This is a genomic window from Centipeda noxia ATCC 43541 (genome assembly GCF_000160555.1).
Classification (GTDB): Bacteria; Bacillota; Negativicutes; order Selenomonadales; family Selenomonadaceae; genus Centipeda; species Centipeda noxia.
Genome location: NZ_GG749279.1, coordinates 305,756 through 421,098 on the forward strand (window position 1 = coordinate 305,756; position 115,343 = coordinate 421,098).

The window sequence follows — 115,343 nt, forward strand, 5'->3', positions numbered from 1 at the left end:
GAGGACCCGTCAAAATCGGAATCGCATATTCGATGGGAACAGCTTGCGACCGCAGTAGATACACTGATTTTCTTGATGGGCGTTGCCAATCTTCCCATAATAACGCAAAAACTCATTGAGAACGGGCGGCCCGTCAATACACCCGCAGCAATTATTCGCTGGGGGACACGGGCGGAGCAGGAGACCTATATCACGACAGTTGGCGAAGCCTCTGCGATGGTACAGCGGGAAGGAATTCGTCCGCCTGCAATCTTTATCGTGGGCGATGTGGTCAAACTGCGCGATCAGCTGCGTTGGTTTGATCGTCCAGATATTCGCCCACTCTTTGGGAAGCGCATTCTTGTCACGCGCGCACGCGCGCAGGCCTCTGCTCTGACAGAGAAACTAAGAGAGCTCGGGGCCTCTTGTATAGAAACTCCGGTCATCCGCATCGTCCCGCCGTCGGACAGTTATGCAGCAATGGATGCAGCGATTAAGGAACTGCAGGGATATCATTGGCTGATCTTTACCAGCGTCAACGGAGTGGAACATTTCTTTGCGCGCCTGCACCACGCAGGGAAGGACACGCGTGCCCTTGGCTATGCGAAGATTGCTGCAATCGGATCGGCAACGGCAGAGGCACTTCATTCCTTCGGGATCCTTGTTGATCTTGTGCCGAAAGAATTCCGTGCAGAGGCTGTCGTTGAAGAGATGATGCCTATTCTTCCGCCGCGTGCCCGTATTCTTCTTCCGCGTGCACATGAGGCGCGCGATATTCTCCCGGAGGCACTGCGTACACACGGTGCTGAAGTCGATGTGGTATCCGCCTATAAGACGGTGCCGGAGCTGGACGACGGAACGGAGATAGCGAAGCAATTGATGAATGGAAAAATTGATTTTGTGACGTTTACAAGCTCCTCTACCGTGAAGAATCTGGTTAAGCAGCTTGGCAATATTACACCACTCCAGCAGGCAAAAATTGCCTGCATCGGTCCGGTTACGGCGGAGACAGCACGAAGCTTTGCACTTGAACCCGATATTATAGCAGATACATATACAATTGACGGGCTTATAGAGAGCATAAAGGAGTACGTTAAATGAATTTGATTCAGCGACCACGCCGCCTGCGTATTTCATCCGGAATACGTGACCTCGTGCGTGAGACAGAGCTCTCTCCGCGTGATTTGGTTTATCCGATTTTTGTCGTCCCCGGCGTGCATATAAAAGAAGAGATCCCAAGCATGCCTGGGTGTTTTCACTATTCTGTAGATCAGGCTGCGTTACTTGCACGGGAAATTGCAGAGCGTGGGATTCCGGCAGTTGAAGTATTTGGTCTTCCGGAGTATAAAGACGAAATCGGTTCGAGTGCATGGGATATGACCAGTCCCGTTCAGCGTGCAATTGCGGCGATTAAAGAGGCTGTTCCGGAACTCATTGTGATTGGCGATGTCTGTCTCTGTCAGTATACGAGTCACGGTCACTGTGGTGAACTTCACGACCGCTATGTGGACAACGACGCGACTCTGCCGCATCTTGTCCAGACAGCAGTTAGCCAAGCGCGTGCTGGTGCAGATATTGTCGCGCCATCCGATATGATGGATGGGCGCGTAGCAGCTATTCGCTCCGGACTCGATGCCGAAGGATTTGTGAATACGAGCATTATGAGTTATGCCGTAAAATATGCTTCCGGCTATTACGGCCCCTTTCGCGATGCGGCAGACAGTGTACCCTCATTCGGTGATCGCAGGCAGTATCAGATGGACCCCGCAAATGTGCGTGAAGCGTTAAAAGAGGCTGCGCTCGATATGGATGAAGGAGCAGACATTATCATGGTAAAACCTGCGCTCGCCTATCTGGATGTTGTGCGTCAAGTATATGAAGCGACTGATCGTCCGATTTCTGTTTACAACGTAAGCGCAGAGTATTCCATGGTCAAAGCAGCTGCTGCAAACGGGTGGATTGATGAGCAGCGCATTGTTCTGGAGACGCTGACAAGTATGAAACGTGCCGGAGCAAAGATCATCATCAGCTACCATGCGATGGATGCTGCTGCATGGCTGAATGTATAAGGAGATCTTCCATGCGGAATACAGAAAAGTCAAGACTCGCCTTTGACGAGGCGAAACAGTATATGCCGGGCGGAGTCAATAGCCCCGTTCGCTCGTTTGCAAATGTGGGCGGCAATCCTCTCTTTATTGCGCGCGCGCAGGGATCGAAAATTTATGATATCGACGGGAACGAGTACATTGACTACGTTGGTTCATGGGGACCGATGATTGTCGGTCATGCACATCCCCAAGTGGTAGGTGCATTGCAGGAGGCTGTGACGCACGGGACAAGCTATGGTGCTCCGACTCTCCTTGAGACGGAGCTGGCAAAACTCGTCAAAAACATCTATCCGTCCATTGAAGTGATTCGTATGGTGAATTCGGGGACGGAAGCGACAATGAGCGCTCTTCGCCTCGCACGCGGATATACGGGGCGCGATAAGATCGTAAAATTTATCGGATGCTATCATGGGCACAGTGACAGCCTGCTTGTCAGCGCAGGCTCTGGGATGGCGACATTTGGGGTACCGAGTTCTCCGGGGGTTACGGGTGGAACAGCTGCAGATACGATTGCCGTTCCTTACAACAACGAGAATGCAATTCGTACGGTTATGGAGTATGACGGAGAGCATATTGCAGCAGTTATCGTAGAACCGGTGGCAGGAAATATGGGACTTGTACTGCCGCGTCAGGGATATCTCTCACTCCTACGGGAGCTTACGGAAAAGCATGGCGCACTCCTTATCTTCGATGAAGTAATGTGCGGATTCCGTGCCTCGCTTGGCGGGGCTCAGGCCGCATATGGTATCCGTCCTGATCTCACCTGTCTTGGCAAGATCATTGGCGGTGGACTTCCCGTAGCGGCATATGGTGGACGACGCGAAATCATGGAATATATTTCCCCTGCAGGGCCTGTTTATCAGGCAGGAACGCTCTCGGGAAACCCACTTGCAATGACGGCTGGCATTGAGACGCTTAGAATTTTGACGGCAGAATCGAAAGAGGGAAAGGCAGATTACAGTCGTGAACTGACCATCAAAACGAAGGATCTTCTGCTCGGGTGGCAGCGCGCTGCAAAGGATGCCGGTGTTCCAATCTGTGCTCACCAAGCGGGCTCGATGTTTGGTATTTTCTTTATTGACCGAGATGTTTATGATTACGACGATGCTGTGTCTGCAGATCAGGATGCCTTTCGTATTTGGTTCGAAACAATGCTGGATGAAGGAATATATCTCGCGCCATCCCAGTTCGAGACGACTTTTCTATCGGGGGCTCATACGGATGAAGATATTGCGCGCACGATTGCGGCGGCAAAGAAAGCGTTTGCAGCAGTAAAAGAGAAGCGCAGTTAATTTTGCAGAAGCCTCCTGTGGGAAAATTTCTCACAGGAGGTTTTTTATTTTTGGAAAAGTCCGTCAGCAAGAGATTATCCGGATTGCTCCGAAGAATGGCATATGCTATAATTCAAGAGTAAGTCGTAAAATGTGTATCCATTTGCAGATATTCAAAGTATCATATTGAGGCGGTGTTTCTCATTAGTGAGATAGATATTGCTGCAGGGAAAAGCAGCAAGGGAGAATCCTTCCTCAAAGGAACCTTTGTCCTGACGATCGCGGGTTTCGTGGTTAAGGTCATTGGTTCATTGAATTGGATCTTCGTGTCCCGTATCCTTGGAGGCGAGGGAATCGGGCTGTATCAGATGGCTTTTCCCATTTATTTTTTTGCTATGACGGTCTCGCAGGCAGGCGTTCCCGTTGCTATTTCAATTATTACGGCAGAGCGTGTAGCATTGAACGATATCTACGGAGCAAAGCGTGTTTTTCGCATCTCAATGATGCTTATGCTGTTCACGGGACTGTTTTTTTCTATTCTTACCTATCTGGCTGCTGATTGGCTGATTGACTGGCAGCTTATTCGTGATGCACGTGCATATAAAGCGGTTGTCGTACTGGCGCCCACCGTCTTTTTTGTGACTCTTCTTGCAAGCTCACGCGGCTATCTGCAGGGCTGGCAGCGCATGACACCGACGGCAGTCTCACAAATCGTAGAGCAGGTCTTCCGCGTTGTGACAATGATCGTTCTTGCAAGTCTCCTCATGCCGTGGGGACTTGACTATGCTGCTGCAGGCGCTTCGCTTGGCGCACTTGCTGGAGCTGTGACAGGACTTATCGTCCTCGTTTACTTTCATATCAAACTGGAGCGGGATATCGCACGTGATTACGGTACGCAAGTTAAGCCGTTGCCAGGTGCAGCGTATGAATCCAGGCGCTCTATTATCAAGCGTATTTTCAAACTGGCTCTTCCGGTATCGGCGGCAAGTATTATGCTACCGGTCGTATCGAATCTGGATCTCATGATCGTACCACAGCGCCTTGAGGCGGCAGGCTACAGCATCAGTGAGGCAACAGAGCTGTTTGGCTACTTGAACGGAATGGCAGTTCCGCTGGTAAATCTCGCAACGATATTGACGGCATCGATGGCAATGAGTATTGTACCTGCCATTTCGGAGTCCCGGGTACTCGGTAATCGGGCACGTGTTTACGATCAGACAGCTGCTTCGGTTCGCATTTCGAACTTTGTCTGTTTTCCTGCATTTGTCATCGTATTTATCCTTGCAACGCCGATATCTGCTTTGATCTATAACGCGCCTGGGGCCGGTCCTGCGGTGATGATCTCAGCGGTGAGCATTATTCTGCTTGGACTGCACCAGGTCTCGACAGGTATTCTCCAGGGGCTTGGGCATCCCACGATTCCAATGGTGAATATGATTCTAGCCGCAGCGGCAAAGGTTTTCTTAAACTGGCACCTGACTGCCATTCCCTGGCTCGGTATCATGGGAGCTGCATGGGCGACAGCGGCGGATATGGGTGTTGCTGCGTTAATAAATCTGTACTTTATCTATCGTTTTATCGGCTACCGCATTGAGTTCCTGCAGCTTTTCAAGACAATATGCTCTGCAGGCATCATGGCAGGGGGTGTCTATCTTTTCTATATATGGACCCTAGCGTGGTGGGGGATTGCTGCGATTTCTACATTTGGGGCGGTATTCTTCGGATGTGTCATCTATATTGCGGCAATGATTCTTCTGCGTGCATTGATTGAAGAGGATCTTCGGCGACTGCCGATAATTGGTACAGTTGGAATTCAATTTCTGCAAAGGATTGGGGTTTTTAAGACATGAAAAAACATGGGCTAATCTATAATCCCGTCTCCGGGCATGCTCTCTTTAAAGGAAAACTCGATCTTTTAATTGAAATGTTTCAGCGTCATGATATCTTGCTCTGCCCCTACCGCACACGTGGAGGAAAGCAGGATGATTTGGGTCGTTTTCTCCGTGAGGTTCATCCGGACGGCGTCCTTGCGGCCGGTGGAGACGGCACAGTGCATGCCGTCGTAAATGCCATGCTGGAGTCGGAAACAGATGTACCGCTTGGCATACTCAGCAGCGGAACCTCTAATGATTTTGCGACACATCTCGGTATCCAGGGAGATTGGGAATCCTATATTGAACGCATTGCGGCAGATGAGTCGCGGCGTGTCGATCTGGGCATACTTGACGGACACGGAAAATATTTTGTCAACGTTGTCAGTGCGGGAATGCTCACAGGAATTGCACATGAGGTAAAATCCGCCTATAAAAATACGCTGGGAAAAGTTGCTTACTATCTGAAAGGAATCGGTGAGCTCCCGCGCCTGCGCTCTTTTTCTGTCCAGATTACGGCAGACGGAGTTGTGTATGATGCGGATATATTTCTTTTTGTTATAGCAAACAGCCCTGTTGTTGCCGGGATGAAACAGATTGGTGATCATATCTCAATTGATGATGGAATGCTGGATCTTTTGGCAGTCAAAAAAACAGGACTGCCACAGTTTATGTCCGTTGCAGCAGACCTATTTTCCGGAAAAACAGTAACAGAACGGGAGAATATCCTGCACATTCGTGCAAAGGAATTTGAAATCCGAACAGATGAGCTCCTATGCAGCGATATCGACGGTGAGTGCGGTCCGCTGCTCCCTCTGCGAATACGTACGCTTCCGATGGCGCTCTCGGTATACTGCTGATCCTTAGTAATTCCCGAGGTAGTACGCGACGAATTGCTGCGCTGTACGCCCGCTGCGTCCGCTGTGGGTCATCTCCCAACGCAGTCCGGCAATACGAAGTTCCTCAGGAGAGAGGTGTATGCCTCGTTGTGAGAGCATGTGATCGATAATTTCTAGATACTCATCTTGATCTGGCGTGTGGTAATGGATAATGAGACCAAAACGGTCTGACAACGATATGTTTTCATTTATACTGTCGTTGCGATAGAGTTCATTCTGCTCACGTTCACACCATGTCTCGCGTACAAGATGACGACGGTTGGAGGTCGCATAGAGACGTACGTTCGGTGGGCAAGAGGAGACGCCTCCCTCAATGGCGGATTTGACCGCTTTAAACTCGGCATCGGAGTCTTCAAACGAAATATCGTCGAGAAAGAGGACAAACTTACGTCCCGCGTAGCCCCGCAAAGCATTCATAATCTCAGGTAGCTTTCTCAGTTGCTCCTTTGTGACCTGAACAAGACGGAGGCTATTCTCCTCGAATTCTCCGACAAGCGCTTTGACTGCCGAAGATTTTCCTGTGCCGCGGGCGCCGACGAGCAGAACGTGATTTGCAGGCTTTCCCTGAACAAAAGCACGTGTATTTTGAATGAGCTGTTCTTTCTGACGCCGGTATCCGATGAGATCTTTCATCCGCATGCATTCAAAATGTGTGATGCCGCAAAGCCGTTTCTTCGATTCATCCCAATGGAAGACAGCATACGCGGCAATATCTCCGCAGCCATAACGTGCATAAAATGTGAGAAGTGCCTCTGCATAGTCTTCTGTGCTATTTGCAGTCTCAAGCCATGGAAGCAGAAAATCTTCCGTTTTATCATATGTTTTTTTTGTAGGTTCGTAGTCGTCTAAAATTTTTTCGCCGAGAAAATTGCTGGTCGGTGTGATAAGAAGCGGGTGTAGAAGCGCAATATCCCGATAGAAAATGTGGCGAAGACTGTTTCCGGGGGGGAGTCCTGTACGCTCCATGATTTCAGAGACGATATTGGATCTGTAGATGATTACGTGGAGCAGGTAGCGGGAAAGCAAATTGCCCTTGAGGCCAAGATTCTCTGCCGCAGTGATCAAGCGGGAACAGCATTCATTCCGTTCTTGCATACCGTTCTCACCGAGCAGTATGGCGTTTTCGAGAGCTGAGATAATTGGATCATGACGGATTGATCGCAATGCAAGAAGCTTGGATAAATTTACATGCGGATTCATGGAGCCCTCTCTTTTCCTCTTTACAAAAGCTGAGGCGAAGTAATGAAATCTGTACGGCAGGTATCTTTATGTTCTGTCAAAAGCGTTAGGATACGAAGTTCCGTTGCACGCGTATCAAAGGAAAGCATTTGCTGAAGTAGTGACAGCTCACTGCTAGGAACGCTGCGTTGACCACTTGTCAAAAATGCAGCAGTACGTGTGACAATCGGAAGCTGAGTATATTTTTTTATTTGACGGAGGATGTTTCTCCCCTGCGTATTGAATGCCAATGGCCGGATATAGGAAGCGCCTTCCTTGTCAAATACTGTTGTCTGCGCCTTTTGTAAGCACAGCAGCAGATGTACGATCAGGCGGGCAATACGGCTTTGCGGATAGCGTTTCGTCGATACTTTTTTGATGAGGTCGTTGTATTCAGCTGTTGTTTTTAGACAGTCAACGAGGCGATTTTCTATTCCCTCCGCAACTCCGCAGATATTATTCAATTCACTAGTATTTCGTATGAGCAGCTCATACCGCAGCAGGCGGAGGAGTTCATTTTCTTCCGGAAGGCCAAATAAATATGCCGTATGCAGATCACTGAATACGAGGGGCAAGAGACTTTTCTCCAACAGATTCCATGCCGGAGGAATTCTGCGAAGGGCAGTTCGGATGGATGAGGCGCTTGTAATGCCTGCATATAAATGTACATCACTGTGCTGCACCGATTTTCGCTGAACGGGGATAGGAGTTATCTGCGGAGCAAATTGATGCAGTGCACGCAGATACTCGACGGCAAGAATATTATTCGGCGCGCGGAGCATATCCTCGGATACGCCAACATCCATGAGTGCATGAGATAAAGCTGCAGCATAGGAAAAACCTGCGTCGATATACTCGTATATTTTTTCCTGAACGGGATCGGAATCAATCTGCAGCGCGATCTCCATGAGCGGCGCTGTCTCATTTGCCTCTGTACCGAAGGCGAGATGACTGACGACACCAAGGCGTGAGAGCAGTGAAATTCCGCCGCGTGCAAAGTCCTGCGCACTGCGGCAGGCAAAGACAAACGGAAGTTCAAGTACGAGATCAGCCCCGCCAGCCACCGCATGGCGCGCTCTCCTCCACTTGTCCATGATGCACGGTGTACCGCGCTGTGTAAAGCTGCCGCTCATTGCAACGATGATCCCGTCAATATCCGGATATCTTCGGCGCAGCTCACGAAGCTGCCAAACGTGTCCGCAATGGAAAGGATTATATTCAGCAATAATGCCGATAAATTGCATAAGATTCCTCTCTTCACCAAATTTATTTCCATTTTAACAAAAAAAATACGATTTGTGTAGACTCTATGGAACATATACAATATCTTGTATTTTCCGAGGGCAAATGCTATACTAAACGAAAATTTAGGAGAATAATTAATCTGTGGAGCGTAAGATGAAGAAGGAACGCGTTGTGGTCGCTATGAGCGGCGGCGTAGATAGTTCTTTAGCGGCGGCACTACTGCAGGAACGGGGATACGACGTTGTGGGGGTAACAATGCGTCTTTCGGCGGAAAACAGAGATGCACCTTCGAATGACCGCAGCTGCTGTTCATTGATCAGCGTTGACGATGCGCGGCGAGTTGCAGATGTTCTTGGAATCCCGCACTATGTTATGGATTTCACGGAGCCGTTTCAACATGCTGTGATCGATTATTTTTTCAATGAATATCTGCATGGACGCACGCCGAACCCTTGCATTGCCTGTAACCGCTTTATTAAATTTGAAGGACTCCTTCATAAATCAAAGGAACTGGGGGCCTCCTATATCGCAACCGGACATTATGCACGCATTGATCATGGGAAAGACGGCACGTATCGTTTACGTAAAGGATTGGATCTGGAAAAGGATCAATCTTATGTCCTCTACCATATGAACCAGGAAATACTTGCGCATGTACTGTTGCCGCTGGGCGTGTTCAGTAAGCATGAGACACGCCGTATGGCAGAACAATACCATCTTCCTGTTGCATATAAAGCAGAAAGCCAGGAGATTTGCTTTGTGCCGCGTGATGATTATAAATCCTATCTGCGCGAAAAACGTCCAGAATCCTGCTGCCCAGGGAATATTGTAGATCGTGCTGGGAATGTTCTCGGTATTCATGAGGGGATCGCATTTTATACGATAGGACAGCGAAAAGGTTTGGGAATTGCGGCAACGCAGCCGCTCTATGTGACTGCATTGGATACGTTGCACAATCGTGTTGTTGTAGGAACCGCAAATGAAGTCTATGCTCGAGGATTGACAGCATCCGATCTGAACTGGACCATGCCGATTGCACTGGATAATCCTCGTACAGTGCAGGCGAAGATTCGCTATGGAAAAAGGTCAGCTTCTGCAACCATTACATCACATAAAGATGGGGAGGTGCATGTACTCTTTTCAGAGCTGCAGCGCGCTGTTACGCCCGGGCAGTCCATTGTATTTTATGAAGATGATGTTGTTCTTGGTGGTGGGATCATTGATCAAATGATTGTTTGAACTGTTAATATTAATAATGGGGGGGAGTGTGATGATGAGCCGTGCTACAAAAGCGAAGGTTGTCTGTGCTGCGCTGCTCGGAGTTGTAGTAATGCTTGCGGGGCTCTTTTGGTATTTTCGCGTTTATACGAAGACACCGGAATATGCACTTCGTTCTGTTGAGTCGGCATTGGATCAGCACGATGAGCCGCAGTTTCTGCGTTATGTTCGCTTGGATTCCATACTCGATTCCGGTTATGATGATTTTATGGCAGGAACAATGGAAGCTGAATTTGGGCATTCACGTGAAACGTCTACTGCCCTTGAAGACTTTTCCAGAATGCTCAAACCCGCCTTTATCAAGATGCTGAGGGACGCTTTGGATACGCGCCTAAAAACAGGAGAATGGCCCTCCGCGGATGCGGCGCAAGAGGGGGCGGACGCCGAAAATATCCTTTCTCGCATCGGTGTACGTGATTTAAGTTTACGTGAAATTGCCAATCTGACCGTGGATGAAGAGGCACAGACTGCTTTGGCGGATGTGGTTACATATCAAGAGGAAGCAGACAGCAACTTTACATTCAAAATCAGCCTTGCTCCTTCTGAGGAAGGAGATTGGCAGGTCGTTTCCATCGAGAATCTGCATGAGTATGCCGTATTCTTGGGAAAATCACGGCGTCTTCGTGTCGAAGCCTATTTGGAGGAAACGGATGCCATTGCGGAACGCCATGATCAGAGCATTGCTGCGGCCCGGATACGGCTTTACAGTATATTGGGGGCAGGGACTCTTGGAAATCAGGCAACTCGGGATATGGCACGCCAGACCATGGAACAAGATATCCTTTCAGACTGGCAGAAACGCCGTGAGGAACTTGCAGCTGTCACTGTTCCGCGGACGATGCAGAGTTTGCACCAACTCCGTCTTAAGATATGTGATCTGCACATTGCGTACGCCCAAGGCTATGCTGCGTGGATGACGGATAAGAATGCGGTCACCATTCGCGCAGCAGAAAATAATCTGCGTCAAGCGGACGTGCTGGAAATCGAAGCAGCATTTCTTGCACAGCGAGCCAGGCGTTCCTTTTCTGACAGGGTAGAGTGAGGAGAGATGCATAATGCTCGATTCGAGCAATGATACCGTAGCAATTCTCTATGATATTGAGAATGCGCCAATCGAAATGCTCCAATATACCATTGATAAAGCACAGCGCTATCAGCCCTGCCGCATGATTATCGTTTCTGATTGGGAGGCGCATCCCGAACAGAAACGCTGGGATCGCCTTATGCAGTATCCTGATTTTACATTTCGACAGATCAGCAGGACATTCTACGGAAAAAACTCACTTGACTCTGCACTCTATGATTCCGCACAGATTCTCTATCAGGAAGGAGTGCGGAAGTATTTTATCATTACAACAGATTCAGATTTTGTTCGCATTGCTGAATCCTTAAATGCAGAGGATCCGTCCTATATCATAGGAGTCGGGACGAAACAGGCAAGTGAAGATTTGCGCAACGCATATAATGAATTCTTCGTCTATCCACCAGAGCGCAAAAGCGGAAAGGATAATACAGCAAAGAACCACGAGAACCAGAATACGGAGGAAACATCCATGGCAAAGAAGAAATCGACAGAAGAAAAAAATGTAAAAAACGGTCAAAAAACGATTGCAGAGAAAGCAGGAAAAGTGCAGGAGCAAAAAAAACGCACTGCGAAGGTCGTAAAGAAAAAAAATGCACCGGAAAATAAGTCGGAAGAGATAACGATAAAAGAGCCACAGAAATCTGAACTCAAATCCAAGAAAAAGCCCCCACAGAAGTTAGGCGGATCAGCCGATCTTTTAATGAATGGTTTTTTGGCGGTTCGTCTTCCCAAGACACTGCGCACATCACTTGAGAAAAAAATGCTGGAGGAAGAAGTCTCCCTGGATGAACTTGTGACCTATCTCTTAATGCGCGGATTATCCGCAAAATAATTGGATGGCATGATGGCAAAAAAAGAAGAGCGCGTGTTTCTCTATCAATTTCCGGAGGATCAGATCCACACGGCAAAGAATGTATTTCGTACGCTCGGAATCCGTATACAGACTCTTTCTCGGGAGGCGTGGCGGGAGAAGGTCGGCTGGCTGTTAGGTATCAAGGGCTATAAGCCCGCATTTCCTTCACCGGCAGATGAGCCTTTTGAGTTCCCGCACCGGCTCCTATTGCTGGAGCACATTCAGGGAAAAAGGATGACGAAGGTTCTCATGGCATTGGAAGATGCGGGAATTCCTCGCATTACGTATAAGTCGGCAATTACGCCGTACAATACAATGTGGACACTGCGCTATCTCTGCGAACACATGGAAAAGGAACACGCTCCAACTGTTGAAGATCGGGAAGGGAAGGTTTGATGAAGAGAATTCTTTCCATTGTACTGGTGGTGATGCTTTTTGTAATGGTGGGCTGCGGTTCAGAGCCGCAGGTAAAAGAGCAGAAGCTTTCAAAATTAACCATCGGACTGATGCCGGATACAGACTCGATTCCGTTTATCATCGCTGCAGAATATGGATATTTTGCGGAAGAGGGGCTCGAAATCGAACTCATTCCTTTCAAAAGTGCTATGGAGCGGGATGCGGCGCTTCAAAGCGGCAGCCTCGACGGTGCGGTCTCTGACCTGCTTGCCGTCATTTTTGCGCGTTCAGGCGGTTTTTCCGTATATGCGACATCCTACACGGACGGAAGCTATAACCTCGTTGCGGGCGGAAACACGGACATTGCCTCAGCGGCAGACCTGCGCGGCAAGGAGATCGCCATCTCCCGCAACACAATCATCGAATACGTGACGGATGAAATTCTCGCGGTGAATGGGGTGGGGGAAAAGGATGTATCAAAGGTCGTCATCCCGCAGATTCCCGTACGCCTTGAAATGCTGCAAAGCGGGAATCTTGCGGCAGCAGTCCTTCCGGAACCGATGGCAAGTGTCGCTGAGTTTTCGGGAAGCCGTTATGTGACAGGATCAGGGGAGCTTGGAATCAATCCGGGCGTAATTGTCTTTACGGACTCTGCAATCAAGGACAAAGAGCAGTCCATTCGAGCAATGTACCGCGCCTATGACAAAGCAGCCAACTACCTCAACAATACCCCCCGTGCGGATTATATTGATCTCATAATGGAGCGGAGCGGTTTTCCTGGACCCGCACGCGATGCTCTCGTACTTAAACCCTATCACTTCGCTGGGCTTCCAGCAGAGAAGGACGTTGATGAAGCAGTGCGGTGGGTGAAAAACAAAGGCCTCGCAGGAGATTATCGTTATGACGAACTCGTTTCCAAACTCCTCACGGAGGGGAAATAATGCCGTACCTCTCTCAGACGAGTGCTCCTATTCAGGAGGCGCTTGAGCGGATGAAGCGTGCCCGCCTTGTTCCCTTTGATGTCCCGGGGCATAAGCGTGGTCGTGGAAATCCGGAGCTTGCAGCATTTCTTGGAAATGCCTGTCTTGATGTCGACGTAAACTCCATGAAGATGCTCGATAATCTCTGCCATCCTGTCTCCGTGATTCGCGATGCGGAACATCTTGCAGCTGAGGCATTTCGGGCTGCACATGCTTTTTTCATGGTGAGCGGCACGACCGGCTCTGTGCAGGCGATGGTACTCTCGGCAGTAGGACGCGGCGATAAGATCATCATGCCGCGTAATGTGCATCGAAGCGCCATCAATGCCCTGATTCTCTGCGGTGCAATTCCGATCTATGTAAATCCCGGCATCGATGATTTGCTTGGCATTGCACTTGGTATGCGGGCGAAGGATGTTGCCGCAGCGATTGACCGCCATCCTGATGCCAAGGCGGTATTTGTCAATAATCCGACCTATTATGGAATTTGCTCCGATCTTCGTGCAATTACAGAGCTGGCGCATAAACACGGTATGAAGGTTCTCGTAGACGAGGCACACGGAACACATCTGTATTTCAGTGACCGCCTGCCCGTGCCTGCGATGGATGCAGGGGCGGATATGGCGGCGGTAAGCATGCATAAATCCGGCGGCTCCCTGACGCAGAGTTCCATCCTCCTCTGTGCCGAAACAATGCCGCTCGGCTATGTCCATCAGATCATCAACATCACGCAGACAACAAGTGCATCTTATCTGCTTCTGGCCAGTCTTGATATTAGTCGCCGCAACCTTGCACTGCGCGGGCGTGAGGTCATTGATAAGATTATCGACCTTGTTGCATATGCACGTGACGAGATTAATGCAATTGGCGACTATTATGCTTATGGGCGTGAGTTAATTGATGGGTCTGCAGTCTACGATTTCGATACAACGAAGCTTTCGATTTTTACGCGCCCGACAGGACTCGCGGGAATCGAGGTCTATGACATCCTGCGCGATGACTATGACATTCAGACAGAGTTTGGTGATATTGCAAATCTGCTCGCCTACGTCTCCGTCGGGGATCGTCCGAAAGACATCGAACGACTTGTTGCAGCACTCGCTGAAATACGGCGAAACTACCGCAAAGATCCCTCCAAAACCCTCAAGATGGAGTATATCGATCCCGTTGTCGTCTGCGGACCACAGGATGCATTCTATGCAGAGAAAGAGTCGCTGCCCATTGCAGAAACATGCGGACGTATATGCAGTGAGTTTGTGATGTGCTATCCGCCGGGGATTCCAATACTTGCGCCGGGGGAACAAATCACGGAGGAAATTCTGACCTACATTCGCTATGCGAAGAAAAAAGGCTGCCAGATCACAGGCCCCGAGGATATGAGTATACATCGCCTCAATGTGATGACGGAGAATTAGATGATGGAATTTTGGTATACGGAACAACATACACCGGATGTACGTTTCTCGATTCGCGTTGACCATCAGCTCTACAGCGGACAGAGCGAGTTTCAGCGGATCGATGTATTTGAGTCACCCGAGTTTGGACGATTTCTGACGCTTGACGGCTATATGATGCTGACAGAGAAGGATGAATTCATCTATCACGAGATGATTACGCATGTGCCCATGTGTGTTCATCCGGAGGCAGCGGACATCCTCGTCATCGGCGGCGGAGATGGGGGAACAGTACGCGAGCTTTTGCGTTATCCGTCCATACGCCATATTGACCTTGTAGAGATTGATGAGATGGTCGTCAATGTCTGCCGCGAATATCTGCCCTCTACCGCGTCTGGGCTGGATGATGTACGCGTCAGCATTCACTACGAAGACGGACTGCGCTTTGTACGAAAACCAATCAATACCTACGATCTCATCATAGTGGACTCAACAGATCCGTTTGGTCCGGGGGAAGGGCTGTTCACGAAGGAATTCTATGGGAATTGCTTCAAGGCTCTGAAAGAGGACGGCATCATGATCAATCAGCATGAGAGCCCGTTCTACGAGCAAGACGCCTATGCCATGCAGCGTATGCATCAGCGCATTGTTCATTCATTTCCGTTCAGCCGCGTATATCAGGCTCATATCCCAACATATCCTTCCGGCCATTGGCTTTTCGGGTTCTCGTCCAAACTGCGGCGTCCCGTAGAGGGCGTGAACTTTGCACGATGGAAATCCCTTGGAATCAAGACGCGTTATTATAATACGCAGCTTCATGCGGCTGCTTTTGCCCTGCCCAACTATGTGGAGGAGATACTTGAAGATGTGGAACCGCAATGTTGAAACGTTCCTTGGATGTGACGGGACATACGAAAACAGCCATATTGTGATTTTTGGTGCACCATTCGACTCGACAACGTCCTATCGTCCAGGAACGCGGTTCGCTTCCCGTACCATGCGCGCGGAGTCCTACGGACTGGAGACCTACAGCCCATATCAGGATCTCGATCTCGAGGATGCATATGCATTCGACGGCGGCGATTTGGAGCTGCCGTTCGGAGATACGGAACGTGCTCTTGATATGATCCATACATACGCAAAGAATATCCTAGAGGGGGGACGGCTGCCCTTTCTGATCGGGGGTGAGCACCTTGTGAGCCTGCCTGCAATCAAGGCTGCGGCAGAGAAGTATCCGGATCTTGCAGTGATTCACTTTGATGCGCACACTGATCTGAGAGATGAATATCTTGGAAATCACCTCTCCCACGCAACGGTGATACGACGTGTGTGGGACATTTTGGGAGATGGGTGCATCCACCAGTTTGGGATCCGCAGCGGAGAGCGTTCGGAATGGGAGTGGGCACGCAAGGGACATACAAATCTTCATCCCTTTACCTTTACCGGTCTTTCAGAAACAGTCACCGCAGTCAAGGATCGCCCTGTCTATCTCACCATTGATCTCGATGTCCTTGATCCTTCAGCCTTTCCCGGAACAGGAACTCCAGAAGCTGGAGGGGTGACGTTCATTGAACTTATGAAGGCGGCACTCTCTGTGATTCGTGGATGCAATGTCGTTGCTTGTGATCTGGTAGAGCTCTCACCGCCGCTTGATCCGAGCGGAACATCCACAGCGACGGCCCTAAAAGTCCTGCGGGAGATGATTCTGGCTTTGGAAGCAGATTTTATACACCCGCCTCGTATCTGATGATTTCGTTTGATACCTGCGGGACGATTTGCTATAATAATTCAGATACTGTAAGGAAAGATGGTGTAGGAAATGAATGTAACGGAACAGGATCTCACGACGACGGCGCATCTCTCGCGCCTTGCAATTCCTGCTGCTGAGAAAGACGCTGCGCTGAAAACACTGGGGGATTTCCTCACGTATGTGGATAATCTTTCCGATGTCGATACAAAGGATGTGCAGCCGACGACGTATGCACTGCCCATCGAAAATGTCTTCCGTGCGGATGAGGTACGCCCGTCCCTTTCAAATGAAGCGGCACTTTCGAATGCCCCGCTCCACGAGAACGGCTATTTCAAGGTACCGAAAGTACTCGAAGGGTAAGGAGGAGCTGTTGTGAGCTTATATGAAAAACCGGCGCATATCCTTCATGATATGCTCACGCGCAAAGAAATCAGCGCACATGAACTGACAGAGGACGTGTTTGCGCGCATGAATGCTGTGGAAGGAGAGGTCGGCGCATATCTTCTGGAAACGCGCGATACTGCACTTGCTGAGGCAGATCGTGTAGATGCAAAGATTGCAGCAGGGGAAGAGATTCAGTTTCTCGCGGGTATCCCCGGCGCTGTCAAGGACAATATCTGCACGAAGGGGATACGCACAACAGCGGGTTCAAAGATTCTTGAAAAATTCGTACCCCCTTATGATGCAACGGTTATGTGTAAACTGAACGCCTCCGATGCAGTTATTATCGGCAAGGCGAATCTCGACGAGTTTGCAATGGGAGGATCAACGGAGAACTCCGCCTTCCATCCAACACGGAATCCTTGGGATGTGGAGCGTGTACCCGGCGGATCCTCCGGCGGCAGTGCAGCAGCAGTTGCCTCTGGAACTGCAGTCTGGGCACTCGGCAGTGATACGGGCGGATCGATCCGTCAGCCTGCCTCATTCTGTGGGATTGTCGGACTGAAGCCAACCTACGGACGAGTCTCTCGCTATGGGCTTATGGCATATGCCTCTTCTCTCGATCAGATCGGCCCCCTAACGCGCAATGTCACAGACGCTGCGCACATCATGAATATCATCGCAGGCCATGATGTCATGGACTCGACCGCAAGCAAGGCTGCGGTTCCGGACTATACTGCAGCCCTCCGTGGAGACGTGAAGGGGCTAAAAATTGGTATGCCTAAGGAATACTTCGTCGCAGGGATGGACTCAGAAGTAGAGGCTGCGATCCGCAAAGCAATTGAGGACTTCGAAACGATGGGCGCAGAAGTCAGAGAGATCTCTCTCCCACACACGGACTACGCCGTCTCCACCTACTACTTGATCGCGCCCGCAGAAGCCGCAACAAATCTTGAACGCTACGACGGAGTAAGCTATGGTGCGCGCGTAGATGGGGAAGATCTCGTCGATATGATGACACGCACGCGCACGGAAAAATTTGGTGCGGAGGTTAAGCGCCGCATCCTCATCGGAAACTATGCACTTTCAGCAGGCTATTATGATGCCTACTATCTCAAAGCGCTGAAGGTTCGGACCCTCATTCAGCGAGATTTTATGCAAGCATTCGAGGATGTCGACATTATCATGACGCCGACGGCACCGACAGCCGCATATAAGATTGGCGAGATGACGAGCCCTCTGCAGATGTATTTGCAGGATATCTCGACTGTTCCAGTCAATCTTGCAGGGCTTCCGGGTATCTCCATCCCTTGCGGCTTTACCTCATCTGGGCTTCCCATCGGGTTGCAGATCATCGGACGCCCTCTTGCAGAGGAGACGATCCTGAGCGCAGCATACGCCTACGAACAGGGGCATGATTTCCATACGAAGATGGCGCCGATTGGAGGAAGGGCATGAAATACGAAACCGTCATCGGCCTTGAGATTCACTGCGAACTCAAGACAAAGACCAAGATTTTCTGCGGCTGTACCACAGGCTTCGGCGCAGATCAGAATACGCACGTCTGTCCTGTCTGTCTCGGCCTTCCCGGTGTCCTGCCCGTCGTCAATCGTCAGGTGGTAAACTACGCCATCAAGGCGGGGCTTGCAACAAATTGCGAAATCAACGGTTACAGCAAGTTTGACCGAAAGAACTACTACTATCCTGATCTGCCGAAGAACTTCCAGACTTCTCAGTTTGATCTCCCGATTGCGGAGCATGGCTGGGTGGACATTGACACGGAAGCAGGGAAAAAACGCATCCGTCTCACACGTATACACATGGAAGAGGATGCGGGCAAACTTGTCCACTCCGGCACGACAATCAAGGACTCCTCTTCATCCAACGTGGATTACAACCGTACGGGGGTGCCTCTGCTCGAGATTGTCTCCGAGCCCGACATGTCCTCAGCGGAGGAAGCACGTGCCTACATGGAGAAGATCAAGGCGATCATGGAATACATTGATGTCTCCAACTGCCGCATGGAGGAGGGTAATCTTCGCGCGGACATCAATGTCTCCTTGCGCCCCACCGGTTCAGATGTGCTCGGTACACGCACAGAGATGAAAAATATCAACTCCTTCAAGGCGCTCGAAGATGCTATCAACTACGAGGTCGAGCGTCAAACCGAGGTGCTCGAAGAGGGAGGTCACATTATTCAGGAGACTCGCACGTGGGATCCAGAGCGTGGCATCACACTCTCCATGCGCAGCAAGGAGGAGGCACATGACTACCGCTATATGCCAGAACCAGATCTTCCGCCTATCGTGACAAGCAAAGATGAGATCGAAGCGATTCGCAGGGAGCTGCCGGAGCTGCCTGATGCACGTCGTGCACGTCTGATGGATGAGGCGGGGCTCTCTGCCTATGATGCGGGCATCATCACAAGCTCACGTGCAATGGCGGAATACTATGATTCCATTACCGCTACGGGCGCGGATGCCAAGCTTGCAGCAAACTGGCTCATGGGTGACCTTGCAAAAAACCTCAACGCTGAAGGCAAGACGATCGAGGAATCGCCCGTCGATGCAAAGCGTCTCGGCGAGATGATCCTCCTCATTTCAAAGGGGACGATTTCCTCAAAAATCGGAAAAACAGTGTTCAAGGAGATGTGGACATCGCCCGATGCTCCTGAGAAAATCGTTGCAGACAAGGGCCTTGTTCAGATCACAGATACGAAGGAAATCGAAGATATCGTCGATCAGGTCATCGCAGCAAACGCAAAAGCGGTCGAGGACTACAAGGGCGGCAATAAGAAGGCGATCGGCGCACTTGTTGGGCAGGTCATGAAGCAGTCCAAGGGTAAGGCAAACCCACAGATGGTCAACGAGCTCTTAGCAAAAAAACTCGGCTGAGAACAAGGAATTGCTGATAAAATGGAGTCCGTCAGATTGGTGCAGAATTTTTATTTTGTCAGAGAAGCACACCGGACGCATGGCTACTGCGCTATGTAGAGAGGTTGTTGACGCCGGCAGTGCAAAAAGATACACCAAAATGATGGCACTGAATTTATCAGTGCTTCTACAATCAAACAGCCTTTTCCGCAGGGGAAAGGCTGTTTTTGTCAAAAAGGGGGGTATTTCCATGAAATACGAAGCTGCTATATTTGATCTGGACGGCACATTGGTAGACTCATTGGACGATCTGGCGGACAGTGCAAACGCTGCACTTCATGCACATGGATTTCCAGAGCACGAAGTAGCAGCATATCGCTATTTCGTGGGCGATGGTTCCCGCAAACTGATCGAGCGGATTCTTCCAAAAAAACACGCAGAGGATGCAGGATTTGTAGACGCATTTATGGCAGAGTACAAGAACTTCTATGCCGAGCATCTGCTCCATAAGACAAAACCATATGACGGAATCATGGATATGCTGGAAGAGCTTCGCCGGCGTAGAATTCCTATGGCCATCTGCACCAACAAGCATCAAAATGCCGCAGAAAGTATCGTGGAGGCACTGTTTCCGCATAACATATTTCATGAAATCATTGGTGATCAAGATGGACTGCCCCGCAAGCCTGATCCGCAGAAGGTTCTTTATATCATGAAAAAATTCGGGGTTACAGGAGCGAATACAGCTTATTTCGGTGATACAAATGTGGATATGGATACTGCGCGTAATGCAAAGACGTTTGCTGTTGGCGTACTCTGGGGATTCCGCCCTAAGGAGGAACTCGTTGCACATGGTGCAAACGTGCTGCTGGCACATCCGATGGAACTGTTTAAAAAGGTGACATTTGCAGAGCAATGAAACAAAAAGAGAAAACAAAGCGCACAGCGATGATTCCTGTCCGCAAAGGGCAGATTTATAACATTCCAATCGACCGCCTTGGGACGAGCGGGGAAGGAGTCGGACGATATGAAAACTTCACCATATTTGTCCCCAATGCACTTCCAGGTGAAAATGTCTGCATCATCATCGAAGAAGTGAAAAAAAATTATGCACGCGGGCGCGTGAAGGAAGTTCTGCAAGCAAGCCCGAAGCGCATTCCTCCGCATTGCGAGATTTATGCAGACTGCGGAGGCTGTCAACTCCAACACCTCTCCTATGAGGCACAGTTAGATGCGAAGCGTGCACAGGTCGCAGAGGCGCTGACACATATCGGTAAACTCTCACAAATCCCAGTGAAAGAGACTATGCGCGCAGAGGAGCCATGGAACTATCGGAATAAAATGCAGTTTCCCATCGGCATTAACAAAGGAAAGATCCTGGTTGGCTGCTTCGCACAGGGAAGCCATAATATAATTGACACGAAGAACTGCCACATCCAGCACACCGCAAACAATGATCTTGCAAATGCTATGCGCGATATCGTCGAACACCTCCATATCCCTGTCTACAACGAGGACACCCATAAGGGGGTTATGCGCCACATCATCGGACGTGTCGGACGAAACAACGATCTCATGGCGGTCATCGTAACCGCGACGAAACACCTTCCACGGGCAAAGGATGTCGTTCGTATGCTGCGCGAGCGTCTGCCAAATCTCGTCAGTATTCACCAAAACATCCAAACCTACCACAACAACGTCATCATGGGGCGAGACACCCAGCTTCTGTGGGGACGTCCGACCATCATTGACTCTTTGGGGCGGCTGAACTTCCATATCTCGCCGCGCTCCTTCTTTCAGGTCAACACGAGGCAGGCAGAACGCCTTTATGAACAAGCACTTGCCTATGCCGATCTGCATGGTACAGAGACTGTCATTGATGCTTACTGTGGTACGGGAACGATCACTTTATTTTTGGCACAACGGGCACGAAAGGTCTACGGCATCGAGATCGTACAGCCCGCCATCCTCGACGCACGGAAAAATGCACGGGACAACCATGTAAAGAACGCTGAGTTCATTGTGGGCGATGCGACCGCCGTCATGCCCGCTCTCTACAAGCAAGGCATTCGCCCTGATGTCGTCGTCATTGACCCGCCGCGTGCCGGCTGCAACGAGACTGTCCTCTGCACCTTCGCAAATATGAGACCACAGCGCATCATCTACGTCTCCTGCAACCCTGCAACACTTGCTCGGGACCTCGCCATATTGAAAGAACTTGGCTATATAACCCAGGAAGTCCAGCCCGTGGATCTTTTTCCACAAACTTCGCATGTAGAAAACGTGGCACTTATTACCAAAAAATCCATTTGAACAGGAAGATGAGTGGTAAGTATTAATTTTACTAGAAAGGTCATAATGGAAAACAACAATATAATCGACATTCCAAGCCTCCAGTGGTACCCCGGACACATGCGGAAGGCGGAGCGGCTGGTCAAAGAAAATCTGAAGCTTGTAGATGTAGTAGTTGAACTTCTGGATGCACGAATTCCGATGAGCTCAGCGAATCCCGTATTGCGGGAGATTGTGAACGGAAAACCGCGCCTTATTGTGCTCAACAAAGCTGATCTTGCAGATGAGACGGCGACGCGTGCATGGGTGAAATACTTCGCTGCAGAAGGACTTACGGCGGTTCCGGTAGATGCGGTAAAGGGGCGCGGGGTTAAGGAGCTTGTGCAGGCAATTGCAAAATGTGCGAAGCCGAAAACAGACAAACTCGTACACCATGGAGCAAAGGCGCGGGCAGCACGCTGTATGATTCTTGGTATTCCAAATGTGGGAAAATCCTCGCTTATCAATCGACTGTCGGGCGGATCAAAGACGAAGGTGGAGAACCGTCCCGGTGTCACGCGCGCAAAACAGTGGATCCGTCTCGGCGCACAGCTGGAACTTCTCGATATGCCGGGAATACTCTGGCCAAAGTTCGAGGATCAGCATGCGGCACTTCACCTTGCCTTTACGGGAGCAATCAACGACAACGTCTACGATGTGGCAAGTGTTGTTCTCCTGCTTCTTGATACGCTTCGCACAGCATACCCATCCGACCTCATGGAACGTTATCGACTGGAGGGGGAGCTGCCAAGCGGTGCAGCACTGCTTGAGGAAATCGGACGAAAACGCGGATGTCTGCGTGCGGGCGGTAAGATTGACTATGAAAAAGCAGAACAGATTGTATTGACCGATTTCCGCAGCGGACGTTTGGGACGTGTTACATTGGATGTTCTGCCATCTATTCCCGCCACAGAGAATGCGCGGTAAAGGAAATAGCGAAAATGACGATAAAAGAGATAGAGAGTATCTTTCTGCATGGCAATGTGACAGATGATTTCATCGAAGGCTGCCGGAGTGATTCACGAAAGTCAGTACAGACCATCCTCCGCCGCTATGAGCGCGCGCAGAAGGAGCACGAGCGTCTGCACGCCATGTACACATATGAACGCGCCGCCATTGAGGCGGGACATCTCATCGTCGCAGGAGTGGATGAAGCAGGACGCGGACCTCTGGCAGGACCTGTCGCAGTCGCCGCTGTGGTTCTGCCGATGGAATGCCACCTGTCGCACCTCAACGATTCCAAAAAGCTCTCACATGCAGTACGTGAAGAACTTTTCGCACAGATCACAGAACAGGCGTTTTCGTATCATATTTCGCTGATTGATGCTGAGACCATCGACCGCATGAACATTCTTCAGGCAACGAGGATGGGGATGTACGAGGCAATCGCAGCCCTTACGCCCGCCCCCGACGAGGTTCTGATCGACGCAGTGGAGCTTCCAAAACTCTCAATGTCTTCAAAATCCATCATCAAAGGAGATGCAAAGTCGGCATCGATTGCAGCGGCATCCATCCTGGCGAAGGTGACGCGTGATCATTTGATGGAACAATACGATACAGAATATCCGCACTATGGCTTTGCAAAGCACAAAGGCTATGGAACACAAGAGCATATCGACGCGATTCGCAAATATGGTGTCTGTCCTATTCACCGCAAATCCTTCGAGCCGATACGCTCCATGCTGAACGATATCTAAAGGACTCACTGATAAATTTACTGATTCACTAACAGAAAAGGCTGTGAATACCGTGTCGATGGAAGCAAATACTACAACAGCATCTCCCGTAATTCCTGCCGTATCTCAGATTTCACAGGGGAAAATGACCGAGGCTGTTCAAAATCGTGGAGATCAAGGAGATTCGTCCGCTGCATTCAGCCAACGTACGAACGTCTCGATTGAAACTGCCATCGACCATATGGCAGATATCCTTTCGAAGATCAATGGACGTCAACAGACAAATGTACAGCAAATGCCTCAGGAGCTTAAAGAGCTCATCCAAAATATGATACGACAATCCTTTTCCCTTGAGACGACGCTCGGTCAAGGACTTGGGAGTACTGCCGCAAGTCAGCGCTTTTCCACTGATCAGCTGACAACCCTTGCGCGTATACTCAATCAGTTGGGTGCAATGGCAGAAACGGACAGCAGCGGCATCCCTCGTGTCGGAGATGATCTTGCAGCACTTCTTACGGGGTTAAAAACGGCACTTATCAAAGAAGCCGGAGGAACATTCGAGCCGATCATGCTGACAAAGGCAGCGTTTCAGCTGCTTGATACCGGAAACGCCGAGTTCCTTCCAAAAGATCTGCAGACGTCTCTCTCCCAACTGAATGCACAGGGCTCTGCATCTGCCTCCTTATCCGGCAATGCAGGAACGACCTCGCTTTCCTTCCTGAATCAGTTGGTTCAGCTCCTGATGCCTCATGATGCGGCAAGCACTGCGCAGTCGATGCCGACAAATGGAAGCATGCAGGAAGGCACACCTCAGACTGCACCTCAAAATCTAATAGGCGAACAGGAGGGACGTGCCTCTTCGACTGTGCAGAATACAAATACTGCTGTGCCGGAGGAAAATTTGCTGGAACAGCCACCAAATGCAACGAGAACGAATGCGTTGGCAAAAGAAAACACGACGGCAGCACGACAGGCAGAAAAGGCACCGAGCGCACCTACACCATCGAATACATCATCTGCACAGGGGACAAATGAGACAGGAACAGCTCAGAAGGCGATGATGGGGGACATTCCTTCGGGAACAAATGTCCCCGGACGTGAGCAAAATTCTGCGACACCGACAGAGAATACGCAAATCCCCGCACAGTCCGGAAAAGAAGCGGCCCCTATGCCCAGGCAGGGAGATCCGCAAACTTCTATGGAAAACAAAACACCTCCCGAAGGGGAAGCACAAACGGTGTCCCGTTCGGAGACACAAACAGTAAAAGCAAATCTGCAGGAAGAGACTGCCGCACAGCCTGCACGCCCCCAGAGCGAACGCGAAGCAGAACTGAAAAATGCGGCAAAGGTGCCGACACAAAGCGCGGCGCAAATGAAATCCGCAGAGATACAAGGCACGATTCCGCGATTCTTTACACAGATGATGGAGAATACGCCGCAGACCATGAATGTCCTGCGAAACCTCGCACAGTCACTTCTCCAAAACGATAATCTAAGTCAGCGAGAGACGCGGCTGCTGCAAAACTTTGTGAATGGGCGCAGCCAGACGTTGAGTGATGGAGATGCAAAACAGCTGCAGAAGCTTATCCATCTGACGCAGCAAAACATTCCCGGGACTGTACGTCAAGCCGCACTTGAACAACAGATGCCGGATCTTCCGCGCCTTTGGGCATTTATGCAAATGGCAGATATTGTAAAGACACGTAAGATGACAGCGGAACAATATAAACGTGCTGGCAGGGATGTTGCGGCTCTCGCGCTCACTATGCGCAACGCACTTGAGGGTGAAAATGCGGCACCACAGCCGGGGCAGCGTTCGATGAACTTTATCATGCCTCTCTTTATGGGGGCATCTGAATATCCTGCGTACATCCATGTCTACGATGAATCACATACGGATGAGGATACGGGGAACCATAGAAAGGAAACATGGCTGCGCATTTGCGTGCTTACAGACAACATTGGCACGGTAGAGCTCATCAATCGAATTTACGAGGAAAATCACGTTGATATGCGCCTCTACTTCTCGGATGCGGATGCTGCATGGGAGTTTCGTAATGCACTTGACACCATACGAGAGACAGCAGATGGAACCTCGTTCATCATCGAAGGCATCCAAATTGGAGCCATCGGTGAGCGGCGTTTCTTTACAAACTAAGTCTCATACCCCTCAGCGCACTCGTTACGTAAAATGCACCGGATTGTACCATATGAATATCAAAATCAGACACAAGGATGGGTGAGAGATGGCGGAACGATGGGATAACGACACTTCTCCTGTCGATACTATACCAAAAGAGCAGGAACAGGAGCAGCGTGCCGTCGCGATCAAATATGATGTCAAGAATGACCAAGCACCGCGCGTTACGGCAAAAGGGCGTTCGCTCGTTGCCGACCGTATCCTTGCAGAAGCACGCAAAAACGGCATTCCCGTCTATCAGAACAAATCCCTTGTCAATATGCTGATGGCACTCGAAATTGACCGTGAGATTCCGCCGGAACTTTATCGCACGATTGCGGAGGTGCTTGCCCATGTCTACCGGATTGACCGCCATGCGGGCGATCGGAGATCATCATGAGCAATAAAACGCTTGGCGATCAGGGGGAAACCTGTGCTGTTGAATATCTTCGGCGACAGGGGTGCCATATTCTCACTCGTAATTATCGAACAAAGCTTGGGGAAATCGATATTATCGCGGATGATCACGGCACTTTAGTCTTTATCGAGGTAAAAACACGCCGCAGCTCGCATTATGGTCTTCCTGCAGAAGCAGTTCACTATAGGAAACAGCAAAAAATTATACAAACAGCATATTGTTATTTGCATACACACCACATGGAGAATCATCTCTGCCGTTTCGATGTTCTTGAGATTTACGCAATGAAAGATGGCTGGAAAGTCAATCAGATCAAATTTGCTTTCGAAGCATAAAATTGAATATATGGATGTCAGTAGTCCAATCTATTGACATCTTTTTATTTTTGCAAAAATTGAATCACTTCAATGAGTATGTTATAATGGTAATCAAGATATGCGGCGTGTGGAAGCCGCAATAGGGAGGTATCATCTTGAACGTTGCAAAGCCGATTTATGTCATTGGACACCGCAATCCGGATACAGATTCAATCTGCTCAGCGGTCGGATATGCACATCTGAAGCAGGCCATGGGTTTCAATGCAATTGCCGCACGTGCCGGTAAGGTGAATAAGGAGACAAAGTTCGCGCTTGAGTATTTCCATGTAGAACAACCGCTCCTCATCCCAGATCTTTATCCGCGCGTCAAAGATATTGCGATGGACTGCAAGATCGTCGTCCGGCAGCATGACACACTGCGAAATCTGGGAGAGGTTTTGCGAGAAAACGATCTGCGCTCAATTCCCGTAACAGACAGCAAGGGGATCCTCGTCGGCATTGTTTCGGTCAGTGACCTTGCAAAACGTTATTTCCAAGAGCTTGGCATGACAAATCTCTCGGATATGCGCGTTCGGTATCGCGACATCATCCGCGCAACGGACAGCAACGTCCTCGTCTCAGGAGAAGAAGGGGAAACCATCAAGGGGCAGATTCGTATTGCGGCCGGCAGTATGGAGACGATCCACAAACTCATCAAAGAAAATGATATTGTACTCATTGGCGACCGCCATACGGAAACGATTCTTTCCTGCATTCAGCAGGGAATTTCCTGTCTGATCGTAACAGGAGACGGACGTGTTCCTGTTGAAGCCTTGGAGGAAGCGGAGGCGCGCGGCGTCTTTGTGCTCTCAACTCCCTATGATACCTATACTGTGGCACGGCTTATCAATCAGTGTGTACCAGTCCGACGGATCATGCATGATAATCCCGTCTGTTTCAAACCGCTTGATCTCCTTTCCGATATCAAGGGGACGATGGAGGAAACCAATTTCCGCAACTATCCCGTCATTGAGAACGGACGTATCGTCGGCCTTGTGAGCCGTGACCGACTGGTGGTATCGGAGCCGGCACAAGTCATCCTCGTGGATCATAACGAACGCAATCAGGCGGTCGAGGGCATCGAAGAAGCAAAGATTATTGAAATTATCGATCACCATCGCTTCGGCGGAATCAGCACCAGTGAGCCGATCTATACACATGCAGAGCCGGTCGGCTGCACTGCAACGATCGTCTCGAACATGCACTGGCAAAACGATATTGATATTCCGCCATCAATTGCGGGGCTTCTGCTCTCGGCGATTATATCGGATACTGTCCTCTTCAAGTCGCCAACCTGTACACCAAAAGATAAGGCAGCAGCAGAGCGTTTGGCGGATATCGCAAATGTTGATCTCAACACATACGGTCTGGAAATGCTTAAGGCAGGCTCGAGTACCGGCAATATGTCACCAATGGAGATTGTACGCAACGATCTCAAAGAGTTCACAATCGGTGCCTATCGCGTCATTGTCAGCCAGACCTCCGTCATGGATACGAAGGAAATTATGGCAAAGGAGGATGAGCTGCTTACTGCGATGAAGGCCATCTGTGATACAGAGGGCTTCGATTTGAGCCTTGTCATGATTACGGATATCCTCGAGGAGGCGACCTATCTTCTCTTCACAGGATCACCGCGCACACTGATCGGAGAGGCATTCCGCAAAGATACGAGCGGTACTCATCTCTATCTGCCCGGTGTCATGTCACGCAAGAAGCAGATCATCCCGCCGCTCTCGGAAGCCGTCAAACGGATCAAGACGTAATGTATATCACCATATGACAGCAGGGGCGGAGTTTGCCATTACGGCGGCCCCGCCTTTCTTATTGGAGTAAAAGGAGTTCTCATGGATTTGTTTCAAGGGCTGAACGAGCCACAGCAGCGAGCCGTAGCATGCCTTGAGGGACCTCTCCTGATCGTGGCAGGAGCAGGCTCCGGTAAGACACGTGTCTTGACCTTCCGTATCGCAAATCTCTTGGAGCATGCTGTTCCACCGTACCGTATACTTGCCATCACCTTCACGAACAAGGCAGCGCGTGAAATGAGAGACCGCGTCGACACACTGATCGGGGATTCTGCACGCGATGTCTGGCTGAGTACATTTCACTCGTTTTGTGCTCGTTTCCTGCGCATGGAGATCGAGCATCTTGGTACCTATGCTAAGAATTTCGTCATCTATGACGCCTCGGACACGAAGGGGCTGATCCGCGAATGTCTCAAGGAACTAAATATCGATGAGAAACACACTGCTCCGGGTGCCGTGCAGTCGCATATCTCAGATGCAAAGAACCGTCTCCTTGATGTCAAGACATTTGCGGCGCAGGCAACAGATTTCTTTGCGGAGCAAGTAGCGAAGATCTATGAATTGTATCATTCGAAACTGCTAGCGAACAATGCACTGGATTTCGACGATCTCCTGATGCTGACGGTGGAACTTTTGTCAAATAATGAGGAAATACGCGAGAAATACCAAAAGAAATTTCAATACATCCTCGTGGATGAGTATCAGGATACGAATGGCGCGCAGTATGCGATCACGAAACTGCTTGCCGAGGGACATCGGAATATCTGTGTCGTTGGGGATGCGGATCAGTCCATCTATGGCTGGCGCGGTGCGGATATGCGCAACATCCTGAACTTCGAACGCGACTATCCAGAAGCGACGGTAATCCTGCTTGAGCAAAACTATCGCTCGACGAAGAATATCCTTGCTGCGGCAAATGCAGTGATTGATAACAATTTGACCCGAAAAAAGAAGGATCTCTGGACGGATAATCCGACGGGTGATCCCCTCATCGTCTACGAGGCAAGTACGGAAAAAAACGAAGCAGCCTTCATTGTGCGCGAGGTGGAGCGTCTTCATACGATGTTCAACGCGAAATATGGAGACATCGCCGTTCTCTACCGAACGAATGCCCAATCCCGCAATATCGAGGAGGCATTCTATGCGACGGGAATTCCATATGCAATGGTCGGTGCGGTGCGTTTCTATGACCGCCGTGAAATCAGGGATATTATTGCATATCTGCGCGTTATCTACAATCCGCGCGATACTCTGAGCCTCCTCCGCATCATCAACGTCCCCAAACGAGGACTCGGACAGACCACACTGGGACGCATGATGGAAAAGGCGGCAGAATATCGCATCTCACTCTTTGAGCTGATCACAGATGCACAGCTGATTGGTACAATACCAAAGCTCTCTGCGAAGGTGAAATTCGAACTCGAGAATTTTGCTGCACTCATATTTACATATATGGGACAGCTGGGAACGCACCCCCTTCACGAGATTGTCGAGGACATCATCGAGGAGTCGGGCTATGCCGCAGCCCTCGAGGATGACACAAAGGAAGACAATCACGATCGCCTCGAGAACCTGCGCGAGTTCATCAGTGTGGCAAAGAACTTCGAGGACGGTGCCGAGGAAGGGGAAAACGGGCTCGAGGACTTCCTCGCGCAGATCTCGCTCATCTCCGATGTGGACGAGACGGAACAGTCGGACGGCAACGTGACGCTCATGACCTTCCACGCGGCAAAAGGGCTGGAGTTCCCGACTGTATTCATGGCAGGCATGGAGGAGGGGCTTTTTCCACATTCTCGTACCCTGCTTGACGATACGGAGATCGAGGAGGAACGGCGCACCTGCTATGTAGGAATTACACGTGCCGAATGCCGCCTTTATCTTACCTATGCACGTCAGCGGACGATCTACGGGCGGACGGAGATGTCGCGTCCTTCACGTTTTTTGACAGAGATTCCGGAAGAACTGCTTGAGCATAAGACGGCGGATTTCTTTGCGGAATCCACCAGCGGGCGCGGACGCTCCGATGTCTGGGGACGCGGTTCATCGGGCGGGCGGCGCTCCTATCTGCCGCCGCCTCCGCAGCATACTGCAGAAGACGGGAGTATCATTCGCCCCGATGCCGCAGCAAAGTTCACAGCGGGAGATGCCGTTCGCCACAGCAAGTGGGGGGACGGACGCATCGTTGCCATCAGCGGTGAGGGAGAGGATGCAGAGCTTACGATCGCATTTCCCGGAGAAGGTATCAAGAAATTCGTGCAGAAATATGCACCGATTTTGAAGCTGTGAGGAACATATGAGCGATATCAAGGAAATCAAAAACGAACTCACAGAGCTGCGGAAAAAGATCCGAAAATACTCGAAGCAGTATTACGATGAGAATGCGTCCGACATCTCGGATTATGATTTCGATCTGCTTATGCAGCGGCTCAAGGCGATCGAAGCGGAGTATCCAGAGCTCATCACAAAGAATTCGCCGACGCAGAAGGTGGGCGGAACCGCGCAGCGCGAGGTGGGAGTGCTTGTCCCACATGATGTTCCGATGCTCTCCCTCCAAGACGTGTTCAGTGAGGACGAAATTCGCACATTTGTCACGGGTGTTCTCTCACATTTCCCGTCAGCGGAGTTTGTTGTGGAAGAAAAGATCGATGGGCTGTCCCTTGCCCTGCGCTATGAAAACGGTGCACTTGTACGCGCCATCACACGCGGCGACGGAGTTGTACAGGGCGAGGATGTAACTCTGAACGCACGCGCAATTAGCGATGTTGTAGAGACACTGCACGACTCCGTCCCATATTTTGAAGTGCGCGGAGAGGTCTATATGGAACGCGCTGCATTCGCTGAGGTCAACGAACGGCAGGAGCTGCTCGGGCTGAAACCGTTTGCAAATCCACGCAACTGTGCCGCAGGAACGCTGCGTCAATTGGATGCACGCGTGACAAAGGAACGAAAGCTCTCGATGTTCGTATTCAATTTGCAGCGTGCAGAGGGACATTCATTTACCTCACATACTGATGCATATGATTTCATGCGGGCACAGGGGATCAAAATCATAGCAAACTATAATGTCTGTCATACGGCAGATGAAGTCTGGAACGCAATCATGGCGATTGGTGCACGACGCGGAGATCTTCCCTACGACATTGACGGCGCCGTCGTCAAGGTCAATGACTTTGCACAGCGTGCGGAGCTCGGTACAACGGCAAAGGCACCGCGCTGGGCAATCGCCTACAAGTATCCGCCCGAGGAAAAGGAGACAATCCTCCGTAATATCGAGCTCTCCGTTGGACGGACGGGGCGCATTACACCGACGGCAGTGTTCGATCCTGTTCAGCTCTGTGGTACGCGTGTTGAGCGCGCGACCCTGCATAACCAGGACTATATCGATAGTCTGGATGTGCGGATCGGTGACACGATTCTCGTCTACAAATCGGGAGAGATCATCCCGCGTGTCAAAGCAGTTATCAAGGAAAAACGTCCGAAGAACACACCGCCATTTGTGATCGGCGATCAATGTCCCGTCTGCGGCTCACATGCCGTACGCGAGACGGATACAGCAGATATGAAATGTCAAAATCCGGCGTGTCCCGCACAGGTAGAAAACCATATCTTGAATTTTGTCAGCCGCAACGCGATGGATATCAAAGGATTTGGAGAATCGGCGATCATTGCACTGACACACGCAGGCTATCTGCATGATATTGCCGATATATATTCATTGCATTTGCATCGTAATGAGCTGATTTCCTCCGGTCTGATCGGACGGGAGAAGAGCGTCGACAACCGTCTTGCCGCAATCAATGAAAGCAAGGCGAACACACCGGATCGTCTCCTCACGGGACTTGGGATCTCGGGCATCGGACGCGCGGCAGCAGTCTCGCTCATGCAGGCATTCCCGTCCATTGATGCCTTGCAGGAGACAGCGTGCACAGATCCCGAAAAAATCCGTGCTGTTCCCGACATGGGTGAAATCAGCGTGCAGAAACTCACGGAGTTCTTCACCTCGGAAACGGGGAGAGCCTTGCTCGACAAATTCCGTGCGGCGGGCGTGAACTTTGCGAGTACCCCGATGAAGCCCGCAGGTGCGGCACTGGACGGCAAATCTTTTGTCATTACGGGTACGCTTCCGACGCTTTCCCGTGAGGAGTGTGCCTCTCTGATTACGTCGCATGGCGGTACGGTAAAAAGTTCTGTGTCGAAGAAAACCGACTATCTTGTTGCAGGCGAAGCAGCAGGGAGTAAGCTGCAAAAGGCCGAAGATCTCGGCATTCCCATCTTGGACGAGGCATCACTCAGAGATATGATTTCTGCGAAATGAAAGGATCAACGATGAAACTCAGCAGATATATCGATTCTTCTCCTCTGAATCCTGCGATGACCTTCGATGAGGTGCGTGCAGCGATTACGGAGGCGGTACGGCAGGAGTGCTGCTCGGTCTGTGTGCAGCCGGCGGATATCCCGCTTGCCGTTCAGCTTTGTCAGGGTACCGATACACGTGTGTGTACGGTGCTCGACTTTCCGCACGGGAAAGCCCCCGCAGCGGTCAAGGAAATCGAGGCACGCTATTATATGGAATACGGCGCAGAGGAGCTTGACATGGTCATGAACTATGGGCTTGCCCGCTCCGGGAAATGGGACGAGGTCGAGGTGGAAATACGCGCCGTTGTCAACGCTGCCCATGCGCGTAACGTGCTCGTCAAAGTCATTTTCGAGGCAAGCCAGCTGACATCGGAGGAGATTGCACGGGCAACGGAGGTCAGCATTGCAGCGGGAGCAGACTTCGTCAAGACAGCGACGGGATTTCTCGGCACGGGAGCAACTGAGGAGCAGCTGCGCATTATGCTGGATACGTCGCACGGACGATGCAAGGTCAAGGCATCCGGCGGCATTCGGGACTATGCTACCGCAAAGAAATTTTTGGATATGGGTGTGCATCGTCTGGGCATCGGCAGTTCGTCTGTCGCAAAAATTCTGGCTGAAGCAGAATAAACATGAGATAAGATGAGGGGATGTCATGCGTTTCATTCATACGGCAGATTGGCATTTGGGAAAACTCTTCGGACAGCGGCATATGACAGAGGATCAGGCGTATGTATTGGAGGAACTGCTTGCGCTCTGCAAGGATGTGCGTCCCGATGCCCTCGTCATTGCCGGTGATGTGTATGACCGCGCCATTCCACCTCCTGAGGCGGTCGAACTCTTCAACGAAATATTGACACGGCTCGCTGCGCAGGGAATCCGCGTGCTCTTTATTGCCGGAAATCATGACAGTGCTGTGCGCCTCGGCTTTGGCGCACAGCTTCTTCGTGCGTCCGGAATCTATCTGGCGGGAGCGGTACGCTCCGCAGAGCCGCCCGTCATTCTCTCAGATAAACACGGGGATGTCTACTTCTCGCTCATACCCTATGGAGATCCCCCGCATGTGCGTGAGGCATTTGCGCTCAATGAAAACGTATCCTTCGATGGTGCGCTTGTTGTACAGATTGCGGCGGCACGTGCACAGATTCCATCGTCGGCGCGCAGCGTGGCCGTCGCGCACGCCTTTGTCATCGGCGGTCAGACCTCGGAGTCCGAGCACGCGCTCTCCGTCGGCGGCAGCGATCACGTCAGCGCAGAGCACTTCGCTGCATATTCCTATACGGCACTTGGACATCTCCATGCACCCCAGCGGGCGGGTGCGGAGAACGTACGTTACTCCGGCTCATTGCTGAAATACTCCTTTGATGAAGCGCACCAAAAAAAGGGCATTGAGCTCGTCGAACTCAATGCCGCGGGTGCAGCATCTCACACGTTCTACCCGCTGACACCGCGCCATGATGTACGCATTGTACGCGGCATGATGGATGAGATCATGACGGATACGGATCCGCTTCCGCATGATGACTATATCTGTGTGGAGCTGTTCGATACGGATGCCGTGCTCGCCGCACATGAGAAACTGCGGCGAATCTATCCGAATCTCTTTACCATTACACGTCCGAACATCAACGTCAACCGACTTTCCTCCACGGAGCGCAGCTATGAACGCGGAAAATCCGACCTGCATCTCTTTTCCGATTTTTTTGCGGAAGTAACAGACGAGCAGATGACAGAGACAGAACGGGACGAACTCATTCGTATCATTGATTCGATGGAGCAGGGGGAGCGTGCAGAATGAGACCTCTGAAACTTCGCTTACAGGCATTCGGCTCCTATGTCGAGGAGCAGGTACTGGACTTCGAGACGGCACTGGCAAACGCGCCGTTTGTTCTCATTCATGGCGCAACGGGGACGGGAAAAACAACCATATTGGATGCGATTGTATTTGCACTGTATGGCGAATCCAGCGGCAACATTCGCGAGGGTACAACACTGCGGTCCTCCACCGCCCCCCCGGAGCGGGTCACGGAAGTAGAGTATGTATTTGCGCTCGGTCGCCGTCGCTTTCGTGTGCTGCGCTCCCCTGCATACGAACGTATGTCGCGCGGCAAGAAGACACGGCGTGCGGCAACGGGACAGCTCTATCGGCTTCCCGATGAGGGAGAAGATGGGGAGGAGACGCTGCTCGATTCAAATGTGACCGAGGTGTCGAAGCGCATCGGTCAACTCATCGGCTTTGATGCAGATCAGTTTCGTCAGGTCGTCTTGCTGCCGCAGGGACAGTTTCAGCGGTTTCTGCTTGCTGAGGTCAAGGATCGCAGTGCCATCATGCAGCGCATTTTTCGCACGGAGCGGTATCAACGTCTTGAGGAGGCACTGCTGCAGGAATCCATTCGTCTGGAAAATGCGGCAAAAGAGGAACGTGCTCAGATCGACCAAATGCTCCATTCGGAAAATCTGAACACGAGCGATGAACTGCGCGCGCATATTTCCGAGCTGAAAGAAGCGATCGATCGCCATGCCGATGAACTCAAGAATTTTGAGGCACGTCAAAAGGAAGCGCGTCGTGCACGTGAGCTCGGTGCATCGGCAGAACAGAAATTACAAGAGCTTGCAGCTGCACAGAAACACCTCGCAGAAAAACAGGCGCAGGAAGATGATGTGCGGGATTTTCGCATACGCTTGGAGCGTGCACAGCGTGCACATCCTGTCCTCTACACGGAACGCGAAGCAATACGGGCAGAGGAGCTGAAAAAGCGTCGGACGGATGAATTCAATGCGGCAGATGCCCGTTTTATCGCTGCAAAAGCAGAGTTTCAAACAGCGCAGGAAGCACGGAAGGCGGCAGAGGAACAGGAGCCGGAACGCTCGAAGAAAGCACAGCAGATGCAGCAGCTTACGGAATACGCAGAGCGTGCAGCACAGCTCCAAGACTGTCGAAAAGTCGTAGAGGAGCTTCGCGCCTCCAATGCACGCGCCGAAGAGACGGCAAAAAGCAATGCGTGCACGATCGAGAATCTACGTACGGAGCAATCAGAGAATGCAGAGCGCATCACCGCGCTTGAAAAAATTTTGGTGACACGCGAGGCATTTCAGCACGAGCAAGATCTCCTGAAACGCTGTCAGAATACCGCCGCCCGCATTGCAGAATGGAATGTGCAAATAGCGGAATTGGGCAAGAGGGAAGAATCGGCACAGCAGACATGGCAGGCTGCCGCCGAGACATTGACCACCGCAAAGACGAAGCTGCGGCAGATGCAGACACTCTATGACCTCGGCAGTGCTGCACGTCTCGCCGAGATGCTTGCAGATGGTGCACCCTGTCCCGTCTGCGGTGCGCTTTCACACCCGACTCCCGCCATCCACACGGAGGATATCCCATCCGAGCAGGTATTGGAACAATGCACAAAATCCGTCGAGATTGCAGAGAAGTCCGTGCAGGAATCCGCCCGCAAACTGGAAGATGCCAAAGCGGCTCATGCGAACGCATTGCAGAGCTACACCCGTGAACAGGAGCTGCTGCGCGAGTATCTTGCCTCTGATACATTGGAGGAACTCTCACAGCGCGTTGAGCAGCGCGGTATGGAGTTAAAAAACGCAGCACGGGAGCATCAGAAACGTGCGGCACAGTGTGCCGCGCAGAAGACACACCTGGAAAAATTGCTGACCGATCAACAGAGGCAGGAGGCGGAAGCACAGGAAAAACGCGATCTCCTGCGCGTGCGCGAGGGAGAGCAGACTGCGCTGGAATCACAGATCCCCGAGGAATACCGTGACCGTGCGCTCCTTGATGCACACATTTCTCGTCTGAAAGAAGAAGTGGAACGGGAGAAAAAAGAATATGCGGATGCGCTCCAAAGAGCAAACGAAACATCTGCAGAATATGCACGTGCGGAAAATGGAAAGAGTACCGCTCAGTGCGCTGCAGAAGAAGCATCTCAGAACGCGCAGACGGCACAAACGGCATATGCAGATGCACGTACATCTGCCGGGTTCTCCTCGGAGGAGGAATACCATGCGGCTGTCGAGGGGAAATGGGCAGACAGCAAGCATCTGGACGCAGTGCGTGAACGACTGACACTGTATGACAGCGAACGCAAAGCCGCAGAGGAGGTATTCCAAAAGGCAAAAGATGCCGCTGACGGGTGCGTCGCGCCCGATATGGAAGCACTGAAGGCCGCAGAGGCAGCAGCCGATCAGGCGGTGCAGGAGGCTGCGCAGGAGCAGGGCAAGCGTACGGAGCGTTGGAATGCGCTGAACCGTATGATGCAGAGCATCGTTGCGCTCGAACAATCCGGCGCAGCGCGTGCACAGCGTTACCGCATCATCGGCAAACTCGCCTCTGTTGCGGCGGCAAGAGCGCCCTATCAGGTGCATTTTCAGACCTATGTTCTGCGCTCGATCCTGAGCGATGTCATCGAGGCGGCAAATGCACGTCTCATCGTGATGAGCCGTGGACGCTATCGCCTCATCCACGGGGAGGGCGGACACAAAAACAAATGGTGGGGGCTCGAAATTGACGTATTCGATGAGTACACGGGGCTACCGCGCGTCTCACGCACACTGTCCGGCGGCGAGACCTTCCTCGCGTCCCTTGCACTGGCACTCGGACTATCGGATGTGGTGCAGCACTATGCGGGCGGGATGCACCTTGACATGATCTTCATCGACGAGGGCTTTGGCTCACTCGACAGCGAGACCCTCGACATTGCGATCCGTGCGCTGCTTGAGGTACAGCAGGAGGGCGGGCGTCTTGTCGGCATCATCTCCCATGTTGAGGAACTGCGTGCACGCATTCCCATCCATCTGGAGGTATTGCGTACGGCAAACGGCAGCAGAGCACACTTCACACAGGGCGGCTTGGAGGCATTATGACGGCAAAACTCGAGTTCATCATCGGACGCGCAGGAACGGGCAAGACACACACCTGCCTTGCCGCGATGAGACAGGCACTGGAGCGTGAGCCGCTCGGCAGACAGCGCATCCTCCTCGTTCCGGAGCATATGACCTATGCCGCAGAGCGTGCACTGGCACAGACACTGACACACAGTGCCGGATTTCTGCAGGCATATGTCTTTGGCTTCCGCCGTCTTGCAAGGCAGGTCCTTCTCGAGACCGGCGGTGCACATCTGTCTCGCATCAGCGATATTGGCAGACGCATCCTCCTAAAAGACATCCTGCTCAAGCACGAAAAGGAACTATCGGTCTTTGCACGCTCCGTCGGCAAGCGCGGATTTACCGAGACATTGGGACATACCATCGCTGAACTCAAACGCTACCGCCTGAGCACCGATGTCCTCCGTACTGCCGCCGATGATGATGCACATACGCAGGGACGACTCTCTAAAAAACTAAGGGAACTCGCCCTCATCATGGATGATCTCTCCGCACGCATGGAGGGACGGCTGACCGATCAGACCGATCGCATGGAGCGTCTTGCCGCCCAGTTGAAGGACGCACCGTTTTTGCGCGGGGCTGAGATCTGGGTGGACGGGTTCGATTTTTTCAATCCGCAGGAAATGGCAGTTTTCGTGGAACTCTTTCACACAGCGGATACGGTTCATATCAGTCTGACGATGGACGGACAGCGCGAGGGGGGCCGCGTGCGGGTCAATCTCCCCGAAAACACAAGGGATACGGGGCTGTTCGCGCGTTCTTATCAGACCATGCAGTCACTGACGAAGCTTCTTGTCGAGATGGATCCAGCGGCTGTGCCGGAAATACATCTTACGGAGGAGCAGCAGCGTGCACAAAAGCCATCGCTTGCAGCGATTGAAGGGCATCTGTTCGGACACGTACGTCTTGCTCCCATCGCGGACAATGCACTCAAGCTTGTCGAGGCAGCAAACCCGCGCCTCGAGGCGGAGGCCGTCGCGTCAGATATACTGCGCCTGGCACGCGAGGAGGGATATCGCTATCGTGAGATTGCCGTTCTCGTACGCGATATGGATACCTATGCGGATCTCCTGCTGCCGGCATTTGCCGACTGCGGCATCCCATGCCATCTGGATGCAAAGCGTCCGAGCACCCATCATCCTCTCGCAGAGCTTCTGCGCGCCGCCGCACAGACGGCATGGCGCGGCTGGGGGTACGATACCGTATTCCGTGCCCTGCGCACGGGATTTTTTCCTGTCGTGACAGAGCCAACAGATGATGGCGGCTTTTCCTGCGGCGATTGGCAGGAAGCGGTCGACCGACTGGAAAACTACTGTCTGGCGTTCGGCATCCACAGCGAAAATCAGTGGACGGCGACGGAGGACTGGGATTTTGTCCGCCGTACGATCCCGGAGGATGCGCGGGAGACAGAGCAAAATGCCATGCGCATTGCCGAGGAGATTGCCCTCGATGACATTCGTCGGCGCATTGCGGCACCGCTCTCATTGCTGACACAGAATCTTCGTCGGGAGGGATGCTTAGCGCAAGAGCGTGCCCATGCACTCTACAAATTCCTCACCAAACTGGAAGCGCCGCAGAAACTAGAGATGTGGAGTGCGGAAGCAGATGCCGAAGGGCGTCTTGCGGATGCGGCGGCACACCGACAGATCTGGGCTTCCTGTATGACACTCCTGGAGCAGCTGGTCGAGGTCAGCGGAGACGAGAACCTCTCTGCCCGTGACTTTGAGGAGCTGCTGCAGGACGGTCTAGATGCACTCGAAATTGCCCTGATTCCACCGGGGCTCGATCATGTCACGATTGCCGCCTTCGACCAGAACAGTCTCGCGGGCATTCGTGCCGCCTATATTATCGGTGCAAATGCAGGAACGATGCCGCGTGCGGGAGTACAGCAGGGCGTGCTGTCGGATGCAGATCGCCTTTCCATCCGCGAGTCGCTCGCACATACGAATCATACGATCTTCGGCGGCGGCCATGAGCAGAGCTTTCTGGAACGCTATCAGCTCTATCGTGGTTTTACCGAGGCACGGGAGTATCTGTGGGTCTCCTATGCACTCTCCTCTGCCGATGGAGCGGCACTCGCACCGTCGCCCCTGATCACTCGTCTGCGTGTGATTTGTCCGACGGTGCTCTCCATCCCGCTCGCCATGGTGGAGCGTACGGATGATCTTGTGCTCTCCGCGCCGCATCCCGTACTCTCATTGCTGGCAGGGGCTCTGCTCGGACAGAAGGAGCGCGGGATAATGCTCCCTCTCTGGAGTGATGTCTACAACTGGATGCGCAGCAATGCCGTGATGCATCCGCTGCTTCGTCTGATGGTGCGCGGTCTGGTTTCATCGCCGCGCGAGGAGGAGCAGCTGTCTTTGGCGACGGCAAAGCAGCTGTTTGCGCGTGACGGGCGGATCAGCGGCAGCACGACACGTCTGGAGACCTTTCGTCAATGCCCGTTCCGCCACTTTGCAATGTACGGTCTCGGTCTCAAGGAACGCGATGTCTATGAGTTTCAAAGCAATGACTTTGGCACGCTCCTGCATGAGATCCTACATGGATACGGTGAATGGGTGCGTACGAAACATGCGAACGACTGGTGCGCGGCAGAGCCCGACAGCGCGGCAAAGATCGATGAGCTGATGCACGAGGTCATTCCGCGCATCCGCAGCTCCGTTCTGATTAGCCGCGCCAGCTACCGCCATCGGATTGAACGCATTCGGCGCACCGCGCAGCAGGTCATCCGTCACCTGACATCGTGGGCAAAGGCATCGTCATTTCATCCGCTTGGATTTGAGATCAGTTTTGGACGCGACATGGATGATGTCCGTTTGGAGGAGTTTCAGCTTGCGGGCGGGGCAACACTCTCCCTGCGCGGGCAGATCGATCGCTTTGATGTGACAAAGGCGCGTGACTACTACCTCGTCCTCGACTACAAGACGGGAGGAACATCCCTGCTCCTGCCCGAGATTCGCCACGGGCTGAAGATGCAGCTGCTGCTCTATCTCTTTGTCATACGCAGCCTCCTCCATGATACAGACAGCTTTCCGGCGGGGATGCTCTATGCTCCTGTCGTGAATCCCATCGTCAAGAGCGATGTGCGTCTGGATGATAGCGACCTTCACAAGATGGTTGCAAAGGACATGGTACTCACGGGGATGCTGATCGACGATCCGGAGATCACACAGAGCATTGACGCGATGGGGGAGCATCTCTGCATCACCTTCAACAAGGACAAAAGCATTTCCAAGGCATCGGCAAGGCACATTCGTTCACGCGAGGAGTTTGAACAGCTGCTTGCCTATCTGCCGCAGCTGATCCGCACGACTGCCGAGGAGATCCTGCAGGGCAATATACAGGTTGCGCCCTATCGTTTTCGGGATCGCAATGCCTGTACCTTCTGTACCTATCGCTCCATCTGCTCGTTCGATCCGGAGGTTGGACAGGGGGATCATTATCGTGAGATTGCAGACAATGCACAGGCAGCGATGGAGGAGATTGCACAGATGGTGTGCGGGGAGGTGAAGTCCAATGGCTGAACGGATGCAGTTTACCGCCGATCAACAAAAAGCGATTGAGACGCGTGGACAGAACATCCTCGTCGCTGCGGCAGCAGGGTCGGGAAAGACGCGCGTACTGGTCGAGCGCATCATCTCGCAGGTACGTACGGGAACGCTGTCGCTGGACCGCATCCTCGTCCTCACCTTTACCAAGGCTGCTGCATCGGAGATGCGTGAGCGCATTGAGGCAGCACTCAACGCCGAAATTGATGTCATTGTCGAGAACGGCGGGGCACTCGAAGATGTCGCTGCGCTCGAACGGCAGCGCGTCCTCCTCACGGGAGCGGATATCTCAACATTCCACTCCTTTTGTCAGCATCTGATCCAGTCACATATCGATGCGACAGAGATCCCGCCGACCTTCCGTATTGCAAGCGAGCAGGAGATTCGGCTGCTGAAAAACGACGTGTTTGAACAGATGATTGAGAGCGAATATGAGAAAGCGGCAGCGGGCGACCCCGAGGGCTTTCTTTCCTTTTCCGATGCCTATGGAGGCGTGAAGGGGGACGACGAAAAACTGCAGGGAGAAATCCTTGCACTGCACGCCTTTTCGCTCAGTCAGCCCTCGCCCGTGACATGGCTTGCGGCACAGGGAAACGAGCCCACCGATGCGCCGTATTGGGCGCGTGACGGATTTCAGACACTGGCAGATGAGTTGGAGCACAGTCTTTCACAGGTCTGCACGAACTATACGGCGGCAATCGAGCTTCTCAAAAGCGGCGGCAATGACCTGCGTACGGCAGCAGCCAAATGTCTTGAAGCACTTGTGCATAACAGGGAAATCTACGAGGATTTGCACGCGGAGCTCAATGGATTTGTGAATGCCAGACAGGACAGCGCATGGGAAGCATTTCTGGCGCAAGCGGCTGCGGCGAAAAAGGCGAAAAAAAATATACCGCGCAAAGCGGTCGAGGACTGTGATCCCGAGGTCGGAGCACAGCTCAAGAAGCTGACGGAGAATATCCATGCCCCGTGGGACGGCTGCATTGCTCGTCTGCCCGCAACAGCACAGGAGCTATATGATACCGAAAATGCTGCAAATGCCGCCATCCGTCAGTACGTTCGCCTGACAATAGCATTTCACAATGCGTTTCAACAAAAAAAAATTGAGCGCAGCATCCTCGATTTCAGCGACCTTGAACATACGGCACTCGAACTTCTCTGTCGCGATCCGAAGCAGCTGCAGGAGGATCCGACCGTTGCCGCGCCGACCGAGATTGCCGATGAGCTGCGGGCCCATTACGACGCAATCATGGTGGACGAGTACCAGGATACAAACGGACTGCAGGAGGGGATTCTGCGGCAGATTGCACGCGAAAACAACCGCTTCATTGTCGGTGATGTGAAGCAGAGCATCTATCGGTTTCGCCTTGCCGATCCGTCGCTCTTTCAGCATACCTATGAGGCATACCGTGGCGACAGCGCGGAGGGCGAACTCGTGACGATGTCCGATAACTTCCGCAGCCGCGCCGAGGTGCTTGAGCCCATCAACGAGATCTTCTCACAGATCATGAGCAAAGAAGCGGTCGACATTTCCTATGACGTTCATGCGCATCTCAATCCAGGACTCGTATTTGCAGAGCCGACAAAGGGAACGTCACTCGCAGGGCCGCTTGAGATCAACCTCCTGCATGCAGACTATTCCGCTGACGCGGAGGGGGAGGAAGAACGAAAAGCATTTGAAATTGAGGCGCATTTTATTGCACGCCGCATTCAGAAACTCAAATCCGAGGGGTATGTTCTGCACAACGGGCATGCTGTCCAAAACAAGGATATTGTCATTCTCCTGCGTGGCGCGAAGGAGCGTGCGGGGATTTTGCTGGATGCGCTGCGAAAAGAGAATATCCCCGCGTATGCGGACGATACTGCCGGCTATTTTGAGGCGAGTGAGATTCGCATGATGCTCTCCCTGCTTGCCGTATTGGACAACGCCCGTCAGGATACACCGCTCACCGCCGTACTCGTATCACCCATGATTGGCATGACGATGGAGGATATGGCTGCACTGCGCATACATACACCGCTTGGCGGGATCTATGACATCCTGATAGGTGCAACGGGGGGAGGACTTTCAGACGAGCTCACAGCAAAGGCGGCAAATGCACTGGAGCGCATCCGATATTGGCGACGCTGCGTCCTCGTGCAGAGCGTTCCCGAACTGCTCCGTCTGCTCTATCGTGAGACGGGCTACTATGACTACGTCGGGGGACTCCCCGGCGGCATCCTGCGGCAGGCAAATCTGCGTATGCTCATTGACCGTGCTGCCGATTTCGAGCGGACAAACGAGCGCGGACTATTTCGCTTTCTGCGTTACATCGATGCACTGAAGCGGCGCAGCACAGATCTCTCTGTTGCGCGTACCCTCGGTGAAAGCGAGGATGTCGTGCGCATCATGACGATTCACCGCAGCAAGGGGCTGGAGTTTCCCATCGTCTTTCTTGCCAATATCGCAGGCGCGTTCAATATGCAGGACGCACAGGGTGATCTGCTCTGTCATGCACACGAGGGCATCGGTCTGCGTGTCTATGAGAACAGCATGACCGGACGGCAGAAATACGATACCATGTCACGGAGGAAGGTCAAAGCCGTCATTCAACGTGAGACGATGGCGGAGGAGGTGCGTATCCTCTATGTTGCCATGACGCGTGCACAGGAAAAGCTCATCCTGACGGGTACTCTGAACATCACGCGTACGGGCAAAGATGCATTGGAGCAGCTGCGTGAAACCTGTCTCAAATATACACCGATTCAGGACGCTGTATTTCCAAAAGAAGCCATTCTCGGCGCGAGATCCTATCTCGACTGGATTGCACTCTCTCTGATGCGCCATCCCGATGGTGCGGTGCTGTTTAACGATACAGATGATATTGTGTGTCGTATGCCAAGCAATCCAAAGGCGCACTTTGATGTACGGATCATTGACGAGAATATACGCGCATCACAAAAAGAAGCACAGGAAAACGAGGATGACATTCTCACTGCCGTCCGTGTCGATGAACCGCTCCCAGTGGGCAAGGATGCCGACCGAGTCGCGGCGGTTCTGGGTTGGGTCTATGATTTGCGCGGAACAGTGCAGATCCACGCAAAGACCAGCGTCACGGAGCTCAAGCGGCAGCAGGAAGCCGAGGAAAAATCGATCGCTCCATTCCTGCCGGCTGTTGGTGATTCGGTAGATACACCGCTGGAATGGGAAGTTCCGCGCTTCCTGCGCTCATCGGAACGAGAGTATCTGACGCCGATGGAGCGCGGAACGGCAATGCACACAGTTATGCAGCAGCTCGACCTATCGGATATCGCAAACATTGCTGCCATTGAACAGCAGGTGAATGCACTCGTGGAAAAAGGGATTCTCACGGAAGCAGAGCGCAGCATCATCAATCTCGATCACATATGGACTTTTGTCTCGTCCAATCTGGGACGACGTATGCATGCGGCAAAGGCAGTCTATCGCGAACTCCCCTTCGGGCGTCTCCTGCCGGCACATGCTTACTATAAAGGGGCAACAGACGAAAACGATCAGATTTTTTTGCAGGGCATCATCGATGTCCTCTTTGAGGAGGAAAACGGTAACTACATCTTGGTCGACTACAAGACCGACCGTAAAATCTCCGCCGCAACTGCGCGGGCCCGCTATCAGTTCCAGATCGATCTTTACTGCGACGCCGTAGAGACCATCCTTGACAAGCCGGTCAAAGAACGCTATCTCTTCCTGCTCAATACAGGGAAGGAAGTAAAGATGTGAAATACAACGGTTTCGTGATCCTTAAAAACAGGAAGGAATAATGGCTCTTCTTATCGAATTTATTCCAATAAATTGAAAGGAAGTGACTCAAATGGCGAACTGTATCTTTTGTAAGATTGCACAAGGAGAGATTCCTTCGACAAAGGTCTATGAGGATGATCAAGTGCTCGCGTTTCGTGATCTCGATCCGCAGGCACCGGAACACATTCTCGTCATACCAAAAAAACACATTGCAAGTATTCTTGCTCTGGGGGCAGAGGATAAAGACCTGACGGGGCATCTCCTGACCGAGGTCATTCCTGAGATTGCCCGCAATTTGGGGGTCGACATTAACGGATTTCGTCTTGTAACAAATACGGGATCAGATGGAGGACAGACGGTCGAACATCTGCATTTTCACCTCCTCGGCGGACGACCGCTTACATGGCCGCCCGGATAACAAAAAACATGCTCTCACAAAAGGTATTATTCCATGTTTTACAGGAATGATACCTTCTTTCTATTTAAGTTTTATGACCAAAAAACGATACCACTAATATAAGATAGAATAGTTTGTTAATATTGACAGGGGGTGTCAACAGTGTCAGAGCGTATTGAACGTGTCATGCGCATAAAACGAATGCGATTCAATAATGATGCGTTATTCGAACGCAGAAGAGGATTTGATGATAGGGAACAAGAAGGTGCTTTTGCCTCTGTATTCGAAGAAGCCGTAGAAAAGAAAAAAAATCAGCAGTCGAAGGGAACCTCTTCAGATTGTGCATATCGACTCGATGTTGGTCGTCCTACACAATCCCTCTTTTATCAGGGAAAAGCTGATATTTCAAAAGCAATGGAGAAGCCGCCTCATGCTGGATGATATCACCGGAATGCGTATGGCACTGGAAGAGGCAAAGCATGCATATGCACTAGGAGAGGTTCCGATTGGCGCAGTGATTATAGATAAAGCAGGAACACTGATTGCTCGCGGATGCAACCTTCGTGAAACCCAGCACGATGCAACAGCGCATGCAGAATTGATTGCCATTCGGCGTGCGTGTAAAAGCCTTGGACGCTGGCGCTTGACAGAAATGACTCTATATGTAACCATAGAGCCATGCCCCATGTGCGCCGGTGCGATTGTCATGAGTCGTATCTCCCGTATCGTTTATGGGAGTACAGATAGGAAAGCAGGGGGGTGTGAGTCTCTGTTTAATATCACATCTTGTCCTGGACTGAATCACCAGCCAGAAATATGTGCGGGTATATTGGCCGATGAGTGTTCAGCTATAATAAAGAAATTTTTTAAAGAACGACGAAAGCATTATACATGACCTATCCCTAGTTGCAGTCATCTTGCCGCTAGGGATTTTTAATGTATCTAATGAATGACGCGGTGCCTTTCCTTTTCAAATTTTATCTTGCTGTCAATCTGAATTGATGATATTATTAGTAGGCAGGTTTTGTATACACGCCTCCAGTTTAATATCTTCGTTAAGGAGGGACTGGACTTATGTTTAATTTTAAACAGAAAGATGATGAATTCTTTGATCTGTTTATTGAAAGTGCAAAATTTTTTCATACAGGTGCTCTCGTCTTAAATGAAGTTATGAAAGATTATACTACTACACCCGAAAAAGTGGAGGAAATCAATCGTATTGAACATAAAGCTGATGCCATCAATGATCGCATCATTGACAAGTTAAATCTAACCTTTATTACTCCAATTGATCGAGAAGATATATATGCTCTTGCCAATGATCTTGATGATGGTGTTGATTTATTGCAAGGAATATTACAACGTTACGATATGTATCGCATGGGAAAGCCCATGCCGGGGGCAATTAACTTAACAAAACTTCTCATATCAGCAACAGAAGAAGTTGTCCGTGCAGTGTCTTTTCTCGAAAATATTCGTAAAAATCAAGTACAGATATTGGATGCCTCTCATAAGATCGAACGCTATGAAAGTGAAGGAGATCTTATCTATCGGAGTGAAGTCGCCTATCTTTTCGAACACGAAAAAGATCCAATTGAGCTCATTCGCTGGAAGGATGTATTAGAGCAGCTGGAAGATACTTTGGACCATTGTGAACTCATTGCTGACATGCTGCGGGGAGTTGTAATGAAATATGCCTGATTTGCAGCTTCTGATCTTTTTGGTTATTCTTTTAGCTCTGATATTTGATTTTATCAACGGTTTTCACGATACCGCAAATGCAATTGCCACTTCTGTTTCAACAAGAGCAATTCATCCGCAGCACGCAATTATCATGGCGGCTGTCCTTAATTTTTTTGGTGCAATGTACAGCACCGGTGTCGCAAAAACGATTGGATCAGATATTGTTAAATCGGCATCGCATGTAGATGAGCATGTTCTTATCGCTGCGCTTTTCGGAGCTATCGTATGGAATATAATCACTTGGAAGTTTGCTATGCCCTCAAGCAGTTCACATGCCCTTATCGGAGGCGTGATCGGAGCAGTGATTATGTCCTCTTCGGGCGTTGATGGATTGAATTTTGAAGGTATAGGAAAAATTATTCTCTCTTTGATATTATCCCCGGTTGTCGGTATGGTTTCTGGTTGCATTATCATGTTATTTTTATTTCGTTTTTTTGGGCACTTTCGTCCGACATCCATCAATGGTAAGTTTAAAAAAATGCAAATCTTATCCGCAGCCACAATGGCCTTTTCACACGGCTCAAATGACGCACAAAAATCAATGGGTATAATAACATTGGCCTTATTATCCGGTGGATATATTGACGTATTTGAAGTTCCGACATACGTTAAAGTATTGGCAGCGACTGCAATGGCCTGCGGCACAGCGGTCGGCGGGTGGAGAATTATCAAAACTATTGGCGGGAAAATATTTAAACTTCAACCGATTTCCGGATTTTCTGCCGACTTGAATTCATCTATTATAATATTTGGAGCGACGCTTTTACATCTGCCGGTAAGTACAACACATGTAGTATCGGGCTCAATCATGGGGGTTGGTGCGGCAAAGCGCATCAATGCCGTTCGCTGGGGGGTTGCTCAACAAATGGTTGCCGCATGGATACTAACAATTCCATGTACGGCAATTATGGGTGCACTCACTTATAAGTTCATAATTTTATTTGTTTAAAAAATAAAAAATCCTGCTCGCTATGGAGCAGGATTTTTCATATAGAGAATAATATAAGGAGGATTTTCTTGATGAAAAAAACATTGATTATGATGGCTGCTGAAGCTCAACCATACTATTCCAGTCTCATTGTAGCTGCAAAAATCAATGGTGAGGTACGTGATATTCAGACGGTTTACGATGATACCGATGAGATTCAATTTATTGAATTAGATACTTCATTAGGATGGAGCATTTATAGGCGTTCGGTCCTTTTCCTTTTAATTATTGCTGTAAATAAGATTGAACATGAAGCGGAGGTAATTGCAAAATTTACAGTAAATAAGGGGCTCTATTGCGAAATAAAAACTTCCGGAAAAGATATCGATGCTAATTTTATAGATAAAGTTAACAAGCAAATGCGACAGATGATCGCAGATAATATTCCAATTATCAAATATACCATTCCACGGGAAGAAGCAATCAAGCTATTTCAAAAATCACAAAGGTATGGAAAGGTAAGACTGCTTTCTTCCTTATCGACTCCCATTATCAGTCTCTATATATGTGAGAGTTATTCAGATTATCTATATGGTCCGATGCTTCCTGAAACAAAACATCTGAATCGGTTTGAACTTGATTATGAGCCCCACGGCGTATTAATTCGAACACCTGATGAAATGACACGGGGAAGAATAAGAAAACGAGTAAGTCAACCGAAATTCGAACATATCCTTTATGAATCCAAAGAGTGGGCAAACATCATGGAATGTCGCTTTATAACTGATTTAAATCTTATAAATGAGCAAGGGAATATGGGGGAACTGATTCGTATTTCAGAAGCATTGCAAGAGAAACGCATTGCTCAAATAGCAGATCATATATCCCATTATCGAGAGAATATCCGCTTAATTCTTATTGCTGGGCCATCCTCTTCCGGAAAAACCTCTTTTGCGCAGAGACTTCGGATCCAGCTGCGTGTTAACGGACTCCGGCCAATTATGATTTCTTTGGACGACTATTTTTTAAATCGAGAAGACACTCCCCTTAACGAAAAAGGGGAGTACGATTATGAATCGCTGGCAGCACTTGACACAAAATTGTTTAATGAGAATATGCTTGCTCTTCTCTCAGGCAAAGAGCTCCAACTTCCTCACTATAATTTTATAACAGGAAAAAGAGAATGGAGAGAAGAGGACATATTATCCATTCAGAAAGATCATCCAATAATTATTGAGGGGATTCATGGATTGAATGAACATCTTACAAAAGATATCCCACGAATAAATAAATATAAGATATACATCAGTGCATTAACACAACTCAATATCGATGCCCATAACAGAATTCCCACAACAGAGGTGCGTTTCTTGCGCAGATTAGTGCGTGATTACCAATTTCGTGGTTCAAAGGCACTCAAAAGTATTCGGCAATGGCCGGATGTGAGAGCGGGAGAAGAGAAGTATATCTTCCCATTCCAGGAGGATGCCGATGTTCTCTTCAATTCAGCTCTTATCTATGAAGTAGGTGTACTGAAGAGGTATGCCGTACCGTTATTGGCAGAAATAAAAAGGGGAGAAGAGGGCTATCTGGAAGCTCGTCTGATTCTTCGCTTCCTTCAATATGTGAATGAGATTTCTGAAACAGATGATATTCCTAATAATTCCATTCTGAGAGAGTTTATTGGAAAATCTGTATTCTTTCCAAATAAATAAAAAGGGTTAGGATCTTGTATACGGCAAAGAATCCTAACCCGTCTCCTAAAAACAATTGTAGAGTTGCTTATTATTCTTTAACATAAGCAGTAATCGGCTTATAGTGGGCCTTGAAGAACTCTTCAGCTACCTGCGGGAAGAGGGCGTACGAGAGAACATCTTCATCTGTCGGGTTGAGATAGCCTTTGTCTTTCAGCTCCTCTTTAAACTCCATAAAGGTCTTCGCCTTAGCATCCTCAACAGAACAATCCTCTATGATGTCATCAGGAGAAATATGGAGCGTCTCTGTCAAGAATTTACGATCCACCTCAACCGGAGTCTTTCCAAATTTACCCCGTGCAAGATCCTTGAACTCATTCGGAACCATCTTATAGCGCTCGCCGCTCATAACATTAAATGTCGCCATTGTTCCAACAATCTGGGATGACGGAGTAACGAGCGGGGGATACCCAATATCCTTGCGTACACGAGGCATTTCATCAAGAAGGTCCTGATATTTATCCTCCATGCCAGCTTCCTTAAGCTGGTTTGCAAGATTGGAAAGCATTCCGCCAGGGATCTGGAAATCCAGCACGTTCGGGTTGATATCAAAGTAGCCCTTGAGGTTAAACGTCTTGATGAGATCCTGTTTGACACCGAGGAAGTACTTCGAGATCGGTGTCATCGCCTGACGATCAAGGCCGGTATCACGTTCCTCACCTTCAAGCATTGCCACCATCGTCTCTGTGCATGGCTGCGAAGTGTCGCTAGAGAAGGGAGCAAGTGCAGTATCAATAATATCAACCCCCGCCTCGATCGCCTTCAGGTAAGTTGCATGACCAAACCCAGAGGTGCAATGTGTATGAAGTTCAATAGGGATTTTCACTGCCGCTTTGAGTTTTTTGACAAGATCTTCTGCCACGTAAGGTTTCAAAAGTCCTGACATATCCTTAATGCAAACAGAATGACATCCCATCTTCTCAAGTTCAATCGCGAGTTCAACAAAGCTCTCATTCGAATGAACCGGGCTAATCGTATAAACGAGGCAACCTTGCACATGGGGCTTTTCAGTGCACTTAAGCGCAGAGTCGATTGCCACTTTGAGGTTGCGGATGTCGTTGAGTGCATCAAAAATACGGAATACACCGACACCGTGCTCGGATGCCTTATGAACAAATTTCTCGACAACATCATTGGAATAGTGATTATATCCAAGAAGATTCTGACCGCGGAGAAGCATCTGTATCGGCGTTTTGAGATGCTTTTTTAAGGTATCCAAGCGTTCCCATGGATCCTCATCAAGGAAGCGCAGGCAAGTGTCAAATGTTGCGCCGCCCCATGCTTCAAGGGCATTGTAGCCGATAGCATCAAGTGCCGAAAGCTGCGGAAGCATATCCGAGATTCTCATGCGGGTTGCCACCAATGACTGATGTCCATCACGGAGAACAGTCTCGGTGATTTTGACCGGATTCTTTGACATAAAAGAACACTCTCCTTGATTAAAATCATAATCAAAAATTATATAACCCAACATCTAAATTATAGATTCAAACAGCATGATTGTCAACGACAAGTTATAAAATTCACATATTTTTAGCTCTTATTTCCACCTCCTTCTTTTACTATCCATAATTACCATTATGGATAGTAAATTGGTGAAAATGATGAAAAATTACATATCCGGACGTATTCCGGTTTTTCCGGCAAACTTATGATAGCTGCCGCCGTTATGCCTTCGCTTCAATTCTTCAAGCAGATCCTCTGGGGTCATATTATGATAAGCCAGCAGTACCAAACAGTGGTACCAGAGATCACCCATCTCATAAAGTACATCCTCACGGATATTATTTTTAGAGGCAATTATTGTCTCTGCTGTCTCTTCACCGATTTTTTTCAAAATCTTATCTTGGCCCTTATCGAAGAGATAATTTGTATAAGAGCCCTCAACCGGATGTAGCCGGCGGCTCTGAATCACCTGATAAAGATCAGACAGGATCTCTGTAAGCGACATTTCATCCCTCGCTTCAATAGGCACAATACTGTTTTCACTTGCGCAATAGAGCTTTCGGCCGCTAAAGCATGAATACGAGCCGGTGTGACAGGATACGCCTGTCTGTTTGACACGGAGGAGTATTGTATCGCCGTCACAGTCATACGAAAGTTCCTGGACGTGCTGCACATTTCCAGATGTTTCGCCCTTTTTCCAGAGTTTTTTGCGGCTGCGGCTATAATACCATGCAAATCCCGTTTCAATCGTTTTTTCAAGGGATTCACGATTCATATAAGCAAGCATAAGAACCTGATTGTTTTCTTCCTGAACAACAACAGGTACAAGCCCGCGCTCATCAAATTGAATCATCGAGATGTCAACATTCATTAGAATCGTACCTCCAGACCTCGTGATTTTAAGTACATCTTTACTTCTTTTATTGAAAGCTCTCCATAGTGGAACAAAGATGCGGCCAATACGGCATCCGCTTTTCCCTCGGCAAGCACATCATAGAAATGCTCCAATTTGCCCGCACCTCCGGAAGCGATGACGGGTACATTGACATTTTCTGACACAGCACGCGTGAGTGCAATGTCATAACCATTCTTTGTTCCATCAGCATCCATACTGGTCAGCAGAATCTCACCGGCGCCAAGTTTAACAACATCCTTCGCCCATGAAATGCAGTTCAGCCCCGTAGGTGTTCGTCCCCCGTTAATATAGACTTCCCATGAATCTGTACCATTTCTCCGTGCATCGATTGCAACGACAATGCATTGGCTGCCGAAACGCATTGCTCCTTCTCGAATAATATCTGGATTTTTTACTGCTGACGTGTTGACAGAAACCTTATCCGCTCCCGCATTCAGCATGCGGTGCATATCCTCCGTACTTCGAATGCCACCGCCAACGGTAAGCGGAATAAACACTTTTGAGGCGCAGTCGGATACAACATCAATCATTGTGTTTCGTTCTTCATTGGAAGCTGTAATATCCAGAAACACAAGCTCGTCTGCGCGCTCTTTGTCATAGCGTTCGGCCAACTCGGTCGGACTTCCGGCATCTCTTAATCCGACAAAGTTTGTCCCCTTGACAACACGTCCATCATTGACATCGAGGCAAGGTATAATACGTTTTGCAAAGGTTTTCTTCAAACTAGAATCTCTCCTTCCAACGCCGCAGTGTTTTCAGTGAGCAGCAACAATTGCTTCGGGTAAAGAAAGCGTTCCTTCATAGATGGATTTTCCAGCAATCACACCAATGACCCCATCTGCTTCCCGTGCTTTCAGTGAGTGAATATCCTCCAACGATCTTACACCGCCGGAAGCAATGACATTGACGCCGGACTCCAATGCCAGTTTGGCTGTTGCCTCAACATTAACACCGGAAAGCGTTCCATCCCGCGATATATCGGTATATATGATGGTTTCTAAACCATACGAGGAAAGTTCCTTTGCCAGATCAATGGCAGAAATCCCCCCCGATACCCCCCATCCGTCAATGGCAGCAATTCCATCCTTGGCATCAATTCCAACAGCGATGCGATTGCCATACCGCTGACATGCATTCTTTACAAGAGCTTGATTCTGTACGGCGGCAGACCCGAGAATCACGCGAGATACACCAAGCTCTAAGGTTGCATCTATGGTTTCAAGTGTGCGTATTCCACCGCCAACTTCCATGGGGATTTGAATACTGTTGAGGATTTTTTTGATTGCCTCGGTGTTTTGCGGCTTTCCTGCAAGTGCCCCATCAAGATCGACTACATGCAGAAACTCCGCACCTTCCCTCGCCCATCGGAGAGCGACCTCCTCCGGTTCGGTGCTGTATACGGTTTCCTGTGCAAAATTGCCTTTGAGTAGGCGGACGCATTTCCCATCACGTAAATCAATTGCGGGAAGAATAATCATGTACTTCCCTCCGATCCGTTATGAATAAAATTCTGAATGATGTTTAGCCCGACGTCCCCCGACTTTTCAGGGTGAAATTGAGTCGCCATGATATTTTCAGTGGATATGGACGCTGTAATTTTCTCACCATAATAACAGCTCGACGAAACGATAGACATATCCTCAGGAACTGCATAATAGCTGTGGACAAAATAAACATACGAAGATTGAGGAATTCCCTTAAACAACCCCTTCTCCCTATGATTTTCAGCAAACTCCAATGCGTTCCAGCCCATATGCGGAATCTTTTCATGTGGTGCGGATATTTTTCGTACACGACCGCGCAATAGATTGAGTCCCTCTACACCGGAGGATTCTTCACTGCCCTCGAAAAGAATTTGAAGCCCAACGCAGATGCCGAGCAAGGGAATTCCTTTTGCAACGCTCTCTTTGATGGCAGGAATCAATCCGGATGCACTCAGCTGCCTCATGCAGTCCCCAAAAGCCCCAACACCGGGCAATACAATTTTATCCGAGGAGAGAATATCTGCGGAGTTGGAGCTGACGCATACTTCTGCTCCCAACGCGGCAAATGCTTTCTCAACACTGAATAAATTTCCCGCTCCGTAGTTTATTATCGTAATCATATGAACTCCTTCTTACAGAAGCCCTTTGGTCGATGGAACCACATCCCCCAGTCGCTCATCTTTTTCTGTGGCAATCCTCAGTGCATGTGCAAGTGCCTTGAATACAGCCTCTACCTTATGATGTGAGTTCGTTCCATAGAGAATCTTCACATGGAGCGTGATGCCGGCATGAAAGGCAAAAGCGCGAAGAAACTCCTCTGTAAGTTCTGTATCATAGGAGCCGATCATTGGTATCATAGGAGCATCTCCAGAATCATAGACAAGGAATGGGCGTCCGCTGATATCCAGAGACACTAAAACGAGAGTTTCATCCATCGGCAGATAGAAAGAACCATATCTTGTTATTCCGCGTTTTTCACCAAGAGCAGAATGAAATGCCTGCCCCATCGTAATGCCTATGTCTTCAACAGAATGATGCCCGTCGACCTCAATATCCCCGTCACATTTCACACGAAGATCAAATTGTCCATGTGAGGAAAAAAGTGTCAGCATATGATCGAAGAAACCAATCCCCGTGTCAATCTCGGATTTTCCCGCACCATCCAGATCAATGGAGACAAAGACATCTGTTTCTCCTGTTTTTCTGTGAATTTCCGCACAACGTTCACTCATGGATTCCCCTCCACAAAAACCTTCATTACACGATACACTGCATCATTTTCATCCGTTCGGCCGATGGAAATACGCAGCGTATTTTCCAATCGGGGCATTTTCCCAAAACTTCGTACCCCGATCCCATATTTGATAAATTCTTTGTTCAACGCTTCTGCATGCGGATAATGGATCAGGATAAAGTTCGTATGAGACGGATAAACTGTCACAGCATCGAGTGCTTTATATTTTTCCTGCATACGCTCACGTTCCTCACAGATCATCCGAATCTGCGGCTCAAACTCTGACCGCATCTGAAAGACCGTATCCGCTGTGACCAGTGAGGGAACATTCATATGATACGGCATGTAAGTCTTTGCAATCATATCGATTACATCCCTATGTGCCAGCATATAGCCGACACGGCACGAAGCAAGCGCATACGCCTTTGAAAAGGTGCGTGCAATCATCATATGCGGATATTTTTTCAGGAGTTGGAAAACACTGTGTTCACTGAACTCAGCATATGCCTCATCAATTAGAAATGCACAGGATATCTCCTTGGCAATGTATTCGATCTCCGCCGTTGTCATGAGCTGTCCCGTCGGATTATTCGGGTTGCAGATTACCGCAAGGGATGCAGAGTTCTGATTGACCGTCTGAATAAACATATCTGCATCAAGCGTATAGCCGTCTTTCAGCGGAACTGGAACTCCGGCGGCATTTGCCGCGGCAGCATAGATTCCGTACATGGAAAAGGATGGCATCGGGTAGACGATTTTATGCGTATCATCGCCGCCAAACGCATAAAACACTTTTTCTATAATTTCACTTGAGCCATTTCCTATGATGACGTTTTCTTGACGATAGCCATACGCTGCTCCGATCTGTTCGCAGAGCAGATCATATTCCTCGTTTGGATAACGAGCAAACGCGATGCGTGACAGCCGTGTCATGACCCGCTCCTCTACCAACGGAGGCAGCCCGATATTCGACTCATTGGCATTTACCTTGATATGCCAATCCTGTTCACTCGTATCATAACACGGCATCGATGCCAATCCATCACGATAGTTCAGCATTCTCACCCCTCCTCATCCGAATTGCACGTGCATGCGCCTCAAGGCCTTCTGTTTCGGCAAGACGAATGATGTCATCACTGACATCTTCGAGGGCTTTCTGCGTGTAGGATATGATGCTCGTGCGTCTCATAAAGGTCTCTACGTTCAAAACAGAATAGAAGCGTGCTGTTCCGCCCGTCGGCAGGACATGGTTCGGTCCCGCAAAATAGTCTCCGAGAGGTTCCGGAGAATATTCCCCGATAAAGACTGCACCGGCGTATCTGATCCGAGGAAGAATATGGAACGGATCTCTGAGGAGCAACTCTACGTGCTCCGGTCCCGATATGTTTGCAAGATGGATTGCCTGGTCCATATTCTCCGCCACAATGATACGACCATTTTTTTCGATTGAGACTCCTGCAATATCCTTACGCGGAAGGCTTTCCAGCTGATTCTGCACCTCGTTCATAGCCCGCTCTGCCAATGACCTGTTGTCGGTAATGAGAATGCTTGAAGCAAGAGGATCGTGCTCCGCCTGACTGAGCAGATCAGCCGCTATATATGCAGGAGATGCACTGTCGTCCGCCAGAATCAGAATTTCACTTGGTCCCGCAAGCATATCAATATCAACATGACCATATACTTCTTTTTTCGCCAGTGTCACAAAGATGTTTCCGGGGCCTGTAATCTTATCGACGCGCGGAACATATTCTGTTCCATACGCCATCGCTGCGATTGCCTGTGCTCCACCCATTTTGAATATCTTACGGATACCGAGAAAACGAGCGGCAAGAAGGACATGGGGATTGATGACTCCATCCTTGGTCGGAACAGACATAATGATCTCTCCAACCCCCGCAACAAGAGCCGGAATCGCATTCATTAAGACAGATGACGGATATGCCGCCGTCCCCCCCGGAACATAGATGCCGACACGGGAAAGCGGAAGAACCGACTGCCCGAGAATCGAACCATGTGCACGATAGGTCATCCATGAACGGGGTTTCTGCTCCTCATGATAGGAGAAGATATTGTCAGCGGCCTTCTTTAGTGAGGCAACAACATTGGGGTCGGCACTGCGTTCGGCTTCCTGAAATTCCTCCTCGGACACCATCAGGTTATCCGCTGTCAGATCAACGCGATCGAGTAACTTTGTGTAGTGAAAGAGCGCCTCATCTCCCTTGTGTCGCACATCTTGAACAATGCGATGGACGAGTGTCGTCGGAGATAAATCCTCTCCGAAGAGTTCCATATTGTTCTGTCGAATGCGGTCGCTCAGCGTAAGCTCATCAAATGCTTTTTTCTTGAGCAGACATTCGGCAGCATTGATACCGATATCTGCAACAGAAACGATATTCATCGGACTTCCCCGCTTTCCAGTACTTGTTTCAAATCATTTACGATTTTATAAATGCGATTGAATTTCAGCTTGAAACTCACGCGATTGACAATAAGGCGGGCACTGACATCCATAATATGTGCAATCTCTTCCAAGTCATTCTCTGCCAGCGTTGTCCCTGTTTCCACGATATCGACGATGCTCTCGGAAAGCCCTACAATTGGTCCTAATTCAATCGAGCCGTTCAGCTTGATATACTCCATCTGCATTCCCTGTCGGGCAAAGAACTGCTCCGCAATATGCGGGTACTTTGTCGCAACCCTCGTGTGCGCATAGTCCATGAGGTGCGCACGCTTCTCTTCGCGCGGAACTGCCATCATCAAGCGGCACTTTCCAAAACCGAGGTCCAGCAGCTCATAGACATCCTGCCCGGATTCCAAGAGTACATCCTTACCGATGATGCCGATATCTGCTGCACCATATTCTACATATGTTGGCACATCTGAAGTTTTCGAAATGATGAACTGCACCTTGAGCTCATCGTTTGAAATTACCAGCTTACGCGATTTTTCACTCATATAGACTGCTGTGATTCCAATTTTCTCAAATAGATGTGAGGACAGAGAGAACAGCTTTCCTTTTGGCAATGCAATCGTTAAATAATCAGCAGTATATTTCTCCATGTAATCCCCTCTTATCCTTTAGTCAGTTAAAGAACTAATATGACCGTATACTACCACGTTGCAGATAATAGGTCAACCAATCAAAAAGGATTTTCAGCTCTTATCTCGAATAGTCTTTCTTTAAGAAGCATATAGGAAATCCATCCGAACAAAAAGGAGTCGCAGATGACACTTCAAATATTATCATTTGTGAAATTAAGCGATAAACAAATAGATCTGATCCATCAAAGCTATCCGCATTGTCAATGCAGATGCACACGCCCCACAGAGGCCGATAACTTCCTTTCCAATGTGGACATTCTATTGGGATATGATGCACAAATGAATATGGAAAAGTATCTTCCCCAAATGCCACGTCTCCAATGGATCCATACATATAGTGCCGGTGTTGAGAAACTCCTGTCCAACGAAACGTTCTCTCAGTCCGATATATTGCTGACCAACTCGCGCGGCATCCACGGCATCCCCATGGCAGAGCATGTCCTGGGGACAATGCTTGCGTCCAGTCGGTGCCTCATCGAGGCATGGGAGAATCAAAAAGCGCATACGTGGAAGCGCCTGACCGAGCCGGATGAGCTGTTTGGAAAAACCGCTGCTATCATCGGGTTGGGCAGCATTGGAAGAGAGATTGCAAAACACCTGAAAAATATGGGAATGCGTATTGTTGCTGTAAAACAAAAGGCATCCACAGAACCATTCGTAGATCAGTTATTCACCATAGATTACCTGTCTGATGCATTGTCCTGTGCAGATTACATAGTCGTTACGCTCCCATTGACCCCACAGACAAAAAAATTATTTAACCATGATACATTCAATGTGATGAAAGAAAATGCATTTTTCATCAATGTATCCCGTGGCGATGTGGTCGAGGAATCTGACTTAGTGGAGGCTCTTACGACAAAACGCATACGAGGTGCTTCCCTGGATGTCTTTACAACCGAACCGCTTCCCGAAGACTCCCCATTGTGGAGTGTACCGAATTTGTTCATCACACCGCATCATTCGGCAATATCCCCCATGTATTTGGACCGATCTCTCAAAATCTTTCGCAATAACTTGCAGATCTTCCCGCAGCGAATTGGGATGCTCAACGTAGTAGACAAGCAGCGTGGTTACTGAGCCATTGATTCAATTCTGTGCATCTGCCTGTTTTAATATGGACAGCACCAGAGAATCCTCTGGTGCTGTTTCTTTTTGATGGTATTGAATAATTTCCGCTTCTTGAACATCTCCGATCGCACGCAGTTTATCTGCCCCGATATATGGATGAGCTGCATAGACATAGAATGCCATACCAACTCTTCCACAAATACCACGCGTGTCCTTCCATCGAATGAAATACGGGATCACAGATGGAACAAACCGATAAGCAAGGACAGCGAGCACCTTCCCCCAGATATCAGCCGTCCCCTTCACACGGCCGATATCATGAAGCAGTGCACAGCGAATGAGCAGGATATATGCATCCGAATCCCTATATCCATGCTTTTTATAGAGGTCTTTTGCCGTAAGCGCGACACGAACTGCGTGATACTGATCTGCTCCATGCATATCATAGAAAAGCCTTTGCTCTACAGGACTCAAATAAGACTGCACAAACCTATGCCCTTCCGCATCGAGTCGCCCGAACAGGGCACGTACAAACTGATAAATACGCCGCTTCATCCGAAGTACTCAAGCAATTCATATCCCCGCGCTTCACGAGATTGTTCAGCTTCCTCATAGGACTGCCCCTTCATCCCGATCTCTGCAACCTTTCCCTGCCGGCGCAATTCGGTTGCTCGGCGGATCGCCTCATTGATGGAAGCATCTGTATATCCGACATATACATGTTTGGAAGCAGGTGGAATCTGTCCGCCCTGACGCATAAGTGCCAGAAGGATTCTCTCCATACCGAGAGCAAATCCTGTTGCCGGCATGGGATTTCCATATTCGGTCAAAAGATGATCGTAGCGTCCGCCCCCGCACAAGGGAAAGCCCAGTCCAATTGAATAGCCCTCAAAGACCATCCCTGTATAGTAGTTAAAATCTCGAATGGTGCCAAGATCAAAGCAGACATAATCCTTATAACCATAGGATTTGATCAGTGCATAAATCTCGGCTAAGTTGTCAACGGCAGACAGACTCTGCGTGTTGAGCGAAAAGCCATAGAGTCGTTTGAGGAGGTCTTCCCTTCCATTCAATAAGGGAAGGGCCTTCAGAGTCTCTTTGTCCCTAGCTGAAAGAGGCAATGTGTCAATCAACTGATTCATGAGGACAATATCATGACATTCTATCGCGGACTTAAGCTCCTTGCTCTGCTCATCCCCGACTTCATAATATGCCAGCATACCATCAAGGAAATCAACTTGCCCTATGTGTATCTGAAAATCCTTTATTCCACATGTAAGAACAGATTCAATCGCCAGCGAAATGATCTCGGCATCCGAGGCAGGAGTTTCGCTCCCCATCAGCTCGACTCCCGCCTGATGGAATTCACACTGACGCCCCATCTGCGTCTGTTCCACACGAAACACATTGCCCAGATAGGACAATTTCAGAGGAACAGGCGCATCCTTCAGGCGGCTGCTGACTAGTCTTGCAATCGGCGTTGTCATTTCATTGCGGAGGGCAAGGAGTTTATTTTTATTCCCAAGCAGCATAAAGAGGGAATTCTCCTCCGGGATGCGTGGTACCAAGGTCTCCAAATGTTCGATGGTCGGAGTAATGACTTCATCATATCCCCATGACCGAAACAAACGTGACAACATATCTTCCATGTGGCGCATTTCCGCAGCATCTCTAGGCAGGAGATCTCGTGTTCCGTATGGTGTTTCCAAAATGAGCTTTTCAGATTTCATCATCGGTTCTCCTTGTCGATTAGAGGTGCAGCAATCCCTTTTTCAAGTACGAGTGTATATCCGTCCGCACCATAGTTCAGGCATCGTTTGACACGGCTGATGGTCGCGGTACTGGCTCCAGTGCGTGCAACAATATCGTCATAGGTATTTCCTGCATACAGCATACGGGCAACATCAAGCCGCTGCGCCATCGCGCGGAGCTCCCCGACCGTGCATATATCTTCAAAGAATTGGTAGCATTCTTCCATGGTATCCAATGAAAGAATTGCACGACACAATTGATCGGTCAGATCATCTCTCAATTTTTGATTTACCATATACAGATCCCTCTCATGAACGCCCCATCCTACCTTGCCTATTCGTTCACAGTATAGCACAGAATGATATGTACGAAAAGTTGAAACAAACGGACGCACATCAATCAAGACGAGAAATACAACACAATGTTCTTCTCATCCATTGCTGTTATGTCAGGAGGAACAGATATACGAACACATTTTTTATTGCCGTTCTCTGTGTCAGGATCAACAATATCCTCCACTGTTCCCTGTACAGGCAGACCATTCAGCTCATATCGAACAATCTGTCCCAAATAAACCCGATCCACATCCTCGATCGGTATTTCTGCTTCAATCCAGCTATTCTCCACAATATCCAAAGAAAGAATGTTATCCCCGTTCCCTATGCGTTCTCCTTCTTGTACAAAAATCTGCGATACATTGCCTTCTCTGGATGCAAAAAGACCGATGGTGCCTGTGTTGTCACGCGCCTTCACCAACGCATCCTCCGCTTTTTTCAATTGCTCTTCTGCCGCCTGAATCATCTTGGGGTCCTGTACCCTGACATTCTGTCCACTCCCCATGGTTAACGCATTTTTCTCTTGTTCATATGCCGCAATTGCCTCATTCCTTTTGACTGCGCTGACTGCTCCCATCTCATACAGCTCATTCATGCGCTCCATACGCGCGCGAGCTGCATCCAGCCCTTCCGTTTGTGCGGGTATATTCTGAGGTGCCGCTGCTGCTCCATATCGAATTTGCTCGACATTCTTTTGTGCGAGTTCGGCATTCTTTTGCAAACGAGCCAGTTCCTCATCCGAGAATACATTCTGCACTGTGACGAGGAGCGTTCCCTGCGTCACATGCGCTCCTTCCTCTATATGTATTTCTTGGACAATCAGCGGATTGGCTGCCTGCAGTAGGCTTTGTTCATAGACAAGGCGTGCATTTGATACAGTAAAATCACCCGATCGCTCTGTTCTATGAAGCAAGATAAAAGAAACGCAAAAAACGAGGACCAGAAAAAATACGATGGATAAATATATTCTCTTTCTTAGGAGTTTTGTAATATCGCTTTCCATAGGTTTCCCCCTAAAAAAATATGGCTGTCAACAAAGTGACAGCCATAGGTCAATACGTGATTTAAGCAAAAGCCTGTTGACGTATGACAGCAACTGCCTCGTCAAATGCCTGTGAGAGTTGCTCCGGGTTCTTTCCGCCGGCCTGTGCCATATCAGGACGTCCGCCGCCGCCACCGCCAACTGCTTTTGCAGCTGCCTTGATGATATTGCCCGCATGAGCCCCCAGCTTCACTGCTGCCTTATCTGCCTTGACCACCAGGCTGACCTTATCATCAATAACAGCCCCGAGAACAACGATTCCGGAATCCAGTTTCTCACATGTCAGATCCGCAATATTACGAAGTTCGTCCATGGAGTCGACATTGGCTTTTCCGACAACCACACGGAATTCCCCAACTTCCTGAACGCCCATAAGAAGCTTCTGTGCATCTGCCTTATCACGGAACTCAGCAAAGCTTCGCAGCTGCTCCTGCATGGACTTTCTCTCGGTCATGAACTTGTCAATCTGCGCAACAAGATCTTCCGATCTTGTCTTCAGTTTCTGCGAGAGTTCCTGCACAGTCCGTGCCATTTCAGCAGCATATGCACATGCAGCACGCCCGGTAATCGCCTCAATACGGCGCACGCCTGCTGCAACCCCTGATTCACTGACAATCTTAAAGAGGCCAATCTGTCCCGTGTTTGTCACATGGGAGCCACCACATAGCTCGATACTGAAGTCCGGAACACGAACAACACGGACAACATCGCCATACTTCTCTCCGAAGAGTGCCATAGCACCAAGCGCCTTTGCCTCATCAATCGGCATCATAGAGATATGAAGGTCAATTGAGCACAAAATCTCTTCGTTAACAAGCTCCTCGATATCACGCAACTGCTGCTCACTCACAGGCTCAAAATTCGTGAAATCAAATCGCAGCCGCTCCGGTGTAACGAGAGAACCTGCCTGCTGCACGTGATCCCCCACAACGCGCCGGAGTGCTGCATGCAGGAGATGGGTCGCCGTATGGTTCCGCGCAGATGATAATTTTTTCTTTGTATCAAGGCAGATTTCCACGGAATCACCCTGCTGTATCTGCCCCTCTTCGACATATGCGAGATGATAGACCGTTCCATCGGGCAGACGCTTTGTATTGCTGACAGTGAGATAGCCAAGCTCACTGCGCAGACTCCCCTCGTCTCCGACCTGCCCACCGCCCTCTGCATGAAATGGTGTTGTACTTAGGATAATACCGGCGGTCTCACCATCACGCAACGAATCGACAAGCTTACCCTCATGCCAAATTGCGACGACAGTCGCTTTCGTCGCGTCGGCATCCTCCATCAGACTGCCTGTATCTACGTTCGACAGATCAGGAACAGAAACCGCCTGATTTTCCGCACGCGCACTTCTTGCACGCGTACGTTGCTTCTCCATCTCACAGTTAAAGCCTTCATCATCCAAGGTAACGCCGTTCTCATGAAGGATCTCCTCGGTGAGCTCCCGCGGGAAACCGTATGTGTCGTAAAGTTTGAATCCAATTTCGCCATTAAGAACTGTCTCGTTTTCACTTTTCAGACGCGTGACCTCTTCATTCAGGAGCTCGATTCCCTGTGCCAGTGTGGAGGCGAAGCGATCTTCTTCCACATGGATAACACGCTTGATATAGTCCTGTTTTGCAATAAGTTCGCTGAAATCCTTCGCATCGCGGAAAATCTCAACGACTGCACTCACAGCTCCGTCAAGGAAGGGTTTTGTTATCCCAAGCATACGCCCATGGCGGATTGCACGGCGAAGTGTGCGGCGCAGAACGTATCCGCGGCCTTCATTCGACGGCAGAATTCCATCCATAATCATGATCGCAACAGAACGTGCATGGTCTGCAATGACTTTGAGTGAAATGTCCTTTTGGGGGTCTTTCCCATAGGATACATCAGAAATCTTGGAAATATATTCGATAATCGGATAGAGAAGATCTGTCTCAAAGTTTGTTTTCTTATTCTGCACAACGGAAGCAAGGCGTTCCAAACCGCAGCCCGTATCAATATTCTTGTGTGCAAGAATATTGTACTCACCGTCCTCTGTGCGGTCATACTGCGTAAAGACCAGATTCCATATTTCGAGGAAACGGTCACAGTCGCATCCAATGCCGCAGGTGGGCTCGCCGCATCCACATTCTTCTCCGAGATCAATATAAATCTCAGAGTCCGGACCACAGGGGCCGGGGCCAATCTCCCAGAAGTTATCTTCCAACGCCACGATATGATCCGGCAGCACATCAGTCTGTTCCAACCATATGGCACGTGCCTCATCATCCTCCGGATAGATGGAAACCCAGAGCTTGTCTTTGGGAAGTTCGACAACTTCTGTCAAAAATTCCCACGCCCATGGAATCGCTTCTTTCTTGAAATAATCGCCGAAGGAGAAGTTTCCAAGCATCTCGAAGAAGGTCTGATGACGTGCGGTACGCCCGACATTCTCGATATCGCCGGTCCGTACACAACGCTGACAGGTTACGATACGATTGTGGGGGGGCTTCATCTTTCCCGTAAAGAAAGGCTTCAATGGTGCCATGCCAGCGCCGATCAAGAGCAGTGTAGGATCATTTTCCGGAACGAGGGAGTAGCTGGATAAACGAAGATGATCCTTTTTTTCTGCAAAGAACTGCAGATATGCTTCACGCAGTTCATTGCCAGTCATGTATTTCAATGTAATCGCCCTCCTAGAATTGTGTTCATAAAGAATTGAATGTGCGTAAGTATAGCATAAAATCAAGAAAAAATATAGAAATCCCAAGGCTTAGAACTAGTATACATGATATACCAATACTTCTTATATGAGACTTTTTACCAATTCTTTTGCCTGTTCCGATGTCATGAGGATTTCTCGCGGCTTATTGCCGCCGGCGCTGGCACCGATAATACGCAGTTCCTCCATTGTATCGACTAGGCGTGCTGCTCTTGTATACCCCACACTGAGTCTGCGCTGAATATTCGATGTAGATGCCTGTCCCGTAGACATGACAATTTCTACTGCATCGGGGAGGAGCTGATCATACTTGATCTGCCCACCATCTTCCTCTGCATTATCATCTTCTGCCGTCTCACTCTCCATAAAGTCAATCAATTCTTCATTTTCACTGATCTCATGACCTTGCGATCGTATATAGTCAAGGAGCATTTCAACTTCCTCATCGCTGATGAATGCCCCCTGCACTCGTATCGGCTTGGACGCTCCCTGCGGTGAAAAGAGCATATCTCCCTTCCCAAGCAGAGTTTCCGCTCCCCCACGATCCAATATAGTACGAGAGTCCACCTGAGAAGATACCGCAAATGAAATTCTGGATGGAAGATTCGCCTTGATAATGCCCGTAATAACATTGACTGACGGCCGCTGTGTAGCAAGAATCATATGGATTCCTGCCGCGCGTGCCTTTTGCAGAATTCTGCAGATAGCGTCTTCCACATCCTTAGGCGAAACCATCATAAGATCTGCCAGCTCATCAATAACAATAACGATGAGTGGGATATTTTCTTCCGGATAGCGACGATTGAAGGACTTTATATCACGAACACCGTGTGTCGCAAAGATAGAATAACGCTTCTCCATTTCCTGTACAGCCCAATTCAGTACGGAAGAGGCTTTTTTGGGATCGGTCACAACGGGAACCATCAGATGCGGAATACCATTGTAATTGGAGAGTTCAACCATCTTAGGATCAATCAGAATGAATTTTACTTCATCTGGTGTTGCCTTGAACAAAATGCTTGAGATCAAGGTGTTAATGCACACAGATTTACCCGATCCTGTTGCACCTGCAACCAAAAGATGCGGCATTTTTCCAATATCCGCAAAGATCGCCTGTCCACTGATGTCCATCCCCAATCCGACTGTAAGTTTAGATGACGCCTCTTGAAACTGTGGATTCTCCAAAACCTCTCGAAGCTGAACACTCTCCAATGTACGATTTGGAATCTCGATACCGATTGCTGCCTTTCCTGGTACGGGTTCGATACGAACAGATGAGGTTGCAAGCTGCAAGGCAATATCTTCGGCAAGATTGGTAATTTTACTAACTTTGACACCAGGCGCAGGTTCCAGATCGTAACGCGTTACTGCAGGACCGTGGCAGAAACTGATAACCTTTGCATTCACATGGAAGCTCTCGAGTGTCTGCTGTAAAACATGTGCATTTTCCTTGATTTCCTGTGCCAAAGTTCCGTTCTCTTTCTTGATATGTTTGGAAAGAATATGGGTGACTTTGGGAAGCTCATAGGGATGCTCTCCTGACTCATCTACGAAGGGGACTGTTGGAGGCGCTGTTACATCCATATTCTGCGGGGCATCGTCGATCTCTTCCTCCTTTGCAGATGCGTGCTCGTCCATCATAACAGGAGTCTGTTCCACAGGAATGACCAGCTCGTTCTCCTGTGTTTCCAATTCTCTTTCATAGTCAAATGGGAACGACACAGAAGCAGCGTCCTTTTCATCGGCAAGAATCTTTGTCTCTTCTGAGACGAACTGCTCGCACGTCCCCCGCACGGACTCTGTTTCACTTACTTCATTTTCTTCGTTTGGAACAGATTGTGCTTTTAGTTCGGGAGCGGAGGATTCCAGAACCTCTTCCTGTTCGAGAGATATAGACTTATTTTTTTGCTCCGCAAACATAGGATCATTTGCCTGATTATACGGAACAGAAGAGAGTGTATCCTGAATGATCGCTGTCGTTTTCGTTTCAATCTTCTCTGCCGCTACACTCACTTTTTCACGCGTTGTTTGAAGCGCTGCACCTGCTGCATTTGCCCCTCTCTTTGCTTGTTCTTTTGTTTTGAAATAACCGGAGGCAAGCGACCATGTAGTCGCCAAAAGAAGCGATCCGACAATAATAGTGCTCAGCAGAATAGTAGCCCCATCAACACCAAAACAAGAGCGCAGTAAGAAAAGGACCCCGCCACCAATCAATCCACCGCCATTTGGAAGACTCTGCGGAAGTATTTCCTCATCAACAGGAATTACAAAGTGATGCCACATGGCTAGAAGTGAAACAAACAAACCGATGACACCAAAAAATTTTTTTGTATAGAGCAGACCGCGATGATGGATAATATACTGCATGCTGATAAGTGCGATGATTAAAACAGCAAATGGTGCTCCCCAGCCGAATAGATAGCGGAAGAGATCAGCAAAGAAAAATCCAACATATCCAACATTTAATCCGAGCAAGCCAACGCCTGAAATGAGGGCAAACGCAAGAAGGGTAAGTCCAATGAGTTCATACTCACGTCCTGATCCGTTTGGCGTCGTACTCCTCCGTTTAGTGGAAACAGACAGCGACGTTTGTCGACCAGAACTTTTCTTTCCCAAAAAGAATCCCTCCATATCACAGTATGCCTCCACTCTGATAGAGCGGAGGCATAGCAAATAAAATCATCTTTGTCTACGGTACACCAGTATACTATTTTGTCAGGCGATCTGCAACTTTTTGCGCTTCAAAGAGGATGCGCTCTTCATCCAAGGTCTTAAGTTCACCATTTTCCATAAGGATTCTGCCATCCACCATCACTGTATTAACAGACGTGGATTTTGCAGAATATGCGAGGAGTGATACGGGATTATAGCATGGCGTCCATGCTGCTCCGTGCATGGAGAAGAGTACAATATCCGCCTTATTCCCGACCTGCAGGCGGCCGACATCATGGAGAGAAAGCGCCTGCGCGCCGTATTCTGTCCCCATCTTAACCGCAGTGAGTGCCGGGACGGCAAGAGGATCGAGCGTGTGCACCTTATGCAGCAGCGCAACAAGCTGAACCTCATCCAGCATATCCAGATTATTGTTGCTGGAAGTACCATCCGTACCGAGGGCAACACAGATGCCCTCCTCCAGCAAACGAGGAACGGGAGCCGTTCCGCTGGCGAGCTTCATATTGCTGCCCGGATTGTGAGCGACGCGAATATGGTACTCCTTGATGAGATCGATATCCTCATCGTCCAAATGCACGCAGTGCGCGGCAAGCGTACCGTTATCGAACAGTCCTGTGGAGGCAACATGTGCAAATGGCCGTTTCCCATACTCCTTGATGCAGTTCTCAACCTCACCCATAGTTTCCGACATATGAATGTGGACTTCTGCTCCAAGTTCCTGCGCCTTCGCGGCAATCTTCCTTAAATAATCCGGCGGACAAGTATAAAGAGCATGAGGACCAAACATAACGGTAATACGCCCATTTGCTGCGCCGTGGAAATTTTTATAAAGTGCAGCGTTTTCTTCCAACTTTTTTTCACTGTCCGGCGCAACGCCGATAAGACCTCTTGAAAGTACGCCACGCAGCCCGGAGGTCTCAACGACCTCGGCAACACGCTCCATATCCGGTCCATACATGTCAGCAAAAGCCGTCGTTCCGCTACGGATCATCTCAACAGCGGCAAGCATTGCCCCCCAGTAAATATCATCAGAGCGCAGCTTTGCTTCGATTGGCCAGATCATCTGCTCCAACCAATCCATCAGTTTCATATCATCTGCATAGCTGCGCAGGAGGGTCATAGATGCGTGGGTATGGGCATTAACAAATCCGGGGATCGCAAAATGGGCAGTTCCGTCAATAATCTTTTCCGCTTGGAAATTCTCCGGCGTCTCTCCTACGGATACGATGCGATCATCGGCAACAGCAATATTGACAACAGATACTGCCCCATCAGGCAAAAGTGCAGTGACATTCTTGATCAGCGTATTCAATGCAGTCTCTCCTATGCCAAGCCGAGATATTCTTTTTGTTCCGCACTCAGCTCATCGATGGAAACACCAAGAGAGTTCAGCTTAATATTGGCAATCTCAACATTAATCTCATCCGGCATGAGATGAACCCCCTTCTTCATCTCTTTTCCGTGCCGTACGAGATGAAGCGCGGAGAAGAACTGCACGCCGAACGAAAGATCCATGATCTCCGCGGGATGCCCGTCTCCCGCTGCAAGGTTTACCAGCCGGCCTTCTGCCAAGAGATAAAGGCGGCGCCCATCCGGCTGAACGAACTCTCTGATATTATCCCGTACGACTTCGTTGGATACAGAGCATGCCGTCAGCTCCGGAATGTTGATTTCGACATCAAAGTGGCCGGAGTTAGCCATCATAGCGCCGTCCTTCATTACATCAAAGTGGCGCTTGCAAAGGATGTCCTTGTTGCCCGTAAGTGTCAGGAATATATCGCCAACCTTTGCGGCCTCATCCATCGGCATGACATAGAAACCATCAAAAACAGCCTCGATTGCCTTGATCGGATCCACTTCCGTGATAATAACATTGGCGCCAAGGCCGCGTGCACGCATAGCACCGCCCTTGCCGCACCAGCCATAGCCGGCAATGACAACAGTCTTGCCAGCAATAACAAGATTCGTTGTACGCATGATGCCGTCCCACGTGGACTGACCGGTACCATAGCGATTATCGAAGAGATATTTGCAGTATGCATCATTTGCCGCAATCATCGGGAACTCAAGTTTGCCATGACGCTCCAGCGCCTTGAGACGGTGCACTCCCGTCGTTGTCTCCTCTGAGCCGCCAATAAGGGCCGGGAGAAGTTCCCGACGGGTCGTATGTAGCATATCAACCAGATCACCGCCGTCATCAATGACAATATCCGGCTGAATATCGAGCGCCTTGTTGAGGAATACAGAGTACTCTTCTTCCGTGCAGCCATGCCACGCAAAGACATGAATGCCTTCTTCCACAAGAGCTGCTGCAACGTCATCCTGCGTGGATAGAGGATTGCTGCCCGTAACAGCGACCTCTGCACCGGCATGCTTGAAAATTGTCGCCATATAGGCGGTCTTTGCCTCAAGATGCAGTGTGATGACCATCTTGATCCCGGCAAACGGCTTCGTTACTGAATACTCCTTATCAGCAGCTGCCATCACCGGCATAAAGCGCTTGACCCAGTCAATTTTTGCGTGACCGGACGGCGCAAGTTTGATATCCCTAATCATTGACTTCATTTAAATTCCTCCTTTAATTCTCAATTCCCTTACGCGCAAAAATGCCCTGTTCGTAGTAGTGGCGTACTTCTCGCATATCTGTGATAAGATCTGCGCGGTTAAGCAACCATTCAGGAGCATTCCTTCCTGTGCAGACAAGTTCCGTTTGAGCAGGAAGGATTTGCAGCAATTTCTCCATCTGCGTTCTCTGTATCAGCCCAAAAGAAAGAGCAATATTGATCTCATCCAGAATGACAAGATCTGCCTTCTGTTTAGCGACTACATCCATCACACGATTGAAACCGGATGTAAGCAAGGAAACGTAATCTGCAGGCGGCTTCCCTTTGGAAAAGATAACGACATCCTCTCCCAACAGCTCCCTCGCTTTTTCATCCATCATCCCCTCTTCTGCGACAAAGAACGGTTTTCCGCTGGTTTCAAGCGTCATGTTGGACATTTCACGCAAGATGCCTTGCTCACTATAAGCAAGCCCCTTCATAAACTGCATCATGAACACACGATGTCCGGCGCCAAGAGCACGTATAGCAAGACCGATTGCAGCCGTTGTCTTTCCTTTACCGTTCCCGGTGTAGACCTGAATCATCAGAGGAGTGCCTTATGACTGACGTTGATGCGTCCCTTCTCATCAATTTCAATGACCTTGACCTCGAGCTGATCGCCAATCTTTACAACATCCTCGACGCTCTCTACGCGATGTTTTGCAAGCTGTGAGATATGACAAAGTCCCTCTTTGCCGGGCAAAAGTTCAACGAATGCACCAAATTTTAGGAAGCGAGTGACACGCCCTGTATATACCTCGCCAACCTCGACTTCACGTACGATATCCTCAATCATCTTGCGGGCACGGTCCATTGCCTCCGTATTCGGCGACGTAATGAAGATATTTCCATCCTCATGGATGTCAATATCGACACCCGTTTCATCAATGATTTTTCGTACAACCTTGCCCCCCGTTCCAATGACATCGCGAATTTTGTCAACGTCGATGGTAATGGTCTCTACACGCGGTGCATACGGTGAGAGTTCTTCTGCCGGTTTATCGATGCATTCCAGCATTTTCCCAAGAATGAACGCACGCCCCTGTTTTGCCTGTGCCAGAGCTGCAGCGAGAATATCTCGCGTAATCCCAGCAATCTTAATGTCCATCTGAATTGCCGTAATTCCCTTGGATGTGCCGGCAACCTTGAAGTCCATGTCACCGAGAGCGTCCTCCATCCCTTGAATGTCTGTAAGAATAGAGTAGTTATCCCCATCACGCACAAGCCCCATGGCAATGCCGGACACAGGGCGCTTGATTGGAACGCCCGCACACATGAGCGACAATGTGCTCCCACAAATGCTCCCCATCGAACTCGAGCCGTTCGACTCAAGGATCTCGGATACTAGGCGTATGGTATAGGGAAATTCCTCAATTGATGGAATCATCGGAAAAAGTGCACGCTCCGCCAGAGCGCCATGCCCGATTTCCCGACGTCCGGGGCTGCGCATGGGACGAGCCTCACCGACACTATAGCCCGGGAAGTTATATTGATGAAGATAGTGCTTCGTTGTCTCTGAACCAAGGCCGTCGATAATCTGCTCGTCTCCAATCGAGCCGAGTGTGGTAACGGTGAGCACCTGTGTCTGACCTCTGGTGAAGAGACCAGAGCCATGTGCACGCGGCAAGATCCCAACCTCACAGCTCACAGGCCGTATCTCGTCAAGGGCACGTCCGTCCGGTCGGATCTTTTCATGGGTAATCATATGCCGAACAATTCCCTTTTCAATTTTATAAAGAATCTGTGCGATTTCCTTTGCAGCATCCGGATATTCTTCAACAAAATATTCAATAGCTTCTGCTTTGATACCTGCAATATCTGCATCACGTGCCAGTTTATCGCTGTTCCGCGTTGCGGCATCAAGCCGTTCCTCTGCATAGGAACGTACCTTGGATTCCAGTTCCTCAGAAAGGGTGAAAATTGAGGGAATAATCTTTTCTTTCCCGCAAGTATTCCTGATATTCTGCTGGAACTCTACAAGACGGCGGATTTCAGCATGACCGAATAGAATCGCATCAAGAACAACTTCTTCAGAAAGTTCGTTTGCCCCCGCCTCCACCATCATGACCGCATCATAGGATCCCGCTACCGCGAGATTCAGCTCCGAAACCGAACGCTGCTGTTCCGTCGGGTTGATGATGAATTCGCCATCAATATAACCAACACGCACGCCTGCAATCGGTCCCATAAAAGGAATATCCGATACGGTGAGTGCACAAGAGGCACCGATCATCGCGGCAATCTCCGGAGGATTGTCCTGTTCAACAGAGAGAACTGTCGCGACAATTTGAACATCATTGCGGAAACCATCAGGAAAAAGAGGGCGAATAGGGCGGTCAATCAGACGAGCACAGAGGATTGCATCATTGCTGGGGCGCCCCTCTCTCTTAATAAAGCCTCCAGGAATCTTGCCCACCGCATACATTTTCTCTTCGTAATCCACCGTCAGCGGAAAGAAGTCAACCCCCTCTCTCGGCGCACTGGAAGCGGTCGCGGTAACCAAGACAACAGTGTCCCCATAGCGAACCAAGACAGCACCATTTGCCTGCTTTGCCATTTTTCCGTGTTCTATGACAAGTTTCCGGCCGCCCAGTTCAATTTCGAAACTTTGCATACATATCCTCCTAAGTTCCTCTATTCGTTCCATACGACAAAAGCATTCGACAAAATATCTTGGAATCCTTGTGCCTATAGCAAAAAAGCGGGGAATCTCCCCCGCTCTTTGCTCTCCGTGTCCGAAGCGTTACTTACGCAGATTGAGCTTTGTGATGATTGCACGATACCGCTCAATATCCGTTTGATACAGATAGCTCAGAAGACGGCGGCGATGTCCAACCATCTTCAAAAGTCCGCGACGTGAATGATGATCTTTTTTATGTTCCTTCAAGTGCTCCGTAAGGTATTGAATGCGTGCCGTAAGAACAGCAATCTGAACCTCGGGAGACCCCGTATCGCCTTCATGAACCGCATGTTCTTTGATGATTTCCTGTTTCTTTTCCTGTGTGAGCATATAGAATCCTCCTTATAAATCTCCACCATTGACCAAGAAAACGTCGGATTACTCGCAATCTGAGTCATGGTAACATTGCGCTGTTCATATTACCATAGAAATATTTTCTTGTAAACGAAAACTTTCTTTCAAGCCCTTTATTGCCGCCTCCTTATCTTTTTTGATCTGAATAATCAGTTCATCTGCTGTCGAAAAACGCTGTTCATCGCGTATTTTGAAAAAGAAGGAAACGGTGATCTCAGAATCGTAAAGATCTCCTGAAAAGTCGATAATATGAACTTCTAAGCGGCGGTCATATCCGCCAAATGTCGGGTTGTTTCCGATGTTTGCAACACCATGGTAACTATGCTTTTTATGAACAACCATGACAGCATAAACTCCGTTGGGCGGAGACTCATAGGATTCATGCAAAGATACATTTGCCGTTGGAAAGCCAAGAGTACGTCCCCTTTCCTGCCCGTGAATAACCGTACCGGTAACAGTAAATGGATACCCTAGATATGCATTGACATGCGACAAATCGCCTTGAGCAAGCAGTGCACGAATCCTTGTACTGCTCACGGGTACCCCTCCATACAAAACAGGCGGACACACAATTAGATGAAATCCATACCTTCCGGATTGCTCCTTTAGGAGATTTGGATTTCCTCTTCCACCTCGCCCAAAGGTGTAGTTTTCTCCCACGACAATATACTTTGGTGCAAAATATTGCTGAAGCAGATGAATAAATCCATTCGCTGTTGTTTCAGCAAAAGATGAGGTAAATGCTATTTCAACCAAAGCATCCACACCTAAGTTTTTCAATATACGAAGACGAACTGATTGGCAGCCAATGCGATGGGGTGCCCCTTCTGGTACAATAACAGCACGCGGGTGATTTGCAAACGAAAAAACAAGCGCAGTCCCCTTTATTTCCTGCGCTTTCTTCACAGCTGTACGAATGACCTCCTGATGTCCTATATGAAGGCCATCAAACATACCAAGTGCGATAACAATATTTTCATATTTTGACGAGAAATAAGTGAGTTGAGTATATTTTTCCATATGGAAGAAGCATGCTCCTCAAAGAATTATCCATGGCTCCAATCAGAATTCACCAATGATGCGAAGTTCCGGAAAAAGCTGCACCTCGTGTTTTGCATAGACCCGTTTCTGTACGGCTGAAATCAACTGCTGAACATCATTTGCCGTAGCATTGCCGATGTTAATAACAAACCCCGCATGTTTTTGTGAAACCTGCGCACCGCCGACCGTAAGCCCCTTTAATCCGGTCTGATCAATCAATGTTCCTGCAAAATATCCAGGAGGGCGCTTAAATGTGCTTCCCGCACTTGGATATGCCAATGGCTGCTTACTTTTACGGCGCTGATTCAGATCTTTCATGCGCGCCAAAATCAGCGTCTTATCATCTTCACGCAAATGCAGACGTATTTCACAAATCGCTTCGTCACAAGTCTGGAAAATACTGTGGCGGTAGCTAAAATCAAGATCCTCGGAAAGGTAAACACGAATATCACCGTTCAGAGAGACCGTCTTTACCGAAACAACAACGGATTTCATCTCGTCATCGTAGGCCCCTGCATTCATGAAAACGGCACCGCCAATACTACCCGGAATCCCACAGGCAAACTCAAGACCAGAGAGACCTCTTTCCTGAGCAAAGGAAGCAACATCTCGAAGAAGTGCCCCTGCGCCAACAATGAGGTCTTCCCCCTCATGAGAGATATCTTCCATCTTATGACTGAACCTGATAACAAGACCGCGAATACCGCCATCACGAACCAATATATTAGATCCGTTTCCAAGCCATGTGACCAGCTCGTCATATTTTTTTGCCAAGCGGATGATCTTCTGCACTTCCTCTGTATTCTTCGGATAAAATAAAAGGTCGGCAGGCCCACCTATCCGGAATGTCGTATGAAAACGCATGGGTGCATCTTGAAATAAGCGAATGGGATCAAACTCTTCATAACAGACACGCACAAAATCTTTGTTCATATATGATCCGAGCCCCCAAACCCCGTTCCGGCAAGACGTAAATCGACAAAGGCATTTTGACGCAACGCCTCATATGCAACAACAGCGACTGCGTTGGACAAATTCAAAGAACGCGCCCCTGCCTGCATTGGTATACGAACCGTATGCTCCTCATTGTCTTCCAGCAAAGATTCCGGCAAGCCTTCGGTTTCTTTGCCAAAGACGAAAAATGCATCCGATGTATATACAATATCCGAGTAAATATGTGCAGCTTTCGTGGTACAGAAGTAGAAGGGATGCCCCTTATACTGCTTTCGAACATCTGAAAAGCTGTCATGATAGTGCACCTTGACAAGGTGCCAATAATCCAGGCCTGCACGTTTCAAATACTTATCATCTGTTGAAAATCCCAGCGGCCTCACGAGATGAAGGTCCATACCAGTCCCGGCACATAACCGTGCAATATTTCCTGTATTCCCCGGAATTTCTGGTTCGACTAGGACAATATGCATACGAGACGATCCTCCACTCTCTTCCAGAAATAATGCAACGCCATTATAGCGAATCACAAGCATAAAAACAACCCACAGGAACAGAAACTCCTGTGGGTGCAAGATGTTTTTCTCAGTGCAAAACGGCACCTGCATTTGCAGACGTTGTCAGCTTTGCATAGCGCGCAAGATACCCTGTTTTGATTTTAGGTTCCGGCTGAACCCAGTTTGCACGACGCTTTTCGAGTTCTTCATCACTGATCTCAAGTTCGAGTTTTCGATTTGGAATGTCAATCGTAATCATATCACCATCTTCAATCAGCGCAATCGGTCCTCCTGACATTGCCTCCGGAGACACATGACCAACACAGGCCCCCTGACTTGCGCCGCTGAAACGCCCGTCCGTAATCAAACCTACCTTCAACCCCATTCCCGTAATGACGGCTGTGGGGTTGAGCATCTCCTGCATTCCAGGGCCGCCCTTCGGCCCTTCATAGCGAATGACTACGACATCCCCATCATGGATTTTTCCGTCCATAATGGCATTAACTCCATCCTCCTCGGAATTAAAGCATCGTGCCGTACCACGATAGGTAAGCATATCATCGGCGACTGCTGAGGCCTTGACAACAGCACAGTCCGGTGCAAGATTACCGCTCAGAATGGCAAGACCGCCCTCCGGGCGATAGGGATTCCCGACACTGTGAATCACCGTGGAATCCATAATTTCTGCATGTTCGATACGCTCACGCACTGTTCCCGTAACGGTCAGCGCATCCAGATGCAGCAGATTTTTCTTCGACAACTCCTTCATCACCGCTGAAATACCGCCTGCTTCATTCAGATCCTGCATATGATGAGTTCCTGCAGGGCTCAGCTTTGTAATGTATGGCGTGCGTCTGCTGATCTCATCAAAGAGAGGCGGCGGAAGTTCAATGCCTGCCTCGTGCGCAATCGCTGTGAGGTGCAAAACGGTGTTGGACGATCCGCCAATCCCCATATCGACCGTAATGGCATTCTCAAAAGCCTCACGTGTCATAATATCGCGCGGGCAGATATTTTCTTTGATAAGATCAAGGATAACAGCCCCTGCCTGTTTTGCAAGCAAACGGCGCTCCCCCGTATAAGGGGCCGGTATCGTTCCATTGCCGGAAAGTCCCATACCGAGTACCTCCGTCAAGGAGTTCATCGTATTTGCGGTGAACAGACCGGAACAGGAGCCGCAGCTCGGGCAGGCGTGCTCCTCAATGGCAGTCATTTCACGAGCATCCATTTTTCCTGCAGCAAACATGCCGGCTGCCTCAAAGGCCTGGCTGACACTGATGTCGCGCCCACGGTAACGCCCCGCAAGCATAGGCCCGCCGCTAACAAGGATGGCCGGAATGTTAAGGCGAGCCGCCGCCATGAGCATTCCGGGAACGACCTTATCACAGTTTGGAATAAGAACAAGGCCGTCAAACCCGGACGCCATTGCAACGGCTTCAATCGAGTCCGCAATCAGCTCACGGCTCGCAAGTGAGTATTTCATCCCCGTATGTCCCATGGCAATGCCATCACAGACACCAATCGAAGGAAATTCAATGGGGGTCCCACCGGCAGCAGCTACGCCAAGCTTCACCGCTTCCGCAATCGTATTCAGGTGAAAGTGTCCCGGAATGATCTCATTAAATGAATTACAGATGCCAATTAATGGCTTTCCAAGATCCTCAGAACCATATCCATTTGCGTGAAAAAGTGAGCGATGTGCACAGCGCGTCGCTCCTTTTTTTACAACATCACTTCTCATAAAAAGCTCTCCCAATCTACAAATTATTTATGAAAGGCACACACTTCCATAAATCAAACATGACATAAACATATTTCAGAGATTTTAACGCATTATACATTTTTTTTCAATGGTTGATTGCCAAATATCTCTCATAGCGCATCGATATCGAATATGCTATAATCTGATTAAAATTCAATTCCCTTCTGTGCTTTTATCCCCTCTTGATAGGGATGCTTGATTAGACGCATTTCCGTAACGAGATCCGCTCGGTCAATAAGTTCTGGCGATGCATTTCTTCCCGTGAAGATCAAATGGGTATGCGCGGGACGTATCGCGAGTAAGGACTCCAAGTCATCTATGTGAATAAATCCAAAAGAATATGCATAGTTAAATTCATCAAGGATAACCATATCCCAAGTATCACTCTGAAGCTCTTGCTCTGCTGTACGGAGAAGATCAATAGCAGCTTGCCGGTGTTCGTCCTGTTTCCCAGACTCACGCTGTGAAAAACCAAGGCCTCCCTGACGTATGTCGATACATCTCTTTGCGCTTGATAGTGCTTTGATGGCTTCGAGCTCTCCATAGGTCCAACTCCCCTTGATAAACTGCAGAATGAGTACGCGTAAGTGGTTGCCCCATGCACGCATGGCCATCCCGAGAGCAGCTGTTGTTTTTCCCTTTCCATCTCCAGTATGGACAATAATAAGCCCTTTATTTTTCATTAGAATCCCTCAACTTTCTATGCAAAAATAAAAATGATATATTTAGGTGAGTGTATGAAACATTATTTCTTTTTCACGAGTATTATTTTCCTCGCAGTCATCGGATGTATTTATTTCATTGAAAAAACCGATTTTTTGAATTTGAAACAACTCGACATCATCGGTAAAATTCATGAGGAAAACGGATCTTCCATACTCACATGGGAACGTCCCCCCTACCCTTGCTATTATCGTATCGATACCTATATTAAAACAACAGGAATTATCCCTGAGGCCCCCATATATGAACATATAAAGACTGAGTTTTCGACAGCCCCCTACTATCCGATTCCCTCTGCACCAATCCCATTCTATTATCAGATTACAGCTTACGGAATGTTTGGTGCCATAACATCTCCTTCAACACTGATTTCTTCCCCATATTTTACAGCAAATGCCCCCATTCCGATCTACCATTACACTGAGGAACACCCCGCCAGTCTCATGCCATTCCTCGTGTGGCACAGTATCCCCAATGCTGTGCTCTATGAAGTCGAACTGCTCTCTGGGCCGCCGACGCAGGAAGGCGGAACAATGCTTTCTCAAAAAAATCATTTAACGAGCATTCGCAGTATTTATACAAATGGATGGCAAGCAGATCTACGCTCTCTTCAAGCCTATAAAAAAATTTACTGGAGAGTCCGTGCTTTAGATCTGAGGGATGAGCCCATTGGTGAGTTTTCCATAGCCGAGCCTCTTTGCTTAGATAAAGACGCGGCATTACCTGATCGACCAATCCCGAACACCTATGATCAAGTAATGAATTTCCACCAACCGCTCTATCCTGTATATCAATGGATCCCGCTGAACGGCGTCACACATTATGAAGTAGAGCTGCTAACAGCTCCTCCAATTCATGAACATGGAAAGCTTCCCGATCCAAACCGCGCCTGGGCGCAGACGATTTCCTCTGTCAATGCTATATACGACGAATATGCACGTCCTTATGCGGGTGTTTATTATTGGCGCGTACGAGGATTAGATGAGCAGAACAACACTATTGGTACTTGGTCGGATCTTGCCTCATTTACCGTTGAAGCACTGCCTAAAGATCACATCTACGCAGCAGCATTTGGAGACAGTATTACACATGGAGGAGGAGCAATATCAAATTCTCCCGCATTCCTTGAATACAGCTATACAACCTATTTGACTTTCGACTGTCTCAATCTTGGACGCAGCGGTGACACCTCACATACGACGCTAGAACGCTTTGAGCAAGACGTACTTCCGATTCATCCTGCAAACCTCTTGATTTTAACCGGTTCCAACAGTCTACGTGCAGATACGATAACACCGCAGGACATCATTCAGGATCTGGATGAGCTCCAGCAAAAGTGCATCAATCACGGAATTCGGCCCATTCTCCTGACGCTCCTCCCGCTCAACCCTGAACGCATCACACTTGCCTTCCATTCTGAAACAGATCCAAAATGGCAATGGAAGATGAACGCCGTCAACACTTGGATCCGAGCACAGAAGTATTACATAGACATCGAGCCGTATTTTTATGATTCGGAAAAGCACATCCTTGAACCTTTGCTATCAACAGATGGATTGCATCCTGATATCAATGGAAAACGGATGATGGCGGAAATCGTCAATGAACACCGCGATCTGTTCTATGAAATACCTTAAACCCGAAACAATGCGATGTTTATATTTCATTGCATTGTTTTTTATGCCCGCATTTGAATCATCATGGCATCTCCAAAAGAAAAAAACCGATACCGTTCTTCAACAGCAGTCCGGTATGCCTCAAGTGTAAAATCCCGTCCAGCAAAAGCGCTGACCAGCATAATCAATGTAGATTTTGGCAGATGAAAATTTGTAATTACTGCGTCCACAACTTTAAATTGATAGCCGGGATAAATGAAGATATCCGTCCATCCAGAGCCAGCCGCAATGATCCCCGCACTCGCAACAGCAGCCTCAAGCGTGCGAATCGACGTTGTGCCGACAGAAATGACACGACGGCCTTCTTTCTTTGCCGTTTGAACAAGTTCTGCTGTCTCTGGTGGTATCGAATAAAACTCTCGGTGCATAACATGATCTTCGACCACATCAACATGAACCGGACGAAATGTACCAAGTCCGACATGCAGCGTGATAAAACCGAATTGGACGCCCTTCTCACGAAGGCGCTCCATAAGTGCTTCTGTAAAATGGAGTCCCGCTGTCGGAGCCGCCGCTGATCCTTTTACACGATTATATACTGTCTGATAGCGCTCACGATCTTCGAGCGTCTCATGTATATAGGGAGGAAGAGGCATCGTGCCTAAACGATCCAAAATTTCCTCAAACACACCATTGTAGATAAAACGAACTATTCGACCGCCAAAATCCGTACGATCGATAATCTCACAAGACAGCTCCTCACCAAAGGAAATGACAGTACCAATACGAGCTTTTTTCCCTGGCTTGACAAGTACTTCCCAATGATTTTTGTCCATCTGATGAAGGAGGAAAATCTCAACCTTCCCTCCCGTATGCTCCCTCTCTCCAATGAGGCGTGCGGGAATGACACGGGTATCATTGAAAATCAAAACATCACCTTTTTTTAGAAAGTCTTCCAGCTGATAAAAATAATGATGCTGTATTGTTCGTTCTTTTGGATTTAAAACCATGAGGCGAGAAGAGTCCCGCGGCTCTGCCGGAACCTGAGCAATTTGTTCCTGCGGAAGATCGTAATCAAAATCAGAAATATCCATATAGATGTACACCTTGCTTAATAGAGTTTTTCAAGTGTAACCCCCGTATAGTAATGGAAAAGGATATCTTTATAGCTTTTCCTTTGGTCCGCAAGGGCTTTTGCCCCCCATTGGGATAAACCAAGCCCATGACCGGAACCATATCCGCTAAAGACAATCCCCGTCTTACTGAGACGTACATCAAACAGTGTGCTTGGCAGAGAAAACATGGAGCGCAGTTCATTCCCGGAGAGCAGAGCATGTCCCTTAGTTCCAACAAAATCTGCCGACCGAACCCGTCCGGACAGACTCCGATCTCCACTTCCTTTTCCTATATTCAGTCGTGAAAGACGAACCTCTCTAAGAAGGCCAACCCTCTTTCCGTTCTTTTCAAAGCTTTTTACAGCAACATCCATAGAAACTGTGCGACTCCAAGGCTTTGTCTGTGATTGAACTTCGTTCACGGCTCTCAAATATGGTACAGAACTCCCCCACATATTTTCACTGGATTCCGTCATTCCACCCGAATCTGTGTGAAAGAGTGCATCAATGATTGTACCTTTATAGAAAAGCACCTCTCCACGGGTACGGTTGACCGCCTCTGTTGTCAACTTCGTTTCTGCTGACATCCCTTCATAGACTTGGCAATGCGAGGTGCTGCAAAGATCAAATCCTTCTGTACTATGGCGTTTTCGATTTTTCAGCGCAAAAGTACGCGCTGCTACACTTTGTGCCCGCAGGGCTTCCATAGACCAGCTAGATGGCATTTCTTTCGGAACAACACCGTAGAGATAATCTTCTACCAGAACATTATTGACAACGGTAAGCCCCGATCTCTTCAGGAGAGTGATATATCCTCGATATGGCATACCATTCACCTTAATAAACTTTTCAGGCTCTGGCTGAATAACCAAACGATCCCCTTTTATCTCCTGCCCGTTTGCCAAAATCTTTCCTTGCAGTATACGAACATCGAGTTCTTTTCTCTGTGGAAGTACAAAAATCGGATGTTTTTCAGGATTTTCATATACGTACAGTGTACCGCCCGTGGTCGAAAATTGAACCGAAGAAGCCCCCTGCATAATCCCTATTGTGATTTCAGGCTGCCATGAAGCCGAAGCCGGGAATGGCAATACAACAACAAATACAGCAAACAGAAAAGATATGTACAGACGAAGATAACCGCTCATTGTAGATTCCTCTTTCACTGGCTATGCCATGAGGCGCAGACGCTTTCTCTCTTTATTTTCCTTGCGCTGAAGTTTCCGAAGAGCACGACTGTACCGCTCCTCTTCGCTGAATATACAACCACAGTAGGACTGGCGATAGAGACCAAGCTCTTTACTCAGATCGATCCCATCCTGCCAGCCAATACGAAAATCTTCGTAATAAAAAGAAACACCATAAAAGTCGGCAAAGTGTTCTGCAACGGAACGCATCAAATCGTGGTGCTGATAGATGCTATAAAACAGAGTTGAGGTAAACGTGTCAAATCCATGTTCAGATGCATACCGAGCCGTTTCTTCCAATCGCCATGTATAACACATATGGCAGCGGCCTTTTTTTGTTCCCTCCGCCGGAAGGGCCTTTTTTAAAAAATCGCGCATAGCATACGTTTCATCTGCAACGAAGTCCATCTGCATAATCTCAGCAAACTTCCTTGCTGTTTGCAGACGTTCATTCCACTCCCGATAAGGATGGATGTTCGGATTGAAAAAATATCCTGTAGGTTCAATTCCATCGGTACGCAGTTTTTTCAACGGATAGCAGGAACAGGGCCCGCAGCACATGTGCATGAGCATTTTCATCTCAGAGAAGCTCTCCTTGTCTGTCATCATTTTGTGGAAATGGAATACCCATATGCTCATACCCCCCGCGGGTAACAATTCGTCCGCGTGCCGTACGTGCGATAAAGCCAAGCTGGATGAGATATGGCTCATAAACATCCTCTATGGTTTCCACCATCTCACTCAGTGCCGCCGCCAGTGTCTTTAGTCCGACAGGACCGCCGGAGAATTTTCGAATCATAACTTCCAGCATATGGCGGTCCTTATTCTCCAACCCCTTCTCATCGACCTCCAGCGCTTCCAGCGCCTCAATCGTCACGGCCTTCGATACCATTTGCTCACCAGCAACCTGTGCAATATCACGCACACGCTTTAGGATGCGGTTCGCGACACGAGGTGTTCCGCGCGAACGCCGAGCAATCTCCAGCGCCCCCTCGCGTTCGATATGGACAGAAAGGATTTCAGCTGTTCGTTCAATGATGAGCAGCAGTGCTTCCGATGTATAATATTCCAGCCGTGACTGGATGCCAAACCGATCGCGCAGCGGCGCAGAAAGCGCTCCTGTTTTGGTCGTTGCGCCAATGAGGGTGAATGGTGCAAGATCCAGACGCAAAGAGCGTGCACTAGGCCCCTTCCCAATGATGATATCAATGGCATGATCCTCCATTGCAGAGTAGAGAATCTCCTCGACATGATGAGAGAGGCGGTGAATTTCGTCGATAAAAAGGATGTCATTCGTCTGCAGGTTCGTAAGCAGAGAAGCGAGATCCCCCTGACGCTCGATGGCAGGAGCAGATGTTTGGCGGAAATTAGCCCCCATTTCATTGGCAATAATCGCAGCAAGTGTTGTCTTCCCAAGGCCGGGCGGTCCATAGAGCAGCACATGATCCAGAGCCTCCCCCCGTGAGAGGGCCGCTTGTATGAACTTGGACAGATTCGACTTCACCTTATCCTGCCCTATGTATTCATTCAAACGGCGCGGCCTCAGACTATACTGCCAGCCATCCGCTGCCTGTTCCTCAAACGAGATCAATTCCTCGTCCTCATATAAATCGTGCATCGAATCCCCCCTTTTTCAAAATCGCTGCAGCTCAGCCAAAGCATAGCGAATTATCTCTTCCGTACTTTCCCAATCCATCTTTTTCTTCAGTACAGACTGAATTTCACTCTGCCCAAAGCCAAGATTGAGAAGTGCTTCTGTCGCCTCAGAGATCTTATCGCCCATACTGTCAGCAAAACCAGCTGCATGATCTGCAAAAGAATCATCATCAAAAGAGGAGGATGTAAGTTTATCCTTCAGCTCCAAGATAATTCGTTCTGCAGTCTTTTTTCCAATCCCCGGGAGTTTCGTAATTGCCTTGACATCCTTCTGATGGATTAATCGATAAAACTCATTTGCCGTAATTGCCGAAAGAATCCCCTGTGCAACCTTTGGCCCAATTCCTGAGATGCCGATCAAATGTTGAAAGAGATCATACTCCTCTTGTGAAAAGAAGCCGTATAGGAGTATGGCATCCTCACGTACATGTGTATGAATATAGAGCATGACTTCTTCGCCGACACTGAGGTGATTGCGTGTCTGGTGGGAGACAAACACACGATAGCCAACATCGTGGACATCTAAAAAACAATAATCCGGAAATGTATATGTAACTTTCCCGCGTAAAAATCCAATCATTTATTCTATGCTCCCCCATCTATATTCGATTGCGCCATGCAATACTATCCACGCAATGCGCAGCACTGATGGCAACTGCAAGAGCGTCGGCAGCATCATCCGGGTGAGGCGGCGCCGGAAGATTCAAGAGCTTTGTCACCATATATATGACCTGTTCTTTCGTCGCCTTCCCATAGCCCGTCACAGACTGCTTTACCTGCAGTGGCGTTCGCTCCACAATTGGTATATTATTCTGAGCTGCAGCAAGGAGCACGATACCACGTGCCTGTCCGACCGGAATCGCTGTTGTCACGTTCCGATTAAAGAAAAGCTGCTCCACCCCCATTGCATCGGGCGCATATTTTTGGATGAGCACCTCAAGCTCCGTATAGATTTTCAAAAGGCGCTTCTCAACCGCCATTTTCGATGGTGTTGTAATCGCGCCATAGGCATGCGGACGCAGACGTGAGCCTGTCAGCTCCACAAAGCCATAGCCGCAAATGGCAGTCCCTGGATCAATACCGAGTACTAACATCTTCTTATTCTTAAAAGAGTGCAGACATCTTGTCTGCACTCTGATAAGCAATCCTCCGCTTATTCACCCATTTCATAGTTGCTGTACACATTCTGGACATCATCATTGTCCTCGAGCGCATCAATCAATGTCTGCATTTTTTCTGCATCCTTATCAACCAGGTGAACTGTCGTATCAGGAACCATCGTCACCTCGGCAGAGACTGTTTCAATGCCCTTTTCCCCCAGTACACTTTCGATGGAGTCAAAGACATCAGGCTCAGCAATGATCTCGAAAGCATCATCCTCTGTACGCATATCCTCCGCGCCTGCTTCCAATACAAGCTCAAGAAGGGCATCCTCATCATCAAAAGCTTCACGTTCCACGATAAAAACTGCCTTCTTCTTGAACATCCATGATACGCAGCCATCCTGCCCCAAATTTCCGCCATATTTCGAAAAGAGGTGACGAACATCAGCAGCCGTACGGTTGCGGTTGTCCGTCAATATATCGAGCATAACGGCGGTACCACCAGGTCCATACCCCTCGTAGAAGAGTTCTTCGTAATTGCTTCCGTCGGTCGCACCAAGACCCTTCTGGATGGCGCGATTAATGTTATCTTTTGGAATATTATTGGCTTTTGCCTTGGAAAGAGCGAGCTTCAAACGCATATTGCCCGTTGGATCTCCGCCGCCCATACGGACGGCAATTGTAATCTCGCGTCCTATCTTTGTCGTGATCTTGCCACGAATTGCATCATTTGCTCCCTTTTTGCGTTTTATATTTGCCCATTTTGAATGACCTGACATTGTTTCCTCCTTCCTATCACACTTCAGAAGAACTGTGATTCCCATATAAAAGCTGATAATGTTTCTTTTTCCCTTTTTTAATCAACGCTATACCCTGCAAGAAATCGATCTCATTAAGGACATAATATTCATCCGTAACACGCACATCGTTCAGTGTGATTCCCCCTTGTTGGATCAGGCGGCGAGCCTCTCCCTTTGATGAGAGCACCTTGCTTCGTGTAAGCACATCGATAAGCTTTTCTCCAATCGTCACATGGATTTTCGGAAGCTGCGCAGATATACCTCCGCTAAACAATGTTCTTGCTGTTTCCTGTGCCTTCAATGCCTCCTGCTCACCATGAACGATTTTCGTCACTTCATATGCGAGGATCTCTTTGGATCGATTAATATTTCGTCCTTCGGCTGCAGCAAGACGACGCACTTCCTCCATGGGAAGATAGGTGAGAAGAGACAGACAAATTTCAATGTCGGCATCGTCAATATTACGCCAGTATTGATAGAAGTCATAGGAGGATGTCTTTTCTGGATCAAGCCAGAGCGCTCCCCCAGCTGTTTTTCCCATCTTACTTCCATCACTCTTTGTCAAGAGCCTATTGGTAAGTCCAAAGACTGTAATATTTTTTTTACGGCGACAAAGCTCTACGCCGGCAATGATATTTGACCATTGGTCATCACCACCCATTTGCAGTCTACATCCATAACGCCTATTTAGTTCGAGAAAATCATATGCCTGCATAATCATATAATTGAACTCAAGAAAGGTAAGCCCTTTCTCCCAACGCTGCTTATAACTTTCAGCAGATAGCATACGATTTACCGTAAAATGTTTTCCGACATCACGAAGCAAATCGATATAGTTAAGTTTACGAAGCCAATCTCCATTATCTACCATAATTGCTCGATCGTCATTAAAGTCGATAAATCGTGAAATCTGCTTTTTAAAGCACTCACAGTTATAGTGAATGGTATCATCGGTCATAACCCTACGCATATCTGTACGTCCGGATGGATCTCCAACAGTTCCAGTGCCTCCGCCAACAAGACAAATCGGGCGATGCCCCGCACGTTGCATATGCGACATAGCCATAAGAGCAATCAGATGTCCTGCATGGAGACTATCTGCCGTAGGATCAAAACCAATATAGAAGGTGACTCGCTCTTTTTCGAGAAGATCTCGTAGCGTATCTTCATCTGTGCATTGTGCAAGAAAATTACGTTCTTTTAGTATATCGACTGCATTCAACACAATACCCCTTTTCTTAGTTCTGTCCTTTTTCTACACCCATTCCAGGTTCCGGCGTATCAGAAGCTCCGGGAGACGGAACATGTGATGCCTGCGCAGCAGATCTATTTGGCCTATGCTTTCCTGCAGAAGAAGTCCCTGATGTTTTTCCGGTATCTTTTCCCTTCTCTTCAGAAGAACTTTTTCCATCATTTTCTTTCTCAGGAGTTTCGTTAGAATCCTCTGCATCCGATGACACAGGGTAAGACGAAGTTCCCTCAAAATGGCGTACCGGAAGGCCAGCGTGTGCCCTCAGCATAAACGCCTGCCATATCACGGCCGGTGTCATTCCTCCAGACATTCCCTTTAGGTCACCAACACTGTCATTTCCAATCCAAACGCCTGCGACAAGATCGGGGGTATATCCCACGAACCAAGCATCGTGATAGTCACTTGTCGTACCCGTCTTTCCGGCTGCAGGCCTCCCTATATTAGCGCTCGTCCCCGTTCCACGTTGGATGACATCCTCCAACATAGCCGACATTGTGGAAGCGTTCGCCGCAGAGATGACACTCTTTTCTTTACGTTCCGCTTCTTCGAGGACCTTTCCAGTACGTGAAACAACGCGAATAATTGCAACCGGATCGACATGAACCCCTCGATTAGCAAAGGTACCATATGCACTCGTAAGTTCAAGCGGCGACACTCCACGTGTCATACCCCCAAGTGCAGTTGCCAAGTTGCGATCATTAGTTGTTCCGTCAAGTACAAATGTTGATATCCCCATCTCCTGCGCATAGAAGATCGCCTTATCAATACCGATATCCTGTGCAATTCGAACCGTAGGAACATTAAGAGATAAGCGTACAACATCACGGAGGCGAACCTTGCCGGAAAATTTACGGTTATAGTTCTGCGGTTCCCAGCCACCGACCTTTAAAGGCTTATCATCGATGACAGATTCCGGCGTATAGTTATTTTCAAGTGCTGCTACAAAGACAAAAGGCTTAAATGCTGATCCTGGCTGGCGGACTGCCTGTGTCGCACGATTAAACTGATCAGTGCCGCGCCCACCTACCATTGCTTTAATGTATCCTGTATGCGGGTCAATGGCTACCAATGCCCCTTGCGGCTGAACGATCCCATTTGCATCAGTAAAATAGGATGGCAGATTCTGCATAGCAGCCTCTGCCGCAGATTGAAGATCCATATCAATAGTCGTATAGATCTTCAACCCGTCCTTATAGATCGCATCATCTCCATATTTTTCAGCAAGGAGCTGCAACACATAGTCGACAAAATAGGAGGCTCTCCCTCCCACATCGTTTGTGCTTTTTACAATAGGAAGTTCTTCTTTTTTCGCAGCACTTGCTTCGCTCTCACTGATATATCCGTATTTAACCATCTGATCAAGAACAACGGCTTTACGCTCTGTTGCAGCTTCCATATTGTTCAGAGGGGAATAATAGTTAGGGCTCTTTGGAATGCCGGCAAGCATGGCGCATTCATTGAGTGTCAGATCCTTAGCATCCTTGCCGAAATATGTACGTGCAGCGGCCTGAACTCCATAGGCTCCTTGTCCAAAGTAAATTTGATTCATATAAAGTTCAAGGATTTCCTGCTTTGTATACTGACGTTCCAACTGAAGTGCAAGAAAAGCTTCCTGTATCTTACGTTTTAAGGTTTGATCCTGGGTCAAATAGGCATTCTTTGCAAGCTGCTGTGTAATGGTAGAACCACCCTCGGTGACAGTGCGGCCTCGAATATTAGCCCAAATAGCGCGCATGATCGCGCGGGGGTCAATGCCAATATGATCGTAGAAGCGATTATCCTCAACGGCAATAAAGGCATTCTGAAGGTTTTTCGGAATCTCATTGATCCCCACGGGTCTACGGTTCTCCGCAGCATGAATATTAGCAATCTCATTGCCGTGAATATCATAGATCTGCGAGGATGCAGGCGGAACAATATCTTCGGCGAGATTTGATCTCGTATTGAGACTTGCAGTCAAAAATCCACAGCCTACGCCTATGATCATAACAAATAGAATCAACCCCACGACGAGAATTGCTTTCCCAAGAATGGAACCTTTATTTGATTTCTTAGCCGCTTTCTTTTCGCCTTTTTGCATAGATACCTTCTTGTTTTGATATTTTTCCATTGTGCTCTCCCTACACATGTGACTTCTTTATTTTAACACAAACTTTGAGTTTTGTAAGGACATTTTGTCAAAATCGAAAGCATTCACTGAGACAATTATCTATTTCAGTTTCACAATAGTTACACCGGTTCCTCCTTCTGAAATATCAGCGAAAGAAAAAGACAACACAAATTTATTATGTTTCAAATAATTTTGTAAACCTTTTCGCAAAGCACCTGTTCCCTTCCCATGAATCAGCAAGACCTTGGAAAGCCCCGTGAAAACGGCATCATCAATAAATTTCCCAAGAACAGACTCCGCTTCGGATACCGTCATCCCCCGTACATCAATCTGTGGACGAATTTCTACAGACTTTCTAGAAATCGACGCACCAATATGAACCTTATTTGTATCTTTTTTACTCTTTTTATGCCCGATAAAGGTACAAGCATTCATCTTGATAGTGGTGCGTAATCCTCCTACCTGAACAATAAGTTCTTTATCGCGAACCGAGAGGACTGTTCCCTCCTGCGCCAGGCTTTGGATATACACGATATCACCGTTTCGGATTTCACTTGGACGAACTGTTTTTCCAATCGAATTATTTTGGGGGACATATCCTTGAACATAAGCCTCATTCAGTCGATTCCTAGCATCTTGGATCATCTTTTGACGCTCTTTAACTCCGTGATCATCGAATTGCTCTTTTAGTGATTTAATCGTCTCTTCAGCGGTACGTCGAGCATCACGAATAATATTATTCGCCTCTTCGCGAGCCTTATGTAGAATGTTTTTCTGACTCCTCGCAATTTTCTCACTGGCTTCACGCAGCCGGGCTTCCAACATTGTCATCTCTTTTTCTTTTTTATAAAGTAGATCTAGTTTTATTTCATAATCCTTCTTTTTCTGTTCCAGTGCATTGATTACCTTATCAAAATGCATATGCTCTTCGTTAATATAGAGCTCTGCCCTCTGCACAATATCCTGCGACAAGCCAAGCTGCCGACTGATCGAAAAGGCATTGCTGGCCCCCGGTATACCCATCAGAAGCCGATAGGTCGGACGCAGTGTATTCAAATCAAATTCAACAGAAGCGTTCTGAATACCTGGCTGTGTATAAGCATACGTCTTGAGCACAGCATAATGCGTCGTTGCAAGAACAGAAATATGACACGTTCGAAAATGCTCAATGATGCTGCGCGCAAGGGCCGCACCCTCATCCGGGTCTGTACCTGCCCCGACCTCATCCAAAAGGATCAAATCCCCCGGCTCCGCCTTTTCGATAATGCGGACAATATTCCGTGTATGCGCCGAGAACGTAGAAAGACTCTGCTCAATGCTCTGCTCATCGCCAATGTCGGCATAGATATTACGGTAGACGGGAAGCGTCGAATCCGGAGCTGCGGGAAGGAAGCAGCCCGATTGTGCTAAAAGTGCTAAGAGCCCAAGAGTCTTCATACTAACTGTTTTACCGCCCGTATTCGGACCAGTAATCAACAGAATAGAAAATGCACTGCCGAGCTCTATATCAATTGGAACGACCTTATCCTTTTGGAGCAAGGGATGCCTTGCTCGTTTTAAACGGACAACTCCATCCCGATTCAGTATCGGCGGATATGCCTCCATCTCACGTGCAAGACCGCCACGTGCAAAAACAAAATCAATCTCTGCGAGGATTTTACAGTTATCGGCAAGGATGTCAGCGTTCTTGGCAATCTCCGCTGTCAGCTTCTGGAGAATTCGCTGAATCTCCTGCTCACGTGCAATCCCCAACTGCCGCACCATATTATTCAGTTCTACGGTAGCCAACGGCTCCACAAAGAGAGTTGCACCGCTGGTAGATTGATCGTGAATCACCCCAGGAAAATAATTGCGGTATTCTTGCTTAACCGGAATAACATAGCGCTCATCACGCACAGTGACAATTGCTTCCTGAAAGTATTTCTGATTCACTGCATCATGCAAAATAGCAGAAAGGCGGTCCTTTACGCGTGTCTGTGCTGTTTGAAGCTCACACGTAATCCTGCGCAGTTCCGGGCTCGCATCATCACGAAAATTGCCGTGCTCGTCAATGGTATCCTTCAAATGGCGCTCTACAATTCCAAGAACTTCAATGGGACGCGCCATCGACTTGAGGAGCGGTACATCCTGCATGAGATCACGAAAAAAATATTTCATATTGCGCATGCTGCTCATCGTACTCATGACAGAGCGAAGTTCATCCAGTTCAAGAACGGATCCCATCAATGCTTTCTTTAAGATCACACGCAAGTCATAGATGCCGCCAAAAGGAGGGGGCTGTATTTGCTGAACTTGCAATGCCTCTGCCGTTTCCTGATGAAGGCGCATAACCGCATCATAGTCTCCGGACGGGACAATATTGCGGCAGAGTTCTTTGCCACCTGCGGAGGAAGCATATGCAGCAAGCCAACTTTTGATTTTCTCGTACTCTAAGACCTTAAATGACTCAGTGTCCATACGCACCTCTTATAGGATTCCGCGGAAATAATGTCCGCGTGTAATATCGTTTCCCTCCTGCATCCGCAGATATTGCTCATCGTCTTCCTTCACGGGCGATTTACGCAGCATCGCATTGCGATACATTTCGACAACACGACAGAGGTCATGAGCAAGCATAGCACGGCCCTCAATCCGCAGTGTCTTTACGCCCATGCGAAGAAGGTTCTGCACATAGGGCAGCAGAGATAATTGTTTGCTGTTCAATATATGCATACGGCAAAATTGATCGGTCATTATGGGAAAGTCGACGCCCTTGCGGTCACGGAGGTAAAAATTCTGTCTGCGGCAAGGCATCGTGCATATTCCCGTATCAAGATCACCAAGAAAGCTGCCTACGACACAGTATTCCGATATCATTAGCGGAAGACGTCCGCTGACAAGCACCGTCAACGGAATGGGGCTTGTTTTTACAAGCTGCTCTATTTGCTTTCCGTTGAGTTCCGGCGAAAGAGTTGCTTCACCGAATCCATGGGAATGGAGGAACTCAAGTGCAGACGTATTATAGGAAATCATTGAGTAATCTGCGTGAAGTATAACGGGTACACGCTCACGCGCAAGGTGTGCTGTCCCAATATGATGAACATGCAGGGCTGACGGCAGTTTCTCCCCAAAGCTCTCAAATAAGCGAATCAAAGCTGCCTGCTCATCCCCGCGGACAATACGGGGCGTATTATAGTCAATTCGAATACCGAACGCCCGCGCATAATCCCACGCCATATCATAGTCCTTCGGCCGGAGTGCAGATCCACGGAAAGACTCTCCTCCGTAGAGAATTCCATCTGCCCCAGCAGCAACAGCAGCCTTCATTGACTCTATATCATCAACGGCCACCATAAGAGAAGCGGGGGTAGGCATATCCAATTCGTGGACGGTTTGCACTGCACTGGCTTCCCCGATAAGACACACCGTTTCGCTTCGCTTGCTCTGAAAGAGCCGGATGCGCACTTCCTCGAGTGCGGCGATAGCGGAACGGCGCACCTTATTGAGTTCACTGACCGGCACCATCACAGAATCATCCATATCGCACGAAAGACTCGCAAGGGAGAACAAGGTTGTGCCAAGGCGCCCCATTTGCTTTTGTACCGTTTCCATAGTGAGAGGACGGTTGTTTGCCGAAACAACAACATAGTCACTTTCGGCATCTGCTCGGTTTTTCTCATCATCCTCAATATGCAGGCGTAATTTTTCTCCAAGCCTTGCATGAAGGACTGCGTGAAGAGGAATTTTCTCAGAGCGTTCAGGATCATAGGACTGTCTGGCCTCATCCATGAGTCTCGCATCATAGATCTTGAATACTCGGTCATTCATATGTACTTTTCCGCGAACTACAAAAGAGATCGTCTCTCCTGCATTTGCCTCAGTGCACTCCTGCCCGTGCATTTTATACAGGCGTTCAATCTCGGTGCTGACACGTCCGCCCACTTTCACCCAGAAATCCACCTGATCTCCAACAGCAAGCTTTCTGGACAGCTTCACCGAGACCATATGCGTTTGGTGATCGTATGCTGTGACACGCCCAATCAAAAGGCCGCGATTGTTTGGTCGGCGATCACTCATCATATATCTTCCCTGGCGCTTTTCCATATATGCAGTTGTAAAGTCACGATTGAATACCTGTGCCAAATGATCCCGATCTGAATCGTCAACAGACGAGCTTCGTACACGAAGATGGTGGTCAATCGCTTTACGATACGTATGCACAATCGTTGCAACATACTCGGGACGCTTCATCCGACCTTCGATTTTCAGAGAGTCAATCCCCGCATCAAGGAGCTCCGGTATAAGATCTATTGTATTCAAATCACGCGGAGAGAGGAGAAAGTTGCCTGCGGATTCTCCCAACACATCTTTTCCCTCTGCATCAACCAGTGTGTAAGGCAAACGACAGGGCTGTGCACAGCGCCCGCGATTCCCGCTGCGGCCGCCGATCACACTGCTCATCAGACATTGCCCCGAATAGCAGACACAAAGCGCGCCATGCACGAAGCTCTCGATCTCAACATGTGTATTGGCACATATATGGCGAATTTCCGCAATGCTAAGTTCACGCGCCAAAACAACACGCGAAAATCCAAGTTCCTCTAATGCCTGAACACCAGCAAGGTTGTGTACCGTCATCTGCGTACTCGCATGAAGAGGAAGCTTTGGAACGACCTCCTTCGCCAGCCGTACTGCACCAAGATCCTGCAGAAGAACAGCATCTGCTCCCGCATCATAAAGAAACGACAGGTATTGCTTCAATTGCGGCAATTCATCACAGGCAACAATTGTATTAACGGCAACATGAACATGCACGTTTTTCAAATGTGCATGCCGAATGACCGCAGCCAATTCGTCTTCATCAAAGTTAGAAGCATAAGCACGTGCTCCAAACATCTTACCGGCCAGGTAAACCGCATTGGCACCGTTTTCAACAGCGGCAAGAAATGCTTCCTTCGTTCCCGCCGGAGCGAGTAGTTCAACCAATCTATTCAATCCTTTGTATCATGCGAAAATATAGGGGCACACCGTCCGTCATGCCCATTGTCATCGTTTATATCAGTATTTTCAATTGCATCAGCAGCATGCATCTCCTCAAAGAGGCGTAGCTGATCATCATCCAATGTAGCCTTTATGGCATCGATATCCGGCAATGTTGGGAGCTTATCAATGCTGTCCAAGCCGAATGCACGCAGGAATAAATCCGTTGTCCCGTAGAGAATAGGGCGTCCGACAACCTGCTTACGCCCAACTTCACAGACGAGTTCAAGCTCCAGCAGACGAGCAATCGACCGTTCCGCACGAACACCGCGGATATGTTCTACCTCCTGCTTGGTAATTGGCTGTTTGTAAGCAATAATGGAGAGTGTCTCCATTGCAGAGGAGGATAGTGTCGGCTGAACATGCTCCGATAGCTTTTTGACCCACGGAAAGGCATTCGGATGAGTCACCAACTGATAGCCGCCTGCAGATCTGCGCAGAAATATTCCGCTTCCTCGGCCAGACAACTCTTGCTCAAGCTGTGTCATGGATTCCTGAACCTCCCATTCGGGAGATTCCATGATTTCTGCCAGTTTTGATATAGTGATCGGGTCTCCGGCAGCAAATAAAACGGCCTCCAAAATATGCGTTCGGCTAAGAGACTGCACGGTTCCCCTCCTTCACTGAAATAGAGATCTCGTGATACAGATGTTCCTGCGTAAGAAATACCATCTGCATTTTTGCAAGCTCCAAAAGCGCCAGGAATGTCGACAGGAGTTCCTCCCTTGTGCCCGTTGGGAAAGCATCATTCAAACGGATTTTCCCATGGCTGCGCTTAAGCAGCTCCAGTATATCTGTCATCTTATCCTGCACGCGATATTCTTCGGCAGAAACAACAACAGCTGGGATCGCCGGCTCCTCCTGAATACGCTGAACATCCGAAAAAAACCGCATAAGAGAGTCTGCCGAAAGCCCCTGAAGCGGCAGACGGTATGCGGGAAGAATCATCGGAGAACGTTCAATATAAGGACTCTGTGCATCATTCATAGAAAAGAGAATGGCGGATATCTCCTTAAAGCGGCGATATTCAATCAGGCGCTCCACGAGTTCCAGCCTGGGATCCTCTTCCTTCTCATTCTCCGCGTCCGTCCTGGGGAGCATCATCCGTGACTTGATCCGCAGAAGAGTCGCTGCCATGACCAAAAACTCACTTGCGTATTCGATATCAAACTGATACAGCGTGTCAATGTGATCCAGATACTGTCGTGTCAAATCTGCAATTGGAATGTCATAGAGATCAATTTTATTTTTTTCGATCAGATGCATGAGGAGATCCATCGGCCCCTCGAATGCATCCAATTTAACAAGATAATCTGCTGCCATATGCAAGCCTAGAACAGGAGAATGTCGCCGAGAATCTTATACCCGCCGTATACCAGCTGAAAGAGCGGCATAAGAACAACACTGAGTACAGGTGTTGCAATAAATACCAGCATGATCAATATGCTGTAACGTTCAAGTGATTGATAGCGATAGGCCAAGTCGGGCGGGAGAAGATTGCGCAGGATATGTGACCCATCGAGCGGAGGAATCGGCAGCATATTAAAGATTGCAAAATTGACATTGTAGATGAATATCATCTGAATAATCCCATATGTAATCGGAGAAACGTCTATATTATGCAAACGAATCAACAACATCGCATAGAAAGCAATGAACCCAAGAAGAAGATTCATAGCAGGACCTGCAACCGAAACCAGAATATCGTCCCGTTTCGGCTGGCAAAAATTACTTGGGTTAACCATCACAGGTTTTGCCCAGCCAAATCGCACCAGAAAAAGCATGATCAGTCCGACAGGATCGATGTGTGCACGCGGGTCAAGTGTCAGGCGGCCCATCAAACGCGGTGTAAAATCCCCAAGAGCAACCGCTACGCGCGCATGTGCATACTCATGAAAGGTCATCGCTATAATAAGCCCCGGAATCCCAAGCAGTATCTGTGTAAAATCAAATTCGAACATATTTATCTCCCGCTCATCATCTGATCAAACGCTCTGCAGCCATCATCAAAGAAATGATTGTTTTTGAGTCAATAATTTCTCCAGTTTTTACAAGGCCCAACGCTTCAGAAAACGACATTTCAACGACGTTGACAAACTCATCTTCATCCGTATGCTGGGAACCGGCAGACAGGTTCTGTGCCAAATACAGATGAATGTATTCATTTGAAAAACCAACCGTTGTTGCAATAGTTGTCAATTTTTCATATTGCTCCGCCGTATATCCGGTCTCCTCCGACAATTCCCGACACGCACAATGCAGAGGATCCTCTCCTGCCGCATCCAGTTTTCCTGCGGGCACCTCCAGCGTTACTTTCTCAATAGGGTACCGATACTGCCGTACCAGAATCACATTTCCATTCGGCAGGACAGGAAGCACGGCAGCGGCCCCCGGATGGCGAATCCATTCTCGTACGGCCCTCTTTCCATTGGGCAGGCACACAATATCACGACATACATGAAGCAGGGTTCCGTCAAAGATGTTCTCGCTGCTGCACTTTTTTTCTACAAGATCCTCATGCATAATAACGTCCCTTTTCAGTCAACTATAATTGTTTATGCCTCTGCCTCATTCTCACCTTTGACAAAGAGGGCACTCACAAATTCCTCCGCATGGAAGGGGCGAAGGTCGTCCATCCCCTCTCCGACACCAATCCATTTGATTGGAATCGAAAGTTGAGACTTGATTCCAATGGTTACACCGCCCTTGGCCGTCCCGTCCAATTTCGTAAGCACAACACCAGAAACGGGGGCTGCTTGTGTAAAGATTTCTGCCTGGCTGATCGCATTCTGCCCCGTTCCGGCATCGAGTACAAGCAGAGTCTCATGAGGCGCTCCCGGGATTTCACGCCCAATCACACGATAGATCTTCTCAAGTTCCTGCATGAGATTCGACTTCGTTTGGAGACGCCCTGCCGTATCAACGATAACAATGTCGATATTTCTGGCTTTTGCGGCCTGTAAGGCATCAAACACAACTGCTGCCGGATCTGAGTTTTCTCCATGTTTGATGACCTGTGCATCGGCACGCTTCCCCCAGATCTCCAGCTGATCAATGGCTGCAGCACGAAACGTATCGGCAGCAGCAAGCAAAACCGATTTCCCCTGCCTGCGGTAATATGCACTCAGCTTGCCGATCGTCGTGGTCTTTCCGACACCATTGGTTCCAACCACCAAGAGCACTGTGGGGCCCTGCTCCGCCATATGAAAGGTCTTTTCGCCAGATTCCAGAATCCGCACAATCTCCTTTTCCAAAAACGGTATCAAATCCTCCGGAGTTTGTATTTCTTTCTCTTTGATCCCCTTACGCACCGCCGAAATAAGCATCTCTGTTGTCTTTACGCCGACATCCGCCATCAGCAGAGTCTCCTCAAGATCATCAATCAGCTCATCATCGATGTCGGCATATCCGATAATGAGGCGCTCAATATTCTGCGTGAAGTTCTCACGTGTTTTTGCCAATCCTTTTTTCAGTCGGTCAAAAAATCCCACACTAAACTCCTTTCTGTCTGTGGATCAGGCACTCTGTTCCGATTCATAATCCTTCAGGCGAATGGACAGGACCTTTGAGACCCCTGCATCCTCTACAGTAACGCCATACATGGTATCGGCTGCACGCATCGTCCCCTTGCGGTGCGTAACCACAATGAACTGCGTATCCTTTGCGAACTCCTGCAGAAACTCTCCAAAACGGGACACATTTGCCTCATCCAGCGCCGCATCAATCTCATCCAAAATAGAAAACGGCGAGGGTCGATACCGCAAGAAGGAGAAAAGCAGTGCAATAACTGTGAGTGCCCGCTCCCCGCCGGAAAGAGCAGACAGATTCTGCCGCTTCTTTTCCGGCAAAGTCACAAGGATCTCAACACCGCTGCTTAGTATATCCTCTTTGTCCGTCAGGCGCAATTCTGCAACACCTCCACCAAAGAGGCGCACAAATATCTCGTTGAAGTATTCCTGAATCTGATGGAATGCATCACGAAATCTGTGTGTCATATCCTCATCAATCTTCCGAATGATGTGTTCAATATCCTGTTTTGCTGCCTTTAGATCCTGTATCTGAGCCTCTTCCGACTCATATCGCTTTTTCTTCTCCTCATACTCCTCAACAGCATTGGGGTTTACAGCACCGAGGCCATTGATTGCATTCTCCAAGAAACACAGACGTTCGTCCAAAAATTCCTGTTCTACAGCCTGCACCTGTGCGGCAGCACTCTCCGGCGTCAGCCCGAAATCAGACAGGATGCTCCCGCGACAGTCCTCCATGCGTATGAGCGTCCGTTCCAAACGCTTATCATATTCATGCTGCTTTGCACGAACAGCCTCAATTTTTGCGACGCTGTTTCGGACAGCAACATCCAGCACACGGGCCTCGGCCTCATGTGCCAGGCGCTGGTCTCTCAGCACGGCACTGCTCTTTTCACGATCTTGATATAACGCATCCAGATCTGCAATGTCGCTTTCGAGTTCAGAGAGCCGTACCTCATCTTTTTGCAGTTCATCCGCAAGCTGCTCGCGCTGTTCTGTAATATCTCTCAGAGATTTTTCTGCCTCTGCATGATCGAGCTCACGGGAGTTTCTGTTTCGTTCTCGCGTTTCAATCTCAGCGGATAGAGCTGCCAAGGAAATGTCCAACTCATGCAGATGCTCTTCCTGCTCTCTGCCGGCAGAACGCAGTCCTGCGCATCGCTCATTCAGCTGTACAATGGCCTGTGCGAAACGCATCTCATGTTCCTCACACTGCGCCGTATGGCGCTCAATTTGCGTACGCCTTTGCACCATCTTTGCACCATGAGCAAGGCGAGTCTCTTCTGCCTGCTCCATCGCATGAATCATTTTCGTCTGATCAGATATACGTTCTCTTAATACATCGCATTTTCCGCGCTCCTCCATGAGCGTCTGCGCGAGACGATTGGCCGTCTCCTTGTGCTCCGCATATTTCACATTTGATTCCTTGAGCAAGGTTCTTTGCTCCTCTAAGGCGGAACTTTGCTCCCTATATGCTTCCTCACAGGCATGCAGTTCCCTGCTCATCGCGTCGATTTCCGTACGCCGATTCAATAATGTGGTCTTTTGCTTGCTGCGGCCTCCGCCAGAGAGCGACCCGCCCGGGTTCAAAAGTTCCCCTGTCAGCGTCACAATACGGAGACGATACCCCTCCTGCTTCGCCATAATCAGAGCTTCATCCAATGTCTCCATCACGAGAGTCTGTGCAAGCAAATGATCGATAACCTTTTGAAAACGGCCTTCTGCTTGGACAAGTGTATTTGCCCAGCCAATGACGCCTTGGCAGCAGCGCTGATCAATTTCACGCGGACGGCGCACCGTAATTGTCGTCAACGGCAGAAAGGTAACACGTCCCCCGTTTTTCCGCTTCAAATAAGATATCGCCGCTTTTGCCGTATCCGTATCCTCTGTGACAATATTTCGCACACTCCCGCCAAGCGCCACATCAATCGCCAAAAGATAACGCTCAGGAATGCTGATGAGATCGGCAACCGTCCCGGCAATGCCGTTCCTCCAGCCTTCCGCCGCCTGAAGAACGGTCTGCACATCTCTCCCAAAGCCCTCATAGCTATCCTGCACACGCTGCTGAAAATCAAGCGTTTGGCGAATACGTGTGCGTTCCAGATCCGTTGTCCGAAGTGCTGCCTCCCCGTGTTCGATTGTTTTGCGAAGATCCTCTGCAGCCATTCGGAGGCAATCTCTTTCCTGCGATATGTTCTGCAGTTCTTCTGCAGTAAGATCAATCTGCCTCAGTTTACTTTCAAGTTCGTTCTGTACGTCTGCAAGAAGACCGCGTCGGCGCTCATATTCTTCCTTCTGCTGCCGCCGATCCTCATCACCTGTACGTACAGTATTCAAAGCAACTGCAAGTTCCTCACGCAGCCGTGCCAATACATGCTGTACAGCAATACGCGAACGCTCCTGCTGCGCCAGCTGGTATTCCCCATTTAGCAGCAGCTTATGCAGGCGCTCAGATTCTGTTCTCACCACCTCCTGTTCCGTTTTTTTATCCTGAATTTCAAGTCTCTTTTGCGCCAGAAGAGCATCGAGTTGGGCAATCTCCTGCGCTGTCGCATGAATTTTAGAAGAAGCTGCCTGAAGCATACGCTCAATGTCCTCTTGCCTGCGATGCCTCTGATCCTGCTGGCCTTTGATAAGAGCGGCTTCCTGTCGGAGCGTGTCAAGATTGTTCTGCAGTCTGCGGCTCTCCTGCTCTTCTGCTTGCAGACGAAGGTCAATCGATGCGATATTTTCCTCGATCGCCCCCCTTTTCTCCTCCGCATCCATACGTTCCCGTATTTCACGAGCCTCTTCATCTCGATGCACATTCAGTGCCTGGGTGATCGACTCCTGTTCCCGGATGAGTTGATCATATTGCTGCACCAGTGCCACGAGCAGATACTGCCGCCGCTCCTCATCAAGCTTGCGGAACTGCATTGTCTTTTCTGCCTGTATGGAGAGCGGCTCCAATTCCTCTCTATGCGCACACATAATATCGCCGAGGCGCACGAGATCTCCCTCGTTTTCACGCAATTTCCGGAGGGCTTCCTGCTTCCGCGTGCGATACTTCGTGATACCTGCCGTTTCCTCAAAAAAAACGCGGCGGTCCTCCGGACGGCTGTCAAGAATGTCATTCAATCGGTTTTGTCCGATAATGCTCATGCCGTCATGCCCAATCCCCGTATCTGCAAAGAGCTGATAGATGTCCTTGATGCGACAGCGCGAGTCATTCAGATATATCTCACTGTCGCCATTCCGATAGAGACGTCGCTTAACAACAACCTCATCATAATCAATCGGAAGTGTCTTATCTCTATTATCAAAAACCAATACAACTTCAGCGACGCTGAGCGCACGCCGTGCTGCAGAACCGGAAAAGATGATGTCCTCAGAGCGCAGTCCGCGCAGCATGCGGATGTTCTGTTCGCCAAGGACCCAGCGAACCGCATCTGTAATGTTGCTTTTTCCGCTGCCATTGGGGCCCACAACGGCAGTAATCCCACGGTCAAACTGAACCACAATCCGCTCGGCGAATGACTTGAACCCATACGCTTCCAAGCGCTTTAACTGCACGCAACGCACCCGCCTTTACAAATTGGTCCACTCATTATAACAGAACAGCTTGGAAATTTCAAAAAGCGGTATCTTCCGTAAATGATCTATGATATAATGAGAATACTCATAGGATTTTTTAGCTTTTTATTAGGGGGTAATCACATGCCACTCGTCGGAACAAAGGAAATGTTTAAGAAAGCCTATGACGGCGGATATGCCATCGGCGCTTTCAACGTCAACAACATGGAGATCGTTCAGGGCATTACGGATGCTGCTGGCGAACTCAAGTCTCCTCTGATTCTGCAGGTTTCCGCAGGTGCGCGCAAGTATGCTCGCCACGAGTATCTGGTTCACCTCGTAAAAGCCGCTCTTGAAATCAATGATATCCCCATCGCGCTGCATCTCGATCATGGTGCAGACTTCGATATTTGCAAATCCTGCATCGACGGTGGCTTTACCTCTGTTATGATTGACGGTTCTCATCTTCCTTACGATGAGAATGTCGCTCTTGCAAAGCGTGTTGCAGAATATGCGCACGCGCACGGCGTCGTTGTCGAGGCAGAACTTGGCCAGCTTGCCGGCATCGAGGACGACGTTAATGTATCTGCAGAGGATGCATCCTACACCAAGCCTGAGGAAGTACAGGACTTTGTTGAAAAGACGGGGGTCGACTCCCTCGCCATCGCCATCGGCACCTCGCACGGCGCATTTAAGTTTACCCCCGATCAGTGCACACGCAACGCAGACGGCGTTCTTGTTCCCCCGCCGCTTCGTTTTGATATTCTGGAAGAGATTGAGAAACGCATTCCCGGCTTCCCCATTGTTCTCCACGGCGCCTCCTCCGTTATTCCAAAGTACGTGAAGATCATCAATGAGAACGGCGGCCACATGCCGGACGCTGTCGGTATTCCTGAGGATCAGCTGCGACGTGCGGCAAAGTCCTCCGTCTGCAAGATCAATATTGACTCCGATCTTCGTCTTGCGATGACGGCAGGCATCCGTGAACACTTCAAGAAAGAGCCGTCCCATTTTGATCCGCGTCAGTATTTGACCATTGGCCGCAGCTATATCAAAGACCTCGTCACACATAAGATCAAAGAGGTTCTCGGCTCCGACGGCAAGGCATTGGAAATTCAAGCTCTCATCAACCAAAACAAATAAGTTTCCGATTATATCAGCAACTCAATCATTCTATGACCTCATCCCACTACCTGAGATGGGGTCATGTTTTTTGTCCTGTACTCCTGCGCGTATGGTCTTTACTGGACACTGCCTCATTTTTCGAGTATAATGGTTCAGCAATTCACCAGTATGGGAATTATATCAATCCATAGGGGGACATTATATGGCATTAATTGTGAAAAAATTTGGCGGAAGCTCTGTGGCAACGCCTGAAAAGATCAAAAATGTAGCAAAACGTATTCTAAGTGAGAAAGCCCCCGACGATCGTATTGTCATGGTAGTCTCTGCCATGGGTGACACAACAGATGACCTCATCTCACTCGCAGGCGAAGTAGTCGAGAACCCCTATCAGTACGCCCGCGAAATGGATATGCTGATGACTACGGGTGAACAGATCTCCATTGCGCTCCTTGCCATGGCCTTCCGGTCAATGGGACAGCCGGCCGTCTCCCTCACCGGCGCAATGGCAGGCATGCGAACAGATGACGCACACACAAAGGGCCGTATTCTCGGAATCCATCCATCCCGTGTTCATGAGGAACTGGGCAAGGGCAACATTGTTGTGATTGCAGGCTTTCAGGGTACGGATGCAGAGGGAAATCCGGTCACTTTAGGACGCGGCGGTTCAGACACCTCGGCTGTTGCGATTGCCGGAGCAATTGCGGCCGACACCTGCGAAATCTACACCGATGTGGACGGTATTTACTCGGCAGATCCTCGCATTGCTAAGGGTGCACGCCGAATGTGTGAAATTACGTACAATGAAATGCTTGAAATGGCGCGTCTTGGCGCTGGTGTCATGCAGCCGCGCTCTGTGGAGATGGGACAGCTTTACGGCATTCCCATCCACGTCCGCTCTACTTTTACTTCGGAACCGGGAACCATCATTAGGGAGGAATACACTGTGGAAGAAAAGTCCTTTATCATTCGCGGCGTTACACACGACGAGCACGTATCCAAGATCACAGTTCTGGGTGTGTCGAATACCCCGGGAGTCGCACATAGGATCTTCTCCGCACTTGCCGATGCAAATATTGACGTAGACATGATTGTACAGAGCATTCGCAGTGCAGAGTCCAACATGACGGATATGGTCTTTACGGTTGCCTCCATTGACGCAGAAGAGGCGCGTCAGGTTGTGGAAGGCATCTCTGCAGAGACCAAAGCGTCCGCAGTCGCCATTGACAATGATGTAGCAAAGATTTCCATTGTCGGCGCAGGCATGCTCGGCAACCCGGGAATTGCGGCCCGCATGTTCGGCGCTCTTTCCCGTGCAGAAATCAACATCGAGATCATCAGCACGTCCGAGATCAGCATCTCATGCCTCATCAAAGGCGGAAGCGTCAAAGACGCAGTCAACATGATCCACGATGAATTCTTCCATGACGAAACATAATTACAACACGAAGAATACCTGTATACACCGGTTAAAATAATGGACACCAGTCTCAGAAAGCACTATCATCATTACGTGTTAATGACAGAATTGCTGATATTCATTTAATCAGTGGATTCAGAGAAAAGGAGAGCGTATTCATAATGGCTATTCAGATGGCAGCATCACACGCGGCTTCGCGAATACTAAAAGATGCAATTTTCGGTGCCGCAGCGGCATGCCGCACAGCAGCTGCAGTGCACGGTGAAGAGAATGTCGTAAACGCAACCATCGGCGCCGTAATGGACGACGCAGGAAAACTGGCACATCTTCCCACCGTTGAGCGCGTATTTCGCTCGCTTCCTATTGAGGACTACATTGCATATGCGCCGATTGCCGGACTTCCCGAGTATCTGGAAGCCGCAATTGACATCACCTTTGCCGGGAACCGGCCGGATGGCTTTCTGGGAGCCATTGCAACTGCCGGCGGTACGGGCGCGCTTCGTACGGCCGTAGACGACTACGTCGAAAGAGGAGATCAGGTTCTCACCTCTGATTGGTTCTGGGGGACCTACAACGTCATTTGTCAGGAGCTTGGATGCTCTGTGACGAATTTCCAGCTCTTCGATGAGGAAAATAATTTTAACAACAAGGCCTTTGCTGCATCTGTGGACAGACTCTTCCAGACGCAGGAGAGTCTGCTCATCATCCTGAATACCCCGGCGCACAACCCGACCGGATACAGCCTTTCCTTGGAGGATTGGGATCATGTGTTGGAGACGATAAAGAAACATGCAAAAGAGGGAAAGAAAATCCAGCTGCTCGTCGATATTGCCTACATTGACTTTGCTGGTGAAAAGTTTGAGACCCGCAAGTTTATGCGCAAGTTTGCAAATCTTCCGGAAAACATCCTGACGCTCTTTGCATTCTCAATGTCCAAGGCATATACATTCTATGGGCAGCGCTGCGGCGCCCTCATCGCTCTGTCTTCCAACAAGGGAGTCATTGATGAGTTCAGCGAAATCAGCAAGTATGCGGCTCGCGCAACATGGTCGAATATCAACCGCGGGGCCATGACACTCCTGACGCGGATTCAGCAGGACAGTGCGGCATATGCCTCCTATGAGGCAGAGCGCGATGCACTTTATCATCTGGTGCAAGAGCGCGGCGACATATTTATGAAAGAGGCAGCAGCGTGCGGTCTTCCCGCTCTCCCCTACAAGGGAGGCTTCTTCCTCGCCATTCCGGCTGCAAATCCCCAGGCGGTCTGCGACCAGCTGCACGAGGATCTCATCTTTGCAGTTCCCTTGAAGATGGGTGTGCGCATTGCGGCCTGCTCTGTTCCGAGCAGAAAGATGCACGGAATTGCTGAAAAAGTCAAACAGGCAATGGATAAAATTTCTTGACATTCTGCCTAAAATTTCATAGAATAGCGACGTGTGATATTTTTTCATGTATCCATTAGCCCCGGAGACGTGAGTGCATATCGCATCAACTCATAATAATTGAAATCTCTTACTCTCTAGGGGGGAATTACGTGAAAACCACGGTTATGGCAAAAGCCGCCGATGTTGAGCGCAAGTGGTACGTTGTAGATGCTGAGAATCAGACGGTCGGTCGTCTTGCGGCAGAGATTGCAAAGGTTCTGCGCGGCAAGAACAAGCCCATCTACACACCGCATGTCGATACCGGTGACTATGTTATTGTCATCAATGCTGAGAAAGTGAAGTTCACGGGAAAGAAGCTGACGGACAAGACCTATTTCCGTCATTCCGGTTATCAGGGCGGCACGACCTTTACGACTGCCGGTCAGATGCTCGAGCGCTTCCCGACCCGTGTCATTGAACACGCTGTAAAGGGCATGCTTCCGAAGAACAGCCTCGGAGCACAGATCTTCCGCAAACTCAACGTTTACGTTGGTCCCGAGCATCCCCATGCAGCACAGAAGCCTGAACCGCTGGCGTTTAATATTCGCTGAGTTTCATAAAAGGAGGAATCTGTTCGATGGCACAAGTCACATATTACGGCACAGGCCGCCGCAAGACTTCAGTCGCTCGTGTTCGTCTCGTTCCCGGCGACGGCAAGGTTACAATCAACGGCCGTGAAATGGCAGAGTACTTTGGGCTCAAGACGCTCGAATTGATCGTTCGTCAGCCTCTCAATCTGACCGAAACGGTTGATAAATACGATGTTATTGCCAATGTATCCGGCGGCGGTGCATCCGGTCAGGCCGGTGCAATTCGCCACGGCATTACCCGCGCGCTGATGGAGATGGATGCGGAGCTTCGTCCTGCTCTCAAGAAAGCAGGCTTCGTCACACGCGATCCGCGCGAGAAGGAACGTCGTAAGTACGGTCTCAAAAAGGCACGTAAGGCTTCTCAGTTCTCGAAGCGTTAATATTAATATTTACGCATATAAAATCCCTTCTTCTTACGAAGAAGGGATTTTTATTTGACATTTCTCCCTCTTTAACATATTATATTGATATAAAAGATATGCTTTATGAAAAGAGGCTGTTTTTATGAAAATCTCTGCAAAGGGGCGCTATGGACTGGCTGCTATGATTGTTCTTGCACGCAGCTATGAATCCTCCTCCCCTGTTACCATCATCAGTATCTCAGAACACCTTGGAATTTCTAAAATATATTTAGAGCAGGTGTTTTCTCTATTGAAGCGCAGCAAGCTTGTCAACTCGATCAAAGGCTCTCAGGGCGGCTATCAGCTTTCTCGGCATCCACGCGAGATTACAGCTTACGAGATCCTATCCTCGATCGAAATTTCCCTGATCGAAAAGACTGGAACGGTCTCCGAGAAAATGGATCAGCTCAATCATGTTCTCGCTCGGGAACTCTTTGACCAGCTTGATAAAAATATCTTTGAGACGTTGAACGCCATTACCCTAGAAGGGCTTCTTACTGCACTCATTCACGAAGAAAGCAGCGAAACACTGATGTACTTTATCTAAATTTATAGGACGTTCGTACAAATAAAGAGAAGCAGACCTATGCATCCGCCGACAAGAGATCCATTGATCCGAATCCAAAGCAAATCCTGCTCCACTTTATTGTAAATCAAATGATTGAGTTCTTCATCTGTAAGCCGCGACAACACATTACCGACAACAACGCCAACCAGCGTCTGGGCGTGGAGCGCAGAACGTGCCAGCAGATCGTACAATACCTTCGCTATAATCTTCTGGAGTTCCTGCCGAGACTGAACCAGTGAAAGCATATGCTGATATTCGACATGGAGAATATTGCGCAGCTGCAGATAGAACGCAGGCATATGCTCTTCGATCGGATCTACTTCACGGCTCAAATCCATCTGGAAGTGTTTTCGAAGCCCTTGGAAGAGACGTGCAAGAGTCTCGTCGATTGGAAGTTCCTGAGCAATTTTTTCCTGCAGCTCACCGATCAGATGAATCACCTCTTCATCTCTGCGAAGGTCCGACAAGCAGTCATGGATAAGTGCAAGGGTATTATTCTGCAAAGAGGAGTTCTCTCTTCCGAGTTCTTTCAGCACATTGCATGTATGACGCTGAATCAGTTCAGCCCCCTCATCCAGATTGACCGTATTTGTTGCTTCAAGGAGATGTGATAAAAAACCATCACCAATTTTCTCATATTCCAACTGTGCAAGCGCATCTCGAATCGAGGTCCTTGTTTCCTCTGTTGACACTTCGCTTACAAGAAGAGAAGAAATACGCATAAGAGCTCTTTTGTTCCAGCCATTTGAACCTGCGAGCAAAGCAAATCGATGCATAAGTTCTAAGGGATTTTCTCTCAGCAGAAGGGCCTTCAGACGCATGGACAGGTAAGCAATCATCTTTTTATTATTTTTACGAAGAAAAGACGCCCGAATAAAATGCAGGACCATTCCCGTCAGCTGCTCTTCCGTTTCCTTTCGCTGCAGATATTCCTGGAGCATAGGAATTAAATGAATTTTTTCCATATGGCGAAATATCTTACGCCGGGAAAAGAACTCTTTTTGCACCATAATAACAATTGATTGAATGAAACTGTCCCGCCGCCGCGGTAAAATCGCTGTATGATACGGAAATCCCAGCGGCTTACGAAAGAGCGCAGTGACAGCAAACCAGTCCGCAGCTCCTCCGACAAGAGCGGCTTCGCTGACGGTCAGTAGGCCATCGGCCCAAAGGGCATTTGGAAACTGCAAGTGCAGATATAAAGAAGCAAGAAATGCAAGGAAGGAACCTGCAAGAGCCGCATCTGCCTTATTGACTCCAATCATATCCCCCACACCCTTTCTGCCATCGTCACTACAACTGACAGAAGCATGCCGACAAGTGCACCGACGATTGCCCCATTGATCCGAATCATCTGCAGATCTGTTCGCACCTTTCGCTCGATAAAAGAAACGAGTTCATCATCCGATTTTTGATTCAGATAATCACGGATAAATGCGGCTATCATATCGTGATGCTTTTCTACTTCTCCGGCAGCCAAATTTTTCATCCATCGATCTGCACGACTTCTCCAGCCATCCGAATGAATAAACAGATCCATTTTTTCATTCAAAATCTCTCTGACGTAGGGAACCCAAAAGGGATGATTGTTCTTCACGCGCTGTTCAACAAAGTCTGCCAGAATACTTTCTATGTCAATCTTCTTGATGAGGTAGATTTTATAACGATGAAGTGCTTCATACAAGGGCGCATCTTTCTGCATGGAGGCAAAAAAAGAAGAAAGTGCCCGGACACCATCTATATGGCGCTGATCCGAGGGGTTCATGGCAGACTGCAGGATCTCTTCCAAGCGCGTTGTCATCCATCTTCCAATCATCTCATCATCAAAAAAAGATAAAACAAAAGCACGCACCATACCGTCACCTTCATACTCCTTCCGTATGGAGGCGATATTCTCATGGAGCATGTCTTGAAATATCTGTGTATGAACCAATGCAAGCCCCATACGGATCAGCATATTGAAAATGCGGTCTGTATGGGGTTCTTCTCTCAGAACATCGAAGAGTTCAGCAAAGCTGTCCTCCAGGGGCAGTGCATGAAGTGCCTGCATGACATAGGGGCTCAGTTCTTTCGAGATACGCCGGCTGTCAATGTCGGCCGCAACATGCCGAAGGATATCGACAGCCGCCTCAACCAGCCTTTCACGCCCCCCCCGGTGTTCTAAATACTCTGCAAGAAGTGCGCCTATGTTTTCACGCTCGACAACATCCATGATGTTCTCTTTGCTAAGCAAATCATCCGATGAAAATTTTACAAGCGACTCCATAATGCGTGCTCGGTTGCGGCGAAGTATATCTGTTCGATGTGATATGCCGAGTGGACGTCCAAAAATTGCCTTCACTGCAAACCAATCTGCCAGTCCGCCCACTGTTGCAGCTAAAAAGCCGTGATGAACCACGCCTGCAAAGAGAAAGTCCCCGCCTTTTCCAGCCGTCACGGCCGCACCGATCACACTGAGTGCAAGAGCCAGATTCGCTTGATTTTCTTTCTGCAATAGAATCGCCTCACATCGTGTCTACGATTTTTTTAAGATAGGCTTGAAAAGGACCTCCGAGATCTGGGCGCCGAAGAGCAAACTCAACCGTTGCTTCCAAGAAGCCAAGCTTATCTCCTAAATCATATCGCTTTCCCTCAAAATCATAAGCATAGACAGCCTCGCGCTGTGCAAGTACTTTGAGCGCATCTGTCAGCTGGATTTCCCCGCCCTTCCCCGGCTTTGTCTCACCAAGGATGGAAAAAATCTCCGGCCGTATGATATAACGGCCAAGTACGGCCATACGACTGGGGGCCTCCTCAAGAGACGGCTTCTCCACCATGTCGGAAACACGCATCAGGCGGCGGTTTTCAAGGGTCTCTCCCCCAACAATACCATAGGAAGATACCTGCTCATCCGATACGATCTGACAGCCAAGGACAGATCCCCCCGTCTCTTCATAGATGTCGATCAGCTGCCGCAGCGCGGAACGCTCCGGATGATAGACAACGTCATCACCCAGAAGGACAGCAAAAGGCTCGTCGCCGACAAAACTCCGCGCACAAAGAATTGCATCGCCAAGACCACGCATATATTTCTGGCGTACATAGTGAACATTTACATCCGTTGTTTCCCGTACGACATCAAGGAGGTCCTGCTTCCCTTTTCGTGCAAGTTCATGTTCCAGTGCCGGTGCTGAATCAAAGTGATCTTCAATGGCACGCTTTCCATGCCCGCTGATAATCAAAATATCTTCAATTCCGCTTTCCAGAGCCTCCTCAACGATGTATTGGATGGTCGGTTTATCCACAATGGGCAGCATTTCCTTTGGTGTCGCCTTTGTTGCGGGAAGAAAGCGTGTTCCATAACCTGCTGCCGGAATCACAGCTTTTCGTATGTACTGTCTCTTCTCCATATCATATACGCTCCATCCATTATGTAAATAGAGCGCAAGGCGTTCAGCCTTGCGCTTTTCTTATATGAAAATACTCAGCGTCCCAGAATCTCAAGCACAGCTGCACCAATATCTGCGGTCTTCGCACTGCCGCCAAGATCAGCCGTTAATATTCTCCGTTCCATGAGTAAAATCTCGATTGCAGAAAGCAGTCGTTGTGACCACTCCCTCTCTCCAAGAAACTCCAACATCTGACTGACAGACCAGATGGATGCCAATGGATTGGCAATCCCCTTTCCCGCAATATCCGGAGCACTTCCATGAATTGGCTCAAACATCGACGGATACTTTCGTTCCGGATTGAGGTTTGCCCCCGCTGCGAGGCCCATTCCCCCAGCAATTGCCGCGCCAAGATCCGTAAGGATATCGCCGAACAAATTGCTTGTCACAACAATCTCGAACCGTTTTGGATCTTTAACGAAGAACATACTTGCCGCATCAACCAAAAGGCTATGCGTCTCTACATCGGGGTATTCCTGTCCAATCTCCGCAAAAACCTCATCCCAAAAAACCATAGAATAACGCAGTGCATTTCCTTTGGAAATTGAGGTGAGTGAACGTTTTTCATGCCGTGCAAGTTCAAACGCGTATCGTATAACACGCTCACATCCATGGCGAGAGAATACAGCCGTCTGAAATGCCACCTCACGTTCCGTATCCGAGTACAAACGTGCGCCGACATTTGCATATTCCCCTTCACTGTTCTCGCGCACTACAATCATATTAACATCTTCCGGCCGTACATCGGCAAGAGGACACGGGGCACCTTTCAGGAGACGAATTGGGCGGAGATTGATGTATTCATCAAAACCACGCCGAATACGAAGAAGTAAGCCGCCGAGAGAAATATGATCAGGTACTCCCGGATATCCTACTGCACCAAGATAAACGGCATCAAATCCGCGCAGGAGATCCATACCATCAGCTGGCATCATTTCGCCCGTTTTCAGATAGTATTCACACCCCCACGGAAAATCTGTAAAGGAAACAGAAAAATTCCCATCTATTCTGGAAATCCCGGAGAACACCTTCTTGCCTTCCTCGATCACTTCGGGGCCGACACCGTCGCCGGCAATTACCGCAATGTTAAAATGCTCCATATGCCTTCTCCGTAATCAACTGTGAGATTCCCAAAAGGGTCATTTAAAACGATTCTGCAATCGTCTTGATGAGCAGTGCTTCCTGTTGGCGCGGGAGACGACTTTGATGCAATGCACGTCCGAAGCCAATGAGAAAATCAATTTTCTGAAGGTGTGTGAGTGTCATATTCTCACGCAGGACCTTGGTAATTGCACGCATCCCAGCAACACTTGGATCACGGCGAAGCTGAATCTCCATCGCGAGCTGCCCCGCGAGGATATGACGGCGAACCTCGTCAGAGATGCCGGCAAGATCCGCATCCCCTCCCTGTGCTGTCTGATCAGATGAAAATGCAGGAACGCCCTCGGGGCGAACAGAATGTTCGGCAACTGGCATCGCATCTTTCGTTGTCGTCGGAGCGAGACGCTGTTCCAGATTTGTTTCCAAAACATGAAAACGTTCCGGCAGCTTCGGCAAGGCTCCAACGTCCACCGGGGACATCAAAGAGAAAGACTTATGCGGCATCTCCGGATAATGCGGGCGCAGCGGTCTTTGTTCGGCCTGCTCCTCTAGATGGAAAGAGGAAGGGCTCTGCTCTGCTTTCGGCTGTATCGTTTGAGCCGTTTTCTCTGCAGGGAAGTCTTGTGTATTTGCTGCCTGTATCGGCTGCTGTTCTTGTACAACATTCTGAACCTGCATTTGCTGTACAGGCGGAGTCGGTGCTTGCGGCGGGAGTTCCCGCTGCATATTTACTTCTCCGACAAGTTCCTGCGCAGGGCGCCCTTCCTTTACCGCCTGCTTTTCTTCACGTTTTACATCTTCTGCCGTGATAATCACCGGTTTGGGTTTTTGTACGGCGAGTACAAATGATGGTTGTGCGTTGCGCTCAGCAATACTTGTATCCACACTCTCCCAACGCAGGCGCGTTGGTTCTGAGGCTTTGCCATGCAAATCACCCTGTGCAGAGGCGGCAGATTCCAAGTTTTTTTTCTGAGAAATAGACGCCTCATAGCGGTCCGTTGCTGCAGTTTCTTCCATCGCCGGTTTTTTCGAATGGTCTGTCACAAGATGATCCGAATGAAACAATTCCTGTGTATCTACCGTTCCGGGAGTAGCCGCATATGTTGTCCCCGAAGAAAGTGCAACAAGCACCGCAGCTGTGAGTATCGTTTTCTTAGATGACGTCTTCATTAAAACCTTCTCCTTCATTTCTTTCTCCCCTATATTATGAAAATGATCTCTCACGAAATCGCATGCAATGTGCGTGCTCCCGCTAAAAATGCAGAGACAGAAGCAGAGCGAAGCTCTGGATTATCAATGAGTTCAAAACCATAACGTTGTCCATTTTCTCCGCGAAAGAACAGAACGGCCATCTGACTGTCTGCTTTTGCCGTAGCATCCACAACGCCGTCACCATCTTCATCAATCTCGACTTCTTTTGCCGTTGTGGCAAAAATCGCCTTGTTGCTTTCCGATAAGTTGACCAGCATGATGCCTTCATAGCCGTTGCTGCCCATAATTCGTCCCAAAAGGTCAACTGCCTGCTTCGGGTTAATGGTATTGAGATTCGGAACAGAATCATCCGAGAATGCATTCACAAGGATGACCCATGCATATTTAATGTGATATTCCTCATTCTCAAAGATCAATATTTCTCCCTCTCGATTTTCGAATAATGCATTCGCAGGAATAACCCCGACAGGACGCTGAGGACACATAATACGATATCCATATGCTGTACTCTCATAGGAATAGGGAAGCTCAATAGGTGCTGTACTCTTTGTATCTTCCTTGGCTGTCGGCATGTCGACTTCTGCCGCATAAACATTTGCTCCTCCGTAGAAAATCGTCACAGCGCTGAACACAGCAAGAATTTTTCTACAACTTTTCATCCGTCAATACTCCTTATTGCACTTTGAATCATTGTGAGTGCTTTTTCGACCGCCATCATCTTATTCTCAGCCCGCGTTCCTGGAAAATTATTTTTAGAAGCAGTAATATGCGCCCCCGTAGATACGGCAATGTATACGAGACCAACTGGCTTTTCACACGATCCGCCGTCAGGACCAGTAATCCCTGTAATACCAACGCCAATATCTGTCTGGATCAGATTTCGCACGCCTTCCGCCATCTCATGTGCAGTCTCTGCAGAGACTGCACCAAAAACAGCAAGGGTGTCACCAGAAACATGAAGGATGCGCGATTTAACATCATTCGAGTAAGACACAACACTCCCCATAACATAGAAAGAACTGCCGGGGACATCCGTCAATGTACTGGTAAGCAGCCCGCCGGTACAGGATTCTGCACAGGCAATCGTAAGTCCTGCAGCACGTAGTTTCCTGCCAACTTCTTCGGAAAGGCTATCAAGTACAGGCTTCATCAATGTACCTTCTCCCCTACAATATCGTAGGTAAAGCCTTGCAAAAGGCGAACACGGGCAATATCGCCGACACGGCTTTCCGTATCACTCTCAATATAGATCTGACCGTCAACCTCAGGAGCTTCACGATAAGAACGCCCAATCGATATCCCTTCCTGCTCTTCATCACGCCCCTCGATCAGAACATCAACCTCTTTTCCTTCCAAAGAAACGTTGATCTCCTCGGAAATCTTGCTTTGCAGGCTCATTAAATCATGATAACGCTCCTGCATAACTTCTTCCGGAACCTTCTGCGCCATCTTTGCTGCAGGCGTATCCTCCTCCTCTGAGTAGGTGAAGATCCCAACTTTATCAAAACGCTGTGCCTCAACAAAGGAACGAAGTGCCTGGTAATGTGTGTCTGTCTCACCGGGAAATCCTACAATGAATGTTGAACGAATCGCAACGCCTGGAATCCGTTCACGCAGCCTTTTGATCAGTTTTTCAACCCCTTCACGCGTATCGGGGCGGTTCATTGAACGCAAAACGGCATCGTGTGCGTGCTGCAGAGGGAGATCCACATATTTGACAACTTTAGGCTCAGTTGCAAACACCTCTATGAGTTCATCACTAAAATATTTTGGATAGCTGTATAGAACACGTATCCATGCGATGTCCTTGATCTTTGTCAATGCGCGCAGCAACGCCGGCAGCATCGGCTTTTCATAGAGGTCAAGGCCATAGTTTGCGCTGTCCTGTGCAATCAGCACCAACTCACGGACCCCTTGTGCAGCCAGATGTTCTGCCTCCGCCACGACATCTTCCATCACCCGGCTCCGAAAACTCCCGCGAATAAGAGGTATGGCGCAGAATGCACAGCGATGATCGCACCCCTCCGCAATTTTAACATACGCCGTATAATTTGGTGTGGTACGCAAACGTGGAGTTTTTGCATCATAGATTGTATCATCCTTACCGGAGATCAGAAGGCGCCTCCCTTTGAGGGTCTCCTCAATAACCTCCATAATACGGCTCCAAGCACCTGTCCCGATGATAGCATTCGCCTCAGGAATTTCATCAAGCAGCTGCTGACCATACCGCTGTCCGAGGCAGCCCGCCACGATCAGGCTGCGGCATCGACCGCTCTCTTTATAATCTGCCATCCCCAGCACCGTGGTGATAGATTCTTCTTTCGCTGACTCAATAAATGCACAAGTGTTGACGATCAGGATATCCGCCTCTGCCGGCTCATTTGTGATATCAATGCCATGTTCCCTCATGATGCCGAGCATAACCTCTGTATCAACCAGGTTCTTGGCACAACCGAGACTGATAAAACCTGCTTTCACTGGTAAAACTCCTTCGACTTTCGCTACTCCTCGTAAAATCGGACTTCTTTGATCCACCGATCCAGAAGAATCTCTTTTTCCTTCTTGCTGAAATACGGTCTGTTTCTAAAAAGGCTGATATTCTTCCCTGCAAACATCTGATAAGACAACGTTATAGGATTCGTGGTTAAAAAATAGAATCGCCGATGTGCAAGAGCAAATTGGGCCTCGTCTGTCAACAACCAATCGGCAAAGCTCTCTGCCGTATGCGCATCCTGTTCTGAGGCGCGAAAAACGATCCCTGTTCCGTAAATCACCGCAGACGTGCCGTCTATCGGATAGAAAATACGGATGGGGTAGTCGTCATGCACATAGCGAAGCGTCTCACTGAGTATTGTAACGGAAAGGTCCACCTCGCCCATCCCGGCTTGGCGCACCGGCGTATGTAAATATTTGGAGTACTGCATGATCTTCGGCTGAATCCTACGCCAGATATCAAAAGCGCGCTGATCCCCATATTCGGCGACCATGCTATAAAGCAAGTTAGACGAAGCGTCTGCAGCCATAAAATCTGTCATTCCAATACGGATATCTCTCTGTTGGG

General features: G+C 49.0%; 98 protein-coding genes (2 of these 98 running past the window's edge). 45 read left to right on the plus strand and 53 right to left on the minus strand.

Going from position 1 to position 115,343, the window contains the following annotated elements; translation table 11 throughout:
- The 5 genes from cobA to HMPREF7545_RS02955 all read left to right on the plus strand — a co-directional run.
- On the plus strand, positions 1-1,080 hold the 3' portion of the coding sequence (gene cobA / locus HMPREF7545_RS02935) for a uroporphyrinogen-III C-methyltransferase (RefSeq protein WP_006694185.1). 438 nt of this gene lie to the left of the window's left edge; only the last 1,080 of its 1,518 coding nucleotides appear in the window; its start codon lies off the left edge, out of view; it ends in the stop codon at positions 1,078-1,080.
- Positions 1,077-2,048: a porphobilinogen synthase gene (gene hemB / locus HMPREF7545_RS02940; RefSeq protein ID WP_006694186.1), complete on the plus strand. Its 972-nt coding sequence runs from the start codon at positions 1,077-1,079 to the stop codon at positions 2,046-2,048. The genes cobA and hemB overlap by 4 nt, the downstream gene beginning before the upstream one ends.
- 11 nt (positions 2,049-2,059) lie before the next feature.
- On the plus strand, positions 2,060-3,379 hold the full coding sequence (gene hemL / locus HMPREF7545_RS02945; RefSeq protein WP_006694187.1) for a glutamate-1-semialdehyde 2,1-aminomutase: 1,320 nt from the start codon (positions 2,060-2,062) through the stop codon (positions 3,377-3,379).
- Positions 3,380-3,552: 173 nt separating this feature from the next.
- Positions 3,553-5,208, plus strand: a complete 1,656-nt coding sequence (locus HMPREF7545_RS02950; protein WP_006694188.1) for a putative polysaccharide biosynthesis protein — start codon at positions 3,553-3,555, stop codon at positions 5,206-5,208.
- On the plus strand, positions 5,205-6,089 hold the full coding sequence (locus tag HMPREF7545_RS02955) for a diacylglycerol/lipid kinase family protein (protein WP_006694189.1): 885 nt from the start codon (positions 5,205-5,207) through the stop codon (positions 6,087-6,089). The genes HMPREF7545_RS02950 and HMPREF7545_RS02955 overlap by 4 nt, the downstream gene beginning before the upstream one ends.
- 3 nt (positions 6,090-6,092) lie before the next feature.
- On the opposite strand, the gene HMPREF7545_RS02960 is transcribed toward HMPREF7545_RS02955, so the two are convergent.
- Together HMPREF7545_RS02960 and HMPREF7545_RS02965 are read right to left on the minus strand one after the other, a co-directional pair.
- Positions 6,093-7,328 (minus strand): ATP-binding protein, encoded by a 1,236-nt coding sequence (locus HMPREF7545_RS02960; RefSeq protein ID WP_006694190.1) that lies wholly within the window; start codon positions 7,326-7,328, stop codon positions 6,093-6,095.
- Positions 7,329-7,348: 20 nt separating this feature from the next.
- Entirely contained in the window at positions 7,349-8,590 is a 1,242-nt protein-coding gene (locus HMPREF7545_RS02965; RefSeq protein WP_006694191.1) for a tRNA(Met) cytidine acetate ligase, read from the minus strand.
- 154 nt (positions 8,591-8,744) lie between these two features.
- Between HMPREF7545_RS02965 and mnmA the strand changes: the two genes are divergently transcribed.
- The 32 genes from mnmA to HMPREF7545_RS03120 all read left to right on the plus strand — a co-directional run bounded on the left by mnmA (position 8,745) and on the right by HMPREF7545_RS03120 (position 49,685).
- The gene (mnmA, locus tag HMPREF7545_RS02970; RefSeq protein ID WP_211204983.1) at positions 8,745-9,830 is read left to right on the plus strand and encodes a tRNA 2-thiouridine(34) synthase MnmA; all 1,086 of its coding nucleotides are present in this window, start codon (positions 8,745-8,747) and stop codon (positions 9,828-9,830) included.
- A gap of 31 nt (positions 9,831-9,861) precedes the next feature.
- Positions 9,862-10,911: a hypothetical protein gene (locus HMPREF7545_RS02975; protein WP_040571160.1), complete on the plus strand. Its 1,050-nt coding sequence runs from the start codon at positions 9,862-9,864 to the stop codon at positions 10,909-10,911.
- Between the two features lie 13 nt (positions 10,912-10,924).
- Positions 10,925-11,785, plus strand: coding sequence for an NYN domain-containing protein (locus HMPREF7545_RS02980; RefSeq protein ID WP_006694194.1), 861 nt, complete (start codon positions 10,925-10,927; stop codon positions 11,783-11,785).
- A gap of 12 nt (positions 11,786-11,797) precedes the next feature.
- Positions 11,798-12,202 carry a DUF3783 domain-containing protein gene (locus tag HMPREF7545_RS02985; protein WP_006696125.1) on the plus strand — a complete coding sequence of 135 codons (405 nt, stop codon included), beginning with the start codon at positions 11,798-11,800 and terminating at the stop codon, positions 12,200-12,202.
- The gene (locus HMPREF7545_RS02990; RefSeq protein WP_006694196.1) at positions 12,202-13,143 is read left to right on the plus strand and encodes an ABC transporter substrate-binding protein; all 942 of its coding nucleotides are present in this window, start codon (positions 12,202-12,204) and stop codon (positions 13,141-13,143) included. Before HMPREF7545_RS02985 ends, HMPREF7545_RS02990 begins: the two co-directional genes overlap by 1 nt.
- A complete protein-coding gene (locus HMPREF7545_RS02995; protein WP_006694197.1) occupies positions 13,143-14,597 on the plus strand; it encodes an aminotransferase class I/II-fold pyridoxal phosphate-dependent enzyme in 1,455 nt (484 codons plus the stop codon). The genes HMPREF7545_RS02990 and HMPREF7545_RS02995 overlap by 1 nt, the downstream gene beginning before the upstream one ends.
- A 3-nt stretch (positions 14,598-14,600) precedes the next feature.
- Positions 14,601-15,461 (plus strand): polyamine aminopropyltransferase, encoded by an 861-nt coding sequence (speE, locus tag HMPREF7545_RS03000; protein WP_040571198.1) that lies wholly within the window; start codon positions 14,601-14,603, stop codon positions 15,459-15,461.
- Positions 15,442-16,323, plus strand: coding sequence for an agmatinase (gene speB, locus HMPREF7545_RS03005; RefSeq protein ID WP_006694199.1), 882 nt, complete (start codon positions 15,442-15,444; stop codon positions 16,321-16,323). The genes speE and speB overlap by 20 nt, the downstream gene beginning before the upstream one ends.
- A 72-nt stretch (positions 16,324-16,395) precedes the next feature.
- Positions 16,396-16,686, plus strand: coding sequence for an Asp-tRNA(Asn)/Glu-tRNA(Gln) amidotransferase subunit GatC (gatC, locus tag HMPREF7545_RS03010; protein ID WP_006694200.1), 291 nt, complete (start codon positions 16,396-16,398; stop codon positions 16,684-16,686).
- Positions 16,687-16,698: 12 nt separating this feature from the next.
- Entirely contained in the window at positions 16,699-18,165 is a 1,467-nt protein-coding gene (gene gatA / locus HMPREF7545_RS03015) for an Asp-tRNA(Asn)/Glu-tRNA(Gln) amidotransferase subunit GatA (protein WP_040571161.1), read from the plus strand.
- Entirely contained in the window at positions 18,162-19,601 is a 1,440-nt protein-coding gene (gene gatB / locus HMPREF7545_RS03020) for an Asp-tRNA(Asn)/Glu-tRNA(Gln) amidotransferase subunit GatB (protein ID WP_006694202.1), read from the plus strand. The genes gatA and gatB overlap by 4 nt, the downstream gene beginning before the upstream one ends.
- A gap of 229 nt (positions 19,602-19,830) precedes the next feature.
- Positions 19,831-20,499: an HAD family hydrolase gene (locus tag HMPREF7545_RS03025; RefSeq protein WP_040571162.1), complete on the plus strand. Its 669-nt coding sequence runs from the start codon at positions 19,831-19,833 to the stop codon at positions 20,497-20,499.
- Positions 20,496-21,893, plus strand: coding sequence for a 23S rRNA (uracil(1939)-C(5))-methyltransferase RlmD (rlmD, locus tag HMPREF7545_RS03030; RefSeq protein ID WP_006694204.1), 1,398 nt, complete (start codon positions 20,496-20,498; stop codon positions 21,891-21,893). The genes HMPREF7545_RS03025 and rlmD overlap by 4 nt, the downstream gene beginning before the upstream one ends.
- 45 nt (positions 21,894-21,938) lie before the next feature.
- Positions 21,939-22,838, plus strand: coding sequence for a ribosome biogenesis GTPase YlqF (gene ylqF, locus HMPREF7545_RS03035; RefSeq protein WP_006694205.1), 900 nt, complete (start codon positions 21,939-21,941; stop codon positions 22,836-22,838).
- A gap of 14 nt (positions 22,839-22,852) precedes the next feature.
- Positions 22,853-23,608: a ribonuclease HII gene (locus HMPREF7545_RS03040; protein WP_006694206.1), complete on the plus strand. Its 756-nt coding sequence runs from the start codon at positions 22,853-22,855 to the stop codon at positions 23,606-23,608.
- A gap of 124 nt (positions 23,609-23,732) precedes the next feature.
- Complete coding sequence (locus tag HMPREF7545_RS03045; protein ID WP_006694207.1) at positions 23,733-25,745, plus strand: hypothetical protein; 2,013 nt, start codon at positions 23,733-23,735, stop codon at positions 25,743-25,745.
- Positions 25,746-25,833: 88 nt separating this feature from the next.
- Positions 25,834-26,166 (plus strand): EscU/YscU/HrcU family type III secretion system export apparatus switch protein, encoded by a 333-nt coding sequence (locus HMPREF7545_RS03050; RefSeq protein ID WP_006694208.1) that lies wholly within the window; start codon positions 25,834-25,836, stop codon positions 26,164-26,166.
- Positions 26,163-26,519: a YraN family protein gene (locus HMPREF7545_RS03055; RefSeq protein ID WP_006694209.1), complete on the plus strand. Its 357-nt coding sequence runs from the start codon at positions 26,163-26,165 to the stop codon at positions 26,517-26,519. Before HMPREF7545_RS03050 ends, HMPREF7545_RS03055 begins: the two co-directional genes overlap by 4 nt.
- 137 nt (positions 26,520-26,656) lie before the next feature.
- Complete coding sequence (locus tag HMPREF7545_RS03060; RefSeq protein ID WP_040571163.1) at positions 26,657-28,303, plus strand: putative manganese-dependent inorganic diphosphatase; 1,647 nt, start codon at positions 26,657-26,659, stop codon at positions 28,301-28,303.
- Positions 28,304-28,384: 81 nt separating this feature from the next.
- A complete protein-coding gene (pcrA, locus tag HMPREF7545_RS03065; RefSeq protein WP_006694211.1) occupies positions 28,385-30,628 on the plus strand; it encodes a DNA helicase PcrA in 2,244 nt (747 codons plus the stop codon).
- A 7-nt stretch (positions 30,629-30,635) separates the two neighbouring features.
- Positions 30,636-32,657, plus strand: coding sequence for an NAD-dependent DNA ligase LigA (gene ligA / locus HMPREF7545_RS03070; RefSeq protein WP_006694212.1), 2,022 nt, complete (start codon positions 30,636-30,638; stop codon positions 32,655-32,657).
- Positions 32,658-32,668: 11 nt separating this feature from the next.
- Positions 32,669-33,328 (plus strand): deoxyribose-phosphate aldolase, encoded by a 660-nt coding sequence (deoC, locus tag HMPREF7545_RS03075; protein WP_040571164.1) that lies wholly within the window; start codon positions 32,669-32,671, stop codon positions 33,326-33,328.
- A 25-nt stretch (positions 33,329-33,353) separates the two neighbouring features.
- Positions 33,354-34,496, plus strand: coding sequence for an exonuclease SbcCD subunit D (locus HMPREF7545_RS03080; protein ID WP_006694214.1), 1,143 nt, complete (start codon positions 33,354-33,356; stop codon positions 34,494-34,496).
- Positions 34,493-37,573, plus strand: a complete 3,081-nt coding sequence (locus HMPREF7545_RS03085) for an AAA family ATPase (RefSeq protein WP_006694215.1) — start codon at positions 34,493-34,495, stop codon at positions 37,571-37,573. Before HMPREF7545_RS03080 ends, HMPREF7545_RS03085 begins: the two co-directional genes overlap by 4 nt.
- Entirely contained in the window at positions 37,570-41,118 is a 3,549-nt protein-coding gene (locus HMPREF7545_RS03090) for a PD-(D/E)XK nuclease family protein (RefSeq protein ID WP_006694216.1), read from the plus strand. Before HMPREF7545_RS03085 ends, HMPREF7545_RS03090 begins: the two co-directional genes overlap by 4 nt.
- Positions 41,111-44,881: a helicase-exonuclease AddAB subunit AddA gene (addA, locus tag HMPREF7545_RS03095; protein ID WP_006694217.1), complete on the plus strand. Its 3,771-nt coding sequence runs from the start codon at positions 41,111-41,113 to the stop codon at positions 44,879-44,881. The genes HMPREF7545_RS03090 and addA overlap by 8 nt, the downstream gene beginning before the upstream one ends.
- 91 nt (positions 44,882-44,972) lie before the next feature.
- Positions 44,973-45,320: a histidine triad nucleotide-binding protein gene (locus HMPREF7545_RS03100; RefSeq protein ID WP_006694218.1), complete on the plus strand. Its 348-nt coding sequence runs from the start codon at positions 44,973-44,975 to the stop codon at positions 45,318-45,320.
- 141 nt (positions 45,321-45,461) lie between these two features.
- Positions 45,462-45,740: a hypothetical protein gene (locus HMPREF7545_RS10025; protein ID WP_071585633.1), complete on the plus strand. Its 279-nt coding sequence runs from the start codon at positions 45,462-45,464 to the stop codon at positions 45,738-45,740.
- Positions 45,730-46,194: a tRNA adenosine(34) deaminase TadA gene (gene tadA, locus HMPREF7545_RS03105; RefSeq protein ID WP_006696105.1), complete on the plus strand. Its 465-nt coding sequence runs from the start codon at positions 45,730-45,732 to the stop codon at positions 46,192-46,194. The genes HMPREF7545_RS10025 and tadA overlap by 11 nt, the downstream gene beginning before the upstream one ends.
- A gap of 179 nt (positions 46,195-46,373) precedes the next feature.
- A complete protein-coding gene (locus tag HMPREF7545_RS03110) occupies positions 46,374-47,000 on the plus strand; it encodes a DUF47 domain-containing protein (protein WP_006694220.1) in 627 nt (208 codons plus the stop codon).
- Positions 46,993-47,991 carry an inorganic phosphate transporter gene (locus HMPREF7545_RS03115; protein ID WP_006694221.1) on the plus strand — a complete coding sequence of 333 codons (999 nt, stop codon included), beginning with the start codon at positions 46,993-46,995 and terminating at the stop codon, positions 47,989-47,991. The genes HMPREF7545_RS03110 and HMPREF7545_RS03115 overlap by 8 nt, the downstream gene beginning before the upstream one ends.
- 71 nt (positions 47,992-48,062) lie before the next feature.
- Positions 48,063-49,685 carry a nucleoside kinase gene (locus HMPREF7545_RS03120; RefSeq protein ID WP_006694222.1) on the plus strand — a complete coding sequence of 541 codons (1,623 nt, stop codon included), beginning with the start codon at positions 48,063-48,065 and terminating at the stop codon, positions 49,683-49,685.
- Positions 49,686-49,755: 70 nt separating this feature from the next.
- Here the strand turns inward: HMPREF7545_RS03120 and HMPREF7545_RS03125 are convergent, their stop codons facing one another.
- The 9 genes from HMPREF7545_RS03125 to hisG all read right to left on the minus strand — a co-directional run bounded on the left by HMPREF7545_RS03125 (position 49,756) and on the right by hisG (position 57,864).
- A complete protein-coding gene (locus HMPREF7545_RS03125) occupies positions 49,756-51,144 on the minus strand; it encodes a pyruvate carboxylase subunit B (protein WP_006696104.1) in 1,389 nt (462 codons plus the stop codon).
- 192 nt (positions 51,145-51,336) lie between these two features.
- Complete coding sequence (gene hisIE / locus HMPREF7545_RS03130; protein WP_006694224.1) at positions 51,337-52,041, minus strand: bifunctional phosphoribosyl-AMP cyclohydrolase/phosphoribosyl-ATP diphosphatase HisIE; 705 nt, start codon at positions 52,039-52,041, stop codon at positions 51,337-51,339.
- Positions 52,041-52,808, minus strand: coding sequence for an imidazole glycerol phosphate synthase subunit HisF (hisF, locus tag HMPREF7545_RS03135; protein WP_006694225.1), 768 nt, complete (start codon positions 52,806-52,808; stop codon positions 52,041-52,043). Before hisF ends, hisIE begins: the two co-directional genes overlap by 1 nt.
- A 33-nt stretch (positions 52,809-52,841) precedes the next feature.
- Positions 52,842-53,564, minus strand: coding sequence for a 1-(5-phosphoribosyl)-5-[(5-phosphoribosylamino)methylideneamino]imidazole-4-carboxamide isomerase (gene hisA / locus HMPREF7545_RS03140; protein WP_006694226.1), 723 nt, complete (start codon positions 53,562-53,564; stop codon positions 52,842-52,844).
- The gene (gene hisH / locus HMPREF7545_RS03145; protein ID WP_006694227.1) at positions 53,561-54,190 is read right to left on the minus strand and encodes an imidazole glycerol phosphate synthase subunit HisH; all 630 of its coding nucleotides are present in this window, start codon (positions 54,188-54,190) and stop codon (positions 53,561-53,563) included. The genes hisA and hisH overlap by 4 nt, the downstream gene beginning before the upstream one ends.
- 12 nt (positions 54,191-54,202) lie before the next feature.
- Positions 54,203-54,802, minus strand: a complete 600-nt coding sequence (gene hisB, locus HMPREF7545_RS03150; RefSeq protein ID WP_006694228.1) for an imidazoleglycerol-phosphate dehydratase HisB — start codon at positions 54,800-54,802, stop codon at positions 54,203-54,205.
- Positions 54,799-55,863, minus strand: a complete 1,065-nt coding sequence (gene hisC / locus HMPREF7545_RS03155) for a histidinol-phosphate transaminase (RefSeq protein WP_006694229.1) — start codon at positions 55,861-55,863, stop codon at positions 54,799-54,801. Before hisC ends, hisB begins: the two co-directional genes overlap by 4 nt.
- The gene (gene hisD / locus HMPREF7545_RS03160; RefSeq protein ID WP_006694230.1) at positions 55,847-57,202 is read right to left on the minus strand and encodes a histidinol dehydrogenase; all 1,356 of its coding nucleotides are present in this window, start codon (positions 57,200-57,202) and stop codon (positions 55,847-55,849) included. The genes hisC and hisD overlap by 17 nt, the downstream gene beginning before the upstream one ends.
- Positions 57,199-57,864, minus strand: coding sequence for an ATP phosphoribosyltransferase (gene hisG, locus HMPREF7545_RS03165; RefSeq protein WP_006694231.1), 666 nt, complete (start codon positions 57,862-57,864; stop codon positions 57,199-57,201). Before hisG ends, hisD begins: the two co-directional genes overlap by 4 nt.
- Positions 57,865-58,029: 165 nt before the next feature.
- Here hisG and HMPREF7545_RS03170 point away from each other — a divergent pair, with 165 nt between their 5' ends.
- Positions 58,030-58,986, plus strand: a complete 957-nt coding sequence (locus tag HMPREF7545_RS03170; RefSeq protein ID WP_006696101.1) for a D-2-hydroxyacid dehydrogenase — start codon at positions 58,030-58,032, stop codon at positions 58,984-58,986.
- Positions 58,987-58,995: 9 nt separating this feature from the next.
- Here the strand turns inward: HMPREF7545_RS03170 and HMPREF7545_RS03175 are convergent, their stop codons facing one another.
- The 16 genes from HMPREF7545_RS03175 to cobO form a co-directional block, all read right to left on the minus strand.
- Positions 58,996-59,532 (minus strand): HD-GYP domain-containing protein, encoded by a 537-nt coding sequence (locus HMPREF7545_RS03175; protein ID WP_006694233.1) that lies wholly within the window; start codon positions 59,530-59,532, stop codon positions 58,996-58,998.
- Positions 59,529-60,710, minus strand: coding sequence for an ATP phosphoribosyltransferase regulatory subunit (gene hisZ, locus HMPREF7545_RS03180; protein ID WP_006694234.1), 1,182 nt, complete (start codon positions 60,708-60,710; stop codon positions 59,529-59,531). The genes HMPREF7545_RS03175 and hisZ overlap by 4 nt, the downstream gene beginning before the upstream one ends.
- The gene (locus HMPREF7545_RS03185) at positions 60,707-61,024 is read right to left on the minus strand and encodes a YerC/YecD family TrpR-related protein (RefSeq protein ID WP_006694235.1); all 318 of its coding nucleotides are present in this window, start codon (positions 61,022-61,024) and stop codon (positions 60,707-60,709) included. The genes hisZ and HMPREF7545_RS03185 overlap by 4 nt, the downstream gene beginning before the upstream one ends.
- A gap of 104 nt (positions 61,025-61,128) precedes the next feature.
- On the minus strand, positions 61,129-62,067 hold the full coding sequence (locus tag HMPREF7545_RS03190) for an HlyD family secretion protein (protein ID WP_006694236.1): 939 nt from the start codon (positions 62,065-62,067) through the stop codon (positions 61,129-61,131).
- A 61-nt stretch (positions 62,068-62,128) separates the two neighbouring features.
- A complete protein-coding gene (alaS, locus tag HMPREF7545_RS03195; RefSeq protein ID WP_006694237.1) occupies positions 62,129-64,747 on the minus strand; it encodes an alanine--tRNA ligase in 2,619 nt (872 codons plus the stop codon).
- Between the two features lie 132 nt (positions 64,748-64,879).
- Positions 64,880-67,426 (minus strand): FtsK/SpoIIIE family DNA translocase, encoded by a 2,547-nt coding sequence (locus HMPREF7545_RS03200; RefSeq protein WP_006694238.1) that lies wholly within the window; start codon positions 67,424-67,426, stop codon positions 64,880-64,882.
- A 76-nt stretch (positions 67,427-67,502) separates the two neighbouring features.
- Entirely contained in the window at positions 67,503-68,780 is a 1,278-nt protein-coding gene (locus HMPREF7545_RS03205) for an amidohydrolase (protein ID WP_006694239.1), read from the minus strand.
- Positions 68,781-68,791: 11 nt separating this feature from the next.
- Positions 68,792-70,033 carry an adenosylhomocysteinase gene (locus HMPREF7545_RS03210; protein ID WP_006694240.1) on the minus strand — a complete coding sequence of 414 codons (1,242 nt, stop codon included), beginning with the start codon at positions 70,031-70,033 and terminating at the stop codon, positions 68,792-68,794.
- A 13-nt stretch (positions 70,034-70,046) separates the two neighbouring features.
- Positions 70,047-70,616, minus strand: a complete 570-nt coding sequence (locus HMPREF7545_RS03215; protein ID WP_006694241.1) for a cob(I)yrinic acid a,c-diamide adenosyltransferase — start codon at positions 70,614-70,616, stop codon at positions 70,047-70,049.
- On the minus strand, positions 70,616-72,685 hold the full coding sequence (locus HMPREF7545_RS03220; protein WP_040571165.1) for a polyribonucleotide nucleotidyltransferase: 2,070 nt from the start codon (positions 72,683-72,685) through the stop codon (positions 70,616-70,618). Before HMPREF7545_RS03220 ends, HMPREF7545_RS03215 begins: the two co-directional genes overlap by 1 nt.
- A 129-nt stretch (positions 72,686-72,814) precedes the next feature.
- Entirely contained in the window at positions 72,815-73,081 is a 267-nt protein-coding gene (gene rpsO, locus HMPREF7545_RS03225; RefSeq protein WP_006694243.1) for a 30S ribosomal protein S15, read from the minus strand.
- A gap of 84 nt (positions 73,082-73,165) precedes the next feature.
- On the minus strand, positions 73,166-74,125 hold the full coding sequence (locus HMPREF7545_RS03230; protein ID WP_006694244.1) for a bifunctional riboflavin kinase/FAD synthetase: 960 nt from the start codon (positions 74,123-74,125) through the stop codon (positions 73,166-73,168).
- Positions 74,126-74,167: 42 nt separating this feature from the next.
- A complete protein-coding gene (murB, locus tag HMPREF7545_RS03235) occupies positions 74,168-75,079 on the minus strand; it encodes a UDP-N-acetylmuramate dehydrogenase (RefSeq protein ID WP_006694245.1) in 912 nt (303 codons plus the stop codon).
- Positions 75,076-75,570, minus strand: a complete 495-nt coding sequence (gene trmL, locus HMPREF7545_RS03240; RefSeq protein ID WP_006696096.1) for a tRNA (uridine(34)/cytosine(34)/5-carboxymethylaminomethyluridine(34)-2'-O)-methyltransferase TrmL — start codon at positions 75,568-75,570, stop codon at positions 75,076-75,078. Before trmL ends, murB begins: the two co-directional genes overlap by 4 nt.
- A 112-nt stretch (positions 75,571-75,682) precedes the next feature.
- Positions 75,683-77,335: a dihydroxy-acid dehydratase gene (gene ilvD, locus HMPREF7545_RS03245; RefSeq protein ID WP_006694247.1), complete on the minus strand. Its 1,653-nt coding sequence runs from the start codon at positions 77,333-77,335 to the stop codon at positions 75,683-75,685.
- A gap of 167 nt (positions 77,336-77,502) precedes the next feature.
- Entirely contained in the window at positions 77,503-78,039 is a 537-nt protein-coding gene (cobO, locus tag HMPREF7545_RS03250) for a cob(I)yrinic acid a,c-diamide adenosyltransferase (RefSeq protein WP_006694248.1), read from the minus strand.
- A 54-nt stretch (positions 78,040-78,093) separates the two neighbouring features.
- On the opposite strand from cobO, the gene HMPREF7545_RS03255 reads away from it, so the two are divergent.
- On the plus strand, positions 78,094-79,716 hold the full coding sequence (locus HMPREF7545_RS03255) for an SGNH/GDSL hydrolase family protein (protein WP_006696095.1): 1,623 nt from the start codon (positions 78,094-78,096) through the stop codon (positions 79,714-79,716).
- Between the two features lie 41 nt (positions 79,717-79,757).
- On the opposite strand, the gene queA is transcribed toward HMPREF7545_RS03255, so the two are convergent.
- The 17 genes from queA to smc form a co-directional block, all read right to left on the minus strand.
- Positions 79,758-80,789, minus strand: a complete 1,032-nt coding sequence (gene queA, locus HMPREF7545_RS03260; RefSeq protein WP_006694250.1) for a tRNA preQ1(34) S-adenosylmethionine ribosyltransferase-isomerase QueA — start codon at positions 80,787-80,789, stop codon at positions 79,758-79,760.
- A gap of 17 nt (positions 80,790-80,806) precedes the next feature.
- Positions 80,807-81,958 (minus strand): SpoIID/LytB domain-containing protein, encoded by a 1,152-nt coding sequence (locus tag HMPREF7545_RS03265; protein ID WP_006694251.1) that lies wholly within the window; start codon positions 81,956-81,958, stop codon positions 80,807-80,809.
- A gap of 21 nt (positions 81,959-81,979) precedes the next feature.
- Entirely contained in the window at positions 81,980-82,576 is a 597-nt protein-coding gene (locus HMPREF7545_RS03270) for an epoxyqueuosine reductase QueH (protein WP_006696093.1), read from the minus strand.
- Position 82,577: 1 nt separating this feature from the next.
- Positions 82,578-83,615, minus strand: coding sequence for a Holliday junction branch migration DNA helicase RuvB (gene ruvB / locus HMPREF7545_RS03275; protein ID WP_006694253.1), 1,038 nt, complete (start codon positions 83,613-83,615; stop codon positions 82,578-82,580).
- Positions 83,616-83,630: 15 nt separating this feature from the next.
- Positions 83,631-84,233, minus strand: a complete 603-nt coding sequence (gene ruvA / locus HMPREF7545_RS03280; RefSeq protein ID WP_006694254.1) for a Holliday junction branch migration protein RuvA — start codon at positions 84,231-84,233, stop codon at positions 83,631-83,633.
- 19 nt (positions 84,234-84,252) lie between these two features.
- Positions 84,253-84,747: a crossover junction endodeoxyribonuclease RuvC gene (ruvC, locus tag HMPREF7545_RS03285; protein WP_040571166.1), complete on the minus strand. Its 495-nt coding sequence runs from the start codon at positions 84,745-84,747 to the stop codon at positions 84,253-84,255.
- 59 nt (positions 84,748-84,806) lie between these two features.
- Positions 84,807-85,535 carry a YebC/PmpR family DNA-binding transcriptional regulator gene (locus HMPREF7545_RS03290; RefSeq protein ID WP_006696090.1) on the minus strand — a complete coding sequence of 243 codons (729 nt, stop codon included), beginning with the start codon at positions 85,533-85,535 and terminating at the stop codon, positions 84,807-84,809.
- 16 nt (positions 85,536-85,551) lie between these two features.
- A complete protein-coding gene (gene tyrS, locus HMPREF7545_RS03295) occupies positions 85,552-86,781 on the minus strand; it encodes a tyrosine--tRNA ligase (protein WP_169303778.1) in 1,230 nt (409 codons plus the stop codon).
- A gap of 13 nt (positions 86,782-86,794) precedes the next feature.
- The gene (locus HMPREF7545_RS03300) at positions 86,795-88,888 is read right to left on the minus strand and encodes a transglycosylase domain-containing protein (protein ID WP_006696088.1); all 2,094 of its coding nucleotides are present in this window, start codon (positions 88,886-88,888) and stop codon (positions 86,795-86,797) included.
- A gap of 129 nt (positions 88,889-89,017) precedes the next feature.
- The gene (locus HMPREF7545_RS03305) at positions 89,018-91,375 is read right to left on the minus strand and encodes an endonuclease MutS2 (protein WP_006694259.1); all 2,358 of its coding nucleotides are present in this window, start codon (positions 91,373-91,375) and stop codon (positions 89,018-89,020) included.
- 9 nt (positions 91,376-91,384) lie between these two features.
- Positions 91,385-93,883 (minus strand): U32 family peptidase, encoded by a 2,499-nt coding sequence (locus HMPREF7545_RS03310; protein WP_040571168.1) that lies wholly within the window; start codon positions 93,881-93,883, stop codon positions 91,385-91,387.
- Positions 93,884-93,888: 5 nt separating this feature from the next.
- A complete protein-coding gene (gene scpB, locus HMPREF7545_RS03315; protein ID WP_006696085.1) occupies positions 93,889-94,545 on the minus strand; it encodes an SMC-Scp complex subunit ScpB in 657 nt (218 codons plus the stop codon).
- Positions 94,532-95,260 carry a segregation and condensation protein A gene (locus tag HMPREF7545_RS03320; RefSeq protein WP_006694262.1) on the minus strand — a complete coding sequence of 243 codons (729 nt, stop codon included), beginning with the start codon at positions 95,258-95,260 and terminating at the stop codon, positions 94,532-94,534. Before HMPREF7545_RS03320 ends, scpB begins: the two co-directional genes overlap by 14 nt.
- An 8-nt stretch (positions 95,261-95,268) precedes the next feature.
- Positions 95,269-95,898, minus strand: coding sequence for a site-2 protease family protein (locus HMPREF7545_RS03325; RefSeq protein WP_006694263.1), 630 nt, complete (start codon positions 95,896-95,898; stop codon positions 95,269-95,271).
- A gap of 16 nt (positions 95,899-95,914) precedes the next feature.
- On the minus strand, positions 95,915-96,460 hold the full coding sequence (locus tag HMPREF7545_RS03330) for an NUDIX domain-containing protein (RefSeq protein ID WP_006694264.1): 546 nt from the start codon (positions 96,458-96,460) through the stop codon (positions 95,915-95,917).
- A gap of 32 nt (positions 96,461-96,492) precedes the next feature.
- Entirely contained in the window at positions 96,493-97,428 is a 936-nt protein-coding gene (ftsY, locus tag HMPREF7545_RS03335) for a signal recognition particle-docking protein FtsY (RefSeq protein WP_006694265.1), read from the minus strand.
- Between the two features lie 24 nt (positions 97,429-97,452).
- Positions 97,453-101,016 carry a chromosome segregation protein SMC gene (gene smc / locus HMPREF7545_RS03340; RefSeq protein WP_006694266.1) on the minus strand — a complete coding sequence of 1,188 codons (3,564 nt, stop codon included), beginning with the start codon at positions 101,014-101,016 and terminating at the stop codon, positions 97,453-97,455.
- Between the two features lie 144 nt (positions 101,017-101,160).
- Between smc and fba the strand changes: the two genes are divergently transcribed.
- The 6 genes from fba to HMPREF7545_RS03370 all read left to right on the plus strand — a co-directional run bounded on the left by fba (position 101,161) and on the right by HMPREF7545_RS03370 (position 106,520).
- Positions 101,161-102,159 (plus strand): class II fructose-1,6-bisphosphate aldolase, encoded by a 999-nt coding sequence (gene fba, locus HMPREF7545_RS03345; protein ID WP_006696083.1) that lies wholly within the window; start codon positions 101,161-101,163, stop codon positions 102,157-102,159.
- Positions 102,160-102,343: 184 nt separating this feature from the next.
- Positions 102,344-103,576 carry an aspartate kinase gene (locus tag HMPREF7545_RS03350; protein ID WP_006694268.1) on the plus strand — a complete coding sequence of 411 codons (1,233 nt, stop codon included), beginning with the start codon at positions 102,344-102,346 and terminating at the stop codon, positions 103,574-103,576.
- A 143-nt stretch (positions 103,577-103,719) separates the two neighbouring features.
- The gene (locus tag HMPREF7545_RS03355; protein ID WP_006694269.1) at positions 103,720-104,961 is read left to right on the plus strand and encodes an aminotransferase class I/II-fold pyridoxal phosphate-dependent enzyme; all 1,242 of its coding nucleotides are present in this window, start codon (positions 103,720-103,722) and stop codon (positions 104,959-104,961) included.
- Between the two features lie 146 nt (positions 104,962-105,107).
- Positions 105,108-105,533, plus strand: coding sequence for a 50S ribosomal protein L13 (rplM, locus tag HMPREF7545_RS03360; protein WP_006694270.1), 426 nt, complete (start codon positions 105,108-105,110; stop codon positions 105,531-105,533).
- A 26-nt stretch (positions 105,534-105,559) separates the two neighbouring features.
- Positions 105,560-105,952 (plus strand): 30S ribosomal protein S9, encoded by a 393-nt coding sequence (gene rpsI / locus HMPREF7545_RS03365; RefSeq protein ID WP_006694271.1) that lies wholly within the window; start codon positions 105,560-105,562, stop codon positions 105,950-105,952.
- 124 nt (positions 105,953-106,076) lie between these two features.
- Positions 106,077-106,520, plus strand: a complete 444-nt coding sequence (locus HMPREF7545_RS03370) for an RrF2 family transcriptional regulator (RefSeq protein WP_006694272.1) — start codon at positions 106,077-106,079, stop codon at positions 106,518-106,520.
- 2 nt (positions 106,521-106,522) lie between these two features.
- On the opposite strand, the gene HMPREF7545_RS03375 is transcribed toward HMPREF7545_RS03370, so the two are convergent.
- From HMPREF7545_RS03375 to HMPREF7545_RS03415, 9 genes are all read right to left on the minus strand, one after another.
- A complete protein-coding gene (locus HMPREF7545_RS03375) occupies positions 106,523-107,806 on the minus strand; it encodes a DUF445 family protein (RefSeq protein WP_006694273.1) in 1,284 nt (427 codons plus the stop codon).
- Positions 107,803-109,035, minus strand: a complete 1,233-nt coding sequence (locus HMPREF7545_RS03380; RefSeq protein WP_006694274.1) for a DUF445 domain-containing protein — start codon at positions 109,033-109,035, stop codon at positions 107,803-107,805. Before HMPREF7545_RS03380 ends, HMPREF7545_RS03375 begins: the two co-directional genes overlap by 4 nt.
- A gap of 10 nt (positions 109,036-109,045) precedes the next feature.
- On the minus strand, positions 109,046-109,930 hold the full coding sequence (gene galU, locus HMPREF7545_RS03385; RefSeq protein WP_006694275.1) for a UTP--glucose-1-phosphate uridylyltransferase GalU: 885 nt from the start codon (positions 109,928-109,930) through the stop codon (positions 109,046-109,048).
- A 74-nt stretch (positions 109,931-110,004) separates the two neighbouring features.
- The gene (locus HMPREF7545_RS03390) at positions 110,005-111,069 is read right to left on the minus strand and encodes a tartrate dehydrogenase (RefSeq protein WP_006694276.1); all 1,065 of its coding nucleotides are present in this window, start codon (positions 111,067-111,069) and stop codon (positions 110,005-110,007) included.
- A gap of 43 nt (positions 111,070-111,112) precedes the next feature.
- Positions 111,113-112,240, minus strand: coding sequence for a hypothetical protein (locus tag HMPREF7545_RS03395; RefSeq protein WP_040571170.1), 1,128 nt, complete (start codon positions 112,238-112,240; stop codon positions 111,113-111,115).
- A gap of 50 nt (positions 112,241-112,290) precedes the next feature.
- Positions 112,291-112,941, minus strand: a complete 651-nt coding sequence (locus HMPREF7545_RS03400) for a hypothetical protein (protein WP_006694278.1) — start codon at positions 112,939-112,941, stop codon at positions 112,291-112,293.
- Entirely contained in the window at positions 112,938-113,432 is a 495-nt protein-coding gene (locus HMPREF7545_RS03405) for a CinA family protein (protein WP_006694279.1), read from the minus strand. The genes HMPREF7545_RS03400 and HMPREF7545_RS03405 overlap by 4 nt, the downstream gene beginning before the upstream one ends.
- The gene (gene rimO, locus HMPREF7545_RS03410) at positions 113,432-114,760 is read right to left on the minus strand and encodes a 30S ribosomal protein S12 methylthiotransferase RimO (RefSeq protein WP_006694280.1); all 1,329 of its coding nucleotides are present in this window, start codon (positions 114,758-114,760) and stop codon (positions 113,432-113,434) included. Before rimO ends, HMPREF7545_RS03405 begins: the two co-directional genes overlap by 1 nt.
- Before the next feature lie 23 nt (positions 114,761-114,783).
- Positions 114,784-115,343, minus strand: partial view of an ABC transporter substrate-binding protein gene (locus tag HMPREF7545_RS03415; RefSeq protein WP_006694281.1) — the 3' portion only. It continues 493 nt past the right edge of the window; 560 of the gene's 1,053 nt are visible here — the last part of the coding sequence; its start codon lies beyond the right edge, outside the window; its stop codon occupies positions 114,784-114,786.

What these genes read in the sequence shown, in the direction of transcription:
- HMPREF7545_RS03355 (WP_006694269.1), top strand. Translation starts at nt 103,720, where the DNA reads ATGGCTATTCAGATGGCAGCATCACACGCGGCTTCGCGAATACTAAAA.
- mnmA (WP_211204983.1), top strand. Translation starts at nt 8,745, where the DNA reads ATGAAGAAGGAACGCGTTGTGGTCGCTATGAGCGGCGGCGTAGATAGT.
- HMPREF7545_RS03230 (WP_006694244.1), bottom strand. Translation starts at nt 74,125, where the DNA reads ATGGAAAAATATACTCAACTCACTTATTTCTCGTCAAAATATGAAAAT.
- rplM (WP_006694270.1), top strand. Translation starts at nt 105,108, where the DNA reads ATGGCAAAAGCCGCCGATGTTGAGCGCAAGTGGTACGTTGTAGATGCT.
- HMPREF7545_RS02975 (WP_040571160.1), top strand. Translation starts at nt 9,862, where the DNA reads ATGATGAGCCGTGCTACAAAAGCGAAGGTTGTCTGTGCTGCGCTGCTC.
- HMPREF7545_RS03320 (WP_006694262.1), bottom strand. Translation starts at nt 95,260, where the DNA reads ATGGCAGCAGATTATCTTGTTAAATTGGATGCATTCGAGGGGCCGATG.
- addA (WP_006694217.1), top strand. Translation starts at nt 41,111, where the DNA reads ATGGCTGAACGGATGCAGTTTACCGCCGATCAACAAAAAGCGATTGAG.
- ruvA (WP_006694254.1), bottom strand. Translation starts at nt 84,233, where the DNA reads ATGATTGGATTTTTACGCGGGAAAGTTACATATACATTTCCGGATTAT.
- HMPREF7545_RS03090 (WP_006694216.1), top strand. Translation starts at nt 37,570, where the DNA reads ATGACGGCAAAACTCGAGTTCATCATCGGACGCGCAGGAACGGGCAAG.
- HMPREF7545_RS03200 (WP_006694238.1), bottom strand. Translation starts at nt 67,426, where the DNA reads ATGGAGGGATTCTTTTTGGGAAAGAAAAGTTCTGGTCGACAAACGTCG.
- HMPREF7545_RS02980 (WP_006694194.1), top strand. Translation starts at nt 10,925, where the DNA reads ATGCTCGATTCGAGCAATGATACCGTAGCAATTCTCTATGATATTGAG.
- queA (WP_006694250.1), bottom strand. Translation starts at nt 80,789, where the DNA reads ATGGATATTTCTGATTTTGATTACGATCTTCCGCAGGAACAAATTGCT.
- HMPREF7545_RS03040 (WP_006694206.1), top strand. Translation starts at nt 22,853, where the DNA reads ATGACGATAAAAGAGATAGAGAGTATCTTTCTGCATGGCAATGTGACA.
- ruvC (WP_040571166.1), bottom strand. Translation starts at nt 84,747, where the DNA reads ATGTTAGTACTCGGTATTGATCCAGGGACTGCCATTTGCGGCTATGGC.
- HMPREF7545_RS03395 (WP_040571170.1), bottom strand. Translation starts at nt 112,240, where the DNA reads ATGAAGACGTCATCTAAGAAAACGATACTCACAGCTGCGGTGCTTGTT.
- HMPREF7545_RS03305 (WP_006694259.1), bottom strand. Translation starts at nt 91,375, where the DNA reads ATGGACACTGAGTCATTTAAGGTCTTAGAGTACGAGAAAATCAAAAGT.
- HMPREF7545_RS03055 (WP_006694209.1), top strand. Translation starts at nt 26,163, where the DNA reads ATGAGCAATAAAACGCTTGGCGATCAGGGGGAAACCTGTGCTGTTGAA.
- HMPREF7545_RS03115 (WP_006694221.1), top strand. Translation starts at nt 46,993, where the DNA reads ATGCCTGATTTGCAGCTTCTGATCTTTTTGGTTATTCTTTTAGCTCTG.
- hisC (WP_006694229.1), bottom strand. Translation starts at nt 55,863, where the DNA reads ATGCTGAACTATCGTGATGGATTGGCATCGATGCCGTGTTATGATACG.
- hemB (WP_006694186.1), top strand. Translation starts at nt 1,077, where the DNA reads ATGAATTTGATTCAGCGACCACGCCGCCTGCGTATTTCATCCGGAATA.
- HMPREF7545_RS03125 (WP_006696104.1), bottom strand. Translation starts at nt 51,144, where the DNA reads ATGTCAAAGAATCCGGTCAAAATCACCGAGACTGTTCTCCGTGATGGA.
- HMPREF7545_RS03190 (WP_006694236.1), bottom strand. Translation starts at nt 62,067, where the DNA reads ATGGAAAGCGATATTACAAAACTCCTAAGAAAGAGAATATATTTATCC.
- hemL (WP_006694187.1), top strand. Translation starts at nt 2,060, where the DNA reads ATGCGGAATACAGAAAAGTCAAGACTCGCCTTTGACGAGGCGAAACAG.
- hisG (WP_006694231.1), bottom strand. Translation starts at nt 57,864, where the DNA reads ATGGAGAAATATACTGCTGATTATTTAACGATTGCATTGCCAAAAGGA.
- deoC (WP_040571164.1), top strand. Translation starts at nt 32,669, where the DNA reads ATGAAACTCAGCAGATATATCGATTCTTCTCCTCTGAATCCTGCGATG.
- HMPREF7545_RS03110 (WP_006694220.1), top strand. Translation starts at nt 46,374, where the DNA reads ATGTTTAATTTTAAACAGAAAGATGATGAATTCTTTGATCTGTTTATT.
- hisB (WP_006694228.1), bottom strand. Translation starts at nt 54,802, where the DNA reads ATGAGTGAACGTTGTGCGGAAATTCACAGAAAAACAGGAGAAACAGAT.
- hisA (WP_006694226.1), bottom strand. Translation starts at nt 53,564, where the DNA reads ATGATTATTCTTCCCGCAATTGATTTACGTGATGGGAAATGCGTCCGC.
- HMPREF7545_RS03050 (WP_006694208.1), top strand. Translation starts at nt 25,834, where the DNA reads ATGGCGGAACGATGGGATAACGACACTTCTCCTGTCGATACTATACCA.
- HMPREF7545_RS02990 (WP_006694196.1), top strand. Translation starts at nt 12,202, where the DNA reads ATGAAGAGAATTCTTTCCATTGTACTGGTGGTGATGCTTTTTGTAATG.
- rpsO (WP_006694243.1), bottom strand. Translation starts at nt 73,081, where the DNA reads ATGCTCACACAGGAAAAGAAACAGGAAATCATCAAAGAACATGCGGTT.
- speE (WP_040571198.1), top strand. Translation starts at nt 14,601, where the DNA reads ATGGAATTTTGGTATACGGAACAACATACACCGGATGTACGTTTCTCG.
- gatB (WP_006694202.1), top strand. Translation starts at nt 18,162, where the DNA reads ATGAAATACGAAACCGTCATCGGCCTTGAGATTCACTGCGAACTCAAG.
- HMPREF7545_RS03220 (WP_040571165.1), bottom strand. Translation starts at nt 72,685, where the DNA reads ATGCAAAGTTTCGAAATTGAACTGGGCGGCCGGAAACTTGTCATAGAA.
- HMPREF7545_RS02995 (WP_006694197.1), top strand. Translation starts at nt 13,143, where the DNA reads ATGCCGTACCTCTCTCAGACGAGTGCTCCTATTCAGGAGGCGCTTGAG.
- HMPREF7545_RS03350 (WP_006694268.1), top strand. Translation starts at nt 102,344, where the DNA reads ATGGCATTAATTGTGAAAAAATTTGGCGGAAGCTCTGTGGCAACGCCT.
- rpsI (WP_006694271.1), top strand. Translation starts at nt 105,560, where the DNA reads ATGGCACAAGTCACATATTACGGCACAGGCCGCCGCAAGACTTCAGTC.
- HMPREF7545_RS03270 (WP_006696093.1), bottom strand. Translation starts at nt 82,576, where the DNA reads ATGAAAATGCTCATGCACATGTGCTGCGGGCCCTGTTCCTGCTATCCG.
- murB (WP_006694245.1), bottom strand. Translation starts at nt 75,079, where the DNA reads ATGAACAAAGATTTTGTGCGTGTCTGTTATGAAGAGTTTGATCCCATT.
- HMPREF7545_RS03300 (WP_006696088.1), bottom strand. Translation starts at nt 88,888, where the DNA reads ATGCAAAAAGGCGAAAAGAAAGCGGCTAAGAAATCAAATAAAGGTTCC.
- HMPREF7545_RS02985 (WP_006696125.1), top strand. Translation starts at nt 11,798, where the DNA reads ATGGCAAAAAAAGAAGAGCGCGTGTTTCTCTATCAATTTCCGGAGGAT.
- gatC (WP_006694200.1), top strand. Translation starts at nt 16,396, where the DNA reads ATGAATGTAACGGAACAGGATCTCACGACGACGGCGCATCTCTCGCGC.
- HMPREF7545_RS03045 (WP_006694207.1), top strand. Translation starts at nt 23,733, where the DNA reads ATGACCGAGGCTGTTCAAAATCGTGGAGATCAAGGAGATTCGTCCGCT.
- fba (WP_006696083.1), top strand. Translation starts at nt 101,161, where the DNA reads ATGCCACTCGTCGGAACAAAGGAAATGTTTAAGAAAGCCTATGACGGC.
- HMPREF7545_RS03210 (WP_006694240.1), bottom strand. Translation starts at nt 70,033, where the DNA reads ATGAAGTCAATGATTAGGGATATCAAACTTGCGCCGTCCGGTCACGCA.
- ligA (WP_006694212.1), top strand. Translation starts at nt 30,636, where the DNA reads ATGAGCGATATCAAGGAAATCAAAAACGAACTCACAGAGCTGCGGAAA.
- HMPREF7545_RS03400 (WP_006694278.1), bottom strand. Translation starts at nt 112,941, where the DNA reads ATGAAAAGTTGTAGAAAAATTCTTGCTGTGTTCAGCGCTGTGACGATT.
- HMPREF7545_RS03025 (WP_040571162.1), top strand. Translation starts at nt 19,831, where the DNA reads ATGAAATACGAAGCTGCTATATTTGATCTGGACGGCACATTGGTAGAC.
- ilvD (WP_006694247.1), bottom strand. Translation starts at nt 77,335, where the DNA reads ATGAGAAGTGATGTTGTAAAAAAAGGAGCGACGCGCTGTGCACATCGC.
- hisH (WP_006694227.1), bottom strand. Translation starts at nt 54,190, where the DNA reads ATGATTACGATAATAAACTACGGAGCGGGAAATTTATTCAGTGTTGAG.
- rlmD (WP_006694204.1), top strand. Translation starts at nt 20,496, where the DNA reads ATGAAACAAAAAGAGAAAACAAAGCGCACAGCGATGATTCCTGTCCGC.
- HMPREF7545_RS03215 (WP_006694241.1), bottom strand. Translation starts at nt 70,616, where the DNA reads ATGATTCAGGTCTACACCGGGAACGGTAAAGGAAAGACAACGGCTGCA.
- hisD (WP_006694230.1), bottom strand. Translation starts at nt 57,202, where the DNA reads ATGAATATCGTTTCTGTTGCAGATATCGGTATCAATGCTGCCGAATGT.
- tadA (WP_006696105.1), top strand. Translation starts at nt 45,730, where the DNA reads ATGCTGGATGATATCACCGGAATGCGTATGGCACTGGAAGAGGCAAAG.
- HMPREF7545_RS03375 (WP_006694273.1), bottom strand. Translation starts at nt 107,806, where the DNA reads ATGATTGGAGTCAATAAGGCAGATGCGGCTCTTGCAGGTTCCTTCCTT.
- HMPREF7545_RS03405 (WP_006694279.1), bottom strand. Translation starts at nt 113,432, where the DNA reads ATGAAGCCTGTACTTGATAGCCTTTCCGAAGAAGTTGGCAGGAAACTA.
- alaS (WP_006694237.1), bottom strand. Translation starts at nt 64,747, where the DNA reads ATGACTGGCAATGAACTGCGTGAAGCATATCTGCAGTTCTTTGCAGAA.
- HMPREF7545_RS03085 (WP_006694215.1), top strand. Translation starts at nt 34,493, where the DNA reads ATGAGACCTCTGAAACTTCGCTTACAGGCATTCGGCTCCTATGTCGAG.
- HMPREF7545_RS02955 (WP_006694189.1), top strand. Translation starts at nt 5,205, where the DNA reads ATGAAAAAACATGGGCTAATCTATAATCCCGTCTCCGGGCATGCTCTC.
- HMPREF7545_RS03120 (WP_006694222.1), top strand. Translation starts at nt 48,063, where the DNA reads ATGAAAAAAACATTGATTATGATGGCTGCTGAAGCTCAACCATACTAT.
- speB (WP_006694199.1), top strand. Translation starts at nt 15,442, where the DNA reads ATGTGGAACCGCAATGTTGAAACGTTCCTTGGATGTGACGGGACATAC.
- HMPREF7545_RS02965 (WP_006694191.1), bottom strand. Translation starts at nt 8,590, where the DNA reads ATGCAATTTATCGGCATTATTGCTGAATATAATCCTTTCCATTGCGGA.
- HMPREF7545_RS03175 (WP_006694233.1), bottom strand. Translation starts at nt 59,532, where the DNA reads ATGAAGCGGCGTATTTATCAGTTTGTACGTGCCCTGTTCGGGCGACTC.
- ruvB (WP_006694253.1), bottom strand. Translation starts at nt 83,615, where the DNA reads ATGCACGATTTATATGAGGACGAGGAATTGATCTCGTTTGAGGAACAG.
- HMPREF7545_RS03290 (WP_006696090.1), bottom strand. Translation starts at nt 85,535, where the DNA reads ATGTCAGGTCATTCAAAATGGGCAAATATAAAACGCAAAAAGGGAGCA.
- trmL (WP_006696096.1), bottom strand. Translation starts at nt 75,570, where the DNA reads ATGCATATTGTCCTAGTCGAACCAGAAATTCCGGGGAATACAGGAAAT.
- HMPREF7545_RS03255 (WP_006696095.1), top strand. Translation starts at nt 78,094, where the DNA reads ATGAAACATTATTTCTTTTTCACGAGTATTATTTTCCTCGCAGTCATC.
- HMPREF7545_RS03370 (WP_006694272.1), top strand. Translation starts at nt 106,077, where the DNA reads ATGAAAATCTCTGCAAAGGGGCGCTATGGACTGGCTGCTATGATTGTT.
- HMPREF7545_RS03080 (WP_006694214.1), top strand. Translation starts at nt 33,354, where the DNA reads ATGCGTTTCATTCATACGGCAGATTGGCATTTGGGAAAACTCTTCGGA.
- HMPREF7545_RS03170 (WP_006696101.1), top strand. Translation starts at nt 58,030, where the DNA reads ATGACACTTCAAATATTATCATTTGTGAAATTAAGCGATAAACAAATA.
- cobO (WP_006694248.1), bottom strand. Translation starts at nt 78,039, where the DNA reads ATGAAAAATAAAGGGCTTATTATTGTCCATACTGGAGATGGAAAGGGA.
- hisIE (WP_006694224.1), bottom strand. Translation starts at nt 52,041, where the DNA reads ATGAATGTTGACATCTCGATGATTCAATTTGATGAGCGCGGGCTTGTA.
- galU (WP_006694275.1), bottom strand. Translation starts at nt 109,930, where the DNA reads ATGGAGAAGAGACAGTACATACGAAAAGCTGTGATTCCGGCAGCAGGT.
- hisZ (WP_006694234.1), bottom strand. Translation starts at nt 60,710, where the DNA reads ATGATGAAATCTGAAAAGCTCATTTTGGAAACACCATACGGAACACGA.
- HMPREF7545_RS03325 (WP_006694263.1), bottom strand. Translation starts at nt 95,898, where the DNA reads ATGTTCGAATTTGATTTTACACAGATACTGCTTGGGATTCCGGGGCTT.
- HMPREF7545_RS02960 (WP_006694190.1), bottom strand. Translation starts at nt 7,328, where the DNA reads ATGAATCCGCATGTAAATTTATCCAAGCTTCTTGCATTGCGATCAATC.
- pcrA (WP_006694211.1), top strand. Translation starts at nt 28,385, where the DNA reads ATGGATTTGTTTCAAGGGCTGAACGAGCCACAGCAGCGAGCCGTAGCA.
- HMPREF7545_RS03100 (WP_006694218.1), top strand. Translation starts at nt 44,973, where the DNA reads ATGGCGAACTGTATCTTTTGTAAGATTGCACAAGGAGAGATTCCTTCG.
- ylqF (WP_006694205.1), top strand. Translation starts at nt 21,939, where the DNA reads ATGGAAAACAACAATATAATCGACATTCCAAGCCTCCAGTGGTACCCC.
- HMPREF7545_RS03390 (WP_006694276.1), bottom strand. Translation starts at nt 111,069, where the DNA reads ATGGAGCATTTTAACATTGCGGTAATTGCCGGCGACGGTGTCGGCCCC.
- HMPREF7545_RS03330 (WP_006694264.1), bottom strand. Translation starts at nt 96,460, where the DNA reads ATGCATGAGGATCTTGTAGAAAAAAAGTGCAGCAGCGAGAACATCTTT.
- HMPREF7545_RS03265 (WP_006694251.1), bottom strand. Translation starts at nt 81,958, where the DNA reads ATGAGCGGTTATCTTCGTCTGTACATATCTTTTCTGTTTGCTGTATTT.
- HMPREF7545_RS03185 (WP_006694235.1), bottom strand. Translation starts at nt 61,024, where the DNA reads ATGGTAAATCAAAAATTGAGAGATGATCTGACCGATCAATTGTGTCGT.